Source organism: Mycetocola sp. BIGb0189, from assembly GCF_024810155.1.
GTDB lineage: Bacteria > Actinomycetota > Actinomycetes > Actinomycetales > Microbacteriaceae > Mycetocola > Mycetocola lacteus.
In genome coordinates this window covers 113,747-198,120 of record NZ_JANUED010000008.1, presented here as the reverse complement: position 1 = coordinate 198,120, position 84,374 = coordinate 113,747, and the positions used below count along the sequence as shown (strand labels likewise).

Here is an 84,374-nt window from a genome sequence, read left to right as displayed (position 1 = left end):
TGCGAGACCGTGAACCCGCGTTCCCGCCAGGACTGGGCGACCGCGTTGGCAAACCCCGCGGGATCCTCGACCGGCCCCTGCATGAGTCGCCCGCCATCGTAGTTAAACCCCTTGGCGTTCGAACACGGATTGGCAAGCATGTTGTCCTTGTTTGTCCATTCGCCTCCGGCGATGCGTTCGACGTTATCGAACTCGTCCCACAGGTCCTGTTTGACCGTTGCCGGGTCCGCACTTGATGTATTCACCTTCGGCACCTCCACAATCCCGCCTCCCGCCCCACACCCGCTCACACCCAACGCCACGACTGCCATCAGGCTCGCGATCAATCCCGCTCGCCACCGATACCTAATGCCCATGTTCTGCCGCTTTCTGTTGACGGTTGATCTGATCCCACCAAGTTCGAATCGGCCCAGACGTTGCATCACCGCGATCCCCAGGGGTGAGAACCGGGGTGTCAGTCACGATAATTTTCTGTATATTCCACATCGACTCGGAGTCCTGCGCAAGGTGGGTGCCCTGGAAACTGCCCTTGGGATCAATCTCTGTCGTGCCGGGTCGGGGATGCTGGGTGAACTGTGTTGTGTTGCCCGTGGCCCCATGGCCGGTGACTCGTTCCAACCGCTCTCCGTTGATCACGGTTCCATCCGATCCAAACGCTACCGCACCCCACCGCGGATCCTCCGGGTTTGCCCGACCGGTAGAACGCCCGATATCGGCGATGCTATCGCCTCTGGGCTCGGTTACATATATATGCTTCGGGTCCACATTCAAATCTCTAATATCGAGTGCCTGGCTGATACCCGCGGAACTCAGCAGGGTGAAGGAGTTCACCCCCACGTTGCCCTTGGCGAGGGCAAACGCCGCGGTGGTGGTGCCGTAGGAATGGGCGACCACGTTTACCCGCCCCTGATCCAGCCGTTTTGCATTCAGACCCGCCAACAGGGGAAATAACCGATCGCCACCGGCACGGGCATAGTCCGTGCGCACCACCCCGAGGGGATCAACAAGATCAAGCTGCGGAGACTCGTAACCAAGATAGGCGATCCCCGCAAAACCTTCGCGTTTATCCAGGATGTTAAGCACCCCCGTGATTTCGGATTCGGGTGCGGAGCCCTTGCTGTCCATGCCCGGAACAAAAACCGTAACGTTTTTGGCCTGGTCCAGGTCACCAATTCCGATCGCCACCAGCGGATAACGCGAGGTTTTGAATTCGAAATTCACCAAATACCGCGGCGGTGTAAGCCCGAGGTTTTTACCGTCCTTGAACATCGCGCACAGCGCGTCCAGTTTTTGATATTCCACCAGCGCGAGTCCCTGACGTTTGAGCGCTTCCGTATACCCGAGGTCCCAGGGCATCATGGTTGCCAGTGCCGCCCGAGCCTGATCTACCTCGCCCGCCAATTCTTCCTGACGGGCAAAGAGGACCAGCACATTCGCCTTGGATCGGTCCGAATACCGCGCCCCCTCCAACCCGCCCACAAACTCCGAACGATCCTCCACCAACGAAGACTTCACACGATCCGACAGCCCATCCCACACCATCGCCACACCCGAAGCATCCATCTGCTTCAACAACCCATACGCCTCATCCGCAGACAACCCAGTCAAAAACTGCGCCAACCCCGCCGGAGTCAAACTCGTAATATCCGTCCCCGCACGCACACCAGCAACCAACCTCAACTGCACCCACGACGCCGGCATCACACCCTCAAGACCCGACACACACGCACGCTCAGCCTCACGCCGCTCCTGGGCCAAACCCTGTAAATCAGCAATCGCAGCAAAATACGCATCATGCCCAGCAACCTGCATACTCACAAAACTGCCCGGCACCGGCACCGAGGGAACACTCCCCACCGCCAGCAACCCCGCAGACACATCATTACGTTTCTTCGCCGCGTCGGCCTGGAACGTGGCTAAAGCCTGTTCCCTCCGAGCCTTGGCCGCGTTCGCGCGCGCCTGTAGATCTTCCATCACCGACCCGAACCGGGAAATAATGGTCCCCATCTCGGCCTGGATCCGGGAAAACTCCACCACCGCGTCGTGCTGAGTTTGTACCTGATGAGCCCAGGTCTCCCCGCCCTCGCCCTGCCAGTGCAACGGGGTCTCGGCCACGGCCGCGTTCAGCGTGGACACCACGCTCTGCAACTCGCCACTCTCCCGCGTCAACGCGGCACCGGTCGCAACAGCTCCCGAAAAATCCCTCACCCCAGGATCAGCCTCAGACCAGCCCATCACGCGCCCACAAACCGGATCTGCATGTGCCGTGTCGACACGGCCACCCACTGAAAATTCATTGTTTCCCCCGAAACATCGACCCTCAGGCTAACACCCAACTCGCTGCACACGTGTGATGCATTGTCCTAGCGCCATGACGTGACGTAACAGTGGTGGATTCCACCAAGCTGAAAGTAGGTTCAACCCCGCAGACGCTTGCGTCGTGCGGGGCTGAACCTGATGCGTCTCTGGGCGCGATTGCGTTGGTGGTTTTTAGACGCCCGGCCGGCTGATTTTGGCCGGCAGCGGGAGGGTGCGCTCGGTCCACACCTTGGCACGCGGGGGTGCGAACGGTCCGTGCTTGCTGGTGGAGAGGCCTGCGGCGAGGAGGGTTTCTGCCAGGCGCACGGCCTGGCTCACTCCGTCCACCACCGGGACGCCGCCCAGGCGGTCGGATAGGCGCCGATCGAGCCCGCCGAAGGCGGCGCAGCCGAGTACAATCACGTCGGCTCCGGCATCCAGCAGAACCCGCGCCTCGCGCTCCAGCGCATCCATGCCGGGATCCGTGAGGGGTGCCGAGGCCTGGTGAGTGTTGGCTTCCGAAGCCGGAAGCACACGCGCCTGCGAGGTCGGAACCGAATGAGATGCCGGGAGCATTTCCGCCGTCGAGGCCGCAACCGCGCTCGTTCCCGACGTTCGAGCACCAGCCGCCCCCGCATGCGACACCGGGATTCCCGAGGCGCGGACGCCCGCCGAGCGGCCCGAGAGGCCGATCAGCTCGATCGTGTCGGTGATCCCCGCGAGCGTGGATTCCAGCGTGGTCACCACGCCAAAGCGGTGTCCAAGCAAGCAGGCCGTAAAGACCGCGGCCTCGGTGATGTCCACCACCGGGACGTTTGCCAGCTGCCGCACTCCCTCGCGTCCGTGCTCGCCGAATCCGGCGAGCACCACCGCATCGTAGGTGCGCTCCTGGGCGACCCGCTCGATTACCGCGGCCGCGCTGAGGTAGCTTTCCAGATACCCCTCGGCGGAGGTGGGACCCCAGGTGGGCTGCACCGCGCGCACCACCGACGTGCGTGCGGCAGCCTGCGCGGTGCGGGCGATCCCCGCGGTGACCTGCTCATCGGTATTGCAGTTCACCACGAGGATCGTCGGCAGCAGATTGCTCAGCACAGCTCGCCGTCTCGGGCGACCACGCGTCCCGCGTGAATCACCACTCGACCGAGCGCCGGACGATCCATAACCGCCGAGGTCGGGGTTTCGCCGGGGATCAGGACCAGCTCGGCCGGGTCGCCCACGGCCACGCCGGGACGTCCGGTACCGGCGGCGCTTAGCTCACGGTTGATGACCCGCGCCCCGCCCCAGGTTGCCAGTTCCAGCGCGTTTTCGATCTGATCGTCGCGGTTGTAGTTCTGCACAAACGCCAGCTGCCAGGTGCGGTCCAGCATGTCCGCGTTTCCGTAGGGCGACCAGTAGTCGCGCTGGCCGTCCATGCCCAGGCCCACGCGGATGCCCGCGGCGGCCATCCGCTCGAGCGGCAGCACCCAGCCGCCACCCGAGGGGGCGATATGGGTGATTGCGATGTCCAGCTCGGCGATCTGTTCAAGCGCCCTGTCCACCTGCGGCAGCCCGCTGCCGAGCGCCGGGGCGTGCGAGATGGACACCTGACCCTGCATACTCAGCGCGCGCACCCGCTCACAGATCAGGTCCATCGAAAACAGGCCCAGCAGTCCGGCCTCGTGCAGGTGAATGTCCGCACCGGCCCCGTGGCGTTCGGCGAGCTCAAACACGGTGTTGAGGTGGCGGACCGGATCACGGTCGATCTCGCACGGGTCGATCCCGCCCACCAGGTTGCCGCCCGAGCGCAGCGCCTCGGACATCAGCTCGGGGACGCCGGGCTCGCGGTGGATCCCCACCTGCGGGAACACCACGATCTCCACGTCCGCCCGGTCCGCATAGGCCTCGCGGGCGGCCAGGACCCCGGCGAACTTCTCCAGGCCCGAGTCGGCATCCACCTGGGCGTGGGAACGCACCCGGGTGGCACCGTGGGCGATCATCCGCTCGAGCGTATAGGTCGCTCGCTCGCTCACCGACTTCTCTGCCGAGCGCCAGTTGGCGCGGTCGTTGTAGATGCGTCCGTCTCGTCCGGGTTCGCCCGAGTAGGGGCGGAAGGGCAGACCCAGCCGGGTCGAGTCCAGGTGTACGTGGGTGTCGGAGAAGGAGGGAACCAGCAGGCGGTTCTCCCCGTCCAGAATCTCGGCCGTGGGGGCGGAGGGATGGGTGGCAACCTCGGCACCGACCGCCACGATAACCCCGCCCGAGAGCAGAACATCGGTGGTTTCGGCACCCCAGGGACGCACGTTGGTAATCAGCAGGGCGGTTGTCATGTCACTCACTTCGCATAGGTAATGTCGGCGATCACAAACTCGCCGTCGGCACGGGGCTTCCAGGTGATGCCGTCGCGGACCGCATAGTCGGTGTTCGGGGTGTAGAGCCCGATGATGTGGGCCTGTTCCACATTCAGCTTATGCAGTTCCGCAAACACCGCGGTGCGCTCGTCTCCGGAAACCGTGCGCTGCTTGAGCACCAAATCCTTGGCGGCGGCGTCCTTGGCGTAGTCATTCTGGCCGCCGGCGAACAGGTTGGTGACGGGCATGTCACCATCCAGGGTCGAGGGTGCCCAGGTGTTGAGGTAGATGCCGGCGGCGTTCACGGTGGAGTAGATGATCGAGGACAGGGTGGCCTGGTCGGTCCCGGCGAGTTCGATGTTCAGACCCACGGCCTTGAGGTAGCCCTGGATCGCCTGGGCCACGTTCGAGGAGAGCGGGATACGGCCGCTGGTTGCGTACTGGAAGGTGATCTTCTCACCCTTATATCCGGCCTCGGCGAGCAGCGACTTGGCCTTTTCGGGGTCGAACTCGTGGGTGGCCGCGTCCTTGACGTAACCGGCAACCGAGGGGGCGATGACCTGGTCGTTGGCGGTGCCGCTGCCCGAGAGGACCTTGGACACTAGCGACTTCTCATCGATGGCCAGCGAGATGGCCTGACGCACCTTGGCATCGGCGAGCACACCCGCGGTGGAGTTGATGCCGAGGAACACCGAGCCGTTGCCGGTGCGGCTCTTGACCGAGGCACCGGGGGCGTTGAACCCGGTGGCCTGGTTGGGAGAGATCAGGGCGATGTCGAGGCTCCCGGAGATCACACCGTTGAGGCGGGCATCCTCATCGCCGACGGTCTGGAACACCACCTTTTTCGTTTCGGGGGCCTTGCCCCAGTAGTCAGGGTTTGCAACCATCGTGTAGTTCACGCCGCGGGTGTAGCTTTCAAATTTGAACGGTCCGCTGCCCACCGGTGCCTTGGCGAACCCGTCCGAGCCGAGCTTCTCGTAGACCTTCTCGGGCACGATCGAGATCGCGGTGGTGATCGAGGGCCACGGTGAGAAGGGGGCGTTGAGGTCAAACTCGACGGTGTCCTTGGCGGTGGCCCGCACGGCCTTCAGCGTTTCCATATAGCCGAGGTTGTCCGAGTCGGGGGAGGCGAGGATCTTGTTGTAGGTGTAGGCCACATCCTCGGCGGTGACCGGGTCACCGTTGCTGAACTTGGCGTCGGTGCGGATGGTGAACGTCCAGGTGGTGAAGTCGGCGTTCGGGGTCCACTTGGTGGCCAGGCGCGGGGTCAGCTCGCCGTCGGCACTGAGCTGGGTCAGCTGGTCGAACTCGTTGTAGTAGTAGTTGTAGCCGGCCAGGGAACCGTCCATGATGGGGTCGGGCGCCTTCTCCGGCTCGGCCACCTGGCCGATGGTCAGCGTGTGATCGGCGGAGCCTCCGGCGGCGCCGGCCGAGCATCCGGCCAGCAGCAGGGTCGCGGCAACCGAGAGTGCCAGGGTGGCAGTGAGGGAACGTCTCATTGCGGTACTCATTTCAGGGTTCGGTGGTGCGGGTGGGGCGGGGAGTCTAGGCGGCCGAGGAGAGCGGGCCGGTGGAAGCGTCGCGTCGGGAATCGGCGAGGCCGAGTGTTCCGGGACGCGGGCCGGCGGTGCCCGGGTTCGGCGTGGGGATCGCCCCGGTCAGCGCACCGCGACGGTGCGGATCGGGGATCGGGATCGCCGCGAGTAGCTCGCGGGTGTACGCATCCTCGGGGTGGTGGAACACGCGCTCGGCGGGTCCGGTCTCCACGATCTGCCCGGCGCGCATCACGGCGATCCGGTCGGAGAGGTGGCGCACCACCGAGAGGTCGTGGGCGATAAAGAGGTAGGAGAGTCCGTGCTGCTCCTGTAACCGGATCAGCAGGCTGATCACCTGCGCCTGCACCGACACATCCAGCGCCGACACCGGCTCATCCAGCACCAGGATCTCGGGGTTGAGCGCGAGCGCCCGGGCGATGCCGATGCGCTGACGCTGGCCGCCGGAGAACTGTGCCGGGCGGCGGCCCAGCACGTCCTCGCCGAGGCCCACATCCGCGAGCAGCTGGATCACCCGGTCGCGGTCGTAGCGGCCCATCAGTCGCAGCGGCTCGGCCACGATGTCGTGGGTTGTGAGCCGCGGGTTGAGTGAGGAGTAGGGGTCCTGGAACACCATCTGCATGCGGTTACGCAGGCGGCGCAGGTCCCGGCCGTTCAGCGCGTTCGGATCCTGATCGAGGATACGGATGCTCCCGCGGGTGGGGGCGTTCAGCCCGAACAGGGTGCGCACCAGCGTGGACTTGCCGGAGCCGGATTCGCCGACCAGACCCAGGGTTTCGCCGCGGTGCAGGGTCAGGCTCACGCCGTCCACCGCGCGCACGGGTTCTCGGCGGCGGCCCGAGCCGCGGAAGGTGACCGCGAGGTCGGCGACCTCCAGGACCACCGGGGCATCGGTGGCGACCGGGGTGCGGGTCAGGTGTTCGATCGGTCCGGTGCTGGTGCCTGTGGTTGTGCCTGTGCCGGTGTCACTCATGCCGAAACTCCCTCGGGATTGGTGGTGGGAACGCCCAGGATCGAACTCAGCAGCATCCGGGTATAGGGGTGGTCTGGGCGGTCGAAGATATCCCAGACGCTGCCCTCCTCGACGATCTCGCCCGAACGCATGATGCAAATCCGGTCGGCCACCTGGGCGACCAGGCCCAGGTCGTGGGTGATCATCACCAGGGCTGCGCCGGTGTCTCGGCGAGCCTCGGCGAGCACCCGCATGATCTGTGCCTGCACGGTCACATCCAGCGCGGTGGTGGGCTCGTCGGCGATCAGGAGTCCGGGATTATTGGCGATGGCCATCGCGATCACCGCGCGCTGGCGCATACCGCCGGACCACTGGTGCGGATAGGCGCGGGCGCGTTCGGCGGCATCGCGCACCCCGACCCGCTCCAGCAGCTCGGCGGCGCGGACTCGGGTGTGGGCGGTGGAGAGCGTGGGCTGGTGGACCTTCACGGCTCGGGCGACCTGGTTGCCAACCCGCTTGACCGGGTTGAGCGCGGTCATCGGATCCTGGAACACCATGCCGACCCGGCCGCCGCGCAGCACCCGCAGTTCGTTGTCGTCCATGCCCGCGACGTCGATCCCGTCCACCAGGATCTGGCCGCCGGTCACCTCCACTCCCGGGGGCAGCAGCCCCAGCACCGCGAGCATCGTGAGGCTCTTGCCCGAACCGGATTCTCCCACCAGGCACAGGACCTCGCCCGGGTGCACGGTCAGGCTGACCCCGTGCACGAGCTCGCGCACGCTTCCATCGGGGGCGGTGGTGGCGATGCGCAGGTCGCGCACCTCCAGCAGCGGAGTGGGGATGTTCATGCGCGCTTTCCCTTCTTGGCGATGCGGAACAGGGCCGAACCCTCGGCGGTGAAGCGCTGGCTGATCAGGTTGGTGCCGATGATGACCAGGAAGATCGCGATTCCGGGGACCAGGGCCAGGTGCGGTGCCTGACGGATGTACTTCTGTCCCTCGGAGATCATCAGACCCCAGCTCGGGGTGGGGGCCTGGACGCCGAGGCCCAGGAAGTCGAACGAGGAGGTCAGCAGCATCACACCGCCGATATCGGTCGAGGCCAGAATGAGGATCTGCACGGCCACGTTGGGCATGATGTGCTTGCGGGCGGTCCACCAGCGACTGGCCCCCTGGATGCGTGGGGCGATCACAAAGTCGCGTTCGCGTAGGCTCAGCGCGGTGCCGCGGGCGACCCGGGCGTAACCGACCCAGTAGGTTGCGGCGAGCACGATGATCATCAGCCAGACGCTCGGGCCGAGGGCGGCGGAGAGGGCGATCAGGACCAGGATGACGGGGAGCGCAAGCTGGACGTCGGCCCAGCCCATCAGCACGGTGTCCACCTTGCCGCCGAGATAGCCGGCGGAGGTTCCGACCACGAGGCCGATCAGAGCGTTGACGGCGACGATCGCGACCACGATGCCCAGGGTGATCCGGCCGGCCAGCGCGAGCCGGCTGGCCTCATCGCGGCCGAGGGCATCGGTGCCCAGCGGATGCGCCGGATCGGTCAGCGGACCCAGCAGCATCTTGTCGAGGTTCTGGGTGTATGCGTCATAGCCGGGCAGTAGCGGATACAGCAGGCAAAACAGCACCACGATGCCCACGAGCACGGTGCCCACAAGCGGTCCGGTGATGCGGAACCGGCGGGCACGCGGTGCCGCGACGGTGGCGGGGGAAGCGGTGGTGGTCATCAGATCCTCACTTCGGGACGGGGGAGATCAGGAGAGGCGGACACGGGGGTCAACGAGGCCGTAGATTAGGTCAACCAGGAGGTTGGCAACCACAAAGATCACCGCGATGACGATCAGCGCCGACTGCACCACCGGGAAGTCCCGCGAGTACACGGCCCCGAGCATCAGCTGTCCCAGGCCCGGCCAGGCGAACACGTTTTCCACGATGACCAGGCCGCCGAGGAAGGTGCCGAGGTTGATGCCGGCCACGGTGAGGACCGGGAGGAGCGCGTTGGGGAGGGTCTCGGTGAGAACCACGGTGCCGTGGCGCTCGCCGCGGGCATACGCGGTGCGGGTGTAGTCGGAGACGCTCTGCTCGCTCAGTGCGTTATCCATCAGTCGGGTGTAGACCACAAACTGTCCGGTGGCGATGGTCAGCACCGGCATGATCATCGCCCGCCAGTCGGCGTTGCCGAGCGAGGGCAGCACGCCCAGCCCAACCGAGAAGACGAGGACCAGGAGCAGACCGAAGAAGAAGTCGGGGATGGCCTGGCGCAGCGATCCGAAACCCAGGAAGATCGTGCGCAGCGAGCGCCGGCCGGTGAGGTGGATACTCACCGCGGCGATCAGCGCCAGCAGCAGACCCACCGCGAGTCCGGCGAAGCCGAGCTGGAAGGAGGCGGGGATGCGCTCGAAGACCAGCTGCATCGAGGGGACGCCGGGCTGACGGTAGGAGTCGCCGAAGTCGCCGTGCAGCACGCCGCCCATGTAGTTGAGGTACTGCTGCCAGATCGGCAGGTCGAAGCCGAGGCGGTGGTTGAGAGCGTCGATCTGTGACTGCGGGGCGTTCTCGGTGAGCAGGATCGCCGCGGGGCTGCCGCTCAGGCGACCGAAGACAAACGTGAGGCTCACCACGATGGCGAGGGTCACGACGGCCTGGATCAGGCGGCGGAGGACGTATCGAGCCATGTTTGCCTTTCAAACGGGATCTTTGTATACATAGTGACCCGGGATTGTTTCGGGCGGATCACATCCTGTTACGGGCCGGTAACAAAAGTCCGTCCCGGCATATCCGCGGGTATTTCGCGGTAATTGCGGTGATCTGAGCGTGTTGCAAATCGCTCAACTACACCGCATACTGGGAACGTGTTCCGCGGGTTCAATCGCATCCGCTCCTGATTCTGTATACAAGGACTGATATGACCACAGTGCTCCTGACCGGCGAAGACTGCGCGCGTCTGGTTGAATGGCCCGGCCTGATCACGGCGATGCGCGAGATCCATCTGGACCATGCCCGAGGTGTGGCAATCCAGCCCGTGCCGCGCTCGATCCGCAATCCGGCCGACACCGATCCGGCGCCCGCCCAGATCATCCCGATGACCGGATACCGGGCGAGCACCGGAGGCTATGTCCTCAAGGCGCTGGCCGATGCCCCGCATAATCGTGAGCGCGGGCTTCCCGCACAGCGCTCGACCGTCGCGCTGTTTTCGGCCGAGACTGGGGAGTGCCGGGCGCTGATCGACGGGGCGGTACTTACTCGCACCCGCACGGCCGCGGTCTCCGTGGCGGCAACCCTGGCACTGGCGCCCGAGGGGGCCGACGTGGTGACGATTGTGGGTGCCGGGGCCCTGGCACTGGAACATGCGCGGGCGCTGGTCTCGGCGATGCCTCTGCGCGAGATCCGGTTTTGGTCGCGGACCCCGGCCGGATCGGACACCGCGGTGGCGACCCTGAGCGCCGAGCCCGCCTTCGCCCGCGTGAGCCTGAGTGCGACCACGAATCTGCGTACGGCCCTCGCTGGTGCCGGGATCGTCTGCACGCTGACCCCGGCGCTCGACCCGCTGATCACCCCGGACCTGCTGGGCGAGGACGTGCACCTGAACGCGGTGGGTTCCCCGCCGCGCCCCCTGTTCCGCGAGCTGACCCCCGACGTATTCGGGCGCGCGGCCCTCACCGTCGTGGATGCCCTGCCGATCGCCCTGGCCGAGTCCGGCAATATTCGAGACGCGATCGCCGCGGGCACACTGGGCGAGACGGAACCGGTCGAGCTCGGGCGGATCCTCGCCGGCGAGGTCGCTCGGCCCCGCGGACTCAGCGTGTTCAACAGCGTCGGCATCGGGTTGCAGGACCTGGCGGCGGCCGAGTACTTCCTGGGCCGTTCCGAAGCTCATGAGGATGGTCTGCAGGTCCAGCTGCGTCCGGTGCGCACTCCCGTATCATGAGCATGACGGCGTTGAAGAAGGGGTCGCGATGACACGGGTATCGGCCGAGGACTCGCTGGTGGGTGCGCTCTACGCAACCCTGCGTGAGCGCATCATCCTGGGGGAGTATCCCCAGGGGGCGAAGCTTCCCGAGACGACCCTGGCCGCCGACTTGAACGTGTCCCGCGTTCCGATTCGCGAGGTGCTGCCGCTGCTGGAGCGCGACGGCCTGATCCGCACCAATCCGCGCCGCAGTGCGGTGGTGCACAGCTGGGACCATGCCTCGGTGACGGACCTGTTTGAGGTGCGTCTGGCGCTGGAGCCGCTGGCCGCCGAGTATGCGGCCCGGCGTGTGGCGGCAGGGGCGGATCCGGAACCGCTGCACCGGGCGTTCGCCGATGCCGTGGCCGCGATCGAGCAGGGCGATCCGATCACCATCGCGGCAACCAACGCCGACCTACACCGGGTCATCCTCGACCTGGCCGACAACGAACTGCTGCGCCAGATGATGCGCCCGGTCCTGGTGCGGATGAACTGGATCTTCTTCCTCACCTCCGACCGTGACACCGACGTGCAGTGCTCCGAGCATCGCCACCTGGTCGAGGCCATCGCCGCGGGTGAGGGTGCCCTCGCCCGGTTCCTCGCCAGCGCCCACGTCGAGGGCGGCCGCGTCCCCACCTTCGCGGCCCTCGCCGGCCACCTCGGAGACCCGGCGTAGGAACTGCGGAATTGGCGGACCGATTCCTGGTGGAGGGCAGGCACGAAGCGTAGGCTGGCACAACACTCGAGGAGGTGTCCTATGACCGATCCCCTCTTCTCATCTGTATTTGACGTCGAGAAGCGCTGGCCCGAGCTTTTTCTGGTCTTGACCGCGAACAGCGGCGTGCCGTCGTCAACGCGTTGGCCTCCGCCTGGCATGAAGGCTGGGAGCCCAATCGTTTAGATGTGAAAAACATCACCGACCGTGCCCGTGGAACCCTCGACCACGCCGAATTCACCCGCCGCTCTTCGCCCGCGCAGCAAAAACCCCGCGAAACCGAGGTTCCGCGGGGTTTGTGACGGGCCGGACTAGAGCGCGTTGTCGTCCGACTCCGGGGTCCAGTCGCCGGTGGCGAGGTACTGGACCTTCTTGGCGATCGAGACCGCGTGGTCGGCGAAGCGCTCGTGGTAGCGGGAGGCGAGGGTGGCGTCCACGGTTGCGGTGGCCTCACCCTTCCAGGAGTCGCCCAGAACCTTCTCGAAGACGGCGACGTGCAGGTCATCAACCCGGTCATCGTCGGTCAGGATCTCCTCGGCGAGCTCCACATCCTGGTTGCGCAGCATCTCGGTGAGCTTGCGCGAGATCTCCACGTCCAGACGCCCCATCTCGGCGAAGGTCGAGCGCAGGCCCTTGGGCACCGCGCGCTCCGGGAAACGGTAGCGGGCAAGCTGGGCGATGTGCTCGGCCATGTCACCCATGCGCTCAAGCGATGCGGAGATCCGCAGGGCCGAGACGACGGTGCGCAGGTCGCGGGCGACCGGCTGCTGGCGGGCAAGAATGTTGATGGCGAGTTCGTCCAGGGCGCGAGTGAGGACGTCGATGCGGGTGTCGTTCTCGATCACACCCTCGGCGATTGCCACATCCGACTCGTTGAAAGCGCGCACGGCGTTCTCAATCGAGATCGTCACGAGCTCCGAGATGGCGATCAGACGATCCTGAACCTCTCGCAACTCCTGCTGGAATACCTGACGCATGCTTCTCCTCGTGTGAACGGGTGTGTGGTGCGGGCCGAAGGATTGGCGGCACCGCATTAGAATGCCCGGTCAAGGTTAACAGTTGGTGCCGATTACGTAAACGCGACACTAAAAGCCCTGGTTGGGATGGTTGCCGTTGGGTAACCGGGTGCACTGCCCCCTAATCTAGTCGTATGCACTCAACCCTGTTGGTGACTTCCACTCTGGTCCTGGGACTTGTCCTGGGGGCCGGGTTTACCCTCCTGTTCTTTGTGGCCGCTCAGCGCGGCCGTCGGGTGGCCGCCGTTGCCGCACCCCGCGTGCCGGAGGGGGTATCGCAGGTTCTGGATGCGATTGAAAGCGCGGGCGTGGTCGTGGACCCCTCGGGCAACGTGGTCAAGGCGTCGAGCGCGGCGTTTACGCTGGGGCTCGTGCGGGATGGTCACGTGACCCACGAGGAGCTCGACGCGCTGGCCAACGTGGTGCGCGATACCGGACTGCCCACCACCCGCGAATTTGCCCTGCGCCCCGACCAGTTCGGCGAGCTTGACCGTCAGGTCCTCGCTCGCGGGGCGCGCCTGGGCACACGCTACGTGCTGATCCTGGTGGAGGATCAGACCGAGCGGCTGCGCCTGGATGAGGTCCGCCGCGACTTCATCGCCAATATCTCCCACGAGCTCAAGACCCCGATCGGCGCGATTTCGCTCCTGGCCGATGCCCTGGATCCCGCCGCCGATGATCCCGAGCGGGTGCGTTCCTTCGCCACCCGTCTGGAGGTCGAGGCCGAGCGGCTGACCAAGATCACCGCCGACATCATCAACCTCTCCCGACTGCAGTCCGCCGAGGCGATCGGCAAGCCGGCGCTGGTGGACATGGCCGACGTGGTCAAGGCCGCGGTGGAGCAGAACAAGGTGATCGCCGAATCCCACGGGGTCGAGGTCATCTCCCGAACCGTCTCCGATGCCGTCGTGATCGGCGACCGGGCCCTGCTTGTGGTGGCCGTGCACAACCTGGTGAACAACGCGATCGCCTACTCCCCGGACGCCACTCGCGTCGGCGTGGGCCTGGCCGTGCGTGACGGGATCGTCGAGGTCTCGGTCACCGACCAGGGCCCCGGCATAGCCGAGGAGGAGCGCGAACGCGTGTTTGAGCGCTTCTTCCGGGTGGATCAGGCGCGCTCGCGCACCACCGGCGGATCGGGCCTGGGGCTCTCCATCGTCAAGCACACGGCACAGAACCACGGTGGCGAGGCCCGAGTGTGGTCCCGCGTGGGCCAGGGGTCCACCTTCACCATCAGACTTCCCGAGGCATCGGCTGATGCCCGGGCTCAGATCGAAACCACATCCCTGGAGGAAAAGTAATGGCTCGGATCCTGGTTGTTGAGGACGAAGCTTCACTCAGCGAACCGCTGGTGTACCTGCTGGAGCGCGAGGGGCACACCGTGTCGCTCGCCGAGAACGGAACGGACGCGCTGGCCAAGTTCCACACCGATAACCCCGAGGTGATCCTGCTGGATCTCATGCTGCCGGGGATCTCGGGCACCGAGGTGTGCCGGCAGATCCGCGCGCTCTCCACGGTGCCGATCATCATGGTGACCGCCAAGGATGACGAGGTGGACGTGGTGGTGGGTCTCGAGCTCGGTGCCGATGACTACGTGACCAAGCCCTATAAGAGCCGCGAACTGCTCGCCCGCATTCGCGCCGTCCTGCGTCGCCGTGGCGACGAGGAGGGTGACGAGCTGGATGACACCGTGCTGCGCGCGGGGAACGTCACGATGGACCTCAACCGCCACACGGTTGAGGTGGACGGCACCGCGGTGGCGATGCCGCTCAAGGAGTTTGAGCTGCTGGAAATGCTCATGCGTAACACCGGACGGGTGCTCACCCGCGGACAGCTCATCGACCGCGTGTGGGGCAGCGACTACTTCGGGGACACCAAGACCCTCGACGTGCACATCAAGCGCATCCGCTCGCGGATCGAACCGGTTCCCTCCGAGCCCAAGATGCTGCTCACCGTGCGCGGCCTGGGCTACCGCCTGGAGGGCTAACCCTCCACCCCGCTGAGCCTGCGCGATTTCGTCGCCCGCACACCGATGGTGTGCGGGCGACGGCGTTTCCCGGCGGTGATATTTTTGCGAACTTCTTGAGGTTATTTCGAAGTCGGGCGCGTCGCCTACTCGTGATGATGGGTCCACGGGGAAATGCAAAACCGGGTATCAACCGGCCAAAGCCGTGTTGATACCCGGTGAGGTGCGCGCGCTGGCCGGTGGGCGAGCGAGGCGAATGCTGTGGGTGTTAGTTGCCGGTCGAGGACGAGACCGAGGGGCTCGGGACCGGGGTGATGGTCTCGTACTCCTTGAGTACCGGGTCGAGCACCGGAACGCGGGCCTCACCGGCGGTCTCGCTGCCGTACTGGAACGACATGAGGGCATCGGCGCCGGCCGGGGTGGTGAAGTCCTGCAGGGTGATACCGGGCTTGCCATCGGCACCGAAGGTGGTCATTCCGGAGGCGTCGATCTCGACCGAGGTGCGTCCGCCGGGGTATTCGATGTTCAGGGTCTGCGCCTTGTCGCCGGTGTTCACCACGGTGACGGCCAGAACGGCCTCGGTCTTCGAGTGGGTGATCACCAGGGCGTTACGTACGTCGAGGGTTCCGACGTTTGCCGAAACGCCATCGCTCGCGTCGTAGTGCTTCAGCGTCGCCTGCGGGGCGATCAGGTTGCAACCGGCGGTGCCGACAAGAACGGTAGCCGCGAGTACGGCCGAGGTGATGAAACGCGTCTTCACTGGTCCTCCAAGAACACGACGGTGGCAGGCGAGCGGGATTGCCCGCGTGCAGGGGCTGGACCGTCCTAGTCTAGCGTGCGGATAAAGGGTGTGTTGACCGCGCAGATAATAACGTATCTTCACTGTGCTAAACTGAAAAACGCTGAAGGGACACCGATTCATGATTTTTGAGGTTGGCGAGACCGTCGTTTACCCCCACCACGGGGCTGCCGAAATTACCGAGGTAAAGACCCGGTTGATTAAGGGCGTCGAGAAAACATATCTGAAACTGCGGGTGACCCAGGGCGACCTGGTTATCGAGGTTCCGGCAGACAATGTGGACCTTGTTGGGGTCCGCGATGTGATCGGCAAGGAGGGGCTGGAGCGCGTGTTCGACGTGCTGCGTGCACCCTTCACCGAGGAACCCACCAACTGGTCGCGCCGGTACAAGGCCAACCTTGAGAAGCTCGCCTCCGGCGATGTGATCAAGGTGAGCGAGGTTGTTCGCGACCTCTGGCGCCGAGACCAGGACCGTGGACTCTCCGCCGGAGAGAAGCGCATGCTGGCCAAGGCCCGGCAGATCCTGATCTCCGAGCTGGCCCTGGCCGAGAAGACCGATGAGGACAAGGCGTCGCTGGTCCTCGATGAGGTTCTGGCTTCCTAGTTTGCCTTGAGACCTCCTCCGGAGGTTGGGCTTCCTAGCCATTCACGGGTTCACCCCCGAATAACGCACTTCGAAACGGGCGGATGCTGATGCATCCGCCCGTTTTGCGTTTCCTCGGGGCCCGGCCTGTACGCTCGATGTATGAGTGTGAACCCCGCCGTCGCCGTGATCGTTGTAGCCGCCGGAAGTGGAACCCGCCTCGGCGGAGATATCCCCAAGGCCTTCCGTGAGGTGGCCGGCGTGCCGATCCTCGAGCACGCGCTGCGCGGCGTTTTTGGCATGCGCCGCGAGGCACAGGTGATCGTGGTTGCTCCCGAGGCGTTCCGCGGGGACGCCGAGCTTATTCTGGGCCACGCGGCCGGAGATGCCGCCGAGTACGCCTCGGTGGTTACCGGCGGGGCGACCCGACAGGCCTCGGTCGCGGCCGGAATCGCGGTGCTGGCCGACTCGGTGCGCATCGTCCTGGTTCACGACGCGGCCCGGGCGCTGACCCCCTCCACACAGTTTGACGACGTGGTGGACTCGGTGGCCGCGGGCGGCCGCGGAATTGTTCCGGGCCTGGCGGTGGCCGACACCATCAAGCGCGTGGATGACGAGGAGCGCATCGTCGAGACCGTGGACCGTGACGAGCTGCGGGCAATGCAGACTCCCCAGGGGTTCCCGCGCCACGCGCTGGCTCAGGGCTACGCGGACGCCGAGGAGGAGTACACCGACGACGCGGCGCTGTTTGCGGCCACCGGTGGATCCGTCGCCGTGATCCCCGGAGATGCCCGCGCCTTCAAGATCACCACCCCGTGGGACCTCAACCGAGCCGAACACCTGCTGCGCCCCGAGGGCTCAGAGCGTATCCGCGTGGGCGTAGGGGTGGACGTGCACGCCTACGATGACAACGCCGAATTGTGGCTCGCGGGTCTGCACTGGCCGGGGGAGGCCGGGCTCGCCGGTCACTCGGATGGTGATGCGGTGTCCCATGCGATCACCGACGCACTGCTGGGTGCCGCCGGACTCGGCGACATCGGCACGATGTTCGGGACCGATGACCCCCGGTTTGCCCAGGCACGCGGCGAGGTCTTCCTGATCGCAACCCGGGAGCGCCTGATCCAGGCGGGCTTCGGAATCGAGAACGTCTCGGTCCAGATCATCGGCAACACCCCGCGCTTCATCCCGCGCCGGGCGGAGGCCGAAGCTCTGCTGAGCGGACTGATCGGGGCACCGGTGAGCCTCTCGGCCACCACGACCGACCGCCTAGGCTTCGCCGGTCGGGGCGAGGGTCTCACCGCCATCGCGACCGCGGCGCTGCGCCAGCGTCACTAGAGTCGAATAACAAAAATGCCGGACCCCGCGGGGTCCGGCATTTTTGTGTGGGGGAGACTAGCCCATCGTGTTGACGATCAGGCCGATGTGGGTGAAGAAGTTCATCGCGCCAAACAGCACAAACGCGATGCCCGCGAGGCCCCAGACGATGCCCACGATCTTCTCAACCGCACCGGGCAGAGTTTTAGTCGAGAAGGTTTTCAGCGCGAACGGGAAGAGGACCGCGCCGAGGCCCACCAGGGCGAACAGGCCGGACATGAAGATTGCCTCGATCATCGGGTATTCGGCGAAGGCACCGGAGATGGGCTCCTCCGGCGGGGCGGCGAAGAGCTGGAAGATCACGCCGGCGAAGGCGATCCCGAACAGGGCGAGGCCGAGGCCGACGATGAATATGCCCAGCGGACGCGACACCTTCGCCACATACTGAGCGGGATCCGCAGCATCGCGGATCGTCTTGCCACGCTTCCAGAGGAATAGCGAGGCGGCCAGGAGCAGCACACCGAGACCGAGGCTGGTCTCACCGAAGATGATGTTGTCAAAGGGGAAGTACTTGGCAAAGGGCCAGGTGAGGGTCATGTGCAGGCCGGTGGCGGTCAGGATGAAGCCGAGCACACCCGAGGCGAGTGCCCATCCCTCGGGGACAAACTCGGTGTCCTTCTTGCGCAGCTCGCGGGCGAGCAGGACCAGCAGCAGCAGGCCGGCGCCGGCGGCGATCGACATGATCGTGTTGTAGGTGGGCATCTGGGTCCAGTCGATGACCAGACCCTCGGTTTTGATGGGGGACATGAGGTTTCCTTCTATGCATGTGTATATGCTGTGTATACGGCAGTATAAACCCGGTGTGCGCGGATTCCTAGGGGGAGCAAACGGGTAATCTGGGGAGATGACTACGCCGACCACCCAGCAGCGCCGAGAGCTCATGGTGGCCGCCGCCGCGACCCTGCTCATCGCCGAGGGCCCGCGTGCGATTACGCACCGCCGGGTCGCCGATGCGGCGGGGATCCCCGCGGGGTCTGCCAACTACCTGTTTGCCACCCGGCGCGAGCTCTACGCGGCCGCGGTCACCTCGGCCGAAAACGTTCGCGTCACCGCCGCCACCCGGGTGGCCGAGGCGCTGCCGAGGTCCGAACGGGACGCGGTAGAGACCGCCTCGCTGCTGTTGGAAACCTGGTACGCGCCGCAGACCGACCCCAATCTGGTGCGGGTCCGCCTCGAACCCATGCTCGAGGCAGGTGCCGATCCCGAGCTGCGCGAGATCATGGCCGTGTCCCGCCCGCGTCTGCTGGCCGCGCTGGAAACCGTGTTGGATCGCTGCGGGTTTGGTGGCGTGGGAGAGACCGAGATGATCGCCCAGATGCTCGATGCGAGCCTGCTCTATGCGGTGGGTGCGGGAGAAGTCGACCCCAGACTCGCGGCCGCGCGGCAGGTTGCCCGGCTTCTGGAACTCCTGAAGCGGGTGCCGCGAGGGTAGCCCGCGCTGACTACACGCTCCTCAAGCGGGTGCCGCGAGGGTAGCCTGCGCCCTCCACACACCCTCGAAACGGGTGCCGCCACCACGTGCTCCGCGCACGAAATACAACTGACAACCGGTATTTTTTGAGTAAACACGGTGTCTGAGCGGGAAAATCTCGTGTCACACACCGGCCGCGGCGCGCCGTCGGGCCTCGCCCCTTGTACTCTTATATACGTGGCCCTACACCTGTACGACTCCAAATCCCAAGACCTGCGCGAATTTACCCCGATTATTCCGGGCCAGGTAGGACTCTACGTTTGTGGACCCACCGTGCAGTCCTCCCCGCATATCGGTCACCTGCGCTCGGCGCTGGTCTACGATCAACTGCGTCGCTGGTTTGAATACTCGGGCTACCGGGTCACCCTGGTACGCAACGTCACGGACATCGATGACAAGGTGCTGCTCAACGCCACCGAGGATGAGCCGTGGTGGGCGCTGGCCTACCGGATGGAGCTGGAATTCACCGAGGGCTACCGTGCACTCGGCGTTCTGCCGCCCACCTATGAGCCGCGGGCAACCGCGAGCATGCAGCAGATGCAGCAGATCATCACCAGCCTGATCGAGCGCGGTCACGCCTACCCGGCCGCCGATGGCTCGGGGGATGTCTACTTCGACGTGCGCAGCTGGTCGCGCTATGGCGAACTGACCCGGCAGAGCATCGACGCGATGGAGGACGCCACCGACGCGGATCCGCGCGGCAAGAACGATCCCCGCGACTTTGCCCTGTGGAAGGGACGCAAGGACGGCGAGCCCTCCTCGGCCGTCTGGGACAGCCCGTGGGGTGCCGGACGCCCCGGCTGGCACATCGAGTGCTCGGCGATGTCCAGCCGTTATCTCGGCGAGAACTTTGACATTCACGGTGGCGGCCTGGACCTGCGCTTCCCGCACCATGAGAACGAGCTGGCTCAGTCCAGCGCCGCCGGTCACGGCTTCGCAAACTACTGGGTGCACAACGGCCTGGTGAACGTGGGCGGACAGAAGATGTCCAAGTCGCTTGGCAACTCGCTGTTCGCCGCCGACCTGCTCGCCCAGGCGCGCCCGCTCGTGCTGCGCTACTTCCTGGGACAGGCACACTACCGTTCCACCATTGATTTCCATGACGGAGCCCTGGCCGAGGCCGAGGCCGCCCTGGATCGGATCGAAAGCTTCCTCGAGCGCGTCGATCGTCGCCTGGCCGATACCCGATTCGCCGGCACCCAGACCGAGGAGCTTCCCGCCGAGTTCATCGCCGCGATGGACGATGACCTGGCGATCCCGCAGGCCCTTGCGGTCCTGCACGACACCATTCGCGGCGGCAACGCGGCGATTGACGGAGACGATCTTGCGGCCGCGGCCGCCGCCTTTGGACAGGTCATCGCGATGACCAACGTCCTCGGCATCAACCCACTTTCGGCAACCTGGCAGCAGGCCGGCGACCAGGCGGCTCAGGCCGTGCTCGCGCCGCTTGTAGACCGGCTGCTGGGGCATCGCGAACAGGCCCGGACCAGCCGGGACTTCGCCACCGCAGACCAAATTCGTGATGACCTCCAGGCTGCGGGTATCACGATTGACGACACCCCCACCGGGGCACATTGGAGTATTGATGGCTAACAACAACGGGCGTCCCGGCGCCATTCGTAAGGGTAAGAAGGGCCCCGCAAAGGGCACCGGCGGACTCGGACGCAAGTCCCTCGAGGGCAAGGGCCCGACCCCCAAGGCCGAGGACCGGACCTACCACGTCGCCGGCAAGCGCAAGATCGCTCGCGAGCGTCTGGAGGCCGCCCGCGGTGGTCGTGGACCCGCGCAGTCGCGCGGTGGCGACCAGCCCGCCCAGGCCCCGCAGCAGCGCCGCCCCAAGCAGCGCACCGCGGATGAGTCGGAGATCGTCACCGGTCGTAACGCGGTGCTTGAGGCGCTGCGGGCAAAGATCCCCGCAACCACCCTCTACATCGCCTCGCGGATCGAGTATGACGAGCGCGTCAAGGAGATCGTGACCATCGCGACCGGCCGGGGTATCCCGATCCTCGAGGTCATGCGCCCGGAGCTTGACCGCATGGTGAGCTTCGACTCGGTGCACCAGGGCCTGGCGCTTAAGGTGCCGCCGTACCGCTACGAGCACCCCGAGGACCTGCTGCAGAAGACCATCTCACGCGCTCAGGTGCCGCTGATCGTCGCGCTGGATGGAATCACCGACCCGCGTAACCTCGGCGCGATCCTGCGTTCGACCGCCGCGTTTGGTGGTCACGGCGTGATCGTTCCGCAGCGCCGCTCGGTGGGTATGACCGCCTCGGCTTGGCGGACCTCCGCCGGTGCCGCCGCGCGTACCCCCGTGGCTATGGCCGCGAACCTCACCCAGACCATCAAGGCCTATAAGGCCGCGGGTGTCTTCGTGATCGGTCTCGACGGTGGTGGCGACACCATGCTGCCGGGCCTGGAGCTGGCCGATCGCCCGCTGCTGATCGTTGTCGGGAGCGAGGGCAAGGGCCTCTCGCGTCTGGTGACCGAGGCCTGCGACGCGATCGTTTCGATCCCGATCTCCGCCGCAACCGAATCGCTCAACGCCGGTATCGCCGCCTCGGTGACCCTGTACGAGATCTCGCGCCTGCGCGCCGAGGGCAAGGCCGCCAAGTAGCTAACCCCTCTCGAAAAACAGGAATCCCGCCCGGGCAACCGGGCGGGATTCCTGTATGTGGGGGCGTCGTGGCGCTAGCTAGACCAGGTCGCGCCAGTCCGCGGTGGGCTCGCCATCATCGTCCACCGCGTCGAGCGGCAGGTCGAGGGCCTCGGTGGGCGGGGCGATAACGGTGGCCTCGTCTCGGCGGTGGCGCAGCACGTCGTTGATGTAGGAGCTCAGCGCCTCGGCCAGCGGCACATCGGCGTCGCGGGCTTCGGAGAGGCGATAGCGGTGTTCCAGGAGCTGGTGGAACACCTCGGCCGGCTCGAGCTTGCCCTTGAGTTCACGCGGGATGGCCTTGACCACGGGTTCGAAGACGCGGATCAGCCACTCGTGGGCCACGACCTCCTCGTCCATATCCTGCTTACCGTTGGCAGCAATGTAGGAGTCAAGGTCATTCAGCAGCCGGCGGGCCTGGTTCTCGCCGGTGTCGAGACCGGTGAGGCGCAGCAGACGACGCTGGTGGTGCCCGGCGTCCACAACCTTGGGCTGGATGCGCACGGTGGTGCCACCCTCGGCGGTCTTGATTGCCAGCTCCTCGATGTCGAAGCCCAGATCGTTCAGGCGCTCAACCCGCGAGCGGATCCGCCAGCGCTCATGCGAGGAGAAGGACTCGGAGCCGGTGAGCTCGGTCCACAGCTGGCGGTAGGCGGCGACGATTCCGTTGGAGAGCTCCACCGGGTCGAGGTCCTCGTCGGCGCGGCCACCGGCGGCGAGATCCATCAGCTCACCGGCGATGTTCACGCGGGCGATCTCCAGGTCGTTCTCGCGCTGGCCGCGCGACAGACCACCCGGGTAGAGCTTGCCGGTCTCGGCGTCCACCAAATAAGCGGCAAACGCGCCGGCGTCGCGGCGGAAGAGAGTGTTGGACAGCGACACATCGCCCCAGAAGAAGCCGACGATGTGCAGGCGGACCAGGAGCACCGCGAGGGCGTCCACAAGACGCGTGGCGGTGTCCGGGCGCAGCTGCTGCGAGAACAGCGCGCGATAGGGCAGCGAGAAGCGCAGGTGACGGGTCACCAGCACCGAGGGCAGCTCATCGCCGTTCTCGGTGCCGCGGCCGGTGATCACCGCGAGCGGATCCACACACGGGATATCCAGGCGCTGCAGGGTGCGCAGCATGTCATACTCGCCGCGGGCCATCTCGGCGGTGGTTTCCTTCACGGCCACCACATAGCCGGAAAGGTTGGCAAAGCGCACCAGGTGGCGCGAAATACCCTTGGGCAGCGAGGCGATGCTCTCGCTCGGCCAGTCCGCCAGGGGGAGTTCCCAGGGCAGGTCCAGCAGCGCCGGATCCGCGGTGGCCGAGGTGATGTTTAGCGAGCCGCTCATGCGTTCCCTCTCTTTCCGGTTACCCGGGATAACACTTCGGCCCACACCGAGGGTGTGGGCCGAAGCTAAACAAACTCTATTTCGAGCGTACCGGAGGTCACGAGACTACCGGCTGAATATCCGCCCGGGAAGGTGACCTAAATTACAGGGTCACCGGCTTCGAGAGGCGCAGGCCCGACTCGACATCGAACACGTGCAGGTGGTTCGGCAGAACCTCCAGGCGCACGGTCTCGCCGGCGTAGGGGTGGATGCGACCGTCGACGCGGGCCACCAGATCGGTGCGGACACCGTTGATGTCTGCGTGACCGTAGAGGTAACCGTCGGCGCCGAGCTCCTCGACCAGGTCCACGGTCACGGCCAGGCCGGCGTTGGGGTCCTCGGTGACGCGGATGTCCTCGGGGCGCACACCGATGGTGGCGTTGGCCGCGGTGGTCTGGGCGAGGGTCTCGCGCTCCACCGGCACAACCGACTGACCGAACTGCACGCCGCCGTCGGCCAGGCCGACCTGCAGCAGGTTCATCGCGGGGGAGCCGATGAAGCCGGCCACGAAGACGTTCTCGGGACGCTCGTACAGGTCGCGCGGGGTTCCGACCTGCTGGAGCAGACCGTCCTTCAGCACGGCGATGCGGTCACCCATGGTGAGCGCCTCGGTCTGGTCGTGGGTCACGTAGACGGTGGTGACGCCCAGGCGACGCTGCAGCGACGCGATCTGGGTACGGGTCTGGACGCGCAGCTTGGCGTCCAGGTTCGACAGCGGCTCATCCATCAGGAACACCTGGGGCTGACGCACGATGGCGCGACCCATGGCCACACGCTGACGCTGACCACCCGAGAGGGCCTTGGGCTTGCGAGTCAGGTAGTCCTCGAGGTCCAGCAGCTTGGCGGCCTCAAGCACGCGGGCGGCACGCTCGTCCTTGCTGACGCCGGCGATCTTCAGGGCGAAGCCCATGTTCTCGGCCACGGTCATGTGCGGGTACAGCGCGTAGTTCTGGAAGACCATGGCGATGTCGCGGTCCTTCGGCGGGATGTCGGTCACATCGCGGTCGCCAATGAGGATGCGTCCGTCGTTGACCTCTTCGAGGCCGGCGAGCATACGCAGGGAGGTGGACTTACCACAACCGGACGGGCCAACCAGAACGAGGAATTCGCCATCTGCGACCTCAAGGTTGAGCTTGTCAACGGCGGCGCGGGTGCCTCCGGGGTACATACGAGTTGCGTTATCAAAAGTGACCGAAGCCATTTTCTCTTCTCCTTCACCGGCAGGTACGTGCCGGACGATCCGTTGTGATGGAACCCCGTTCTTAACAGCTCGGGGTGTGACGCCAGTGTCACGTTTTTTAGTATGGCACGCCCGGGCGTGGTTTCGGAACGTCTGCGCCCGGATTGGGAAAACGTCCCCTCAACGGGGACGCGTTTGGGCTATTTTCAGATGCGCTGGGTAAACTCGGAGTTCGCGTGTCGTCTAATTCCGATGTAGACACGCATTGAGCGAGGACGAATGACTAACGACGCAGACCCGAAGTCGCCCCGGAACCGATCGGTCCGACAGGCCGCGCGTGAGCGCGCCACCGAACTGCGCAGCGCCCAGCGCCGCAAGGATATTCTGGGGCGTGTGCTCCTGATCGGTGCCGGCGTGATCGTGGTCGGAGCCATCGTGGTGGGTGTCGTGATGTCGCTGCGCACCACCGAGCCTTCCGCGACCACAACCCCCGCAAACATGATCAGCGGCGGCATCGTGGTGGGGGCCGAGCTGAAGGCAGTTCGCACGGATTCTCAGCCGATCGCAGACCCGGCTAAGCCCACCGAGATCAACCCGGCGGTGCCCAACATTCGTATCTACGCCGACTACATCGCCTCGGACATGGGTGCGTTCCAGAAGGCTAACGCCGAGATGCTGGAAACCCTGGTCAAGGACGGCGCGATCACCGTCGAATATCACCCGATTGCACCGCTGGCCAGTAAGTCGGCCGGCAGTCAGTACTCCGTACGGGCCGCAAATGCCGCCGCCTGTGTCGCAAACTTCGCTCCCGATCAGTTCTTCGCCTTCAACGCGGCGATGTATAAGGACCAGCCCACCGAGGGCACCACCGGTCGCAGCGATGATGACCTGGTGAAGCTGGCCAAGGACGCCAAGGTATCGGACGCGAGCTCGATCGAGGAGTGCATCACCAAGCAGACCTATAAGGGCTGGGTGAGCAGTGTCACCGATACCGCGATGAATGAGCCGGTGCCGAACTCGAAGCTGGACAAGGTGGTGACGATGCCCACCGTTTTGGTGAACGAGAAGGTGTACACCGGTGAGCTGACCAGCTCCAAGGAGTTCCGCGCGTTTGTGCTGTCGATCGCCAGCGAAACTCAGAACAAGGCGAGCGTTTCACCCACGCCGTCAGCCGATCCCACCGAGAGCGAAGCTCCCGCCGAATAGACCATCCTCGGTGCGTGAAGTTGCACCGCGCGCGATTGGGTGCCCTAGAATAATGGGGTGCCTGATCCGCACCCGCCGTTTTAGCTCAGTTGGCAGAGCGCCGCACTTGTAATGCGAAGGTCGCGAGTTCGATTCTCGCAAACGGCTCCATCACCCCCCCCGGTCCCCGTGCCCATCGGCACGGTGCGGCCGGGGGTTTTGCGTGGGATCGCGTCACCGTCTGAGCCGTGGCGGTTTGCGACGCAGCGGCTTGTCGCCAAGAAATAGCGTGTGATACCAGCGTCGTCGGCGAGCCGGCCAGAGCTCCGAGGCGAGGTCAATGACCCACTCGGGCGAGGCGATGCCCTGTGCCTGCTCGGCTCGAAACCGAATGTTCGCGGCGTAGACAAGCTCGTTGTGGGTCGGCGGAAGCCCCAGGGGAAGGCGGCTGTAGTCGTTGGTCATGGTTTCCTCCTCTGCTTATCGATGTTCCTCGGGTTCGTGCATGTGAGTAAAGCTGGTGTCCGACTTCTGTCCACTTGGAGAACGTGCGTGTTCCACGGCGGCATCCTGGGAGAAAACCGCCGAGGCCGCGAGAAGTAACCGGCTGCCGTCGATTCCACCCAGGCGTGAGCTCGCCATCTCGGTGAGGATACCCAGCGCGGTTTCTCGTTCGGCGCTCTCCTCGGCGCCAAAGTAGTGGGTGAGTCCCCACTCGACTCGCTGCCACCAGATGTCTTCGCGCTGTTTCTTGCGTGCGGTGAAGATGGTGATCATCGCGGCGATACTGGCGACCACACCCGCAAAGCCGGTGGTGCCGGCCCACCGTGCGAGTCCATGCCAGAAATCGAGTGGATGCGATGCGCTGGCGCCGGAAACCGCACCGGCACCGAGAGCAGCGCCGATGGCGCCGATGGCGGCGGTGGCCGTGGCGGTGATGTTCAGGGTGTGGACGGGCATGTTTGAACACTACGCACAGCGAGCGCCCTGATACCCGGAGCCGCTTGATCTGTGGATAGTCGGGTATTTCCCTCGCGCTGTGGAGGAGAGTCGAAGCGGTCGATCGCATCATCGCGCACCGCGACCTAAGAAAATTTCGATTGGGCTATGGACACGGGACCTAAATGAGGTATGTTGATGACGTGAACATACCTCCGGAAGGTCGGGGGCACCCGGAATCACGTAGGGGAATCGTGATTCTGGCACCGCCAATGAGGGCGGTGATTGGTGCGCCCGGGGGAGGGAAACTCACACCCGCATCACGTTTCGTCATTGACCTGCAAAGGAGCAACGCCCATGAAAAAACGTTTCCTCTCCCTCCTCGCCGCCACGGCCATCGTGGCCCTGCTTGCCGGATGCTCCGGTGGGGCAAGCGCCGAAGAGGATAAGGGTCTCGGCACCGCCGATAAGCCCGTGACCATCAAGTTTTGGCACCCCACGCAGTACGCCCCGCAGATCGTTGAGGCCTTCGAAAAGTCTCATCCGAATATCAAGGTCAAGCTGACCGTGGTCCCCTCCAACCAGCCCGATATCGCCGCCAAGCTGATCGCCGCCGTCCAGGCCGGAGACGCCCCCGACGTGATCAAGGCCGAGTATCAGATGCTGCCCTACCTGGTTTCCCAGGGGGCCGTGGCCCCGCTGGAAAACCTGAAGATCGATGAGGGTGACTACCGCGAATCCGTGCGCGGCCTGGTGCACTTCGGTGACAAGGATTACGGCGCACCCGAGGACTTCACCCCGATGATGTTCTTCTACCGCGCCGACCTGTTTGACCAGCTGGGACTGACCGTTCCGACCACGTGGGACGAGTATGAGGCGCTCGCCCGCAAGGTCAAGGAGGTTGCCCCGGACAAGGTGCTCGGAAACTACAACTACGACTCCAACGACCTGGCCGGATGGTCGGCGCAGGCCGGTGCCGACTGGTGGAAGGCCGACGGCGAGAAGTGGACCGTGGGCATCGATGACCCGGCCACCCTCAAGGCCGCGAACTTCCGCTCCAAGCTCATCAAGGAGGGTCTGATCTCCACCGAGACCGGCCCCGGTGTCAACAACATGCTCGCCGACGGGACGATCCTCTCCTGGAACGCCGGTGCCTGGGCACCCGGCACCATCATGAACGCCAACCCGCAGCTGGATGGTAAGTGGCGTGCGGCACCGATGCCGGTATGGAACGAGGGTGATACCGAGACCGCGGTGTCCGGTGGATCGGCGATCATCCTGGTCAAGAACACCAAGGTGCGTCAGGCCGCCGAGACCTTCATCGAGTGGTTCACCGACTCCGAGGAGGGCATTCTCACCCGCTGGAAGTACTCCAACAACCTCTCCGGCAGCGACCGCCTGGACAACTCCAGGGAGATCCTGGAGATGCGCCCGAGCCCGATCGACCCGGCCCAGGACTACCTCAAGCTGGTCGCCAGCCAGAAGGCCAAGACGTTCTCCAACTGGGGTCCCAACGCCCTGCTGATGCAGAGTACCTGGAAGGACATCGCGCCCAAGGCCGTGGCCGGGGAGCTGTCGATGGATGACGCCATCAAGAAGCTTCAGACCACCGTGGTGGACGATATGAAGCGCACGGGCTTCACGGTGACGGACTAGTCCCACATGTCTCAGTCAGTTCTCGAACAGGCCGGCCCCGCCCGGACGCGACGCTCGCTCGCGCCCGGTCGGGCCCCGGCCGGCCCGGGCCGCCCGAAGAAGGGCCGCCACCGCCTCGCCCCGTACCTGTTTATCGCACCGGGGATCACCCTCTTCACCCTGTTCCTGCTGATCCCGATCGGCTACTCGGTCTACCTCAGCTTCTTCTCCAATAAGGTTTCCTCGGGCATCATCGGTGCCTCCGAACGTGCCTCGGTATTTGTCGGTTTCGACAACTTCGCGGCGATCCTCGAGGGCTCGGTGTTCTGGTCGGGCCTGGCCCGCGCCGGGTACTACGGCCTGCTGGTGATCCCGATCACCCTCGGCCTGGCGCTGGTCTTCGCCCTGGCGCTGGATGTGGGCGTCTCCAAGCTACGCACGGTTTCCAAGACGATCATCTTTATCCCCTACGCGGTGCCCGGTGTGATTGCCACGCTCATGTGGGGCTACATGTACCACGAGCGCACCAGCCCGTTCGGGGACATCTTCACCTTCTTCGGTTTCCCGACCCCGGACTTTCTCGGGGACTCGCTGGTGTTCTATTCGATCGTCAACATCGCCGTGTGGGGTGGCATCGGCTTCAACATGATCATCCTCCACACCGCGCTCAGCGGTATCCCGCGGGAGATCTATGAGGCGGCCCGGATCGACGGGGCCAGCGAGCTGCGCATCGCGATCCAGGTCAAGCTGCCGCTCGTGGTGCCCTCGATGATCTTCACCCTGCTGTTTGGTGTGATCGGCGCGGTTCAGGTGTACGCCGAGCCGCAGACCATGAAAACCATGTCCCCCTCCATCACCTCCGGCTGGGTGCCGCTGATGGAGATCCAGCGCCTGGCCTTTGAGCAGGGCGAAACCAACATGGCCGCGGCCGGGGCGATCATCATCGCGCTGATCGCTTTTGGACTCTCGCTGCTGGTCTTCCGGCTGGCCGGTAAGAAGGGATCGGGCGACTGATGACCACGATCGATAAGACCCCGGTTCCCGTCGCCGCCGCGCTGCCGGCGAGCGAGCGTCCGCCGCAGGAGATCAAGCGCGAACGCGCTCGGGCCAAGCGTAAGGCGCTCGGCGCGATCCCCTCGGCGATCCTGATCATCGGCTCGCTGTACTGCTTCATTCCGCTGTTCTGGCTGGTGAGTGCCTCGACCAAGGGGCGCGATACCCTCTTCACCACCAACACGTTTATCCCCGACGGGATCGACGGGTTCTTCCGCAACGTCGCCCAGCTGGGTAACTATCAGGATGGCGCGTTCTGGACGTGGATGGGCAATTCGGTCATCTACGCCGGCGGAGGCGCCGCCCTCTCGGTGCTGGTCTCGGCGGCGTTCGGCTACGGCCTGGCGATGTACGAGTTCCGCGGCAAGCAGGTCGCCTTCGGCCTGGTGCTCACCGGCATGCTGCTGCCCGGCGTGGTGGTGGCGATCCCGCAGTACCTGCTGATGGCTCAGCTTGAGCTCACCAACACGTACTTCGCGATCCTGTTCCCGGTCATGGTCAGCCCGTTTGGGATGTGGCTGTGCCGCGTGTTTGCCGCCTCCTCGGTACCACGGGAGCTGCTGGATGCCGGACGCGTGGACGGGGCCAGCGAGTTTCGAATCTTCTCGGCGATTGGGCTGCGTTTGATGGCACCCGGCCTGCTCACCGTGTTCCTGTTGCAGTTCGTGGGAATCTGGAATAACTTCCTGCTGCCGTTCATCATGCTGAGCGACAACACCAAGTACCCCCTCTCCCTCGGCCTCTACAGCATGATGCGCGGTAGTGATACCGAGGAGGCCATCATCCCGACCCTGGTGATTTCCGGATCACTCGTGGCCACCATTCCGCTGATCATCATCTTTATCTGGCTGCAGAAGTACATGCGTATCAACTTCGGCGGCGGACTGAAAGGCTAATCATGACAACCGAACCCACCAAGCGGGTTACCTTCCCGCAGGCCCGCGGCCTGGCCCTCGGCGCAACCTCGCTGATCCATCATGCCGACCCGCAGGCCAACAGCGACGACCTGGTGGATGCCGCCTGGGATGCGGGAATCCGCTACTTCGACACCGCCCCGATGTACGGTGGAGGTGCCTCGGAGAAGCTGTTTGGGCCCTCGCTGACCCGGTATCCCCGCGAGGAGTACGTGCTCTCGTCCAAGGTGGGCCGCCTGGTGCGCGACGGCGAACCGGTCCTCGAACACGAGGATGCGCTGTGGCGCTACGACTTCTCGGCCGACGGGATTCGCCGCTCGGTGGACGCCTCCCTCGCCCGGCTGGGCGTAGACCGGCTGGACATCGCGTATATCCACGATCCCGATCGCTTCTATGACCAGGCCTCCACCGAGTCGTATGCGGCACTCCAGGAGCTGCGCGCCGAGGGCGTGATCGGTGCCATCGGCGTCGGCATCACCCAGGCACCGATGCTCGCCCGGTTCCTGCGCGAAATCGAGCTGGACGCCGCGCTGCTCGCCGGCCGCTTCTCGCTGGTGGACTCCGAGGCGCTGGACGAGGTGATCCCGCTGGTGCGGGAGCAGGGCGTGACCCTGAGCATCGCCTCGACCCTGCACGCGGGCCTGGTGGATGGCAAGGACTCCGGTCACTTCCACTATCAGCCCACCCCGCCCGCGATCGTCGAGCGGGTCGCCGCGATTCACGCACTGAGCGAGCGCTACGGCGTGCCCATCGGTGCGGTGGCCATCCAGTATGTGCTGGGCTATCCCGAGGTGGACATGATCCTCACCGGGGTGGCCGACCGCGGCCAGCTGAACCAGAACCTGTCCTGGGCCAGCTGGGAGATCCCCGCCGAGCTGTGGGCGGAGTTGGATGCCTCCGGCCTGGTTTCGGCCCCGATCCCCACCACCCTGCTGCACCCCTAACCCCACCCGAGAAAGGGAAACATCATGGCAAAAATCACCATCCTGACCGGCTCCGGTCAGTACCAGGACCGCTGGCACGATTTCACCGCGACGGGCTTCCGCGTCGCCCAGGTGTTGCAGGAGGCCGGGCACGAGGTTGTGCTGCGGGCGCTCAAGCCGCAGGGCATCCTCGAGGAGCTGGAGGATACCGACCTGCTGGTGGTCAACTCGGGCTTTGGCGAGTACACCGAGGTTTCCGACGGTCCGCGCGAGGAGTGGGACGAGGCCTTCGCCGCGCTGCGTGCCTACCGCGCCCGTAAGGCACCGATCCTCGCGCTGCACGCCGCCACGAACAGCCTCGATGGGCTGGACGAGTGGCACCAGTGGATCGGCGGCGAGTGGGTGCGCGGGACCTCGATGCACCCGCCGATCGGCGTCTCGCACGTACAGGTTTCGGACCCGGATCACCCGATCACCGCGGGCTTTGCCGACTTCCATCCCTATGACGAGATGTACAGCTATCTGGAGGCATACCCGGGCAGCCGTGTTCTACTGACCCACGACTATGCCGACCTGACCCACGCACTGGTGTGGACCACCGAACAGGACGGTGCCCGCACCGTCTACGACGCCCTGGGCCACGGCGTACAGGCGTTTGACACCCCGGAACGGCACGAGCTGCTGCGCCGCGAGGTGGATTGGCTGCTGGCAGAGTGACCTCAAAAAACGAGGCGATTGATTCCCTGGAATCGGTTGGAACGGGGGCGCTGCCGCAGGTAGCGCCCCCGCGCATGACCGGGGAGGTACAACGCGGAAAGCTCGCGCTGATGTCGGTGACCCACGTGGTCAACGATTTCTACGCGGGGGCGGTGCCGGCGCTGATCCCGTTTATGGTGCTGGAGCGCAACTATACCTACGCCGCGGCCAGCGCGATCATGCTCGCCGCCAACCTACTGGGCAGCGTGCTCCAGCCCGCGTTTGGGCTGCTGGTGGATCGCTGGCGCATTCCCTGGCTCGCGGTGGTGGGGTTCCTGATCGCCGGTGTCGGTGTCGGCATCTCGGGGCTCACCCAGGACCTGCTGCTGACCTGTCTCGCGGTCGCCGGCACCGGCCTCGGGGTCGCCGCGTACCATCCCTCGGCCACACGTCAGGCGAAGGCCGCCTCGGGTCCGCGCACCAGCGGGCTCGCGGTCTTCTCGGTCGGCGGAAATATCGGTATGGCGCTGGCACCGCTCGCGGTGTCGCTGGTGATCGGAAACCTGGGCCTCGCTGCCACCCCGCTCCTTGCACTTCCGGCGGTGGCTCTGGCGCTGCTGATGGCGATCTGGCGCGGTGTCGAACGGGCAAAGCGTGCGCGCTCGGGTGTTGCCGCTCCGTCTCCGACGAAGCCCGCACGGCAGGGCAAGGATGACTGGCGAGCATTCGGCTGGTTCTCGGCGATGGTGATCCTGTCCTCGGCGGGATCGGCCGGAATCCAGGCATTCCTCGCCCTGTTCCTGATTAGCGAGTTCGGGGTCAGTACCGAGTTTGGTGCCGGAAGCCTGACCCTGTTCACCGGGATGGGTGTGCTGGGAACCTTGGCCGGCGGCTGGCTTGCCGACCGGATCGGCCATATCCTCACCCTGCGTCTGGGCTACCTGATCGGCCCACTGGCCCTCGGAGTCATGCTGCTTGCGCCGGGCACGGTGGTCGCGCTGATCGCGATTGCGGTGCTCGGGTTTGCCGCCTTCATCCCGTTCTCGGTGCAGGTTGCGCTGGGGATGAAGTACCTGCCGAACCGGATCGGAACCTCAAGCGGACTCACCCTGGGCCTCGGGGCCACGGTGGGTGGGCTGTTCGCGCCGGTGTACGGCATCCTCGCGGATGGGCACGGTCTGCGGTTTGCGCTCACCGTGGGTCTGGGAGTCAAGGTCCTCGCGCTGGCGATGACCTTCCTGCTCAAAAAACCCGACGAGTCCTAACGTCGAAACGCGGTCGCGCCGTCATGTTCCCGAATCGGAATATGACGGCGCGACCGGTTAACGCGGCTCGGCGGCCGGAGTAATCTCACCCGAGGGCTGTCCGCCGATGACGCCGAGAGGATCGGCGAGGAGACGACGGAATCCGAGGTCTGCCGCACCGAGGAGGAGGAGATCCGGACCTAGCGCGGGGGTGCCGAGCTCCACCCGTTGGCGCATGCTGTCGAAGCTGGAGATCACGCAGTAGCTCGCCAGGGTGTCGGAATCATAGGCCAGCAGGTGGCTGAAGAATCCGTCAAACAGGATCAGCTCGGGATCGTAGGCGATCACGGCCGCGCGCAGGGCGGCACCGGTGCGCGCCAGATAACTCTCGAGACGCTCGTGCGGGGATTGCGGCGGCTCGGGAAGTACCGGATCGTCATCGTGCGGGGGAGCGTAGACGGTGCGCGGGGAGCGGTCCTCGGCGGCCTCGGGCGGCAGCTCGGGCAGGGCACCGATCTCCCCGAGGGCACGCAGAATGTCGTACTGGGTGACCTCCACCTGGAAGCAGCCGCGGGCACCGCACCAGCATCGCCCGCCGCCGGGCCGCACGGTGGCGTGAGCGAAGGAGGCGGCGATACCGGTGTTACCGGTGAGGAGGTGCCCACCCACCAGCACCGCGGTGCCGATCCCGCCGGGGCCGCCGTAGAAGTAGACAACGTTTTTTCGATCCAGCCCGGCCCCCCAGATACTCTCGGCCAACACTCCCAGGTGACCGTCATAGCGTGTTTCTGCCGGGATTCCGGTGGCCTCGGTGAGGTAGCGGGCAAACGGTTCGGCATCCCATCCCAGCGAGGACGCACTCACATACTCGTGATTCTCACCGGTCACAAACCCCGGGGTAGCCACGCCTATCCCCACCAGCACGGCTCCGGCGGGAAGCTCCTGCCGGGCTTCGGCGATCGTGGTGGCCACGATATCCGCGGTATCCCGGGCGGACACGTTGCGGGGGAGGGGGACCGCCCGACGCCAGACAATCTTCGCCCCGAGGGTTGCCAACGCCACGGTGATCCCGTTGGCGTCGCGCATTACCGCGACGCTCAGCACATCGGGTCGCGGTTGCACCATCGGGGAGGGACGCCCCGAGCGATTGTTGGCCAGCGGCTCGCTCTCAAAGCACAGCCCGAGGGTCTCCAGCTCGGCCACCAGACCCTTGATCGAGGACCGGCTCAGCCCGGATGCCCGGGTAATCTCGGTGCGCGAAAGCTGCCGACGACGATGGATGATCTCCAGGACCGCGGCGAGGTTGTGACGACGCATGCCGTCGGCGTTGGCGGCGGGGCGTGTGGATGTCATCTCGGGTTCCCTTCTCGGGTTGATCCCATCGTGCCAGAACGCTCGGTGGATCGGGCGACGACTGTCCGTACGGCGGCGGGAACGGTGCTGATCGGCAGAAAAACTGATTGGGCACCCCCAAAACGGGGTGGTTATCGTGGTGATTCTCCGGGTTTTCGCTATGGTTTTTTCCCAGAATGCTCGTTATTCATTATTGTGGTTCTGGGGCATGCGTTTTCGATCGCGCCCCGCGCTTCCCCCGGGCGCAGCCTTCCCCCGAAAGATCATTCTTCTATGCCTTCTTGGCCCGTACCTTCCCCTGCCCGACGCTGGGAACAGGTCTACCGCCGTCGCCTGATGTTCACCGATACGCTGAGCGTTCTCTTTGCGGTGTTCGGCAGTCAGTGGATCCGTTTTGGGACCGAAACCGAGAGCCTCGCCATCGAAGCGGATGCCTCCGGTTTTGGCTTCTCTGTGTCCTATACGGTGTTCTCCGCGGTACTGGTCGCCGTATGGCTGTTTGCGCTCTCGCTGTTTGCCAGCCGCCGCGCCTCAATTCTGGGCAGCGGGACCACCGAGTACAAACTCGTAATTGATGCGACGTTGCGTGTTTTCGGTCTGCTTGCCATCATCTGCTACCTGGGCAAGGTCGAGCTCGGACGAGGGTATTTCCTGCTGGCGTTGCCTGCCGGATTGATTTTGCTGGTGGGCACACGCTGGATGTGGCGAGTCTGGGTTGGACACAAGCGAAAGAGCGGATGGTATTTCAACCGCACCCTGCTGATCGGTGAGCCGGTTCAGACCCGCCACGTGGCCACCGAGATTTTGCGCACGCCGGGCTCGGGCCTGACCCCGGTTGCGGCGATCACCTCGGCAACCGGTTCGCGCGAGGATCTCCTCCCCGGTATTCCCGTTCGTGGAGGCCTGGCCGATATCGAGCGGGTCCTGGACTCGGAATCCATCGAAACCGTTGTGTATACCGGTTCCGATCAGATGAGCCCCGAGGCGTTGAGACAACTGGGCTGGCAGCTGGAGAGCCGCCGGATTCACCTGGTTGTCGCCCCCGCACTGACCGACATCGCGGGACCTCGAATTCGTGCGCGCCCGGTTTCGGGCCTGCCCCTGATCAACGTGGACATCCCCGAGTTTGAGGGACGTAAGTACTCCTCCAAGCGTGCGCTGGACATTCTCGGTTCCGGCTTGGGCCTCCTGCTGCTCTCCCCGTTCTTCCTCCTGTTTGCGATTCTCATTAAAAAGGATTCGCGTGGGCCGGTGTTCTTCCGGCAGAAGCGGGTGGGGCTGAACGGTCACGACTTCCACATGGTGAAGTTCCGTTCGATGGTGGTGGACGCCGAGGATCGGCTGGACGCGCTGCGTCATCAGTCGCAGGGTAACGACATTCTGTTCAAGATGAAGAGCGATCCTCGAATCACCAAGCTCGGCGCGTTTATGCGCCGTTACAGCATCGACGAGCTGCCGCAGTTGATCAACGTCTTCCGTGGCGATATGTCGCTGGTCGGCCCGCGGCCGCCGCTGCGTAGTGAGGTTGACCGATACGAGGACGCCGCACACCGTCGCTTCCTGGTAAAGCCCGGAATGACGGGCCTCTGGCAGGTCAGCGGTCGCAGCGACCTGTCCTGGGAAGATAGCCTGCGCCTGGACCTCTACTACGTGGAGAACTGGTCCATGACCGGTGACTTCATCATTCTCTGGCGCACCGTGCGTGCGGTAATGGGCAGCAGCGGCGCCTACTAGTTTGACCCCGTAATTTTTATGCAGAATCGAAGTGAATCCATGGCTCCGTCGTCAAAATCCGTTGTTGTGATCGGCACGCGCGGCTACCCCAGCTACTATGGCGGGTTTGAAACCGCCGTGCGCCGAATCGCTCCGTATCTGGCCGATGAGGGATGGGACGTCACCGTGTATGGGCGTACCGGGTCGACCCGGGATGAGGATCCTGGACGGGACCCTCGTGTGCACACCGTGGTGACCGGTGGCATCGAAAAGAAGTCGCTCAGCACGCTCACCTACGGATTGACCGCCTGCTGGCATGCCGCCCGGCACAAGCCGGATGTGGCCCTGGTGATGAACGTGGCCAACGGATTCTGGCTGCCGCTGCTGCGGATGCGTGGAATCAAGACCCTGGTGAACGTGGACGGTATCGAGTGGGACCGTCAGAAATGGGGCCGTCTGGCCAAGCTCACCTTCCGGATCGGTGCCAAGCTCACCGCCCGTTGGGGCAACCGGATGGTGTATGACGCCGAGGCCATCGCCGAACGCTGGAAGCGTGACTTCGGGGTTGACGGGGTGTTCATCCCCTATGGCGGGGATGAGCCGTCCGAGACACTGCCCGTACCTGAAGGGCTGACCCGACGCGGCTACGTGCTGGTGGTGGCCCGATTTGTCCCCGAGAACACCGTGGGCGAGTTCTTTGATGCGGTCGAGACTCTGGGGCAGAATTACGACGTGGTGATTGTGGGATCCAGCGGTTACGGTGGGGAACTCGACGAGCGCGCCGAAGACCTCGCAGCCCGCCTCCCGCGTGTGCAGTGGTTGGGTCATGTGAGCGACGACGCCAAGCTGCACGCACTCTGGCAGCACGCCGGCGTGTACTTCCACGGACACAGCGTGGGTGGCACCAACCCGGCTCTGGTCCAGGCGATGGCCTGCGGTGCCCCCACCGTGGCCCGTGACACCGTGTATAACCGCGAGGTGCTGGGTGAGGGTGCCGTACTGACGGCTCCCGAGCCTCAGGCGATCATCCAGGCGTGCGAACGCATGCTGGGTGATGCCGACCTCCAGGAGCGCAGCGCCGCAACCGCGCTGGAGCGCAGTCGGGCCATCTACACATGGGATCGTGTGTGTGGGGCCTACGAGGAAAACCTCGCCGAGTTGGCGGGATAACGTCTCACGCCCGCTGATCGGGTTCTTCGCGAGTATGAAGAAGCCCCGCCTCTGAAAAGAGACGGGGCTTCACCTTTAGGTGCACACTAGGGGGTACCTGTGATGACAAAACCTAGCGCGAAAATGAGTGAACAGATTACCGGAACCGCGCGAACCCTGCCGGCGGTACCAGTTTCAAAAAACACCGCCGCCGCGATGAAGGTAGGCGGCAGCAACGTGAGAGCGTAGCGAATCGGAAGTTCGAAATAATACCCCTCTGTGGCGGCCACCGCGATTGCGAGCAGCGGGCCGAGAACCAACAACATGAAAAGGCTGGAGCGGGCGACGGTGGATATCGGTGCCGTTTGCGTGCTCGCCGCTCCGATGAAGCCGGAGAGAACAAATACACTCAGCAGGCACGCTGAGGCGATTCCGGCCGCGTTCACGAGGGAGAGCACCTCCACACCCTGGCCAAGGGTCGGGAGGAACTTGAATACCTCGCTAACAATGTTGCTCAGTCCCAACTGATTGTGTTCTATCTCCCGCTGACTCGAACCAAGGTCTGACGCTCGAATGATTGTCCAAATAAGCTGAATTGCCACAGGAATTACGGTTGCCAGCGCCGAAGCTACAACGGCCTTGCCTCTGTGTACGAACGGGCTTGATCGGAAGAGCACCCAGCTGACGAGAGTAAGAACTACAACGCCGGTGATGGCGAGGTTCTGGAGTTTGAGGGACCCACCGATGACAGAAATCACCGGTATCCACCACAAACCGCGACCGGTTTGGAAGTATCGAATAGCAAGAAAGGTCAGCGCGCTCCCGATCAGCAGAGCCGGGGCGTCCGTGCTCAGATACGTATTCGCCGTGTAGGCGGGTACCGAGCCGATAATCGCCAATGGTGCCAGCACGGAAGTCAACCGCGAGACGCGGAGTCGAGACAGCGTCAGGGATAGGAAGATTCCTGCGCCGGCCAGCCACAGCGCTCCCGTCAGTCGAGCGGCATTAACCAGATCTCCTCCGGTGAATATGCTGAGCGGATAGGCAAACGCCTTGGTGATCATGAAATATGTGGGGGTATAGATATCGGCAGTTGTTTCCCCACTAAATGGAAGTGACGCGATGTGCTCATCCGTGAGTGCACCCTCACACGCCGCCGGGTTTGCGTCTATATACCCACGAATTCCATGACAAAGTGCATACTGGCGAGCCAGGTTTCCGGTGGGTTCACCGTTGTGAAGGCGGAAGGAGTCGGGAACCTTGTCGAAGTAGTCGATATAGACATATTCATCCGCGGCGGATGTCGTGTCGTGCTGGGAGATATTCCACCCGACAAAGCTGAAACTCGCTACCACCATCACGAGCGGAATGAATAACGCACTCTCGATAAATCGTCTTAGGATGGTGAGCTCTTTTCATGAGGTGAATCTGATGGAAAACGAGTAATCGGTTTTCGGCTACGAGCCGTCTGACCGGTTGTGGACGCGGACCTCTGATCTGTGTCGAAGAAGAACGATAATCTGCCACAGCAGCAGAGCCAACTGGGCGCACAGAACGCCGAGTGCGCCGCCCGGAGCCCCATAGAGACCGCCCAAGACGGATACCGCGGCCACCGACACACTCGCCGCAATGAGTGTCCCCACAAACACCTGGGTGTTGAGCCCGAGAGGGATAAAAATGTGGAAATTGATCGAGGTGGTGATCGACATGAGCCCAAGCGAGAGCCCGAAGAACAGCGCGGTGTCGGACCCAATGGTGATCAGCGATCCGAAGAGGACGGTGCTAAGCCAGGGCCCGAAGAAAACCATCACCGCTGCCCCGGTAAGTCCGAGCACGGTGTGGAAGAGAAGTGCGGTGAGTCGACGTTTACGTGCGGCGCTACCCGTCCCTGCGACCCAGCCCTGGAGCGAGTTACTGGCGGAGTAGATGATGATCATGCCGTACCGGTTGATGCGTTCGGCGGCGGCGAATACCGCCACGCTTGGCAGACTAACGATCGACATGAGCGAGACGGGAAAACTCTCATATGTGGCCATTGTGAGAGCCGATGCCGCGGGTTTGAACCTGAATCGCAGGTTTGCTTGAACTACCTTAAGATCGCCGCGGGAGAGTCTGCGACGTTCGGAAAGCGTCCGGTGCGCTAGCCACGCGGTGACCAGCCCGACAACCGTGAGGAGCACGGGATAGATGAGGATGTTTCCGGTGACGATGATGAGAAGAGATGACCCTATGGTCACTGCAAGACGAGGCACCGTGTCAAACGCGGCGACGATTCTCGCGCGGCCAATACCCACCGCGTACCAGTTCGGGGCGAGTCCCATCAGGGCCATACCCACGGCCATGATTGCGGCTTCCACACGAAACTCGGCGAATGCGAGTAGCGCTGCCCCGACGGCTGCGAGTGGTGCCATGACAAGCGTTAGCGCGCTTCTGGTGAGAACGCTGTCGCGGTACAGTCCGCCACGCTCCGCAGTGGGGGCTACCGCCACCTTGGCGGGGCCGGTCAGCCCCCAACCGTAGAGGATCACTGCGGCGGCGATCGCGCCAATCGACTGGCCAATCGCGATGCTGCTCCACCCATCCGGGCCCGAAACCCGACTGATCACCGGCAGGATCAGCAGGGGCGAAATCCCGGAAAGGATTTGTAGGCCGGAGAAGGAGAAGATTCGACCGGCGAAACCTCGCATCGTGTTACCCGACTTGCGGGGTCGAGGACGCAGTGGGTTCGCCTCGCCGGGCGCGAACACTGCCGGCGGCCACTGCCAGGACGATCCAGATCATTGCAAACCAGAAACTACTGGTCAGTGTTGAAGTCACCGCAATGGCCCCAATCACCGCCAAGAGGATCGGCCTTCGGTGACGAGGCGTTTCCCGTACCAATAGAACAAAGAAGAGGACGAGGAGCGCGAGTCCGATCAGACCTACATCGTAGACAATCTGGATCGGGAGCATGATGATGTGTCCGGCCACTCCCGGTGTTCCTGGCTGTTCGTGCCGCAGACCGAATGTGTTTGTCCCGTTGCCGATCCAGAGGTTCACACCGTTCATTTCCTGCTTTGCCAGATCAAATACCTGGAGACGGAAAACGAAGGTTCCGCCGCCAAGCGACAGATCCCCGAGCTTGTCCTTGGTATCGGGGTTGTCGATGTCCGGGACGATGGGGGTGCTTGAGGATGAGGTCGGGGTGCTTGAGGCCCCGGGAGCGGCGCTCGGCGTTGCGGGATCGCTGGGTGCCACGGTGGCACCATCGTTGTTGAGCGGAGCCTGCTCGTACAGGAAACTGCTGATTGCTCCCGAGGCAAAGAACACGGCAAGAACCACAACAAAAGCCGTGCCCGCAGAGATGATTCGCGCACGCACATGGGTGACGCTCTTTCGAAAGAGGAACCCCGCCAGGATCAGCACAACCAGGCTTCCCAGCAGCGCGATAAACGAGGTGCGTGTTTGGGACGCTACAAGGCCGAAGGACGCGAGAGCCGAGACCACAACGACTACCCACGGACGCTGGTGGTAGCGCCAGACAAAAAGCAGCAGCAACAGAATGATGAAGGTCGCGTAGATGTTGGCTTCGAGCGAGGTGCCACGGGCTACCCAAACCTGATAGAGCCAGTCAAAGTCGACACCGAATCCGGTGAGCTTGAGTTGATTGGCCAGGGTAGCTGAGATGATGCCGATTAACGCCCAGGGAACAATGCTCCAGACGAGCGCCCGCTCAAACCTGGACAGGATCGGTCCGAGTGCGAGGAGCGAAGCAAACAGGATCGTATCGAGCACAAACCAGGTCAGAATCGATGCGCTTTTGACCAGACTGGGCGAGAACAACGCGGTGGAAATGAGATTCAGCGCGATGAACGCGAGCAGAACCCAGATCGAGCGTCGACGGACAACCTGTAGAAGGCCAGCGCGACCGTCCGCCGAGACGAGCACCAGAATCAGCAGGAGCACGGGGGTAACCTGTTCAGGTCGCACAACAAACCCGAGAATGGGGAACCCGTAGTAGCCGGTAAAGGCACTCAGTGCAACGATGCTGAGAACCACAACAACCGCGATTGTATAGGGTCGCCCGGTGAGGTTAAGCGTGCGTCGAACCGAGGAAGTTTGTTCGGTAGACACTATTTTGCCCACCCCTCGAGCACTTCTGCGATTTCATGGTGGTAGCGGCTGACGGCAAATTTATCCGCGAATCGTGTGGCCGCCGCATCGCCGGCTACGGTGAGGGACTCCTCATCGAGGGCGTTGATTGCAGCGGCGAGTGAATCGGCCGAACCGGGAACGACAAGCCAGCCGGTTTCGCCCTCGGCCACGATCTCCGGCAGGCCACCGGTCCGCGTGGCGATGGTGGCGCGAGCGGCACTTGCGGCCTCGATGGCGATCGTGGGGAGAGGATCGGGCTGGATGCTGGGGACAATAACCACATCAGCCGCGTCGATGTACCGTCGCACATCGTGAACTTCGCCAACCACGTTGATCTGTGAGCGGGCGGATGACTGCGTCACCAGATTTGGGACGTCAATGCTGACTCCGCTGCTCGGCGGACCTCCGAGCACGGTCAGCTCGAAGCGTTCGGTATCCACACTGTCCCAAGCGTCGATGAGGACGTCGACACCTTTCCACCCGCTCCACCGACTGGCGAAGAGAAGCTGGATCTTATCGTGTCGTTCACGCGGCTGCGCTGGGGGCAGATCGAAACCGTTATAGATTACGCGGGTTTTAGCGCGTGCTCGAGCAGGAGCATCCTCAACGATTGCGTTGCTCACGGCCACGATTTGATTCGCCCGGGAGATGACCGACCAGATGACCCTGCCCTCGGTGCCGCGCAGCGACTCGTGAAGGTGCACCACCGTGGGAATACGTAGGATACGGGCTAAAGGCACCGCAAGGAACAGAGCGGTCGTATTCACATAGAGCAGATCCGGCCGGTTTTTTGCCAGCTTGCCAAAGAACGAAATGGCCCATCCGGCAATGCGAACAAGCTTGAGGGGAGTAATGTACGCGCGGCGCAGCACCGGGAGTTTCATCGAGCGAACCCGGGTTCCCTGCTCGATCAGTGCGGCGCTCAAAAGCTTGTCGCCATAGTCCAGGTCGCTGGGAAGCCAGGCTTCAAGTGTCCAGTCTTTCGGCAGCGCGGCAAGGGTTTCAAGGAGCACACGGTCGGCACCATAGAGCTCATCCGAGGGGTGGATGAAGAGGATTTTTTTCGACATTGTGTGTTTATCTTTTCTTGAGATCTCGGGCGGGGATTCCGCCATATACGCCTCCGGCAGGAACGTCTCGGGTTACCACAGCGCCCGCGGCGATGACCGCCCCCTTGCCGATACGAACACCGGAGGTTACCGTGACGCCGCTGGCAAGCCAGGCGCCGTCCTCGATAACAATGGGTGACCAGGTGACACCCTGCTCCTTGATGCTTTCGGAATCAGTATCGTCAAAATTGTGGTTTTCGGCGAAGAGGCGAACACCCGGTCCGAGCATGACATCGTCGCCAATTTCGATGCCTCCTGAGCATCCGATGTAGCAGTTGGGACCCATGCTTGAGCGGTCTCCCATGACCAGGCCTACCCCGATGTCGCGAGAGTAGTAGCTACTGGGCCTGATCATCGCGCCCGAACCGATTGAAACCGAATTACCGAATACCAACCCATCCCGTGCCAGCCCCTGGATTTCGGCAAAGTCCTCCACCACAAAATTTGCACCCACCGAGATGAACTGAGGGTTGTGGATTCTGACCCCGCGGCCGAGGAGGACCTGACCACGACGCGAGCGAAGAAACGGGCCACGTCCCATGCCTCGCACCATCATCGCGGAGGTCTTGCGTGCGAGTTGCCAGCTCACCCGCTGCCACCCGCTCAGATCGGTGTGACCAGCTACCCGACGTTTTTGGTCGCCGATGATCTTGTCAATGAATCCCAAGTTTCAATGATCCTGTTCTACTCTTTTTCACGGTGAAGTTCGGGGCGCCCTGAATGCTAAAAATCGTGGAGCCGACCTCGTCTTGTGGGTGCCTTTGCGCGAGCTACTTGGGGTTTGCGGCGATGAACTCGGCGAGTTTGTCGGTCTGGAAAGCCGTGGCAAGCTGGGCCATCTTGGCATCGTCGAGGAGCACGATTGACTGTCCATCGGGCGAAGTGCCGGTTCCGGTGGTCGGAGCGGTGAAGAACTTCACGTCATCGCCGCGCACGTTAGCCATGCTCGGTGCGAGGCCAGCCGCGAAGGCCGCGTTCAGACCACTGTCAACCTTGAGGAAGGGTGCCAGCGCATCGATTGATTCGATCACACGACCCGGGTTGGTCAGCGTTTCCTTGCTCAGCAGCTTGTTGAGGATGCCCTTCATATACAGCTGCTGGTTACGAGCACGCTGGTAGTCGCCATCCTGGAACGAGTAGCGCTCGCGCACGAACGACAGTGCGTCCTTGCCATCGAGGGTAATCTCGCCCTGGTTAAAGGTCTTGCCTCCGTGCAGGGCCGTGAAGGTGATCGGGTTATCGATCGTCACGCCACCCAGCGCATCGGTCAGCTTTTCGAAACCGTCGAAGTCGATTACGGCGACGTGGTCGATGCGGGTGTTAATGAGTCCCTCAACCACCTGTACCGCCAGCTTCGGGCCGCCGTAGGCCATTGCCGCGTTGATCTTGGCGGAGCCGTGGCCGGGGATCGGTACCCAGCTGTCGCGCATGAAGGAGGTGATGTACACACCCGAGCGGTCGCCGGGAATGTGCAGGACCATCATCGAGTCCGAGCGGTCTCCCTTGATGTTGTCGAGCTCCTTATCGCCGATCTCGCCGCGAGTATCCGAGCCGAGCAGCAGGATGTTCTGTGCGCCGGTGTCGGTCTTGGCGGGACGGCTCGCCTCATCGGGGAACGGATCGTCGATCTTCTCGGTCTGACCATCAAACTTCTGAGCGAGGGTCAGGGCGAAAATTCCGCCGCCGACGGCGACGGCGAGCACCACCACAACAATGGACAGGATCACTGTCAGGCTGATGCGCTTTTTCTTGGTGAGGGCCATATGTAAAGAGTTGTCCTTGCCGGTACGGGGAGACGTGCCGATTTTGGGCACAGGGCAGTCACTAATGATAACGGGTGTAGAGACAACGTGGTGGACAGGCATTTTTGACAGCCGCAGGAACTCGGCGATCAGGTCCCCCGGTATGGGGGTATGCGTCGTACCCACGGAGTAAGCTGGCACGCGGCGTGCGACCCCTTGCGTACGCCAAGTTGGAAGGCTTCACCATGTCACAGCGGACCGCCCGCATTCTCCCGCGCTGGATTGCGCTTATTCTTGCCGTCGTGATCGGATCGGCCATGTCGATTCAGGCTCGCATTAACGGTCACCTCGGTGAGGCACTACACGACGGCCTGGCCGCGGCCGCCGTCTCGTTCGGGTCGGGCCTGGTAGTCCTCTCGCTGATCATGATTTTCTCCCGCCCGGGGCGCCGCGGAGTCGCCGCGATCTTCCGCGGAATTGCCGGGAAAACGGTTCCCTGGTGGATTTTGCTGGCGGGCTTCTGCGGCGCATTCCTGGTGTTTAGCCAGAGCCAGGTGGGGGCCATCGTGGGCATCGCGATGTTCAGCGTCGCCGTGGTTGCCGGGCAGACCGTGTCCGGGCTCATCCTCGACGGCATCGGATTTGGGCCGCTTGGACGGGTTCGGCCGAGTATCAACCGACTGCTGGGTGCCGCGCTTGTGCTTGCCGCCGCCGGCTGGTCGGTGACCGGCAAGATCTCCGTGGACATTCCCGTGTGGGCACTGATCCTGCCCTTTATTGCCGGGCTTCTGCTGGGCTGGCAGCAGGCGGTTAACGGACGTGTGCGTGCGGCCGCAAACAGCGTGCTCTCGGCCACGTTCCTAAACTTCCTGTTCGGCACCTTCGCGCTGCTCTGCGCCGTCTTTATCAGTGGCGGACCGCACTTCACCGAGTTCACCTGGCCGAGCGATCCGTCCCTCTACGTGGGCGGACTGATCGGGTGTGTCTGCATCGGACTCTCGGCGTGGATTGTCGCCTCCACCGGCGTGCTGCTGATGGGGATGGGCATGATCGCCGGTCAGCTGATCACCGCGGTGATCCTGGACCTGATGGACTTCGGTGCTGACCAGATGTCCTTCGCCACCGTCGGCGGTGCACTCCTCGCGCTGGTTGCCGCAATTATTGCCGGGTTGCCGCGCTGGGGCCGTCACCGTCATGCGGCCCCCGCGGCCGCTCACACCGGCGCCGAATAGGCCACCGGCACAGCAAAGTGCCCGTGCCCTTGATCATCAGGGGCACGGGCATTCTGTGTTTTACGCGGTCGGCAGGCCGGTGATGAACCGAGCGCCGTCGATGGTGCGGGGCCGCTCGGGTTTGTCGCGGGGGAGCACCCCACCCACGTACAGCCAGCCCAGCAGCTTCTCCTGCGGGGCGAGTCCATGCATCCGGTGTACGGGGTCGGTACGAGTCAGCTCGCCGGTGCGCCACAGCACACCCCAGCCGGCCTCGTCCAGGAGCAGACTCAGCACGTGCGCAACACCCGAGGCCACGGCCTCCTGCTCCCACTCGGGAACCTTATGCGACTTTTTCGGGGCAAACACGATCGCGATCAGCAGTTCGGCACGCAGCGGCTTAGTGGAGGGAGAGCGCTTGCCTTCAGCCTCCGCCAGCGCCTCACCGAGACGGTGACGGTCGGTGCCGCGCAGCTCGATCAGCCGCCACGGTTCCAGGCCACTGTGATCGGCAACGCGACCCGCAGCCGAAACCAGCCGCACCAGCTCATCGTGATCCGGGGTTTCCGGCGATACCTTTGATCGTGATCGCCGCGTCAGTGCGGCCTCGTATGCCCCTGCGCTCACGCTACTCAGATTCCGCGGTGAAGTTCAGGGCGATCGAGTTCATGCAGTAACGGTCGCCGGTGGGGGTTCCGAAGCCGTCGTCAAAGACGTGTCCCAGGTGCGAGTCGCAGGTTGCACAGCGCACCTCGGTGCGGACCATGCCCAGCGAGCTATCCTCGATCAGCTTGACCGCCTCGGGACGCACGGACTCGTAGAAGCTCGGCCATCCGCAGCCCGAATCAAACTTGGTTCCACTCTTAAACAGTTCGGCACCACAGGCCGCACAGGTGTAGAGGCCGGCGCGCTCCTCGTCCAGCAGCTCGCCGGTCCAGGGACGCTCGGTCGCGGCCTCACGCAGCACCTGATACTGCTCGGGGCTCAGTTCTTCACGCCACTCGGCGTCACTCTTGTTCACAGGGGTGTTCATACCGTCTCCTTCGGGTGGTGATCCACTCCTAATCTAACGCTCTCGCCCACGGTTTGTTCCCCCTATTGGGGTAAGTCTCACCGGTTGGGTGGGGGTTCTCTCAGCAGGTCCCCATCTAGCGTCGGGGATTCGGGTTAGGATTACCCCACGGACCTCTTGAGGTGAGCGCTACTGGTGGGGAGATGACAATGAGTTCCGATTCCACGGCACCTACGCCGGAACCCGTGCGTGCCGGTGCGCTCAGCGATCGCGAACGTGCGATCCTCGAGTTTGAAAACCGCTGGTGGCAGCACCCGGGTTTGAAGGAGGAGGCCATTCGTGCCGAACTCTCGCTGTCCCCGGCTCGGTATTATCAGATCCTCTCGGGACTGATTGATCGTCCCGCCGCCCTCATCTTTGACCCGATGCTGATCAAACGTCTGCAGCGACTGCGTCAGGCCCGCCAGGCCGCCCGCGAACGCCGCGCCACCGGACAGCACTAGCCTCCCTCGATCGTTTTCCCGCCGTACCGGGCATCTGCCCGGCTGCTCGACCCGCCATGAGGAATCACCCAGATGCGCGAACGCCACCCCCACGACCGTTTTGACAACACCCGCACGCACACCAAGCGTGTGGGTGCTCATCGTGCCGCCGGTGCCCTGCCTCGGCGTCACTGGGGCTGGCTGGTCGCGGTCCTCGCGGTGGTGGTGCTGGTTCTGGGCGGGATTGTTTATATCGCCGTGCAGAACGGCAAGATCGACTTCACCCCGCCAACCTCGAGCGCGACCGAACAGCCCAGCGAGGAACCCACCGATGGTGCCACGGACAACCCCGATGATGGCGGAACCGATCAGAACGGTGGCGACACGGGCGAGAGCCAGGCACCGCCGAGCCAGACCCCGACCACCGGTGCGATCGATAAGACCGCCTCGATCTACGTCCTGAACGGCACAACCACCACGGGCTTGTCCGCCGGTGCCTCGACCAGACTGAACCAGGCGGGCTGGACCCAGCAGATCAGCGTGGGAAATGCCAAGAACAAGGCCGTCCGGCAGAGCGTGGTGTACTACCACGATGAGGCTGGCGAGTCTGCAGCCCGCGGTGTGGCCGCGGCCCTGGGCATTCAGACCGTGACCAAGTCGCAGGAGTATGCCAAGAACAATGCCGGTGGCCCGGCACCGGCGAACCAGGTTGTGGTTGTGCTGGGAACCGACTACTCGGCAAGCCGCTAGCGTAAGACGGGGTCGGGGCGTGGATCCACGCCCCGGAAAACGGGTGCGATAGGATCCCCGGTATGAGGATTCTGGTAACCGGTGGTGCGGGATATATCGGCGCGCATGTGGTCGAGTTGTTGCAGGCCCGGGGCGATGAGGTTGTCGCCGTGGATGACCTGATTACCGGCATCCCCGAGCGTATTCCCGGCGTGGTTATTCACGAGCTCGATTTGGCTGATACCCATGCTGTTGGGCGGTTGACCGAAATTCTCGAGACAGCCCGCATCGAGGCCGTTGTGCACTTCGCCGCACGCAAACAGGTTTTGGAATCGGTCCAAAAGCCCGCCTGGTACTTTCAGCAGAACATCGGTGGCCTGGCCAACCTGATGCTGGCGATGGAGGCAGCCGGCGTTCAGAATCTGGTGTTCTCGTCCTCGGCATCGGTGTATGGCAATGCGGTCGGGGCACAGATCGCCGAGGACGCCCCTACAATTCCGGTCAATCCGTACGGAATGTCGAAGCTTCAGGGCGAGTATCTGGTTGCCGCTGCGGGCACCGCCTGGGGTCTGCGCGGGGTGAGCCTGCGCTACTTCAACGTGGCCGGTGCCGGTTCGGACCGGTTGGGAGATCAGGCGGTACTCAACCTGGTCCCGATGATCTTTGAACGACTGGACCAGGGAGAATCTCCGCTGGTTTTTGGCGATGATTACGATACCCAGGATGGATCCTGCGTGCGAGACTACGTGCATGTTAGTGATCTCGCGGATGCCCACCTGGCGGCTCTCGATACCCTGGGGTCGCGACCGCACGGCTGGAACGAGGTGTTCAACGTGGGCACGGGGCTCGGTACCAGTGTGCTGGAGATGGTTGAGACCGTGCGCCGAGTGAGCGGTATTGATCTGCCCCCGGAGATTCGTGAGCGTCGTGCCGGGGACCCGGCATCGGTGGTGGCCTCGGTGACCAAAATCGAGCGGGAACTCGGATGGAGCGCCCGTCGCGGCACCGAGGAGATCATCCGTTCGGCCTGGGACGCGCACCGCGCCAATAACGCACGCTAAACCAGCGAGGCTCGGCCCAAATTGACCGGGGACGCGTTATGGTTAGCGGCATGTTGAGACTCGCCGCCCCCTCATCCACCGCAGGTGCGAGCGCCGTTCGTGTCACGCGGGTTCTGGTTACCTGCGTCCTCGGGGTTTCCCTGCTGGCCGCTTGTGCTCAGCGCCCCTCGCCCGCCCCGTCATCAACGCCGACCGCCACCCAGGATGTTCCGGGGACCGTGGCACCACTCACCGGTGAGCCGGCGACCGGGGCGGTCCTGAGTCGCCCCTCGCTCGCCGCCAAGATCGGGAACGATGTGGAGGCCCGTCCTCAGCGCGGCCTGGAACGTGCCGACCTGGTATTTGAGGAACTGGTCGAGGGTGGGCTGACCCGCTATGTTGCGGTCTGGCAGTCGCAGATTCCCGAGGAGCTGGGGCCGCTGCGTTCGATTCGTCCGATGGACCCGGACATCATTTCCCCCTTCGGTGGCCTCGTGGCCTACTCGGGTGGACAGCAGATCTTCGTGGACCAGATGGAAAACACCCCGGTCAAAAACTTCATCCACGGTCAGCCGAATGCCGATCCGTTTATGTACCGCAGCAAGGACAAACCTGCCCCGCACAACGTCATCCTGCGGGCCGAGAAACTGATCGACGATCAACAGGGACTGAGCGCGCCGCCCACGCAGTTTGAGCATGCCGAAACCGCCGAGGGTGCCTCGGCACTCCAGGGCGGTATCCCGGTGGCGACAATCCACGCGACGTTCTCAACCTCCCGACAGCAGTCCTGGGCCTGGGATGCCAGCCAGGGGGTTTTCCTGCGCTCCCAGCAGGGCAAGCCCGATCTGGATCCCGACGGCAAGACCCGGTCTGCGACGAACGTGATTGTGCTTCGGGTGAACATCGATAACCAGTACCAGGGGGTGCCCAAGACCGTGCTGATCGGTTCGGGCACCGGATACGTGGCGACCGGTGGGCAGGTGATTCCGGTCACCTGGTCCAAGACCGAGGCCACCGCGCCGATCACGCTCACCACCGAGGCGGGCGAGCCGATACTGTTGGCTCCCGGCAATGCCTGGGTTGAGCTTGTGCCGCTGATCTCCGGTGCCGAAGTGCGCGTCGAATAGGCACCCTGCGGGCTCCCTGTTCATCCGCCGTCATCTGCCTGGTTCGGCTTGCACTCGTAGGTGGAGAGTGCCAGAATCGAGTTAGCACTCACATTCATCGAGTGCTAACCCCGTTTTCGACGTCCGGGAGGGACGAAAAACCACATGGCAAAGATCATTGCTTTTGACGAAGAGGCCCGCCGCGGTCTTGAGCGTGGACTGAACACGCTCGCCGACGCCGTCAAGGTCACCCTTGGCCCGCGCGGTCGGAACGTAGTACTTGAGAAGAAGTGGGGCGCCCCCACGATCACCAACGATGGTGTGTCCATCGCCAAGGAGATCGAGCTCGACGACCCGTACGAGAAGATCGGTGCGGAGCTCGTCAAGGAGGTCGCCAAGAAGACCGATGACGTCGCCGGTGACGGAACCACCACCTCGGTGGTTCTCGCCCAGGCTCTGGTCCGCGAGGGCCTGCGTAACGTCGCCGCCGGTGCCGACCCGATCAGCCTGAAGAAGGGCATCGAGAAGGCCGTGGCCGCGGTTATCGCCGAGCTGACCGAAGCTTCCAAGGAGATCGAGACCAAGGACCAGATCGCCGCCACCGCGTCGATCTCGGCCGCCGACACCGGCATTGGTGAGATCATCGCCGAGGCCATCGACAAGGTTGGTAAGGAGGGTGTGGTCACCGTTGAGGAGTCCAGCACCTTCGGTACCGAGCTCGAGCTGACCGAGGGTATGCGCTTCGACAAGGGTTACCTGTCGGCCTACTTCGTCACCGACCCCGACCGCCAGGAGACCGTCTTCGAGGATGCCTACATCCTGATCGCAGACTCCAAGATCTCCTCGGTCAAGGACCTGTCCCCGGTTGCCGACCTGGTCATGCAGACCGGCAAGCCCCTCGTCATCATCGCCGAGGACGTGGACGGCGAAGCGCTGACCACCCTGGTTGTCAACAAGATCCGTGGCATCTTCAAGTCCGCCGCCGTCAAGGCTCCGGGCTTCGGTGAGCGCCGCAAGGCTCAGCTCAAGGACATCGCCGTACTGGCCGGTGGAGAGGTTATCTCCGCCGAGCTCGGCCTGACCTTCGAGCAGCTGAAGCTGACCGACCTGGGCCGCGCCCGCAAGGTTGTTATCACCAAGGACGAGACCACCATCGTTGAGGGTGCCGGCGACGCCGACGCCATCGCCGGTCGCGTGGCTCAGATCCGTCGCGAGATCGAGGGCACCGACTCGGACTACGACCGCGAGAAGCTGCAGGAGCGTCTGGCCAAGCTGGCCGGCGGTGTTGCGGTCATCAAGGCCGGAGCCGCAACCGAGGTTGAGCTCAAGGAGCGCAAGCACCGCATCGAGGACGCCGTGCGTAACGCCAAGGCTGCCGTCGAAGAGGGCATCATCGCCGGTGGTGGCGTTGCCCTGATCCAGGCCGGCAAGCTGGCCTTCGAGAAGCTGGAGCTCGTCGGCGACGAGGCAACCGGTGCAAACATCGTTCGCGTGGCCATCGAGGCTCCGCTGAAGCAGATCGCACTGAACGCCGGCCAGGAGCCCGGTGTTGTGGCCGCCAAGGTCCGCGACCTGCCCGTCGGCCACGGCTTCAACGCCGCATCCGGTGAGTACGGTGACATGATCGCCCAGGGCATCATCGACCCGGCCAAGGTCACCCGTTCGGCCCTGCAGAACGCCGCATCGATCGCCGGTCTGTTCCTGACCACCGAGGTCGTCGTGGCCGACAAGCCCGAGAAGGCTGCTCCGGTAGCCGGTGGCGACGGCGGCGGTATGGACTTCTAAGTCCAACCCTCGTTTCACACGAGACGGGCGCTCTCCTTCGGGAGGGCGCCCGTTTTGTTGTTGCTACGGAGCTTGAACGGGCCTGCAAGCACATTCGTCTTGCAGACCCGGTCGACTCCTGATGAGGGACCTTGTCCTCACCTTCTTGTCAGCGAAGTTACGCGCCGATGACCAGAATTACAAGAGTCGAGGATCGTTTCTGCACGGGAATGACAGGCTAAATGAGCATTAGGCGCGCGGCGGCCAGGGGAGCAGGCGTGAGGTCCGGGCGCGGTAGGCCGCGTAGCCGGGATACTTAGCGCCGGAGATGGATTCGGCCATCACCGTCGAGCCGATGCTCTGTGCGGTCAGGAGCACGGTTCCCAGGATGGTCCAGGAGAACGGCTCTCCCACCGCAATGGCTCCCAGCACATAGAACATCCACCACATCATGATCTCGCAGAACAGGTTGGGATGCCGGGAGAGGCGAAACAGGCCGGTGCTGATAAAGCCGTCGGCCAACGGCTTTCCCGCGGCCACGGCGGCTTTCTTGCGCTGCTGGAACCGCCACTGCTGACCGTCGGCCGTGCCCTCACCCATCAGCAGGACGACGAACACGGCGGCAAAAAGCCAGTCCGACCACCCCAGCGGGGTGCGGTGTTCGTATGCGGTCCAGGCGGGAAGCACCAGGAGCAGCAGGAGAGCCTGCTGGTAAACGCTAATAAAGAGCGCGTGGAAAAAGAACCACTGTGTGCGATTCAACCTGTTGCGCACGGTTCCCCAGCGATAGTCCTCGGCACCGCGCCTATAGCCACCCTTGCGGGCGTAGTTGAATGTGAGACGCACGCCCCAGGCGGTAGCGAGGATCGCCAGTAGATTCAGCCGGGGATCCGCGAGGCCCGCGGCCGCGGCAAACACCCAGCCATAGACAATCGGCAGGATCGACCACAACCGGTCGAGCCAGGCAGACGAGCCGGTGCGGGCGGTCACGGCCCAGCTCAGCACCGCCACCCCGGCGAAGATCAGAATGCTCACGAGTAGTGGATTGATCGCGGTCATATCCAACGCTGGTCTCCTTGCCCCGCGGAGCACCCCGCCCCGGTGGCCCCATTCTGGCAACGAGTGCGGGCGAGGGCAAGCATCACGGGTAAACCCGGCCGATCCGGGACCGAAAACCTGAGGCTAGCGTGCCCGGGCTTCCGGGCGTCGAGACGATAGCTAGCTTGGACGTACACGCTGGTCCCCGAAGTCAAGGGAGCCCATGACCATGCGTCGTCGCCGAATATCCACCGTGTTCGCCCCCGCGTTGCTGGCACTCGGTGCCACGCAGGTTCTCGCCTCCACCGCTGCCGGTTTGGCACTCACCGTGGTGACGCCGGTTGCGTATCAGCTGTCCCGGTCCGCGCAGATTGCCGGTCTGTCGCAGACGGCGATGATTCTCGGAGCGAGTCTCCTCACCCTCCCCATCGCCGCGCTGTCGCGGCGTCGAGGGCGACGCACCGCCCTCGGTACCGCGTTTTCCCTGGCTGCGCTCGGAGCCATGGGCACGGTACTGGCGATCGCAGCCGATTCCTGGCCCTTCTTCCTGATCGCCCTGGTCCTTATCGGAGGAGGTACCGTGGGCGCTTTAGCGACCCGCTTTGCCGCAGCCGACGCGGTTACCGATCCCATCCACCTGCCCCTGGCGATCAGCCTGATTCTCTGGGCGGGGACGTGTGGATCGCTGATTGGCCCGAACCTGATGAGCCTGACCGGCGGGACCAAATCGGCACCGCCTTTTATCGTGTTGCTGGTCCTCTACATTCTGGCGGCAAGTATTTCATTCCACTGGGCACCAGCCGGAGCCATCGAAGCGAATGGGCGTAGACCCGGGGTGGAACGACGGGATCTTCCGACGGTGTTGCGTCGCCACCCCGCGGCGATGTTTGCCCTGGTCCTCACGCTGGTCGCGCATTCGGTGATGATCGCCCTCATGGGGATGGCCCCCGTGCACCTGGGAATGGTGGATACTCCGGCCGGCCTGGTGGGGATGATGATGAGCGCCCATCTGGTCGCGATGTATGTCCTGAGCCCGGTTTTTGGACTGCTTGCCCGGTGGCGAGGCGCGCGGTTCGTGGGGCTCTGCGGGCTTGTACTCTCCGGTGCCGCGGCCGTCGTGCTCGCGCTGCCGCATTCGGGAGACCACTGGAGATTTGCGGCTGGGCTTACTCTGCTGGGATTTGGATGGTCAATGAGTATCGTGGCGGGCTCGGTGCTGGTCTCCGAGAGCATTCCACCCCGGGAGCGCGGACGGTTACAGGGCCTGATGGATCTCACCATGAACGTCTCCGGCGGCTGTGCCAGCATCATCGCGGGCACCCTGACGGCGGTCTGGTCATACGGGACACTCGCCTGGGCCTCCGGCGCACTGGCCGGTGTCACGCTGGTTCTGATCGGCGTCCTGCGTTTCGGAGCACCCCGAAAAGCGGTTCCTGAATAGGGGTAGGCGCCGGCGCGCGGCGGGAACACCGGGTGGGTTGGACACCACGGCCACGGGAAACGGAACCGCCCCCGGGACCGAGGACGGTTCCGGGGGCGGTGGCTTGCCTGGGGAGGGCGGTTAGATTGCTGCCTCGGACCAGGCGTCGTGGTTGCCGAAGCGGTGTGCGGTGATCGAGATGGCCTGCTCGTGCAGGAACGGCAGCAGCTCGATCCGGCCGGCCTCGGTGACCGGGTCGCGGTAGAAGGCCAGCTCGGGGCGTCCACCGGCGGCGGCGTACTCGTCACCGGTGCTCGAACCGACCACGCGGATGCGGGCCAGGTCGGTGGTGGGCAGGGTGGCCAGCCACTCGGCATCGTTCTGGTTCGTGACCGTCAGACCCGAGGCGCGCAGCGCCGACTCCAGCGTTCCCGGCAGGGCGATTCCGGTGCTCACCGGGACGTTGCCGCCGGCACGAACCGCGGCGATCAGCACACGCACGGCGTCGGTCAGGTTCGCGTTCTCGGCGATCCGCACGCCCGTGTGGGCGGGCAGGTAGCGGAACAGGTTACGCTCCAGGCCCAGGTCTGACACATCTGCGGCGATCCCGAACTCGGTGTCCCAGGCGGCCTGGTCGAGGGCGGCGGCACGCAGCAGGGTCTCGGTGTCGATGCCGCTGGCGGCGTTGATGATGCCGCGCACCCGGGCGTCCGGTCCCGTCTGCGGAACCACGGACACGGCGGCCGGGGCAAACGAACCCAGACCGAACAGGTAGTTGGGTCCACCGGCCTTGGCCCCGGCACCGATGGCCGAACGCTTCCAGCCGCCGAAGGGCTGACGGCGCACGATCGCCCCGGTGATGCCGCGGTTCACATACAGGTTTCCGGCCTGCACGCCGTCCAGCCACACCTTGAGTTCGGCGGCATCCAGCGAGTGGAGACCGGCGGTCAGGCCGTAGGCGGTGCCGTTCTGCACGCGGATTGCGTCCTCCAGGGTGGGGACGCTCATCACGCCGAGCACGGGTCCGAAGAACTCGGTGGTGTGGAAGCGGCTACCCTCGGCCACGCCGAGGCGCACGCCGGGGGAGTACAGCTGGCCCTCGTCGTCGAGCTTCTTCGGGGTCACGGCCCAGGTCTCGCCCGGTGCCAGTTCGTTCAGCGCCCAGGCAAGCTTGCCGGTGGCGGGTTCGATGATCGGTCCCACCTGGGCGGCGAGGTTCGTGGGCAGGTCCACGCGCAGGCTCGAGGTGGCGTCCTTGAGCTGGTTGATGAAGCGCTCGGAGCGTCCCATCTCGCCCACTAGGATCACCAGGCTCGCGGCCGAGCACTTCTGTCCGGCGTGTCCGAACGCCGAGTAGACCACGTCGGCCACGGCCAGGTCGATGTCGGCGCTCGGGGTCACGATGATCGAGTTCTTCCCCGAGGTCTCGGCGAGCAGCGGGAGGTCCTGTCGCCAGGAGCGGAACAGCTCGGCGGTTTCAAACGCGCCGGTGAGGATCACCCGGTCCACGTTCGGGTGCGAGATCAGCTGCTTGCCGAGGTCACCTTCGGCCACATCGGCGAGGATCAGCACCTCGCGCGGCACCCCGGCCTCCCAGAGGAGTTCGGCGATGACCGCGGCGCAGCGACGGGCCTGCGGGGCTGGCTTGAGGATCACGGCGGATCCGGCGGCCAGCGCGGCGAGCACCGAACCGGTGGGGATCGCGACCGGGAAGTTCCACGGCGGGGCAACCACGGTCAGGGTCGCCGGGGTGAAGTCGGCGCCCTGGATGCGGTCGAGTTCCTCGGCACGCTCGGCGTAGTACACGGCAAAGTCGATGGCCTCGGATACCTCGGGGTCGGCCTGGTCCAGGCTCTTTCCGGTCTCCACGGCGGCCACCTCGATCAGCTCACCACGGTGGGCCGACAGGTTTCGGGCCACCTCGCGCAGCACGCGGGCGCGCTCGGCGGATCCGGCAGCATGCCAGGCGGGCTGGGCGGCGCGGGCACCGGCAATCAGCGCCTCGACCTCGTCGCCGGTGTGGACGGCGGCCGCGGCGATCCCGGCCAGTCCCAGCTCGGAGGTGGGGATGCGGGCGGCAATCTGGTGCGCCCAACGGATGTTATCGGGCAGCGAGGAGTCGGTGTCCGGGGTGTTGGCAAACGCGGCCGCGGGGGTCGCAGGCACCTCGGCCAGGCGCGACTGGGTGCGGTTGGCGCCGGGGACGGTCGCATCCACCGCGGCCAGCGAGGCCAGGAAGCGGTTCTTCTCGCGGTCGAACAGCGAGGGGTCCTTGGTCAGCTCAAACACCGCGGACATGAAGTTCTGCGGGCTGGCGTTTTCCTCGAGCCGGCGCACCAGGTAGGAGATCGCGGCGTCGAAGTTTTCGGGGGCGACCACCGGGGTGTAGAGCAGCAGCGAGCCAACATCCTTGGAGATCGCGGCGGCCTGGCCCTCGGCCATGCCGAGCAGCATCTCAAACTCGACCCGGTCGGAGACCCCGCGGGCCTCGGCCAGCAGGTGTGCGTGGGCGATGTCAAAGAGGTTGTGACCGGCGATACCCAGGCGGACGGCGTCGGTGTGCTCGGGACGCAGAGCCCAGTCGAGTACACGCTTGTAGTTGGTATCGGAGTCCTGCTTGGTTCCGTAGGTCGCGAGCTCCCAGCCGTGGACGGTGGCCGAGACGGTCTCCATTGCCAGGTTGGCGCCCTTCACCACACGCACCTTGATGCCGGCACCACCGCGGGCACGACGGGCCTGGGACCACTCGGTGAGCTCCTGGATCGCGCCCAGCGCATCGGGCAGGTAGGCCTGCAGCACGATGCCGGCTTCGAGGGTCAGGAACTCGGGGCGGTCGAGGATCGCCTTCAGCACATCGATGGTCAGGTGGAGGTCGTGATACTCCTCCATGTCCAGGTTGATGAACTTGGGGGAGGGAGAGTTTGCGGCCAGCTGGTACAGCGGCACCAGGCGGTCCACCACCTTGGTGACGGTGTTGTCGTAGTCCCAGAGGCTCAGCTCGTTGACCACCGAGGACACCTTGATCGACACGTAGTCCACGTCGGGGCGGGCCAGCAGTTCGCGGGTTCCGGCCAGGCGACGGTTGGCTTCGGCATCACCGAGCACCGCCTCGCCGAGCAGGTTGATGTTCAGGCGGTGACCGGCGGCGGAGAGGTGGCTGATGCCGCGACCGAGCTGCGCCGGACGGGCATCGAGAATCAGGTGGCTCACCATCCCGCGCAGGACGCGGCGGGCGATCGGAACCACGATCCCGGGCAGGATCGGCGCAAACGCACCACCCAGACGCACGGCACCGCGCATGTAGGCGGGCAGGAACCGCGGGGTGTTCCTGGCCAGGGCGCGCAGGTTCTTGGCGGCCACGCCCAGGTCTTCGGGGCGGATGACCCGGTCCACAAAGCCCAGGGTGAAGTCGAGGCCGGCGGGATCGCGCAGGGTTTCGGCCAGCAGCGTCGCCGAACGGCTCGGGGCATGGTCCTTGCTCTCGGTGAGCCAGCGGCGCACCAGGGCGACGGCGTCCTCGCCGGGCACGGTGGGAAGTTCTGTGGTCATGATGTTCCTGACGACGGGGTCGAACGCCACCCGGGGCGGGAGGCCCTGCAAATCTACGCCGGAATACGACCAATATTATTGGCCAACTGAATGAGGCTCTAGGCTATCTCTAGGACGTTTGCACAATAAGACGAGACGGGTGAGGATTATGACCGGTGATGTGGAACTGCGCACCCTGCTGCATACGATCGGCGCGCCCCTGGCCCGGCTGATCACCACGGGTAAAACCTCGGTTCGACTCCGTGCGAGCGCGGTGATCGAGGCCGACGAGCTGCGCACCCGCAGCATCCCCGATGCCGACGTGCTGCTGCTGATCGGCGTGCGTGATGCGGACCTTGCTTCCCTCGTGCCGCTGGCTCCCGAGGGCAGCGTGCTTTTTGTGAAGCTGGCGGGCGAGCCCGAGGCCGCGATCGCTGCCGCCCAGGAGCGCGGCGTCCACCTCGTCCGAGTGCATCCCGACGCCGGTTGGGACCAGTTGGCCGGGCTCGTGCAGCGGGTGCTCGGGCATGCCGCGCTCCCAGATCCCGCCCGTGGTGAGGACGCCGGTGACCTGTTTGCGCTGGCCGAATCGGTGGCCGCCCAGGTGCGCGGACTGGTGAGCATCGAGGGACCCGGCGGCGAGGTGCTCGCCTATTCGCGTGCGGTGGCCGGGGCGGATGAGCTGCGGATTTCCTCGATCCTCGGGCGGCGCGGTCCAGCCGCCCAGATGCGCCGACTCAGCGACGAGGGTGTGCTGAGTGCGCTGGCTCGGGAAGACACCGTGGTGCAGGTCCCGGCAACCGCCGATGGGCTGCGTCAGGAGCGTCTCGCCGTGGGCATCCACGACGGCGGAGAATTCCTCGGCACGCTCTGGATTCAGCGCGGGGTTGTCCCCTTCGCCCCCGATGCCCGCGACCTGCTGCCCGGTGCCGCTCGGCTCGCGGTGCGCGGGTTGCGTGGCCGCCCCGGAGGACCTGGGCTGGAAGAACGCCTGGTCCGTGAGGGCCTGGGACTGGGTGCTCCCGGAACCGAACCCACGGTCACCGACCGTTATGCACTGGCGAGCCTGCTGGATCCGCGCGGAAATGAGTTCCTCGCGGTGATTGGCTTCGCTCCGGACGCGGCCGCCGGGCTCGAGGAAAGCGCGGTGGCCGCCCTCACCGGGTACCTCCGCCTCTCGGCATCCAGCGATCGCCGCCGGATCGTGATGGGCACCCATCGTGGACGGCTGTACGCAATCATCACCGGAACCGACCCCGACCGCCTGACCGAGTGGACCGAAACCGCCCTGGCCAGTGTGCGCTCACGTTTGACCGGTGCGTTACACGCGGGCATCGCCGAAGCCGAGGGCGGGTTCGCGACGCTACCCGAGGCGCGTCTCAGCGTGGATCATCTACTGGACACCGTCGCCCGCGACCCGGCACGATTCCCCGCCGTGGTCACCCGATCGGGTCTGCGCTCGGACGTACTCCTGGGGGAGGTGACCGGCTGGTTGTCCTCCCGCCCCGACCTCCGCGATCCGCGGCTGGAAGCCCTGCACGCGCATGATGCCACCCATGAGGGCGCACTGATCCCCAGTATCCGCGCCTATCTCGACGCGTTTTCCGACGTGCGCTATGCCGCCGATCGGCTGGGCATCCACCCCAATACGCTCCGCTACCGCCTGACCCGGGCGCAGCAGATCAGCGGGCTGGACCTGGCTGATGCGGCGACCCGATTGATGACCGCGCTCCTGCTGCGGCTCCCCGCCGCCGAGGAGGAGGCGCGCTAACCCGACTTTGCCGCCGCCGAGGAGGAGGCGCGCTATACGAGACGCAGAACCTACTCGGCCGAGGCTCCGGGACCCTGCGGCGCCTCGGTCAGCAGCGGCAGTTCGACGCGGAAGGTCGCGCCGCCGCCGGGGGTCTCCGAGACGGTGACCGTGCCGTGGTGCGCGCCGATGATTGAGGCGACGATCGCCAGGCCCAGGCCGCTGCCGCCGGTCTCGCGGGTGCGCGAGGTATCGGCACGCCAGAAGCGCTGGAAGATTTTCTCCCGCAGTTGCTCGGGGATTCCGTCGCCGTGGTCGATGATCGCGATCGACGCCCGCCGGGTTTCCGGGTTGGCCGAGACACCGATCTCGATCGGTGAGCTGGTGTCGGTGAAGCGCAGCGCGTTGCCCATCAGGTTGGTGACCACCTGGCGGATCTTGTTCTCCTCGGCCAGCACGATCGCCGGTGTCTCCAGGGTGGGCACCGAGGACGGTGCGGGAACCGGCGATTCGGGTACCTCGGTGGCAACCGGTCCGGTATTCCGGCGCGGACGACGCGCACGCAGTCGGGATACCAGGGAGGTGGGGGAAGTGAACGGACCCGAGCCGTCGCCGCGGACCCGGGAAAGCGGACCGGTCCCGGTACGCACCTTGCCCGTGGTGGTGGGAACCTCGGTCGCCGGCAGATCGATGACCCGGGTGGGATCCACCTGGGGAATCGCGGTCTCATCCAGCGGCGGACGGGTGAGTGCTGGTTCGCCACTCGGCAGAATCTCGCCGGTCGGGGAAGTATTAGCCGTGTTGGGTCGGGGTGACGCGCCCGCGGGGAGGGCGGGACGCGGCGGCGTGGCCACCGGATATGCCTCGGCGGGCAGCGAGACGGGGCTCACCGGGACATACTCGTCGACCACGAGGGTCACCGTGCGTCCCTGATCGGCCGCACGGGCATCCATCACCGCGTCGCGAGCCAGCGCTGAGAGATCCAGGCGGCCGAGGTTCAGCGGCTTGGTTTCGTCCAGGCGGGCGAGTTCCAGCAGGTCCTCCACCAGGCCACCCATGCGGATGGCCTCCTTCTCGATGCGCTCCATCGCCTGGCTGACATCCTCGGAGGACTGCAGCGCGCCCATCCGATACAGCTCGGCATATCCGCGCACGGTGACCAGCGGGGTGCGCAGCTCGTGGCTCGCATCGCCCACAAAGCGGCGCATCTGGCCGATGGTTTTGGCACGGTCGGAGAAGGCCTGATCGATGCGATCCAGCATCGTATTGAGGGAGCGGCTGAGCCTGCCCACCTCGGTATTGGGGGTGGTGACCGCCAATCGTTGGCTGAAATCGCCCCCGGCAATGGCCGCGGCCGTGTGTTCCACCTCACGCAGCGGGGTAAAGGTGGAGGTCACCAGCAGGCGGGTCAGCGCGGCCCCAAACAGGATCACCGCGAGGCCCAGCCCAAAGAAGATGGTGAGGTAGGTCGCGATAATGTTCTCGGCCTCGCGGGTGCTCGTGGCCACGAGCATCACGCCCTGCTCCTCGGGGCCGTCCTTGTACCAGACGGGGATCAGGACGGCGCGGAAGTGGGTGGACCCGTTGGCGCTGTCCAGCGCGAAGGGTGCGCGGCCGCGCGAGAGCGCATCCTGGAGATGAATGTTATTGGGAACCTTGGGCACCACACTGGGCGACTTATCGCTCCAGTTGGTCTGCACGAGTTTGCCATCATCGGGCCAGTAGAACGCGAAGTAGTAGTCATTCGCGGTGGTCGACAGACCGCCGGAGGAGGTGGATGACTGGTCGATCTTGCCAAATGTGGCCATCGACTCGGCCGCGGCCTTGAGTCGCTCATCCACCTGCCCCTGCAGTGCCGGACGCAGCATCGCCATGGTTCCGATTCCCGCAACGAGAATGCCGAAGGCCAGCACCAGAACGGTGACCCCGGTGATCTTGGTACGCAGCGAGATCGAGTGCCACCACTCGCTGAGGGAATCGTGCATGGAGATGAGCTGTTACACCTTCGAAGTCTTGAGCATGTATCCGAAACCACGCTTGGTCTGGATCAGGGGCTCCGCAGAGTACTGGTCGAGCTTGCGCCGCAGGTAGGAGATGTAGCTCTCCACGATGCCGGCGTCGCCGTTAAAATCGTACTCCCAAACGTGGTCCAGAATCTGTGCCTTGCTGAGAACCCGGTTGGGGTTCAGCATGAGGTAGCGCAGCAGCTTGAACTCGGTGGGGCTCAGCTCGATCGGGGTGTCACCGACGAGGACCTCGTGGGTGTCCTGATCCATGGTGAGCTCGCCGGTGCGGATGATCGCATCCTCGTCGGCCTGCATGGTGCGGCGGAGGATCGCCTTGATCCGTGCGACGATCTCGTCGAGGCTGAAGGGCTTGGTGACGTAGTCGTCGCCGCCCACGGTGAGCCCGGTGATCTTGTCCTCGGTGTCATCCTTTGCGGTGAGGAAGAGGATGGGGGCGGTGTACCCGGCGGCACGGAGGCGCTTGGTCACGCCGAAACCGTTCATATCCGGGAGCATGACGTCGAGGATCATCAGGTCGGGCTCCTCCTCCAGCACGGCGGAGATAGCCTGAGCACCGTTTCCTACGGCGCGGACGGCGAAGCCTGCAAAACGCAGGCTGGTGGTCAGCAGGTCGCGAATGTTGGGTTCGTCATCAACGATAAGAATTCTGGGTCCGGTCATGTGCCCAGTATCTGCACAGTTCCTGAAAGAAGTCTGAACGTTATCGGGATGTCCTGGGATTCCCACCCGCGGCGAAGGCTCCACAGGGGCTGCCCACACCCGGGTGTGCGGGAAATGGGCAGGCCCCCACCGAGGATACGGCAGGGGCCTATGGACCGCGGGAGGCTACACGCGCCTCCACGGATACGGCGGGGCGTGTGGCCCGGGGAGGCTATACCCAGGCGGGAACGTCGCTGAGCTCGGGGGAATCCGAGTCCAGGATCGTATACGAATAGCCCTGTTCGGCGAGGAAGCGCTGGCGGTTCAGCGCAAAGTCCTGATCCAGGGTGTCCCGGGCCACCAGCGTATAGAAGTGGGCGGTCTTCTTGACCGACTTCGGACGCAGCAGACGGCCCAGACGCTGAGCTTCCTCCTGCCGGGATCCAAACGCCCCGGACACCTGGATCGCGACCGAGGCCTCGGGCAGGTCCACCGAGAAGTTGGCAACCTTGGAGACCACCAGCACGTCCGAGACACCGTCGCGGAATTCCTGGAACAGGCGCTCGCGCTCATCCACCGGGGTCGATCCGGTGAGCTGGGGAACCCCGAGCGAGGTGGCGATGTGATCGATCTGGTCGAGGTACTGGCCGATGATCAGGATCCGCTCGCCCTTGTGCTTCTTGAGGATGCGGTTCACAATCGGCAGCTTGGCCTCGGCGGTGGCCGCCAGGCGGTAGCGCTCCTCATCCGCGGCGGCGGCGTAGGCCATCCGGTCCTCATAGGGCAGATCGACCCGCACCTCGAAGCACGCGGCGGGGGAGATGAAGCCCTGGGCCTCGATCTCCTTCCAGGGGGCGTCAAAACGCTTGGGGCCGATCAGGCTGAAGACGTCGCCCTCGCGGCCATCCTCGCGCACCAGGGTTGCGGTGAGGCCCAGGCGGCGGCGGGCCTGCAGCTCGGCGGTCAGCTTAAAGACCGGTGCGGGCAGCAGGTGGACCTCGTCGTAGACCACGAGGCCCCAGTCCAGTGCATCCAGCAGGGCCAGGTGCGCATACTCGCCCTTTCGGCGAGCGGTGAGGATCTGATAGGTCGCGATGGTGACCGGTTTGATCTCCTTGGTCGCACCCGAATACTCGCCGATCTCCTCGGGGGTGAGGCTGGTACGGCGCAGCAGCTCGTCACGCCACTGGCGCGCGGAAACCGTGTTGGTGACCAGGATCAGGGTGTTGGTTTTGGCGGTGGCCATCGCGCCGGCACCCACCAGGGTCTTGCCGGCACCACAGGGCAGCACCACGACGCCCGAGCCGCCGTCGAAGAAGTTGTCGATCGCCTTCTGCTGGTAGCCGCGCAGTTCCCAGCCGTCGGTGGCCAGATCGATCTGGTGCGGGGTGCCGGGGGTGTAGCCGGCGAGGTCCTCGGCGGGCCAGCCGAGCTTTACCAGGTCCTGCTTGAGCTGGCCGCGCGCCCACGGCTCCACCAGGTAGACCCCGGCCTCCGGGTGTCCCACCAGGAGGGGCTGGATGCGCTTGGCATGGGAGACCTCACGCAGCACCGCCGCATCGTCGGAGCGTAGGATCAGCTCGCCCTCCTCGTTACGGTCGATCACCAGGCGGCCATAGCGGGAAACCGTTTCGGCGATGTCCATCGTCACACTCGGCGGAATGGCGAACTTGGAATAGCGCTCCAGGGTCGCGATCATATCCTCACCGGTGTGTCCGGCGGCGCGAGCGTTCCAGAGTCCCAGACGGGTGATCCGATAGGTGTGAATGTGTTCGGGGGCGCGTTCGAGTTCGGCGAAGACCGCGAGCTCGTGGCGCGCGTCTTCGGCCTGGGGATGGGCGACTTCGAGGAGTACCGTGCGGTCGCTTTGAACGATGAGGGGGCCGTCTGACATAACCGCCAAGTCTACCCGCCTTTCCCGAGTCTCGGGAGGCGGACATGGCAAACGGGTGTGGTTCTCGCTCCCCGCGAACATCGGGAAGCCCGCACCAGGGTTGAGCCTAGACCTCGGAGACCGTGGTGATGTTGGCGATCGGGAAGGTGCGCTCGGTATCCGCGGCCTTATCCAGCCCCCGTAGGCGACCGCCGGAGATTCCGGTGGGTTCCAGCAGGAAGGTGAAGTCACCGTGCCCGGGCATATGAACGGTGATGTTAAGGGTTTCGCGGGCCCGCAGTGCGGTGGCCAGGCGTCGAGTCAGCCAGGCGGCGTCGGTTTCCGTGGGGGTGTCCCGGGCGGCGGAGGTGAGGACATCGATCAGCGGACGGTAGTCGGTTTCGGCGACGATCGCGACGGGGGCCACGCGGCGTCGGGGACGCCGGACGGCACCATCCACGGTGTGCGCCACCACCGGATAACGGGCATCGGTCAGCGCCCAGAACACCACATCCGGGTCGAACCGAGAGTGTGCCGTGATGGCCGAATCCCGGTGCAGTGCGAGGGCGGAGAGATTGCGGTCCACGAGCATCTGATCGAGCAGGGTCGACTCGGTCACGGTGAGACTGCTCTGGCCCGAATCCGGACGGAGGATCAGCGAACCAAACCGCTCGCCGCCTCGGGTAATGAGGTAGCGCACGGGCTGCGGAATCCCGGTGAGGGAGATCTGTTCGAGGAAGGTCGAGATTTCCTCGGCCGTGATTCCGGCGCTCAACCCGCGGATGATGCTGGCGTCGCTCAGGCGGTAGGTCGAGGCCTCGGCCCGGTTTTCCAGGTCGGCGAACCCACGCAGGGTGCGCTCCAGGTGTGGTGCCAGGGTTCCGGGGATGATGATGCTGAGATCATGCTGGAGGTAGACGCCGGTGATCGGGGCGGGGAACGCGTCGGTGAGGACCTCGGCCAGCGTGTCGGGAGACACCAGGATGCGGGCACCGGGGATTGTGAGCCGTCCGTGTGAGAGAACCCCGAGGATCTCGCCACTGGTGAGCCGCTGCGCGAATGTGGCGCGCAGCGGGTCGGTAGCCGCGGGGAAGCCTGCCTCGAGGAGCGTGGCATACGGCGCATTGATGCGCGCGAGTGAGGCGATGCCCGCGGGGAAACCGGCGGCCCAGGCCTCGGCAAGGACGCGCCACCGGCTGGGGGTGTCGAGTCCGAGCCAGGATTCACCGGCTTCCGTCGGGACCCAGCCGTCGCGAGTGAGCGTGACCAGCTGGGCATCGGCGGCGAGGGACATCAGCGCGGGAATGAGCTCGGGGTCGAGGCCCAATTCGGTGCCGAGGCGTCGCAGCTCGGGTTGGGCAAGGCCGCCACGCAGCAGCTCCCGGGCCGGGGTATCGCCCAGCCCAATGACCAGCTCGCTGAGGGCGCGCTCGCCGCGGGCGAGACGTCCGGCGGGGGCGGGGGTGGGATCCTCGGCCGGATCCGAGTCGGGCAGTACCGCCGCCTCGGTGCCGATCTCGCGGGCGAGCCGGGTCACGGTTTCCAAAAAGACGGGGGCCTTGTCGGGCACGGCCAGGAGTGCTCGCTCGGACAGCTCGGTGGTCAGCGCCGCGGACAGCGTCTGTGCACTCGCGGTGGCCAGCGCGTCGATGCGTTCACGATCCAGCGGGGAGAGCGCCGCGCGCAGCGAATCCTCGGCTAGGAGCAGCTCGGCGAGGTCAAAAAAGTCGGTGAGCTTCGCGGTGGGGGAAACGCGACGCAGTCGAAGGAGGACATCTAGGTCGGTTTCGGTGCGCGCGGAGAGCGCTCCCGCGAGTACTCGGAGGTCGGCGACGCGAGGTTGCACGATGGGGGTCAGCTCCCGTTTTCGGAGCGTACTGCCTTCTTATTTGCGGCCGCGCGGCCTCGACTGCCGATAAAGATCAGCACAAAGACGATGATGAACGCCGCCGGCAGACCCACCCACGGCACAAACGCGATGACGCGCCAGAGCGGAGTGTCAAAAGATTCGGGGGTCATTCCGTTGGAGGAACCGATGATGATGGCGAAAAACGAGATGATCGCCGCCGCCACAAACACCAGTAGGAGGTAGGCAAGGACGCGCTCGGTACGGGACACGCTGCGGGGCTCTTCGATCGTCACTCCCCAAGGATAACCCGCACCGGGGTGCCGAGGCGAACGTCACGGTCCCGCCAATTCCAGAAAACCACTGGGATCACGGGTAAGCTGGGGCCGTGAACAACCCGTTCACGGCGGCGTCCAGCGATGCCCACCCAGACACAGTGGATCGCCCGCGGCGATCCGCGCAACTCAGCGAGGTTTTCCCATGCCCACCGGCAAGGTCAAGTTCTACGACGATGACAAGGGTTTCGGCTTCATCGCCAGCGATGATGGCCAGGAGGTGTTCCTGCACGCTTCGGCGCTGCCCGAGGGCGTGAGCTCGGTCAAGCCCGGCAGCCGGCTGGAGTTTGGAATTGCGGCGGGAAAACGTGGAGCGCAGGCGCTCTCGGTCCGGCTGCTCGAGGCTCCGCCGAGCCTGGCACGGATGAAGCGAAAGAACGCCGACGATATGGCGATCATCATCGAGGACGTCGTGAAGGTTCTCGACGGCGTGGGTTCCAACCTGCGCAAGGGCCGCTATCCCGAGGGTTCACAGGCCAAGCTGGTCGCCCAGGCACTGCGCCGGGTGGCCGACGAGCTCGACGCCTAGGCGCGAGCGACCCCAGTTTTCCGCCAGCGAGCGGCACCCAAGAGCAAGGAACACCCAGTGACTTCAGAAACCGACAACCTCGAGCACGACGCTAACGTGCACACCGACGGTACGGCGGACACTGTGCCCGCGCAGCGGGCAGACGTCGAGTTGGCGGATGTCGAACTGGCGCAGACCCTGAACTCGGTGCGCGCCACCGAGGCATCTACCGAGCCCGAGGCGCCGGCGACGCAGGACGCCTCCGATGGGGCCGTGCCCGCCGTCGCGAACGCGGCACCCTCCGAGGTTTCGGAGAGTGCGGAAGGCGCGGAGGAGGACGGCGCGGTGGAGGACGGCGCGGAGGAGGCCCCGGTGGTGTTCGAGGCCGATCCGGTCTTGGCGGTAGCCGTGGATGTGTCGCGGGCCGCGCTGCTGGAGGTAATCCCTGAGGCTCAGGTGGGACGTCACATCGGTCACCGGGTCGAGGGCGAGCGAGTCCTGTCGATGCTGTTCGAGAACCGTCTTCCGGGCTACCCGGGATGGCTCTGGAACGTCACGATTGCTCGCGTGGACGAGAGCGCCGAGCCCAACGTCCTTGAGGTGTCCCTGATCCCCGCCGACGGTGCCCTGCTCTCGCCCGAGTGGGTGCCGTGGTCCGAGCGTCTGGCCGAGTACCGTGCGAGCCAGGCTGCCGCCGCGGCGGCCGAGGCCGAGCTTGCCCTGCTGCGTGCGGAGTCCGGCGAGGAAGACGACCACGACGATGACGATGATCACGACGATGATGATGACGACGACGAGTTCGACGAGCACGGCCGTCGCGTCCACGGCGGAGACATCGACGGCGTGGACGTCGACCAGGTGCAGGACGAACACGAGTCGGATGATGACGACGACGATGACTCGGATGACGACGATGACTCGGACGACGAGGACGATGACGACGACGACTCGGACGACGACGACCACGAATCGGATGACGAGGACGACGCATCCGACGCGGATGATGAGGACGATGACTCCGACGCATTGGAGCCAGAGTCCGATCAGGTAGCGTCTGGCCCCCGAGGGCGTACCCGGAACCGCTCCCGGAACCGCCGCGCACGTCACGCCACCGGCGATGAGGACATCTACGGGGACCTGGTCGAAGACGAGGACGACGAGGGTCCCGCCTCGTTCCGCTAGACCATAACTCACTCGAAAAGGCCGTCTCTGGTGGCCCTTCACAAATAAACGTCCCCCGCATCCATGTGGATGCGGGGGACGTCTATTTATTGCGGACCTACTAGAGGGCACCCACCACGTAGTCGATGCTTGCGGTCAGTGCGCGCACATCGTCGGGGTCGATCGCGGTGAAGGTCGCCACGCGCAGCTGATTGCGGCCGAGCTTGCGGTAGGGCTCGGTGTCCACGATGCCGTTGGCGCGCAGCACCTTGGCCACGGCGGCGGCATCGATGCTGTCATCGAAGTCGATGGTGGCCACGACCTGCGAGCGGTGCTCGGGGTTTGCCACGAACGGGGTGGTGAAGGAGTTCTTCTCGGCCCACTCGTACAGGTGTCCCGAGGACTCCTTGGTGCGGGCGTCGGCCCAGGCGAGACCGCCGTTGGCGTTCATCCACTGCACCTGGCTGTCCATCAGTACCAGGGTGCTGAGCGCCGGGGTGTTCAGGGTCTGGTTCAGGCGCGAGTTGGTGACGGCGTTAGCCAGCGAGAGGAACTCGGGGATGTAACGGCCCGATGCGGCGATGCGCTCGATGCGCTCGATCGCGGCGGGGGAGACCACGGCGAACCACAGTCCACCGTCGGAGGCGAAGTTCTTCTGCGGGGCGAAGTAGTAGACGTCGGCCTGAGCGGTGTCGAAGTTGATACCACCGGCGGCGCTGGTGGCGTCGATCACGGTCAGCGCGCCGGCGTCGCCGTGCACCCGGGTGACCGGGGCCGAAACACCGGTCGAGGTCTCGTTGTGCGGCCAGGCGTAAACGTCCACGCCCTCCACGGCCTCAAAGTCGCTGCGCGACCCGCCCGGTGCGGTGCGCACATCCGGAGTCTGCAGCCAGGGGGCGGCGGCCGCGGCGGCGAACTTCGAGCCGAACTCGCCGAAGCTCAGCAGCTGGGCACGGTTCTCGATCAGGCCGAACGAGGCGGCGTCCCAGAACGCGGTCGATCCACCGTTGCCGAGGATGATCTCGTAGCCCTCGGGCAGCGAGAAGAGCGAGGCCAGACCGTCGCGGACACGGCCCACGAGGTTCTTGACCGGTGCCTGCCGGTGGCTGGTACCAAGCAGTTCGGATCCGGCAGCCAGCAGCGCGGCGCTCTGCTCGGGGCGGATCTTGGACGGGCCGCAACCAAAGCGGCCGTCGGCGGGCAGGAGGTTGGAGGGGATCGTAATCTCAGGCATAACCAGATTCTAGAGCGGAGAAAGGGGGTGCGTCAGCGATGTTGTTGTCGTTCGTCACAGATATGGTTAGAAGTGCACGGAACAACCGTTGCACGGCGAGGCGCTCCGGTATGTTCCCAGCAAGGAACGGCTAAGCTAAGTGCGACCCCCGAGGGCTAGTAGGGAGACCCAATGACCGATCTCATTGACACCACTGAAATGTATCTGCGAACCATCCTCGATCTCGAAGAAGAGAACATCGTGCCGCTTCGCGCGCGTATTTCCGAGCGACTCGGGCACTCCGGGCCGACGGTTTCGCAGACGGTTGGCCGGATGGAGCGCGATGGACTCGTGGTTGTCTCGGGCGATCGCCACCTGGAACTGACCATCGAGGGCCGCCGCAAGGCCGTCCAGGTCATGCGCAAGCACCGCCTGGCCGAGCGTCTGCTCAGCGACGTTATCGGACTCGAGTGGGAACTCGTGCACGATGAGGCCTGCCGCTGGGAGCACGTGATGAGCGAGCAGGTGGAGCGCAAGCTTCTTGAGGTCCTGGACCACCCCACCGAGTCGCCCTACGGCAACCCGATCCCCGGTCTGGCCGACCTGGGCGGACCCGAGGCCGTGTCCTTCACCGAGGGCGTTTCCAGCCTGGTGCAGCTGGTGGCCGACACCACCGCTCCGGTCAGCGCACGTATCCGTCGCCTGAGCGAGCCGGTGCAGTTTGAGCCGGAGCTGCTGCTGCAGCTCAAGCAGGCCGGCGTGATGCCGGGTCAGACGGGAACCTTCACTTCCGCAGGCTCGTACGTTCTGGTACGAGTTGAAGGTTTCGGTGACGGATTGGAACTGCCCACCGAGGTGGCCGCACACATTTACGCCGAGGCGCTCTAACCCGCGTTATTCCGGTGTTCCGCCGCCCCCGTCACGAATTGTGGCGGGGGTTTTGCGTTGTAGGGAAAACATAAAAAGACTGTTGGACGTTACCAATTTGTTAGAAATATCCCTCTGGAAGATGACAACCGTCTCAATCTCGCGTACTGTCGGTTGAGTCCGATGGTTAAACCCAGACCGCAGGACCCATCATGAGGCGCTCTCCCGTTCGTCTCCTCATGATCGAGACTCCAAGTATTCTTGAAGTAGACGAACGGTGAAATCGTGCCCCGCACGGTCGCCGTCGGGAGGCGCCGGAGGAAGTCACTTTGACTGAAGCAGGAAACAACGAGTCGAACGCAGACTCATTGACCGCGGCTCGTTCGCAGACGCTCAGCCGTCGAGAGACCCGACTCGCACGTGAGGCTCAGGCTCCCGAGCCGCAGCTCACCCGCACCGTCCAGACCAACGTACCGACCGCTCCGCGTCGTCGTTGGGGCTCCACGCTCGCCGTGGCCCTGGCAGTTCCGGCACTGTTTGGAACCGTTGCCCTCCCCGCATACGCAGCAGGTCTGCCCGGCCAGAAGGATCCCTCCTCGGGGAACACCGCCGCCGGCAACCCGCAGAGCTTCGCCGTCGACTCGGCCGTGGCCGAGACCGCCGACCTGGCCCGCGACGGCTTTGACGCCACCAGCTCCGCCGAGCTGACCGCGAACGCCACTGCTCGTGCACAGGCCGAGGCTCAGGCTCAGCGCACCGCTGATGCCGCCGCAAGCCGTGCAGCCTTCGCCGCCAACCAGACCGCATACACCGGTCCTTCGGCCGACCAGCTGCTGTCTTCCAACGCACCGACCCCGTCGTACAGCCTGTCCGCTGTCTTCAGCGAGGCGCTCAAGTACCAGGGCGTTCCCTACGTCCTCGGTGGTGCAACCCCGGCCGGCTTTGACTGCTCCGGTTTTGTGAAGTACGTTTTCGCCAAGTTTGGTATTGGCCTTCCCCACAACGCGGACACTCAGGGGCGCATGGGAACCAAGATCAACGTCGCCGACGCCGTTCCCGGAGACCTCGTGGTCAGTGCCGGACACATCGGTTTCTACGCCGGTAACGGCATGATCCTGCACGCATCGCGTCCGGGTGTGCCGCTGCGTATCGGTCCGATCTACGCAAAGAGCTGGTCGATCGTTCGGATCGCGGGCTAAGCTTCCTTCTTTGTTCATCGGAATTGGCGCAATTTCTTCGGAAATTGCGCCATTTCTGTATTAGGGTGAGGTCGTTACCCGTTGTAAGGAGCGGAAGCACATGATCCGAATACCCGGAGTCCGACCCACGGACGTTCCTGGTGTGCAGGAGAGTGTGTTTACCTTCCGGAGTGGGGTGGGTAGCCACCCCGAGTTTTGGCGCTGTCGTAAAGACAGCGCCATTTTTGTTTTCCGGGGAAACCGTGCCTTGCTCGGGGCTGTTGTCGAATTACCTAGAAGCCGTCCAGGCCATTCGCGAGGGAGAACCACTCATGCGCACACTCATTTTGAACGCGGGATACGAACCGCTCGGGATCGTCTCGTTTAGACGAGCACTCGTGCTGGTCATGAATAATAAGGCCACGGTGCTCGAGGTTGATATCGAACACCCGGTCTGGACCTCGGAGGCGGAATACGCCCGCCCCCTGGTGATCGTCTTAGGAACCTATGTGCGTCTCCCGCGGGTGCGTCGGGTGCCGGTCAGCCGGCGCGGTGTGCTGCGCCGCGACGACTTCCGCTGTGCCTACTGCGGGGCCTCGGCAAACACCATCGATCACGTGATTCCCCGCTCCCGCGGCGGTGCCGGCAGCTGGGAGAACCTGGTGGCCTGCTGCATGCGCTGCAATAATCTCAAGGCCGACCGGACCCCGCGTGAAATGGGTTGGAGTCTCAACGCCGCCCCGCGGCCGCCCCGCGGACCCTCCTGGACGGTGCGCGGTGCCGATCGCGCCGTCCCGTCCTGGGAACCGTATTTGGAAAGTCACCTCGCCGCCTAGCCACTGCGCACTCACGGCCGGACCCCGCACGGGTCCGGCCGTGAGTGCGTGTGGGGCACCCGAATCGTGGATCGAGACGCGCCGACATACCAAATGCTTGCCAAGTTACTTACAGGCCAGTAACCTTAAGTCAACGCACACGCGCAGAGACGCACGGAAGGCGACGCAACGATGCCCACAACACCTCAGGTTCTCCCGACCCATCGGGACGGAACCACCCTCGACGAGCTGATCGCCCGGATCCCGCTTGAGCAGCGGATCACGCTGCTGACCGGCATGACCTCCTGGCGTCTGACCCCGATTACCGAGATCGGCCTTGATTCCGTTGTGGTATCCGATGGTCCCGTGGGTGTGCGTGGCACCGGAGAAACCCCGGGGGAGACCTCGATCCTGCTGCCCTCGCCCAGCGCGCTGAGTGCCCTATGGGACCCCCAGCGTGCGCGTGCGGTGGGTAACCTGTTTGCTCGTGAGGCCCGTCGTCACGGCGTGGATGTGGTCCTCGCCCCGCAGGTCAACATTCAGCGCACCCCGGTGGGCGGCCGTCACTTCGAGTGCTTCGCCGAGGATCCGCTGCTCACCGCCGAGGTGGGATCCGCCGTGGTCCAGGGGCTGCAGGAGTGCGGCGTGGCCGCATGCCTCAAGCACTATGTGGCCAATGATTCCGAGACCAAGCGCACCGAGTATGTTTCCGAGGTGGATGAGCGCACGCTGCGCGAGGTCTACCTTGCCCCGTTCGAACACGCGGTGCGCGAGGTAGGCGTGTGGTCCATCATGGCCGCCTATAACGGCGTGGACGACGGGACCGAGACCGCCCCGATGACCGAGCACTCGCACCTGCTGCGCGATGTCCTCAAGGATGAACTCGGCTTTGATGGCACCGTGATCAGTGACTGGATGGCCACCAACACCACGGTGGAATCCGCGACCGGCGGGCTCGATATCGTGATGCCCGGTCCCGGTGGTCCCTGGGCCGAAAACCTGCTGGCCGCCGTGCGCGCGGGTGAGGTGTCCGAGGAGATCATCAACGACAAGGTGCGCCGTATCCTGCTGATGGCGGCCCGCGTGGGTAAGCTTGCCGGCTTCGATGCACCCGAGCCGCCCGCCGGTCTGGACGCGGTCGACACCGATGCCCGGATGGCCCGCGAACTCGCGGCGGCCGGCACCGTGGTGCTGCGCCGACCCGACGCCGGACTGCCCACCCTGGTGGACGGGGAATCGATCGCCCTGATCGGTCCGAATGCCGCGCGCACCCACGTCCTGGGCGGCGGCAGCTCAACCGTGCACCCCGCCCGGGTGCAGGAGATTCACGACGGTCTGACCGAGGCGTTCCCGAACAGCAACGTGACCCTGAGCCGCGGTGGCGACAGTCGTCGCTATGCGCCGACCATCCCAGTCCTGGCCGGACTCACCGGTTTTGTTGATGCGTCCGGAAACCCGACCGTGCCCGGTGCCGGTATCGTCACGGTCACCCAGCTGGATGCCGCCGGTGAGGTCCTCGGACACCGCGAGATGGTCGAGTGGGAGGGCTGGGAGCGTGTCACCGACGATCGAATCGACACCGTCGTGGTGGAAACCCGGATCCTGCTGGATGAGCCGGGCCCGCACAGCCTCGAGGTGGGCACCGTGGGTGCCTACCGAATCATCGTGGACGGTGAACTGATCGCAGAAAGCAGCACCCCCGCCGGGGCCGAGGTTGTGCTGGATTCCAGCGTCAACAATCCGCCGAGCATCGTTACCAAGGGGCTCGTCACCGAACCTCGAGTGGCGGTCCTGAGGGCCGAGCTTAAGGTGGTGCATGCCGGAGGCTATGGCGAGTTTGTGCGCGCCGAGTTCCGCCACCGCACCCCCAGCGAGGATGCCGACCTGGAGATTTCGAGTGCCGTGGATGCCGCCCGCACCGCGCAGCGCGCCGTGCTGGTTGTGGGGACCAACGAGGAGGTCGAATCCGAGGGCTGGGATCGAACGACCCTGTCCCTGCCCGGCCGACAGGATGAGCTGGTGCGCCGCGTGCTCGCGGTGGCCCCCGAAACCATCATCGTGGTCAACGCCGGAGCGCCGGTACTGCTGCCGTGGCTGGAGGATGCCCAGACGGTACTGTGGGCCTGGTTCCCCGGACAGGAGGCCGGCGGGGCTCTCGCCGATGTGCTGGCCGGTCGGGCTGAACCGCAGGGCCGCCTACCGTGGACCCTGCCCGCCGATGAGGCCAGCGTGCCCGTGCCGCATGCGATCCCCAATGAACAGGGTCGGATCGACTATGCCGAGGGTGTCCACGTCGGTTACCGTGGCTGGCTGCGCGCCGGCGCGACCCCGGCGTTGCCGTTTGGGTTTGGCCGCGGATGGACCGACTGGAGCTATCGGGAGCTGAGTATTCCCCGTCCGGCCGAAGATGGTTCGGTTGAGGTCGACGTGGTGATTGAAAACGTCGGTGCACGCACCGGCCGTGAGGTGGTTCAGGTCTACCTGGAACCGCCGGTTGAGACCCCCGAGGGTGAGCGTCCAGTACGCTGGCTCGCCGGGTTCGGCGCCGGCACCGTGGCCGCGGGGGATCGCGCCACGGTGACCGTGCGCATTCCTGCCCGTGCCTTCGAGGTGTGGAGTGTCGCCGAGGCCGGCTGGGTCCGTCCGGGCGGCACATATCGCCTGGTCGCGGGCTCCAATGTGGCCCAGACGCCGTTGGAAACACTCCTGGATGTGACGGAGCGCGGACGGTAAATCCTCCGTCCTGGTGTGCACGGGGGAGGGATCGGGGTTCGCCCGGATGCAAACTCACAATTGGGTTCGTTATTGTAGTGGGGACCGGTGCGACCGGATCACCAACCGCATGATGTGAAAGGCCCCGAGATGAGTGGCACAGAGCCGACCCCCGAGGGCACCCCGCCGACCCCGCCGCCCACGACTGTTCCCGCGAGCTGGCAGGTTCCGCCGAGCTCATCGGTTCCGCCGGGCTCGTCCACCCCGCCGGGGGGCGCGTATCCACCGAACCTCCCGCCGTACGGGTACCCGTCACAGGGCCCCGGTGCGCAGCCGTATACGTACCCCGCGCATTCGGCGCAGCCGACCCTGGGCCGTCCCGCTCCCGAGACCCTGACGATCATCGCGTTCATCGCGGCCTTTGTGGTTTCCCCGGTCGGACTGGTCCTGGGCATCGTGCAGACGGTTCGTGAACGCAATAAGCACGGGCGCGCCTCGGGCCTTGCCCTGGGCACCATCTGGGTGGGCGCGGGTGTCAGCGTGGTCACCTTCTTTGCCGGAATCTTGCTGGCACTGTCCCTCTTTGCGTTTAGCGGTTTCGTCGCCTCAAGCGGAGTTGCTGCCGATTCCGCACCGGAGCAAGCACCCCGTTCGGATACGGTGACGGCGGAGTTCTGCGACGCCGCACGGGAACTGATTCCGCTGCGTGAACCGCTGGACAGCCTGGATGCCGACGGCTATGCCGAGCATGTGGGGGATGGGGGCGTATATCGCGCCGAGACCGAGTTCATGATCGAGGTTGCCACCACGGGGGAGTCCCTTTGGGATTCTGCCCCCGGTTCGATCATTGGATCGGTGGAGACCCTGATCGACGCATCCTGGTATAGCGCCGAGGGGTTCGAGGGCGCGTCGCCGTTTGACCCGCAGGACCTGCACGATGCTCAGAGCGCTGCGGCCGAGGTTACGGACTTCGCCGCCGAGCACTGCGCCACGCCCTAGCGACGGCACATGCCGGGTGGTTCTGCGCGGCGGGCTCGGTCCTGGGCTAACATGGACACGGTCACCGAGTTTTATCGGCGGTGATCCGATGCCGGCCTCTGTAGCTCAATGGAAGAGCAACTCCGTCCTAAGGAGCAGGTTGGGGGTTCGAGTCCCTCCAGGGGCACCAGCAACACCATCAGAAAACCGGGCCTCGGCCCGGTTTTTTGTTTTTTGTCGGTGATATGCGGGAATATCCGCTCCGACCCGGGTGTTTATCTGTCCCCCAAAAGGACGACACGCCCGGGTTTTCGAGGGTTTATTAGTGCCTAACGGGGGTTTTGTATATCGGGGGCAAAAGTGCCCTAGGCTCTCTGGGAGTCCGTGCGCCGTGATCCCGAATATCACGCACACATACCCCGGGCTCACCTCCCCCCAAGAAAGTACATACCCCCATATGAGTCATGCCCTCGTGCAAACGAGGGCGCGTTCGAGCGCGCCCAAAATGTCCCGACGCATCGCCGCACTGATTGCCGGTGTCGTCTCCGTTCTGCTGGTTATTACCGGTGTGAGCATGCCCGCATTTGCCGCCGGTGAACCGGTTGTGAAGCTGACCCTTCCCAAGACCGGCAGCGCGGGCAGCCAGAACGGCACCCCCGTTTTCGAGCCGGGGAAGGACTACACGCTGGCCTTTGGCTACAGCGATATGGCGGATGGCCAGGTCGTGACCGTCAAGCTGCCCGAGGGTGTGACCATTCCGGAGAGCGCGCTTGTGGTTCCCGCGGGAAACACCGCGATCAAGTCCTACACGCTGGATGGCAAGGGCAACCTGCTGGTGACCTTCGCGGACAAGATCCCCGAGGACCGGGTTCAGGGAACCTTCCAGATCAACTTCCAGTACACCGAGGTCCAGACCTCGCGTGAGATCACCGACACCTGGCTCGTCGACGGCAAGCCGACCACCTCCACGGTGGTTGTGAAGAAGACCGGTGACCAGTTCACCAACATCGACAACTCCGGCAAGAAGAACATCGGGAACTTCTCATGGCCGGGCGTCAGCATCAACGGCGACGGACAGGTTGTCATGGGGCCGGAGTTCCTCACCACCTCGATCCCCTACACCGTTGTGGTGCGCAGCAAGGATGCACGCACGCCGCTGACCATCACCGACTCGTTCTCGAGCAGCCTGGTGCTGGTGGGCGAACCCACCGCAAAGCTGGTTACCTGGGATGCCAAGGGCATGAACCGGACCGAGCAGCCCGCGCCCTCGGCCAGCGTCACCAAGCCGACCGCGACCTCCTTCGTCTACACCGCTCAGGCCCCGGCGAACTCCGAGCTGACCCTGACCTACAACCTGCGGATCAAGGATGCCGCCGCGCTGGAGAGCATCCGCATGAGCCTGCAGGCTCAGTACGACGCCCGCGACGTGAGCGAGAACGCCGAACTCAAGGTTTCGCTGCCCAACACCGCCAAGATCACCGGTGGTACCGCGCACGAGTCCGGTGCCAGCGTCGACATCAAGACCACCATTAACGGCATCGGTGCCTTTGACAAGTGGTCGGATATTCCGCGCGATTTCCCGGTGACCTTCAAGGAGGGCACCCGCCAGCTGGACCCCACCGTTCCGGTGACCTACACCCTGCGCGCGGACCTGAACCAGCTCAAGTCGCTGGAGAACACCAAGTACAAGCTCAACCAGAACGTCGTGATCTCCGATGATCTGCCCGAGCAGCTGCGCTGGTTGGACTCGGACAACGCGTTCATCACCGCGTCAAACGGAACCAAGATTCTCCCCGCCGCCAACTTCACGGGCAACGCCACCGCGTTTGCCGCCGACACCTTTGTGAACCAGTACGCCGTGCTGGGGAACAAGCTGCTGATCAACGTGGGCATGAACCCGACCCTGAACGTGGAGATCAAGGTCAAGGCGGAGCTCCTCACCCTCGCGGGTAACGGGGTTAACCTCACCAACAAGCCGGGCTGGATCCCCACCGCCCAGGAACTCTACGTTGGCCCGACCAACCGCGCTTCGTTCACCTACTCGAACAACGCCGATGCAAAGTCGATCGTTAAGTCGCATGAGCACGCGTTTGTGATCGAGAAGGACCGCGAGTTCCCGCTGGATGACGCCGACACCTTCACCAAGAAGAACCTCAGCGGTGACGCCCAGGTGCAGCCGGGTCAGCCGATCGCTCTGACCTACGAGTTCGCCGTGAAGCGTCACGCCGGCGATGCCCGCAAGTCGAAGATCGTGGACCAGATCGACCACAACGTCTTTGACGTGACCCCCGAAACCCTGCCCGCGATCCAGCGCAGCATCGAGGTTAACCGCGAGGGTACCCGGGCCGACGATTCGGTGACCGCGGTCATCGCCCCCAACGGCGACCTGGAGTTCGTGGCATCGGCAAAGCTTGCCGCCGCACCGAACGCCGATAACCGTGCGTTCACCCTGCGGGTTACCCTGCCGGTCAAGGCTCTGGTGGGCAAGGACACCGTCGCCGTGGACAACTCGGCTTCCTACCTGGGTGCCTCCAACCAGTTCGTCTACGACTCGAGCTTCTCCTCCTCGGCCACCTCGTTTGGTGACGAGCTGGAGCTCACCAAGACGCTCTACAACTCCAAGACCGACTCGTACACCAAGTCGCTGCGCGTCGAGATGGACGCCGACGGCAAGATGAAGAACGACGAGTTCATCTACCGGGTTCGCATGGTGCCGCACGGCAAGTTCGACGCAATGGTGTCTGACATCAAGGACGTGCTGCCCAAGTCGCTCGAGTTCCTCGGCTTCGTCAAGCCCGACCAGGTCAAGAACGGTACCACCGAGAAGGTATCCTCGGACACCTACCGGATCCCCGGTTCGAGCATCGACACGAAGTACGACGCCGACGCCAACACGATCGCGATCACCGCGGGCGCACTGCCCGGGGGCAAGGCCGTGGACCTGTTCTTCAAGGTCAAGGTGAAGGAGTTCACTCCGGACATCGGCATCACCAACTCGATCGGCCGCATCTCGGCCACGATCGTGCCCTCCAACGCGTACCCGCTGAACGTCTCCAAGGTGGACTCGGTCGACTCCGACGTATCCATCACCGACGAGAGCGCACGCTTCGAGGTTCGCAATGAGGCCGGCGAGGTCGTCGTCAAGAACGTCTACGTGGTGGACGGAAAGCTCGTCACCAAGGGCGACGACACCCACCCGCACCGCTCGGTAACCGTCAAGGAGCCCGGCAAGTACACCGTCGTGGAGACCAAGGCCCCCAAGGGCTACCTGCTCTCCTCCGTTCCGGTCGCCCTGACCATCGACGAGGACGGCGTTCAGTCCCCGGGCGAGGCCAAGATGGTCAACGTCGCCGCGGGACCGATGGTCTCCGTGGGTGACTACGTCTGGCTGGACACCAACCGCAACGGCATTCAGGACGGTTCGGAAACCGGCATCGCGGGCGTCAAGCTCGTGGTGGTGGGACCCGGCGACGCCGAGGTAACCGACGTCTACGGAACCCCCGTCGGACCCCAGATCACCGATGCCAAGGGTAAGTACTCCTTCGACAACCTTCCGACGCTGCCCGCGGGCCAGCACTACACCGTGAAGATCGTTCAGGACGATGCGGACACCATCGCGGCGCTGGACGGCCTCGTGCCGACCAAGGCCGAGCAGGGTACCGACCGTGCCAAGGACTCCTCGACCTGGACCGCAACCTCGCGTGACCTGGTCAACGGTGGCGAGCGTGACGACACCCTCGACTTTGGATTTGTCAGCAAGTCCTATGCGATCGGTGACTACGTCTGGATCGACACCAACCGTGACGGCAAGCAGGATGCCACCGAGCCGGCACTCGCCGGTGTCACGGTCATCCTGACCGATGTAGACGGCAAGAAGATCGCCGAAACCACCACCAACGAGGCGGGCAAGTACCTCTTCGATGGTCTGGCCGCGGGCGACTACAAGGTGCGCTTTGTCCTGACCGACGAGCAGGCCGCGATCTACACCTTCACCACGCAGAACGCCGAGGGCACCACCGGTGCCACCGGTTCGGATGCCGACGCGAAGGGCTGGACCGCACAGATCACCCTGAACGATGCCAACACCGCCCTCACCACGAGCTACGCGGATGCCGAGCTCTCGGCCACGCAGGGTATCGACCCGACCTGGGACGCCGGTGTGGTGCGCAAGAGCGTATCCGTGGGTGACTTCGTCTGGGCCGACACCAACCGTGACGGCATTCAGGACGGCGACGAGCCCGGTATCGCCGGGGTTGTGCTGAAGCTGACCGACGCCAAGGGCAACCCGGTCACCGACGTGTTCGGTAACCCCGTCGGACCGGTCACCACCAACGCCGAGGGTAAGTACACCTTCGCCAACCTGCCCTCGCTGCCCGCCGGTGAGTCGTACACGGTGACGATCGTCGCCGACGACCCCTCGACCGTGGCCGCGCTGAAGGACTTTGTTCCGACCAAGGCTGGCGCGGGTACTGACCCGGCACAGGACTCCTCCACCGGATCCGCCACCTCCGGCGACCTGGTGAACGACGGCGACAAGGACCTCACCCTCGACTTCGGATTCGTTCGCAAGAGCGTATCCGTGGGTGACTTCGTCTGGGCCGACACCAACCGTGACGGCATCCAGGACGAGGGCGAGCCCGGTATCCCCGGTGTCAAGCTGGAACTGGTGGGACCCAACGGTGCCGCGGTAACCGACATCTACGGCAACGTGGTTGTCCCGACCGTGACCGACGAGAACGGCAAGTACTCCTTCGAGAACCTGCCGGCTCTGGAGGCCGGTCAGTCGTACACCGTCAAGATTGTGCGTGACGATGAGGGCACCCTGAAGGCTCTGGCCCCCTACGTGCCGACCCTGGTTGGTGCCGGTGAGGACCGGGAGCTGGACTCCTCCGAGTGGACCGCAACCTCGGGTGACCTGGTCACCAACGGTGCCAAGGACCTCTCGCTGGACTTCGGATTCGTGCGCAAGAGCGTTTCCGTGGGCGACTTCGTCTGGCTCGACATCAACCGTGACGGTATCCAGGATGAGGGCGAGCCCGGTATTCAGGGTGTCAAGCTCGAGCTGGTGGGTCCGGACGGCAAGGCCGTGACCAACGTCTTCGGCGAGGCCGTCGAGCCGACCATCACCGACGACAACGGACACTACTCGTTCGATAACCTGCCGGCCCTGCAGCCGGGTGAGTCGTACACCGTGAAGATTGTGCGCGATGACGCGGGAACCCAGGCGGCGCTGAAGCACTTTGTGCCGACCACCCCGGGTGCCGGATCCGATCGTGCCAAGGACTCCTCCAGCTGGGAAGCCGCCTCCGGTGACCTGATCAGCAACGAGGACCACGACCCGACCCTCGACTTCGGATTCGTTCGCAAGAGCGTTTCGGTGGGCGACGTGGTCTGGGTAGACCTCAACCGCGACGGCATCCTGGACAAGAACGAGCCCGGTATCCCCGGTGTCAAGCTTGTGCTGGTGGGCCCCGATGGCAAGCCCGTGACCGACGTGTTTGGTAACCCGGTGGAGTCCACCGTGACCGACGCCGATGGTCGCTACTCGTTCGACAACCTGCCGGCTCTGGAACAGGGCGAGAGCTACACCGTCAAGATCGTTCGGGATGACCCCGCAACCATCGAGGCGCTGAAGCCCTACACCCCGACCAAGCCCGGACAGGGTGACAACCGCAACGTCAACTCATCCGACTGGGAGTCCTCCTCCGAGGGCCTGCTGGAAAACGGTGAGCACGATCCGTCGCTCGATTTCGGTTTCGTCTCCAAGAGCTATGCGATTGGTGACTACGTCTGGGTCGATACCAACGCCAACGGAATCCAGGACGCGGATGAGAAGCCGCTGCCCGGAGTGAACGTCATCCTGACCGACGAGAACGGTACCGAGCTTGCTCGGACCACCACCAACTCGGCCGGACGCTACGTGTTCGACAACCTGCCCGCCGGGAGCTTTAAGGTCCGCTTCGAGCTGACCGCCGAGCAGGCCAAGCTGTACCACTTCACCACCGCGGGCGCGGATGGCGAGAACAGCGGACGCGACTCGGATGCCGACGCCACCACCGGATGGACCCGCGTGATTGTCCTGGGAGACGACAACGTCAACCTCACCGGCGACTACACCGCGTTCAACCTGGGCGCGACCGAGGGCATCGACCCGACCTGGGATGCCGGTGTGGTGCTGAACCCCGCCGCGATCGTTCCGTCGGCCCCGGCGGAGGCCCCCAAGGGCGACCGCCTGTCCTCGACCGGTGTGGACCCCAACCTGCTGTGGGGTGGTGGTGCCGCGGCACTGCTGCTGCTGGCAGGTGGAGCATTCATGCTGGCACGCGCACGTCGACACGACGCCGCCTAGCCACACGGTCTAGCTCATAACCTCGGGCCCCTCACCATTCGGTGAGGGGCCCGAGGTCGTGTTTCTCGCCTAATTCGGCTCCGCGCGGGGTGTCCCCTAAAATTTAGGGAGTCGCGCCGCGCGACGCCCGCACTGATTCAGAGGATTTCATGACGTCGACCCCCGAAAACGGTTCCGAGCCCGAGGTGTTTGCCGCACCGGAGATCGCGGATGCAGCCACCGAGATCGCGCCGCTGGCCCCCGGGATCTCGCTTGCCGAGGATGGCGATCGCGCCCCGGTGGTGCCCAACCCCGAGGGGGTGCCCGAGCAGTATCGGCCATACCCGGTGTCGTTTGTGCGCCGCTCGGCCCGGCTGACCGCCGGCCAGGAATCGGCGATGAGCCGGGTGGGCGACGACTACCTGGTGCGGGTGCCACGTGCGCACGCGTCCACCTCGGTGGACCCGCGGGTGAGCATCGACCTCCCCACGATCTTTGGACGCACGGCAAAAACCATCGTGGAGATCGGCTCGGGGATGGGGGAGTGTGTCTCCGCCGCCGCCCTGGCCAACACCGACAACAACTATCTGGCTCTTGAGGTGTACTGGGCGGGTCTGGCCCAGGCGATCTCGCTGGCCGACCGGGCCGGCGGCGCACCCAACCTGCGCCTGATCGAGGCCAATGCCCCCGAGATTCTGGACGCGCTGCCCGCGGCCAGCCTCGACGAAATCTGGGTGTTCTTCCCCGATCCCTGGCACAAGGCGCGGCACCACAAGCGCCGAATGGTGCAGCCCGAGTTTGCCGATCAGGTCGCCCGGGTCCTGCGTCCGGGGGGCATCTGGCGACTCGCCACCGACTGGGAACCCTATGCCGATCACATGCGTGAGGTGCTCCGTGGTCGTACCGATCTGGTACCGGTGATCCCCGAGAGCGACGGGGTTGTCGAGCGGTTTGAAGGCCGGGTCCTCACCACCTTTGAGGAGAAGGGGCGCCGCGCCGGACGCGGTGCCACCGACCTGGCCTACGTGCGGGCCTAACCAACAGAGCCGCCCGGGAACCTCTGGTTCCCGTGCGGCTCTGTTGGTGAGGGGCTAGGTACGTGCGGGTGCCGCCGCTCCGTACTCGTCAATCTACGCGGAGACCGCCTCGGCCTCACGCTTGCGGGTGCGCGAGCGCCAGAACACCAGCGCCGCGACCGCCGCGAGCATCCCGACCGCGACCAGCACAAACACCAGGTTGGGCACCCGCACCGCAGTTTCCGAGACCCAGGACTCGGCCCGATACTGGGTGCTCACGGTGAAGATTCCGCCGAGCGATGCGGTGCCCTCGGTGATCAGGAGCAGCACACCGATTCCGATCGAGAGCAGCCCCGAAACCACCATCCAGACCGAGTTTTCCCAGCGTCCGATCCGAATCTGACGCGGACGCAGCCAGCTCTTTTTGCCCGCGCTTATGCGAGTCCAGATCAGTGCCAGCACACCCAGCGGCAGGGCCATGCCCAGCGCAAAGATCGCCAGCATGATGCCGCCGTACACCGGGTTGGCTCCGGTAGCCGCGACGGTCAGCACCGAGCCGAGGATCGGCCCCGCACACACCCCGGCGACCCCATATACCGCGCCGAGTATAAACACGGATACCGCCGAGGTGCCCTCGCCCACGGCCCCGCGGTTGAGACCGGGAATGGTGATCCCGATGAGCTGAAGCAGACCGATCACGATGACGATGCCCGCGGCTACCGAGACCAGGATGCCGCGATTCTCGGTGAGGAGGGACCCCAGCGCTCCGGCCAGAAGGCCGAGCGGGACGAGGGTAACCAGCAGCCCCAGGTAGAAGATCCCGGTGCGCTGCAACAGCTTGGTTGGGCTGGCAAATGCGTAGGCGAAGAAGGCCGGCAGCAGCATCACCGAGCACGGACTAAACAGGGTGAGGATGCCACCCAGCAGTGCGCCGGTGTATCCAATATCCACGCTTAGCGCCCGACCTTCGCCAGTTCGGACCGGATGGCCTCCTGGAACACCGAAAGGGGCTGGGCACCCACCACCGGGGTCGAGTTAATCGCGAATACCGGGGTGGAGTTTACCCCCAGGGCCTTCCCCTCGGCGAGGTCCTTCATGACCGCCTGCTGCAGCTCGGGGTTATCAAGGTCGGCGGTGAACTTGGCCATGTCCGGCACCTTGATCTGCTGGGCAAATTCCAGCAGTCGCTCACGCGGATAGTCGGGGTGCCCACGTTCGGGAGCGGCGGCATAGATGGCGTCGTGGTACTCCCAGAACTTCCCCTGCTCGCCGGCGGCGCGGGCCGCCACGGCCGAGGCAATCGAGTCATCACCAAAAATTGGGAAGTCACGCCACTCCACCCGAACCAGGCCGGTGTCGACAAACTCCTTCTTGATCTGCGGCATGCTGTCGCGCGAGAACACGCCGCAGAACGGGCAGCGGTAGTCGGCAAACTCGACCAGGGTGACCGGGGCGTCGATTGCACCCATCGCCAGCGGGTCGCCGTCGATTCGACGATCCAGGGTCAGCGGCGGCTGCTCGGGCTGCGGGGCGGCGTTGTTGGTGCTGGGTGCCTCGCTCTCGGCGATCGGCGTGGTGGGGGCGGTGTCACCCGGGCCGGTAGTTCCGGCCCAGATCATCACGCCAATGGCGGCAACCGCGAGGGTTGAACCGATGGCAATCAGGGTGGTACGACGGGTACTCATAAAAATCCTTGGGTAGGGGCATGATTTCGCGATGCGGATCAGGATGCCAAAACGTGGAGCGCGCGGACCGGTCAGGTCGACTCGTGCTCCGAATGCGCGAGTGCGCGGGGGA

At 64.8% G+C, this 84,374-nt stretch carries 71 protein-coding genes and 2 tRNA genes; 38 read left to right on the top strand and 35 right to left on the bottom strand.

Translation table 11 applies throughout. From position 1 onward, the window contains the following. From M2390_RS13720 to M2390_RS13680, 9 genes are all read right to left on the bottom strand, one after another. On the bottom strand, positions 1 to 245 hold a 245-nt coding region (locus M2390_RS13720), incomplete at its 3' end, for a hypothetical protein (protein WP_259179555.1). 100 nt (positions 246 to 345) lie between these two features. Continuing rightward, entirely contained in the window at positions 346 to 2,235 is a 1,890-nt protein-coding gene (locus M2390_RS13715; RefSeq protein ID WP_259179565.1) for an alpha/beta hydrolase family protein, read from the bottom strand. A 255-nt stretch (positions 2,236 to 2,490) separates the two neighbouring features. Beyond that, positions 2,491 to 3,390, bottom strand: a complete 900-nt coding sequence (locus M2390_RS13710; RefSeq protein WP_259179553.1) for an aspartate/glutamate racemase family protein — start codon at positions 3,388 to 3,390, stop codon at positions 2,491 to 2,493. Continuing rightward, positions 3,384 to 4,604, bottom strand: coding sequence for an amidohydrolase family protein (locus M2390_RS13705; RefSeq protein ID WP_259179551.1), 1,221 nt, complete (start codon positions 4,602 to 4,604; stop codon positions 3,384 to 3,386). The genes M2390_RS13710 and M2390_RS13705 overlap by 7 nt, the downstream gene beginning before the upstream one ends. 5 nt (positions 4,605 to 4,609) lie before the next feature. Then, positions 4,610 to 6,124 (bottom strand): ABC transporter substrate-binding protein, encoded by a 1,515-nt coding sequence (locus M2390_RS13700; RefSeq protein ID WP_183091813.1) that lies wholly within the window; start codon positions 6,122 to 6,124, stop codon positions 4,610 to 4,612. Between the two features lie 46 nt (positions 6,125 to 6,170). After that, positions 6,171 to 7,151: an ATP-binding cassette domain-containing protein gene (locus M2390_RS13695; RefSeq protein WP_259179548.1), complete on the bottom strand. Its 981-nt coding sequence runs from the start codon at positions 7,149 to 7,151 to the stop codon at positions 6,171 to 6,173. Then, on the bottom strand, positions 7,148 to 7,978 hold the full coding sequence (locus M2390_RS13690) for an ABC transporter ATP-binding protein (RefSeq protein ID WP_259179546.1): 831 nt from the start codon (positions 7,976 to 7,978) through the stop codon (positions 7,148 to 7,150). The genes M2390_RS13695 and M2390_RS13690 overlap by 4 nt, the downstream gene beginning before the upstream one ends. Continuing rightward, complete coding sequence (locus M2390_RS13685; RefSeq protein WP_187977557.1) at positions 7,975 to 8,859, bottom strand: ABC transporter permease; 885 nt, start codon at positions 8,857 to 8,859, stop codon at positions 7,975 to 7,977. Before M2390_RS13685 ends, M2390_RS13690 begins: the two co-directional genes overlap by 4 nt. A 27-nt stretch (positions 8,860 to 8,886) precedes the next feature. Next, positions 8,887 to 9,807 carry an ABC transporter permease gene (locus tag M2390_RS13680; protein ID WP_259179545.1) on the bottom strand — a complete coding sequence of 307 codons (921 nt, stop codon included), beginning with the start codon at positions 9,805 to 9,807 and terminating at the stop codon, positions 8,887 to 8,889. 230 nt (positions 9,808 to 10,037) lie between these two features. Between M2390_RS13680 and M2390_RS13675 the strand changes: the two genes are divergently transcribed. The 3 genes from M2390_RS13675 (at position 10,038) to M2390_RS16155 (ending at position 12,098) form a co-directional block, all read left to right on the top strand. Continuing rightward, entirely contained in the window at positions 10,038 to 11,060 is a 1,023-nt protein-coding gene (locus M2390_RS13675; RefSeq protein WP_259179543.1) for an ornithine cyclodeaminase family protein, read from the top strand. Positions 11,061 to 11,088: 28 nt separating this feature from the next. After that, complete coding sequence (locus M2390_RS13670) at positions 11,089 to 11,757, top strand: GntR family transcriptional regulator (protein ID WP_259179541.1); 669 nt, start codon at positions 11,089 to 11,091, stop codon at positions 11,755 to 11,757. A gap of 182 nt (positions 11,758 to 11,939) precedes the next feature. Continuing rightward, complete coding sequence (locus M2390_RS16155; protein ID WP_310503993.1) at positions 11,940 to 12,098, top strand: hypothetical protein; 159 nt, start codon at positions 11,940 to 11,942, stop codon at positions 12,096 to 12,098. A gap of 9 nt (positions 12,099 to 12,107) precedes the next feature. Here the strand turns inward: M2390_RS16155 and phoU are convergent, their stop codons facing one another. Continuing rightward, on the bottom strand, positions 12,108 to 12,773 hold the full coding sequence (phoU, locus tag M2390_RS13660; protein ID WP_030148209.1) for a phosphate signaling complex protein PhoU: 666 nt from the start codon (positions 12,771 to 12,773) through the stop codon (positions 12,108 to 12,110). A gap of 191 nt (positions 12,774 to 12,964) precedes the next feature. On the opposite strand from phoU, the gene M2390_RS13655 reads away from it, so the two are divergent. Together M2390_RS13655 and M2390_RS13650 are read left to right on the top strand one after the other, a co-directional pair. After that, entirely contained in the window at positions 12,965 to 14,113 is a 1,149-nt protein-coding gene (locus M2390_RS13655) for an ATP-binding protein (protein ID WP_310503991.1), read from the top strand. Further along, positions 14,113 to 14,799 (top strand): response regulator transcription factor, encoded by a 687-nt coding sequence (locus M2390_RS13650; protein ID WP_030148211.1) that lies wholly within the window; start codon positions 14,113 to 14,115, stop codon positions 14,797 to 14,799. The genes M2390_RS13655 and M2390_RS13650 overlap by 1 nt, the downstream gene beginning before the upstream one ends. Positions 14,800 to 15,046: 247 nt before the next feature. On the opposite strand, the gene M2390_RS13645 is transcribed toward M2390_RS13650, so the two are convergent. Beyond that, positions 15,047 to 15,538 carry a hypothetical protein gene (locus M2390_RS13645; RefSeq protein ID WP_259179534.1) on the bottom strand — a complete coding sequence of 164 codons (492 nt, stop codon included), beginning with the start codon at positions 15,536 to 15,538 and terminating at the stop codon, positions 15,047 to 15,049. Between the two features lie 160 nt (positions 15,539 to 15,698). On the opposite strand from M2390_RS13645, the gene M2390_RS13640 reads away from it, so the two are divergent. Further along, on the top strand, positions 15,699 to 16,181 hold the full coding sequence (locus M2390_RS13640; RefSeq protein ID WP_030148214.1) for a CarD family transcriptional regulator: 483 nt from the start codon (positions 15,699 to 15,701) through the stop codon (positions 16,179 to 16,181). 141 nt (positions 16,182 to 16,322) lie between these two features. Continuing rightward, positions 16,323 to 17,495 carry a 2-C-methyl-D-erythritol 4-phosphate cytidylyltransferase gene (gene ispD, locus M2390_RS13635; protein WP_259179532.1) on the top strand — a complete coding sequence of 391 codons (1,173 nt, stop codon included), beginning with the start codon at positions 16,323 to 16,325 and terminating at the stop codon, positions 17,493 to 17,495. A gap of 57 nt (positions 17,496 to 17,552) precedes the next feature. On the opposite strand, the gene M2390_RS13630 is transcribed toward ispD, so the two are convergent. Further along, the gene (locus M2390_RS13630; protein WP_259179531.1) at positions 17,553 to 18,281 is read right to left on the bottom strand and encodes a DUF981 domain-containing protein; all 729 of its coding nucleotides are present in this window, start codon (positions 18,279 to 18,281) and stop codon (positions 17,553 to 17,555) included. A 97-nt stretch (positions 18,282 to 18,378) separates the two neighbouring features. Between M2390_RS13630 and M2390_RS13625 the strand changes: the two genes are divergently transcribed. The 3 genes from M2390_RS13625 (at position 18,379) to rlmB (ending at position 21,619) form a co-directional block, all read left to right on the top strand. Continuing rightward, entirely contained in the window at positions 18,379 to 18,966 is a 588-nt protein-coding gene (locus tag M2390_RS13625) for a TetR/AcrR family transcriptional regulator (RefSeq protein ID WP_259179528.1), read from the top strand. A 216-nt stretch (positions 18,967 to 19,182) separates the two neighbouring features. Further along, positions 19,183 to 20,598 carry a cysteine--tRNA ligase gene (cysS, locus tag M2390_RS13620; RefSeq protein WP_259179527.1) on the top strand — a complete coding sequence of 472 codons (1,416 nt, stop codon included), beginning with the start codon at positions 19,183 to 19,185 and terminating at the stop codon, positions 20,596 to 20,598. Further along, on the top strand, positions 20,591 to 21,619 hold the full coding sequence (gene rlmB, locus M2390_RS13615) for a 23S rRNA (guanosine(2251)-2'-O)-methyltransferase RlmB (RefSeq protein WP_121687357.1): 1,029 nt from the start codon (positions 20,591 to 20,593) through the stop codon (positions 21,617 to 21,619). Before cysS ends, rlmB begins: the two co-directional genes overlap by 8 nt. Before the next feature lie 78 nt (positions 21,620 to 21,697). Here the strand turns inward: rlmB and M2390_RS13610 are convergent, their stop codons facing one another. Together M2390_RS13610 and M2390_RS13605 are read right to left on the bottom strand one after the other, a co-directional pair. Next, positions 21,698 to 22,993, bottom strand: coding sequence for a DUF4032 domain-containing protein (locus M2390_RS13610; RefSeq protein ID WP_030148220.1), 1,296 nt, complete (start codon positions 22,991 to 22,993; stop codon positions 21,698 to 21,700). 142 nt (positions 22,994 to 23,135) lie between these two features. Further along, positions 23,136 to 24,233, bottom strand: coding sequence for an ABC transporter ATP-binding protein (locus M2390_RS13605; RefSeq protein ID WP_121687355.1), 1,098 nt, complete (start codon positions 24,231 to 24,233; stop codon positions 23,136 to 23,138). Positions 24,234 to 24,491: 258 nt separating this feature from the next. Between M2390_RS13605 and M2390_RS13600 the strand changes: the two genes are divergently transcribed. Continuing rightward, positions 24,492 to 25,418 carry a thioredoxin domain-containing protein gene (locus M2390_RS13600; RefSeq protein WP_259179524.1) on the top strand — a complete coding sequence of 309 codons (927 nt, stop codon included), beginning with the start codon at positions 24,492 to 24,494 and terminating at the stop codon, positions 25,416 to 25,418. 74 nt (positions 25,419 to 25,492) lie between these two features. Then, positions 25,493 to 25,568, top strand: a tRNA-Thr gene (locus M2390_RS13595). Positions 25,569 to 25,631: 63 nt separating this feature from the next. Here the strand turns inward: M2390_RS13595 and M2390_RS13590 are convergent. Next, a complete protein-coding gene (locus tag M2390_RS13590; protein ID WP_259179523.1) occupies positions 25,632 to 25,862 on the bottom strand; it encodes a hypothetical protein in 231 nt (76 codons plus the stop codon). A gap of 15 nt (positions 25,863 to 25,877) precedes the next feature. After that, positions 25,878 to 26,357 carry a hypothetical protein gene (locus M2390_RS13585; RefSeq protein WP_259179522.1) on the bottom strand — a complete coding sequence of 160 codons (480 nt, stop codon included), beginning with the start codon at positions 26,355 to 26,357 and terminating at the stop codon, positions 25,878 to 25,880. A gap of 336 nt (positions 26,358 to 26,693) precedes the next feature. On the opposite strand from M2390_RS13585, the gene M2390_RS13580 reads away from it, so the two are divergent. The 6 genes from M2390_RS13580 to M2390_RS13555 are packed head-to-tail and all read left to right on the top strand — an operon-like array spanning position 26,694 to position 32,822. Continuing rightward, on the top strand, positions 26,694 to 27,992 hold the full coding sequence (locus M2390_RS13580) for an ABC transporter substrate-binding protein (protein WP_259179521.1): 1,299 nt from the start codon (positions 26,694 to 26,696) through the stop codon (positions 27,990 to 27,992). Positions 27,993 to 27,998: 6 nt separating this feature from the next. Continuing rightward, positions 27,999 to 28,985, top strand: coding sequence for a carbohydrate ABC transporter permease (locus M2390_RS13575; protein WP_121687351.1), 987 nt, complete (start codon positions 27,999 to 28,001; stop codon positions 28,983 to 28,985). After that, the gene (locus tag M2390_RS13570; protein ID WP_121687350.1) at positions 28,985 to 29,920 is read left to right on the top strand and encodes a carbohydrate ABC transporter permease; all 936 of its coding nucleotides are present in this window, start codon (positions 28,985 to 28,987) and stop codon (positions 29,918 to 29,920) included. Before M2390_RS13575 ends, M2390_RS13570 begins: the two co-directional genes overlap by 1 nt. A gap of 2 nt (positions 29,921 to 29,922) precedes the next feature. After that, positions 29,923 to 30,882, top strand: coding sequence for an aldo/keto reductase (locus M2390_RS13565; protein WP_259179518.1), 960 nt, complete (start codon positions 29,923 to 29,925; stop codon positions 30,880 to 30,882). Positions 30,883 to 30,906: 24 nt separating this feature from the next. Continuing rightward, positions 30,907 to 31,578 carry a ThuA domain-containing protein gene (locus M2390_RS13560; protein ID WP_259179516.1) on the top strand — a complete coding sequence of 224 codons (672 nt, stop codon included), beginning with the start codon at positions 30,907 to 30,909 and terminating at the stop codon, positions 31,576 to 31,578. Continuing rightward, entirely contained in the window at positions 31,575 to 32,822 is a 1,248-nt protein-coding gene (locus tag M2390_RS13555; RefSeq protein ID WP_259179515.1) for an MFS transporter, read from the top strand. Before M2390_RS13560 ends, M2390_RS13555 begins: the two co-directional genes overlap by 4 nt. A gap of 57 nt (positions 32,823 to 32,879) precedes the next feature. Here the strand turns inward: M2390_RS13555 and M2390_RS13550 are convergent, their stop codons facing one another. Next, entirely contained in the window at positions 32,880 to 34,154 is a 1,275-nt protein-coding gene (locus M2390_RS13550) for an ROK family transcriptional regulator (protein WP_259179514.1), read from the bottom strand. A 273-nt stretch (positions 34,155 to 34,427) separates the two neighbouring features. On the opposite strand from M2390_RS13550, the gene M2390_RS13545 reads away from it, so the two are divergent. Beyond that, entirely contained in the window at positions 34,428 to 35,888 is a 1,461-nt protein-coding gene (locus tag M2390_RS13545) for a sugar transferase (protein ID WP_259179512.1), read from the top strand. Positions 35,889 to 35,927: 39 nt separating this feature from the next. Next, the gene (locus M2390_RS13540; RefSeq protein WP_259179510.1) at positions 35,928 to 37,037 is read left to right on the top strand and encodes a glycosyltransferase; all 1,110 of its coding nucleotides are present in this window, start codon (positions 35,928 to 35,930) and stop codon (positions 37,035 to 37,037) included. An 86-nt stretch (positions 37,038 to 37,123) separates the two neighbouring features. Here M2390_RS13540 and M2390_RS13535 read toward each other — a convergent pair whose 3' ends face one another. From M2390_RS13535 to M2390_RS13510, 6 genes are all read right to left on the bottom strand, one after another. After that, positions 37,124 to 38,377, bottom strand: a complete 1,254-nt coding sequence (locus tag M2390_RS13535) for a hypothetical protein (RefSeq protein ID WP_259179509.1) — start codon at positions 38,375 to 38,377, stop codon at positions 37,124 to 37,126. Between the two features lie 96 nt (positions 38,378 to 38,473). Next, entirely contained in the window at positions 38,474 to 39,703 is a 1,230-nt protein-coding gene (locus tag M2390_RS13530; protein ID WP_259179507.1) for a lipopolysaccharide biosynthesis protein, read from the bottom strand. Between the two features lie 4 nt (positions 39,704 to 39,707). Continuing rightward, positions 39,708 to 41,129, bottom strand: coding sequence for a hypothetical protein (locus tag M2390_RS13525; protein WP_259179506.1), 1,422 nt, complete (start codon positions 41,127 to 41,129; stop codon positions 39,708 to 39,710). Further along, positions 41,129 to 42,220 (bottom strand): glycosyltransferase family 4 protein, encoded by a 1,092-nt coding sequence (locus tag M2390_RS13520; RefSeq protein ID WP_259179505.1) that lies wholly within the window; start codon positions 42,218 to 42,220, stop codon positions 41,129 to 41,131. Before M2390_RS13520 ends, M2390_RS13525 begins: the two co-directional genes overlap by 1 nt. 7 nt (positions 42,221 to 42,227) lie before the next feature. Beyond that, the gene (locus tag M2390_RS13515; protein ID WP_259179504.1) at positions 42,228 to 42,926 is read right to left on the bottom strand and encodes a DapH/DapD/GlmU-related protein; all 699 of its coding nucleotides are present in this window, start codon (positions 42,924 to 42,926) and stop codon (positions 42,228 to 42,230) included. A gap of 103 nt (positions 42,927 to 43,029) precedes the next feature. Continuing rightward, positions 43,030 to 44,022 (bottom strand): LCP family protein, encoded by a 993-nt coding sequence (locus M2390_RS13510; RefSeq protein ID WP_259179502.1) that lies wholly within the window; start codon positions 44,020 to 44,022, stop codon positions 43,030 to 43,032. Between the two features lie 224 nt (positions 44,023 to 44,246). On the opposite strand from M2390_RS13510, the gene M2390_RS13505 reads away from it, so the two are divergent. Continuing rightward, positions 44,247 to 45,233, top strand: coding sequence for a DMT family transporter (locus M2390_RS13505; protein WP_259179500.1), 987 nt, complete (start codon positions 44,247 to 44,249; stop codon positions 45,231 to 45,233). Positions 45,234 to 45,293: 60 nt separating this feature from the next. Here M2390_RS13505 and M2390_RS13500 read toward each other — a convergent pair whose 3' ends face one another. Continuing rightward, positions 45,294 to 45,839: a nitroreductase family protein gene (locus M2390_RS13500; RefSeq protein WP_259179499.1), complete on the bottom strand. Its 546-nt coding sequence runs from the start codon at positions 45,837 to 45,839 to the stop codon at positions 45,294 to 45,296. Position 45,840: 1 nt separating this feature from the next. Continuing rightward, entirely contained in the window at positions 45,841 to 46,245 is a 405-nt protein-coding gene (gene msrB, locus M2390_RS13495) for a peptide-methionine (R)-S-oxide reductase MsrB (RefSeq protein ID WP_259179498.1), read from the bottom strand. A gap of 188 nt (positions 46,246 to 46,433) precedes the next feature. Between msrB and M2390_RS13490 the strand changes: the two genes are divergently transcribed. The 5 genes from M2390_RS13490 to groL all read left to right on the top strand — a co-directional run bounded on the left by M2390_RS13490 (position 46,434) and on the right by groL (position 51,366). Then, a complete protein-coding gene (locus tag M2390_RS13490) occupies positions 46,434 to 46,727 on the top strand; it encodes a DUF3263 domain-containing protein (RefSeq protein ID WP_030148234.1) in 294 nt (97 codons plus the stop codon). Positions 46,728 to 46,799: 72 nt separating this feature from the next. After that, the gene (locus M2390_RS13485) at positions 46,800 to 47,456 is read left to right on the top strand and encodes a LytR C-terminal domain-containing protein (protein WP_259179497.1); all 657 of its coding nucleotides are present in this window, start codon (positions 46,800 to 46,802) and stop codon (positions 47,454 to 47,456) included. Between the two features lie 62 nt (positions 47,457 to 47,518). After that, positions 47,519 to 48,496 carry a UDP-glucose 4-epimerase GalE gene (gene galE, locus M2390_RS13480; RefSeq protein WP_259179495.1) on the top strand — a complete coding sequence of 326 codons (978 nt, stop codon included), beginning with the start codon at positions 47,519 to 47,521 and terminating at the stop codon, positions 48,494 to 48,496. Positions 48,497 to 48,546: 50 nt separating this feature from the next. Beyond that, on the top strand, positions 48,547 to 49,602 hold the full coding sequence (locus M2390_RS13475) for a DUF3048 domain-containing protein (RefSeq protein ID WP_259179494.1): 1,056 nt from the start codon (positions 48,547 to 48,549) through the stop codon (positions 49,600 to 49,602). Between the two features lie 144 nt (positions 49,603 to 49,746). Then, on the top strand, positions 49,747 to 51,366 hold the full coding sequence (groL, locus tag M2390_RS13470) for a chaperonin GroEL (protein ID WP_030148237.1): 1,620 nt from the start codon (positions 49,747 to 49,749) through the stop codon (positions 51,364 to 51,366). A 228-nt stretch (positions 51,367 to 51,594) separates the two neighbouring features. On the opposite strand, the gene M2390_RS13465 is transcribed toward groL, so the two are convergent. Beyond that, positions 51,595 to 52,404 (bottom strand): DUF1295 domain-containing protein, encoded by an 810-nt coding sequence (locus tag M2390_RS13465; protein ID WP_259179490.1) that lies wholly within the window; start codon positions 52,402 to 52,404, stop codon positions 51,595 to 51,597. 202 nt (positions 52,405 to 52,606) lie between these two features. On the opposite strand from M2390_RS13465, the gene M2390_RS13460 reads away from it, so the two are divergent. Further along, positions 52,607 to 53,824 carry an MFS transporter gene (locus M2390_RS13460; protein WP_259179488.1) on the top strand — a complete coding sequence of 406 codons (1,218 nt, stop codon included), beginning with the start codon at positions 52,607 to 52,609 and terminating at the stop codon, positions 53,822 to 53,824. A 120-nt stretch (positions 53,825 to 53,944) separates the two neighbouring features. Here the strand turns inward: M2390_RS13460 and M2390_RS13455 are convergent, their stop codons facing one another. After that, positions 53,945 to 57,352: a proline dehydrogenase family protein gene (locus tag M2390_RS13455; RefSeq protein WP_259179487.1), complete on the bottom strand. Its 3,408-nt coding sequence runs from the start codon at positions 57,350 to 57,352 to the stop codon at positions 53,945 to 53,947. A gap of 148 nt (positions 57,353 to 57,500) precedes the next feature. Between M2390_RS13455 and M2390_RS13450 the strand changes: the two genes are divergently transcribed. Continuing rightward, positions 57,501 to 59,102 (top strand): CdaR family transcriptional regulator, encoded by a 1,602-nt coding sequence (locus M2390_RS13450; protein ID WP_259179486.1) that lies wholly within the window; start codon positions 57,501 to 57,503, stop codon positions 59,100 to 59,102. A 50-nt stretch (positions 59,103 to 59,152) separates the two neighbouring features. Here the strand turns inward: M2390_RS13450 and M2390_RS13445 are convergent, their stop codons facing one another. From M2390_RS13445 to M2390_RS13425, 5 genes are all read right to left on the bottom strand, one after another. Next, positions 59,153 to 61,066 carry an ATP-binding protein gene (locus M2390_RS13445; protein WP_259179484.1) on the bottom strand — a complete coding sequence of 638 codons (1,914 nt, stop codon included), beginning with the start codon at positions 61,064 to 61,066 and terminating at the stop codon, positions 59,153 to 59,155. Positions 61,067 to 61,078: 12 nt separating this feature from the next. Further along, on the bottom strand, positions 61,079 to 61,768 hold the full coding sequence (locus M2390_RS13440; RefSeq protein ID WP_030148243.1) for a response regulator transcription factor: 690 nt from the start codon (positions 61,766 to 61,768) through the stop codon (positions 61,079 to 61,081). A gap of 211 nt (positions 61,769 to 61,979) precedes the next feature. Next, entirely contained in the window at positions 61,980 to 63,641 is a 1,662-nt protein-coding gene (locus tag M2390_RS13435) for a DNA repair helicase XPB (RefSeq protein ID WP_121687331.1), read from the bottom strand. A 106-nt stretch (positions 63,642 to 63,747) separates the two neighbouring features. After that, positions 63,748 to 65,466 carry a helicase-associated domain-containing protein gene (locus M2390_RS13430; protein WP_259179477.1) on the bottom strand — a complete coding sequence of 573 codons (1,719 nt, stop codon included), beginning with the start codon at positions 65,464 to 65,466 and terminating at the stop codon, positions 63,748 to 63,750. Between the two features lie 8 nt (positions 65,467 to 65,474). Beyond that, entirely contained in the window at positions 65,475 to 65,762 is a 288-nt protein-coding gene (locus M2390_RS13425; RefSeq protein WP_187977589.1) for a hypothetical protein, read from the bottom strand. Positions 65,763 to 65,946: 184 nt separating this feature from the next. Between M2390_RS13425 and M2390_RS13420 the strand changes: the two genes are divergently transcribed. Both M2390_RS13420 and M2390_RS13415 read left to right on the top strand, forming a co-directional pair. Continuing rightward, a complete protein-coding gene (locus tag M2390_RS13420) occupies positions 65,947 to 66,330 on the top strand; it encodes a cold-shock protein (RefSeq protein ID WP_121687328.1) in 384 nt (127 codons plus the stop codon). Between the two features lie 57 nt (positions 66,331 to 66,387). Beyond that, a complete protein-coding gene (locus M2390_RS13415) occupies positions 66,388 to 67,491 on the top strand; it encodes a DUF3027 domain-containing protein (protein WP_259179473.1) in 1,104 nt (367 codons plus the stop codon). A gap of 100 nt (positions 67,492 to 67,591) precedes the next feature. Here M2390_RS13415 and serC read toward each other — a convergent pair whose 3' ends face one another. After that, positions 67,592 to 68,704, bottom strand: coding sequence for a phosphoserine transaminase (gene serC / locus M2390_RS13410; protein WP_187977590.1), 1,113 nt, complete (start codon positions 68,702 to 68,704; stop codon positions 67,592 to 67,594). 171 nt (positions 68,705 to 68,875) lie between these two features. Between serC and M2390_RS13405 the strand changes: the two genes are divergently transcribed. The 8 genes from M2390_RS13405 to trmB all read left to right on the top strand — a co-directional run bounded on the left by M2390_RS13405 (position 68,876) and on the right by trmB (position 82,598). Beyond that, on the top strand, positions 68,876 to 69,571 hold the full coding sequence (locus tag M2390_RS13405; RefSeq protein ID WP_259179468.1) for a metal-dependent transcriptional regulator: 696 nt from the start codon (positions 68,876 to 68,878) through the stop codon (positions 69,569 to 69,571). Between the two features lie 308 nt (positions 69,572 to 69,879). After that, positions 69,880 to 70,749, top strand: a complete 870-nt coding sequence (locus tag M2390_RS13400; protein WP_259179466.1) for a C40 family peptidase — start codon at positions 69,880 to 69,882, stop codon at positions 70,747 to 70,749. A gap of 311 nt (positions 70,750 to 71,060) precedes the next feature. Continuing rightward, a complete protein-coding gene (locus tag M2390_RS13395; RefSeq protein ID WP_121687320.1) occupies positions 71,061 to 71,564 on the top strand; it encodes an HNH endonuclease in 504 nt (167 codons plus the stop codon). A gap of 171 nt (positions 71,565 to 71,735) precedes the next feature. Beyond that, positions 71,736 to 74,276, top strand: coding sequence for a beta-glucosidase (locus M2390_RS13390; protein ID WP_259179462.1), 2,541 nt, complete (start codon positions 71,736 to 71,738; stop codon positions 74,274 to 74,276). Between the two features lie 129 nt (positions 74,277 to 74,405). Further along, positions 74,406 to 75,254: a hypothetical protein gene (locus tag M2390_RS13385; protein WP_259179460.1), complete on the top strand. Its 849-nt coding sequence runs from the start codon at positions 74,406 to 74,408 to the stop codon at positions 75,252 to 75,254. Between the two features lie 94 nt (positions 75,255 to 75,348). Continuing rightward, positions 75,349 to 75,423, top strand: a tRNA-Arg gene (locus tag M2390_RS13380). Positions 75,424 to 75,738: 315 nt separating this feature from the next. After that, a complete protein-coding gene (locus M2390_RS13375) occupies positions 75,739 to 81,582 on the top strand; it encodes an SdrD B-like domain-containing protein (protein ID WP_259179459.1) in 5,844 nt (1,947 codons plus the stop codon). A gap of 149 nt (positions 81,583 to 81,731) precedes the next feature. Further along, positions 81,732 to 82,598 carry a tRNA (guanosine(46)-N7)-methyltransferase TrmB gene (gene trmB, locus M2390_RS13370; RefSeq protein WP_259179458.1) on the top strand — a complete coding sequence of 289 codons (867 nt, stop codon included), beginning with the start codon at positions 81,732 to 81,734 and terminating at the stop codon, positions 82,596 to 82,598. A gap of 93 nt (positions 82,599 to 82,691) precedes the next feature. On the opposite strand, the gene M2390_RS13365 is transcribed toward trmB, so the two are convergent. Continuing rightward, positions 82,692 to 83,528, bottom strand: a complete 837-nt coding sequence (locus M2390_RS13365; RefSeq protein WP_259179457.1) for a cytochrome c biogenesis CcdA family protein — start codon at positions 83,526 to 83,528, stop codon at positions 82,692 to 82,694. A 2-nt stretch (positions 83,529 to 83,530) separates the two neighbouring features. Beyond that, positions 83,531 to 84,262: a DsbA family protein gene (locus M2390_RS13360; RefSeq protein WP_259179456.1), complete on the bottom strand. Its 732-nt coding sequence runs from the start codon at positions 84,260 to 84,262 to the stop codon at positions 83,531 to 83,533. Positions 84,263 to 84,374: the final 112 nt, after the last annotated feature.

What these genes read in the sequence shown, in the direction of transcription:
- M2390_RS13630 (WP_259179531.1), bottom strand. Translation starts at nt 18,281, where the DNA reads ATGTCCCCCATCAAAACCGAGGGTCTGGTCATCGACTGGACCCAGATG.
- galE (WP_259179495.1), top strand. Translation starts at nt 47,519, where the DNA reads ATGAGGATTCTGGTAACCGGTGGTGCGGGATATATCGGCGCGCATGTG.
- phoU (WP_030148209.1), bottom strand. Translation starts at nt 12,773, where the DNA reads ATGCGTCAGGTATTCCAGCAGGAGTTGCGAGAGGTTCAGGATCGTCTG.
- M2390_RS13385 (WP_259179460.1), top strand. Translation starts at nt 74,406, where the DNA reads ATGAGTGGCACAGAGCCGACCCCCGAGGGCACCCCGCCGACCCCGCCG.
- M2390_RS13545 (WP_259179512.1), top strand. Translation starts at nt 34,428, where the DNA reads ATGCCTTCTTGGCCCGTACCTTCCCCTGCCCGACGCTGGGAACAGGTC.
- M2390_RS13445 (WP_259179484.1), bottom strand. Translation starts at nt 61,066, where the DNA reads ATGCACGATTCCCTCAGCGAGTGGTGGCACTCGATCTCGCTGCGTACC.
- M2390_RS13675 (WP_259179543.1), top strand. Translation starts at nt 10,038, where the DNA reads ATGACCACAGTGCTCCTGACCGGCGAAGACTGCGCGCGTCTGGTTGAA.
- M2390_RS13395 (WP_121687320.1), top strand. Translation starts at nt 71,061, where the DNA reads ATGCGCACACTCATTTTGAACGCGGGATACGAACCGCTCGGGATCGTC.
- M2390_RS13580 (WP_259179521.1), top strand. Translation starts at nt 26,694, where the DNA reads ATGAAAAAACGTTTCCTCTCCCTCCTCGCCGCCACGGCCATCGTGGCC.
- M2390_RS13405 (WP_259179468.1), top strand. Translation starts at nt 68,876, where the DNA reads ATGACCGATCTCATTGACACCACTGAAATGTATCTGCGAACCATCCTC.
- M2390_RS13465 (WP_259179490.1), bottom strand. Translation starts at nt 52,404, where the DNA reads ATGACCGCGATCAATCCACTACTCGTGAGCATTCTGATCTTCGCCGGG.
- M2390_RS13575 (WP_121687351.1), top strand. Translation starts at nt 27,999, where the DNA reads ATGTCTCAGTCAGTTCTCGAACAGGCCGGCCCCGCCCGGACGCGACGC.
- M2390_RS13610 (WP_030148220.1), bottom strand. Translation starts at nt 22,993, where the DNA reads ATGAGCGGCTCGCTAAACATCACCTCGGCCACCGCGGATCCGGCGCTG.
- M2390_RS13420 (WP_121687328.1), top strand. Translation starts at nt 65,947, where the DNA reads ATGCCCACCGGCAAGGTCAAGTTCTACGACGATGACAAGGGTTTCGGC.
- M2390_RS13505 (WP_259179500.1), top strand. Translation starts at nt 44,247, where the DNA reads ATGTCACAGCGGACCGCCCGCATTCTCCCGCGCTGGATTGCGCTTATT.
- M2390_RS13550 (WP_259179514.1), bottom strand. Translation starts at nt 34,154, where the DNA reads ATGACATCCACACGCCCCGCCGCCAACGCCGACGGCATGCGTCGTCAC.
- M2390_RS13605 (WP_121687355.1), bottom strand. Translation starts at nt 24,233, where the DNA reads ATGGCTTCGGTCACTTTTGATAACGCAACTCGTATGTACCCCGGAGGC.
- M2390_RS13490 (WP_030148234.1), top strand. Translation starts at nt 46,434, where the DNA reads ATGAGTTCCGATTCCACGGCACCTACGCCGGAACCCGTGCGTGCCGGT.
- trmB (WP_259179458.1), top strand. Translation starts at nt 81,732, where the DNA reads ATGACGTCGACCCCCGAAAACGGTTCCGAGCCCGAGGTGTTTGCCGCA.
- M2390_RS13695 (WP_259179548.1), bottom strand. Translation starts at nt 7,151, where the DNA reads ATGAGTGACACCGGCACAGGCACAACCACAGGCACCAGCACCGGACCG.
- M2390_RS13700 (WP_183091813.1), bottom strand. Translation starts at nt 6,124, where the DNA reads ATGAGACGTTCCCTCACTGCCACCCTGGCACTCTCGGTTGCCGCGACC.
- M2390_RS13455 (WP_259179487.1), bottom strand. Translation starts at nt 57,352, where the DNA reads ATGACCACAGAACTTCCCACCGTGCCCGGCGAGGACGCCGTCGCCCTG.
- rlmB (WP_121687357.1), top strand. Translation starts at nt 20,591, where the DNA reads ATGGCTAACAACAACGGGCGTCCCGGCGCCATTCGTAAGGGTAAGAAG.
- M2390_RS13680 (WP_259179545.1), bottom strand. Translation starts at nt 9,807, where the DNA reads ATGGCTCGATACGTCCTCCGCCGCCTGATCCAGGCCGTCGTGACCCTC.
- M2390_RS13585 (WP_259179522.1), bottom strand. Translation starts at nt 26,357, where the DNA reads ATGCCCGTCCACACCCTGAACATCACCGCCACGGCCACCGCCGCCATC.
- serC (WP_187977590.1), bottom strand. Translation starts at nt 68,704, where the DNA reads ATGCCTGAGATTACGATCCCCTCCAACCTCCTGCCCGCCGACGGCCGC.
- M2390_RS13375 (WP_259179459.1), top strand. Translation starts at nt 75,739, where the DNA reads ATGTCCCGACGCATCGCCGCACTGATTGCCGGTGTCGTCTCCGTTCTG.
- M2390_RS13540 (WP_259179510.1), top strand. Translation starts at nt 35,928, where the DNA reads ATGGCTCCGTCGTCAAAATCCGTTGTTGTGATCGGCACGCGCGGCTAC.
- M2390_RS13705 (WP_259179551.1), bottom strand. Translation starts at nt 4,604, where the DNA reads ATGACAACCGCCCTGCTGATTACCAACGTGCGTCCCTGGGGTGCCGAA.
- M2390_RS13510 (WP_259179502.1), bottom strand. Translation starts at nt 44,022, where the DNA reads ATGGCCCTCACCAAGAAAAAGCGCATCAGCCTGACAGTGATCCTGTCC.
- M2390_RS13625 (WP_259179528.1), top strand. Translation starts at nt 18,379, where the DNA reads ATGACTACGCCGACCACCCAGCAGCGCCGAGAGCTCATGGTGGCCGCC.
- M2390_RS13560 (WP_259179516.1), top strand. Translation starts at nt 30,907, where the DNA reads ATGGCAAAAATCACCATCCTGACCGGCTCCGGTCAGTACCAGGACCGC.
- M2390_RS13360 (WP_259179456.1), bottom strand. Translation starts at nt 84,262, where the DNA reads ATGAGTACCCGTCGTACCACCCTGATTGCCATCGGTTCAACCCTCGCG.
- M2390_RS13485 (WP_259179497.1), top strand. Translation starts at nt 46,800, where the DNA reads ATGCGCGAACGCCACCCCCACGACCGTTTTGACAACACCCGCACGCAC.
- M2390_RS13565 (WP_259179518.1), top strand. Translation starts at nt 29,923, where the DNA reads ATGACAACCGAACCCACCAAGCGGGTTACCTTCCCGCAGGCCCGCGGC.
- M2390_RS13390 (WP_259179462.1), top strand. Translation starts at nt 71,736, where the DNA reads ATGCCCACAACACCTCAGGTTCTCCCGACCCATCGGGACGGAACCACC.
- M2390_RS13570 (WP_121687350.1), top strand. Translation starts at nt 28,985, where the DNA reads ATGACCACGATCGATAAGACCCCGGTTCCCGTCGCCGCCGCGCTGCCG.
- ispD (WP_259179532.1), top strand. Translation starts at nt 16,323, where the DNA reads ATGAGTGTGAACCCCGCCGTCGCCGTGATCGTTGTAGCCGCCGGAAGT.
- M2390_RS13440 (WP_030148243.1), bottom strand. Translation starts at nt 61,768, where the DNA reads ATGACCGGACCCAGAATTCTTATCGTTGATGACGAACCCAACATTCGC.
- M2390_RS13650 (WP_030148211.1), top strand. Translation starts at nt 14,113, where the DNA reads ATGGCTCGGATCCTGGTTGTTGAGGACGAAGCTTCACTCAGCGAACCG.
- groL (WP_030148237.1), top strand. Translation starts at nt 49,747, where the DNA reads ATGGCAAAGATCATTGCTTTTGACGAAGAGGCCCGCCGCGGTCTTGAG.
- M2390_RS13475 (WP_259179494.1), top strand. Translation starts at nt 48,547, where the DNA reads ATGTTGAGACTCGCCGCCCCCTCATCCACCGCAGGTGCGAGCGCCGTT.
- M2390_RS13670 (WP_259179541.1), top strand. Translation starts at nt 11,089, where the DNA reads ATGACACGGGTATCGGCCGAGGACTCGCTGGTGGGTGCGCTCTACGCA.
- M2390_RS13640 (WP_030148214.1), top strand. Translation starts at nt 15,699, where the DNA reads ATGATTTTTGAGGTTGGCGAGACCGTCGTTTACCCCCACCACGGGGCT.
- M2390_RS13590 (WP_259179523.1), bottom strand. Translation starts at nt 25,862, where the DNA reads ATGACCAACGACTACAGCCGCCTTCCCCTGGGGCTTCCGCCGACCCAC.
- M2390_RS13685 (WP_187977557.1), bottom strand. Translation starts at nt 8,859, where the DNA reads ATGACCACCACCGCTTCCCCCGCCACCGTCGCGGCACCGCGTGCCCGC.
- M2390_RS13520 (WP_259179505.1), bottom strand. Translation starts at nt 42,220, where the DNA reads ATGTCGAAAAAAATCCTCTTCATCCACCCCTCGGATGAGCTCTATGGT.
- M2390_RS13460 (WP_259179488.1), top strand. Translation starts at nt 52,607, where the DNA reads ATGACCATGCGTCGTCGCCGAATATCCACCGTGTTCGCCCCCGCGTTG.
- M2390_RS13435 (WP_121687331.1), bottom strand. Translation starts at nt 63,641, where the DNA reads ATGTCAGACGGCCCCCTCATCGTTCAAAGCGACCGCACGGTACTCCTC.
- M2390_RS13530 (WP_259179507.1), bottom strand. Translation starts at nt 39,703, where the DNA reads ATGCGAGGTTTCGCCGGTCGAATCTTCTCCTTCTCCGGCCTACAAATC.
- M2390_RS13450 (WP_259179486.1), top strand. Translation starts at nt 57,501, where the DNA reads ATGACCGGTGATGTGGAACTGCGCACCCTGCTGCATACGATCGGCGCG.
- M2390_RS13690 (WP_259179546.1), bottom strand. Translation starts at nt 7,978, where the DNA reads ATGAACATCCCCACTCCGCTGCTGGAGGTGCGCGACCTGCGCATCGCC.
- msrB (WP_259179498.1), bottom strand. Translation starts at nt 46,245, where the DNA reads ATGAACACCCCTGTGAACAAGAGTGACGCCGAGTGGCGTGAAGAACTG.
- M2390_RS13600 (WP_259179524.1), top strand. Translation starts at nt 24,492, where the DNA reads ATGACTAACGACGCAGACCCGAAGTCGCCCCGGAACCGATCGGTCCGA.
- M2390_RS13715 (WP_259179565.1), bottom strand. Translation starts at nt 2,235, where the DNA reads ATGGGCTGGTCTGAGGCTGATCCTGGGGTGAGGGATTTTTCGGGAGCT.